The sequence below is a fragment of the Nocardia blacklockiae genome (genome assembly GCF_015477355.1).
In the GTDB taxonomy this organism is placed as follows: domain Bacteria; phylum Actinomycetota; class Actinomycetes; order Mycobacteriales; family Mycobacteriaceae; genus Nocardia; species Nocardia blacklockiae.
Map to the genome: position 1 here is coordinate 1 of NZ_JADLRJ010000017.1, position 113510 is coordinate 113510.

Below are 113510 nucleotides of genomic sequence, written 5' to 3' on the forward strand. Positions count from 1 at the left end.
TTCAACAGGGCCAAGCACTGGCGGGCGGTGGCCACGCGCTACGACAAGCTCGCAATCACTTACCGCGCCGGATTCGTCCTGGCCCTGGTCGTCGAATGGCTCAAATTATTGGGAGACACGACCTAGAAGGCGGCCCGCCTAAGACGGCTTACTAGTCTTGTTCTGCCCGAATGAGGCCGTTAGTTTGGTCAGACGTACCGCTAACCCTTCCAACGGCATAGCAATCACGAGTAATCGACCCGAAGGGTACGAATGTCTGGCGCCTTCCTAGCGGCGACTGGCGGCGAGGGCAGCACCCCCGGCGTCTCGACCGGCTATTCTACGAATCCGACATGGACCGTGTTGACCACATCGGTGAAGGCCGATAATACGGCTATAATCGTAGGCTTTGTCATACTCTTTATTACAACCGTTGCCATGGGAATTGCCCTGGAACGCTATCGCCGACGACGAGAGCAGGCACTTCTGGATGCAGCCACGACATTGGCAGAAAACTTCAAGTCTTCTCCGAGTACGATGCCGCACACATCGGCTCAGCATGAGGAGGAATCAGCAGAAGTATCGCTCGCGCGACGCCTCGAAGACCAGATAGACGAGGTGATGCGCAGTCAGGTCGACCTGTACGTCACCCACCTCAACGAAACCTGGAGACAGAACCGCGTGATGCGCTGGATATCTGGCATAAGCATCATACTCGGCGTCCTACTCGTAGTGTTCGGCGTAGCTTGGGCCATGTTTTCGACTATCAACGTAGGAATATTTTCGGCTATCTGTGGAGCAGTTCCCGCAGCGATAGCGAAACTCGCCTTCAACAGGGCAGAGGCCGCCGAGAGATCGGCTTCAGAAAATTTCGCAGTCCTCAACAAGGCCGTCAGTAGCGCCAATCGCATTCGACAGGCCGTCTCATTGGCATTGAAGCTCAACAGCGCCGACCAACGGGAGTACGTGCTTTCGACCATTGCGTTGTCGATGTCACTTGGCGGCGAACCGGAAACTCAAGAGTCCTCGATCCTGGAGAAGGCACTCAGCAATCGCCCGTCATTTTCCAAGTCATCTCCGAAACGAAGCGCTTCCAATTCGTCAGCGAACGGTAAGTCCCGACAGGGTGTACCCGCTCCAGTACACACCTGATTTCCTCCGATCACTCGCACGTAATCGGCAGGCCCATAGTCATCACCGAAGGAGCGCCATCGAAACCAGATGCGGCCGCCACTCGCCGTCTCGAGCCGATAGCGACATTCCGCTTAGCTCACAAGAGCTCAAAGCTGCAGATCATCAACGCTACCAGCAAAGTTGCACTCCTGCCCGTCGCGTCTGCTAGAGTCTCTCCAGCACCACGGGTGCCCAGCCGGTGTAGTTTAGTGGTAGAACATCAGCTTCCCAAGCTGAGAGTGCGGGTTCGATTCCCGTCACCGGCTCCACGCATCATCTCCGGCCAATAGGTCGACGGATCCGATGATCACCCATCACTGACAACGTGACATAGGCGCTGATGCTTGTGGAACGCTCCGGCGGGCGAATGGCTCGGGCGCACCGCGCAAGCGGACTACCGTCGAGGGGTGAAGCGCACCCAGTGGAAGATTCACGGCGAGAAGCTGATCGACGAGAATCGTCATATTCGGCTGTCGACGGTTGAGGTCGAGTTGCCCGACGGCGTGAAGTTCACACAGTACGTTGCGCGTCTGCCGCACTGTGCGATGACGCTGGTGCTCAACGAAAATCGTGAAGTGCTGCTGATGTACCGGCACCGATTCATCATCGACAAATGGGTGTGGGAGCTGCCGGGCGGCTATGTCGACGGGGCCGAGGATGTCGCTGCTGCGGCGGCGCGTGAAGTCGAGGAAGAGACGGGGTGGCGGCCGCGGACGATGGAGCACCTTGTCACCTACCAGCCCGCGATCGGCACGCTCGATCATCCACAACAGATCTATCTTGCCCGTGGGGCCGAATCGACCGACATGGTGCCGGATGCCAACGAGGCCGAGGACATCCGTTGGATCCCGCTCGAGGAAGCGGTCGCAATGATCGATCGCGGCGAAATCGTCGGTGCGGCAACTGTAGTCGCGCTGTATCGGGCGCTCAGTCTTGCCGGATAGTCAGCTGGCGCACCTGTTGCCGGAAGTCGGCATCCTCCGGCAGCTGCGAATGCGGGTCGAATCGGCGCCGCAGGTCGCGCAGATCGGTGTAGCTGCGCCACGACGATAATCCCTCGGCGATGCCCAGTACCCGACATCCCACGCTCACGTACGCTTCGCTGCGTGGGACCAACGCTTGTCCTGTGGGACGTTGACAACACCATGATCGTCAACGGCGGGGTGTCGAAAGATGCCTATGCCGGTGCGTTCGAAGCGCTGACAGGAATGCGAGTGGAACACCGCCCGCGCACCGGCGGGAGCACCGATGAACTGATCATGCGGGATCTGGCCGAGCTTCACGGCGTTTCGCTCCCCGCCGAGACGGACCCGATTTTCGACGCCCTGGAACACTCGCTGCGCGACCGGACAGCGGATCTCGCTGCCCGCGGTCACGCGCTGCCCGGCACCCGAGAGGCCTTGGACGCCCTCGCGCGGGTAGCGGGCGTGGTCCAATCCGTACTGACAGGCAACATCCGGCCCAACGCCTACAGAAAGCTCGACACCTTCGGCCTAGCGGGGCCTCCGCTGGAGTGGGGCATCGGAGCATTCGGCTCGGACGACCGGGTCCGCGCCAATCTGGTTGGCATCGCCCAACGACGCGCGGCAGCGGAGCACGGAGTGTCGTTCACCCGCGCCAATACCGTGCTCGTCGGTGACACACCGAATGACGTGCGAGCCGGGCTCGAAGGCGGCGCGAAGGTGGTGGCTGTCGCGACCGGCAGCGACCGTGCAGATGTTCTCGCCGAGGTCGGAGCCGATATCGTTCTTCCTTCTTTGGAGGACACGGCCGCATTCCTGGTGGCGTTCAAACAGGTGCTGGAGGCTTGAAGTTCGCCTCCGAAAACTTGCTCCAGAACATCGATTCCGTAATCGGCGAGGCCGTTTCCCGCACTCGCTCGAAGCTACGGACGTACATGTCGAAGAAGTCGCCGCCGTGGATGCGCCGAAGGTGGAGCACCGGGGCCATGTACCCATAGGTTCCGTAGACGTGCTGATTCACAAGCATCTGGTCGTCGTACCGGAATATGGAGTTGTACAGGCAGGTTCGGTGCAGGAGAAATTCGACGCCAGGCACCTCTACCAACGGACTGTAGTACGTGAGCGCCATTCGAATGCGCGCGGGAATCGCCTCGTACAGTCTCTCCTCTTCACCGCGGAGGGCCATCTCCGGCGCGTCCGGATCGCCGAGGAGGATGCGCACATCGACGCCGTTCTCGGCCTTCTCTCGGATCAACTCGATCGACTCCGGGTTCTGCTCCGGCAGGAACAAGCTGGCATTGGCGAAGAGCCAGAGTTCGGATTGCGTGCCGGCCAGCAGGTCGAGCCACAACCGCCGCGGTGTGTCGGCCCGGTGCGGGTACATGTCGACGATCTCCATCTGCGCGGCCTGCTTCGTCGGCAGATCCATTTCCGGCCAGAGGAATCCGACCGCTACGCCTAGTTCGGCTGCGGCGACGTGGGCCGCCGTCCGCCGAGGAACGACTCCCCTGCTGACCCAGCGTTGAACGCTCTTCGGATCGAGACCTACCCGTTCGGCCAATGCGTCGACAGTGACGCCCGCGTCTGCGATCGCGGCGCGCAAACGTTCATTCGGAGCTGAATGCAACGACATCGCCGTTCCTTCAGGGACGTTCGGGACGTTTGGGTTACACACTAACGCCCCGCAACGTCCCGGCTATGCGGTTCCGGAGGAGCCTCGTGAAAAGAGACCATCAGCAGGATTACGCCACTCGGCGTCTTCGGCCCTTCGCCGCTGCGCGAGTGCACCACACCCCAATCACACGAGGCGGACATCCACATGGAGACGGAAGTAACCACGCATCGAATCGCGATCCCCTGCCAGCGCATCGACGGCATCGACCGGCTCGTCTGCGAGCGCGTCCTGATCATCACTGTCGAGGGCGAGCGAGTCCTCGAGCGCGCCGGTCTGCATGCGGCGTTCTGTGCTGTGGACGCGGGATGAGGATCGAACCGGCCGCGCTGATCGGGCTCGATCCCGCCCAGTCCGGGAAGGCGCGGCAACTGCACGAGAAGCAACTCGTCCGGCTCGCCGAGCGGCTCGGATACGAAGCTGTCGAGCCGATCGTTGTGCTGCCGATGGACACGGCCCGGTTGCTCGACCGGATCCGCGAAGACGACGTCGACGCGCTGATCGTGCCCAGTCTCGACCACCACGTCGACCTCCGCACAGTCGTCCCGGTGTGCGACGTCATCACGATGTATCCGGAGGGCACCTACCAGCGGCGCGAGCAGCCATGAGCAACACCGTGCTGGTCTGGTTGGTCGTGGGTGTCGTCGTGATCTGCCTCGGCGTCGCCGCGCTGATCGTCGGGGGCGACATCTTCCCTCCGCGCGACGAGATGCGCGACGCCACCACACGTTCCGATGCACAGCACACCAAGCGGCAGAACATCGCACCGGGACAACAGAACTCGTGGATTCCGCCCTGGACGCATGCCGCGCCACCGCGGCCATTCACGGTCGACGCCGCGCATCGTGTGACACAGCAGCACCGCGGCTGTCTGCGCGACGAGTGTCCGCGCAAGCGGGCGGCGTGGCAGACGCTCGTGGAGGCGCGCCGTGTGACGCCGGATTCTGGGCGGGAGTTCTGAAGTGGCCAGCCAGCTGGTTGCCCTGCTGAGCGTGGTGCAGACGCAGGGAAACCGTTGTCCTACAAGAAGAACAGGGAGGAACGCGATGGAGATCACGACGAAGGGGCTGTTAGCCGCCATCGTCGGTGTGGCGTTGATAGCGCCCGCGATGGCGGCCGCAATGCCGCCCGCCGCACCGGTCGCCACGCAGTCTTGCGGGTTCGAGTTCACGTGGACACGGCCGACCGTGCTTCCGCCCCAGGTTGTGGCACGCGGCGTCGCCCAATGCACCGTGCCTCCGGAGGAGCACATCGCCGTACTGAAGCTGGAATTCCGGCCGGCGGGAGGTTCGCGGTGGGAGGTGGCATCCGCCGCAGCGCCCAACAGGACGATCCCCGCATCCGATGCCCGATACGAGGTGTCGGTGCCGTGCTATGCCGGATCCTGGCGCGCCGCGGTAGAGATTTGGGGCAGTATCCAAGGCAGCCCGTTCACGTTCAGCGACCGGTCCGGTTCGGTCGACGTTCCGCCCAGCGCCTGCGCGCCCCGAGGATAGGAGACTCATGGCATCCGATCTGGCCACGTCGCGAGAATTGCGCGACGACCTCCAGGCCATCACCGAGCGGGCCGCGGCCCTGGTCGGTGCCGACCATCCGGCCGTGGCGAAGTTGCTGCAGGCAGCCGACGAGCTGGCGCGCGCGGCACTCGCTGACAGGCCACGTACGTACGGCGAGCTGCCAGACGACTGAACGAGAAATGGCGTCCCGGTCCTGAGTAACGGGCCGGGGCGGGCATGTATGGAAGCTGCTCACTGGGGTCCGACCGCCGCAGCGGTTCGGGGTATGCGAGAGGTGCGATTCGCGCAGATTTGTTGCATGAGGTACGAAGCGGCTGAGTAGGTTTCGATCTCGCCGTGTAGTTTCGACCACCTCCGCAAGGAGGCAAGTTCATCGCCCGCCGGGCGGGCAGATCTTCTTCGACCATGTGGAAGGGCTTGACCGCGATGATGGTTGATCGGGATGACGTGCTGCGAGAATCGGGGATCGGCCGGAACGGGCACCGAATGCTGCAGGCGCACCGGTAGATTCCGTGTTGTGACCGCTGTCTACAGTGCCTTGATCGCAGTTTCCGGCACCTTGCTCGGGTCTATTCTCACTTTCGTCTTTCAGCAGAGGACTGCGGATCGTAATGCGCTGAACGGGTTCGCGGAGCAGTTGCGTCGGGATCGGCTGGAGGCGTTTCACGCGTTCAGTGTGGCGGCGAGCAAGTTTCGTCACGCTCAGATCGAGCGCTGGTATCTCATCCATGAGAATGCCGAGAGCAGTCCTGAACAACTGGACGAGGCCAAGCGCCAAAGCTACCGTTTGCGTACAGAACTCAAGGAAGTGCTGTTGCGGGTTGAGTTGGTCGCGCTCGAGCCGCGTCTGCGCGAGCTGGGTACTGCCGTGGTCGATGCCATCCGGCCGATCCACCGTCCCGCCACCCATGCAGAGCACGCCGCGCTGTCGGACGAAGCAGCCGGGGCCATACGCGCATTCGTTCGTCATGCCGCGGATGAAGTGCAGTCTGCACCCAGTATTTCCCGTAGCCGCGCCCCTCGTGACGCGAAGGCGGTCCGAATCAGGGCGTAGGCGCCCAATCTTCCAGGTAGGCACGGTAGGTGCCGAAGGGGAGGGTGGCGTCGTAGACCAGTTCACCGGCCGGGGTGAATTCGGAGATGTGGGGGGCCATGCCCCAGCCGACGAAAGTGTTGCTGTTGGGGAGGGCCTGGGCGCCGCCCATGGCGAAGGCGGTGAGGGCCTCGGGGTGAGTTTGGTTGCGGGACAATGTGGCTCGGTGGGTGGGGAAATCGAGGTGGATCCATTGGATGCTGGAGGGGCCGAAGGTGGATTTGCCGTTGGAGTTGTTGTTGAACAGGCGGAGGGTGGTGGGGTCGGCGAATTCGGCGTCGTGCTGGAAGGCGAATTGGATGCCGGGGTCGAGGTCGAAATCCGAACGGCTGCCGCCGATCTGCCAGTTGATCGTGCCGGTGTGGATGTCCACGTCGTAGATCGTGGAGGTGTTGCGCATGGAGATCACGAGGTTGCCGGCGGGGTCGAGGCTGATCGAATTGATGTGGTACGGGTCGTAGACGCGGGTGCCGGGTAGTAGGCCGGGCTCGGTGGTGTCGGTGAGTGGTACGTGCTCGGCGGCGCTCCAGCGCAACAGCACTCGTTTGGTGGCGACGTCGATCACCGAGGCGGTCGAGTCGTACATCCGGGCGTCGGGCGGGCCGCCGATCGCGGTCAGGTCCGCGGTGATCTCGCGGTAGGAGGTGATCAGCGCGCGCCCGTCGGCGGTCAGGCGGAATTCGTGCACGTCGCTGGGATCGTCACCGGCAGTGAGGGTTTCGAGGACGCGGCCGTGCTCGTCGGCGATGTAGTCGACGCCGGAGCCGTGCCCGCCGACGGTGCTGCCCTGCCACCAGGTCAGCACCCGCCTGCCCTGATAGGTCTGGGTGCGGAAGTTCGACACGTCCTGGCCGGGCGGCGGGGTGTAGCGCCAGAGTTCGCGACCCGACTTGTCCAGCACGATGTTCGCGGGCGCGGTGGCCGGCAGACCGGCCAGCGCGGGCGCGAGACCGGGAACCAGGGCGGCCGCGCTCACGCCGCTCGAGTAGTAGACGTACCCCGGGCTGCCCGCGGGGCTGTTCACCGCGACGGTGTAGGTCGGCGTGCCCACCGGCAGCGTCGGCAGCGCGGCCGCGGTGCCCGGCAGCGCCGCGGCGACGCCGAGCGCCACCACCACAGCGATCGTGGTCTTGAACATCGGACTCCTTAGCGAACGTCACTAACTTCCGGCAGCGTACACGCGCTTTTCGCGGACGCCGGATGACTGGAGGGGCCCGAATTCGATTCTCCGGCCGACGGCCTCGACCGCGCTAGCATCGTGGGAACAGGACGCCGACTGACCAGTCGGCGACTCGACCGCCGCACCGAAGGGTTTGGGGGATATCGGGATGAGTTCGCTACCCGAGTTCGTGCGGGACGCCGTGCGCCGTTCGGTCGCCACCGGCGACGGGACCGCGGTGATCGATACGGGCTCCGGTGTCGTCCAGTGGCTTTCGGCTGCGGGCAGCGTCTTCCACATCGAGGTGGCCTATCCGGACCATCAGCGGCGGCGGTCGCTGTGGCAGCGGCTGCGCGGCGGATCCACGCCCGCGGCCGGGTTCACCGAGCGGCAGCTCGCCTCGCTCGGCACGCTCGGCTTCGCGGAACTGGACTCGGCCTACGTCCTGCGCGCGGACGGGACCGGGCTGGACCACGACCACGTGGTCCACGTCGTGGTCACGGTGCTGCGCGACGTCCTGCGGGCACCGGACGTCGCGACCATGTCCGCCGAGGTCTTCTGAATCCGTCCCCACCCGTCCACAGGGCGTCGCTACGCTGACGGAGTGTTGACAGGGCGTGACGGCGAGCGGGCCGAGATCGACGGGCTGCTCGACGACGCCAGGGCGGGCCGGAGCCGGTCCCTGACGATTCGCGGGGAAGCCGGAATCGGCAAATCCGCGCTGGTGGAGTACGCCGCGACCGCGGCGGCCGGGATGCGGGTGGTGCGCGGCGTCGGCGTGGAGTCCGAGGCGGAACTGCCCTTCGGCGCGCTGCATCTGCTGCTGTACCCGTATCTGGACCGGCTCGACGGGCTGCCCGGCCCGCAGCGTTCGGCGCTGCGCGCGGCGTTCGGACAGATCGAGGCGCCCGAGGCGAACCGCTTCCTGATCGGCGCGGCGACCCTGACGCTGCTCGCCGAATTGGCCGCCGAGACACCGACACTGATCCTGATCGACGACGCGCAGTGGCTCGATCGCAGTTCCACGGACGCGCTGCTGTTCGCGACGCGACGATTCCACGCCGACCCGGTCGCGGTCGTCCTCGCCGTCCGGGAGACCGCGTCGCCGTTCGCGACTCCCGGCATCGACGCGCTGCGGCTGGCCGGCCTGCCGCGCGCGGCCGCGACCCGGCTGCTCGACGAGCGCGCACCGGGGCTCACGGTGCCGGGCCGCGAGCGGGTGCTGGCCGAGTCCGGCGGTAACCCGTTGGCGCTCATCGAACTCGGCGTCGCCCGGCGCGCGGCCGAACGTGCCGGGCACGCGGATCCGGTGCACGAGGTGGGGCCGCTGCCCGTGACTCGCCGTGTGCAGGACAGCTTTCGCGCCCAGATCGACGAACTTCCCACCGCCACACGTACTCTGCTGCTGATCGCGGCCGCGGACACCGGCGCGGGCGTCGACACCATCCTGCGCGTAGGCGCGGCGTTCGACCTCTCCGCCGCCGATCTCGAGCCCGCCGAGCACGCCGACCTGGTCGCGCTGTCCACCGATACCCTGACGTTCCGGCATCCGCTGATTCGCGCCGCCGCCTACCAGCAGGCCACCCATCACCAGCGGGTGGCCGTGCACGAGGCGTTCGCCCGGGTCCTGACCGCGGCCACCGACGCCGACCGCCGCACCTGGCACCTCGCCGCCGCGACCACCGAGCCGGACGAACGCGTGGCGGCCGAACTGGAGAACACGGCGCGACGAGCGCAGCATCGCGGCGGCGCGATGGCGGTGTCGGCCGCCTACGACCGCGCCGGTCGGCTCAGCGTCGACCCGCGGCAGCGCGCCCGGCGCGTTCTCATGGCGGCCCGCGCCGCCTACGATGCCGGCCGGTCCGACCGGGCGAACCGGCTCGCCTCCGAGGCGGCGGCGCTGACCGCCGACAACGGAATCGTCGCGGACGCAACGCATATCAAGGCCCAGATCGAGTACGAACGCACCTCCCCCGCCGCCGACGCCGAACTCGCCTTGCGGGCAGCGGAACTCGTGGTCGACGACGACCCCGACCGTGCGGCCTTCATCCTGACCGAGGCCGCGTGTTGCAGTCGCGACGCGGGCCGCCCCGATCTGCTGGCGCGCACCGTCGCGCACTTCGAATCCCTTCGCCTGCCGCCGGATTCGCCGTTGCGCGTCCAGGTGGCGGGGCAGGTGGCGTGGGCGGACTTCCTGGCGGGCAGGCCCGAATCGGCGGTCGACCGGATGACGCGCCAGCTGGCAGCGGCCCGGGAGGACGGCGTCGACGACCTGCACAAGATAGCCGCCGCGTTCAGCGGCGTGATGCTCGCCGACGACGCCGAAACCGCCGCCGTCCTGGAGGCCGCGCTCGACGAGCAACGCGCGACGGGCGCGGTGTCGTGGATCCCGTACTCGCTCGAGGTACTGGCCGTGGCACGGCTGCTGGGCGGCGCGTTTCTGCAGGCGCGAACCGCTGTGGCGGAAGGGATTTCGCTCAGCGTCGAACTCGAGATGGCGACCGAGACCGCGGTGCTGCGCGCGGTCGAGGTGTGGTTGGACGCCGTGGCGGGCCACGAGGAGCAGTCCCGGTCGCTGGCCGCGGAGATCGGGCCGATACTGGCGGCGCGGCACCCGACCCACGCGGCGCTCGTCGAGTGGGGACCGGCCGTCGCGGATGTGGCGGCCGGGCGGTTCGAGGCGGCCCTCGACGCGCTGGATCGGGTGTGTACCGGTCCCGCCGCCCACGACTTCCCGATCCGCGCGGTGCCCGACCGGGTGGAGGCGGCGGTCCGCGGCGGCTTCCTCGAACGTGCCGAGGAGCACCTGCCCGCCTTCGAACGATGGGCGCGCGCGGTTCGAAATCCGTTGGGCGAGGCGCTGTTACATCGCTGCTACGCGTTGCTGTCGGCCGGTGACGACAGCGCCGAGAAGCACTTTGCCACCGCCGTCCAGCTGCACGAGCGGCACGGCGGGCCCTACGATCGGGCCCGCACCCAGCTCGGCTTCGGGGAGTGGCTGCGCCGGCGGCGACGGCGGGGCGATGCCCGTGCCCAGCTGGCGGCGGCCCTGGACACCTTCGACCGAATCGGCGCCCGGGTGTGGGCGGATCGCGCGCGCGTCGAATCGGCCGCGCTCGGTGAGCAACCGGCCGAGCAGCGCAGCGATCCGCTGAAACTGCTGACGCCACAAGAAGTTCAGGTGGTGCGGCTGGCGGCGGCCGGGCACAGCAACCGGGAGATCGGCGCGCAGTTGTTCCTCAGCCCGCGCACCGTCGGCCATCACCTGTACAAGGCCTATCCGAAACTCGGTGTCACCCGGCGGATCGAACTCGCGCAGCTGGATCTGTAGCACTCGGCGAATGACTTATCCGGCGGCTCCGCGCCCGCCGCAACGCCGGTCACGCGACCGATGCGACCGTCGTGACCTGCGAAATAGCGTCTTCCCATCGGACCGAACCGACAGGAGAAGAACACCATGTTGCTCGAGAACAAGAACGCCGTGATCTACGGGGCGGGCGGTGCCATCGGCTCCGCGATGGCCAAGGGCTTCGCCGCCGAGGGGGCGAGCTGCTACCTCGTCGGCCGCACCGCCGCCACCCTCGACAAGGTCGCCGACGAGATTCGCGGGGCCGGTGGCCGCGCCGAGACCGCCGTCGTCGACGTGCTCGATGCCGCCGCGGTCGCCGACCACGCCGACGCGGTGGTGGAAAAGGCCGGGAGCCTGGACATCTCGACCAATGTGATCTCGCAGGACGCGCTGTTCGGTCCGCTGCTCGACGCGCCGCTGGACGCCTTCGCCGACTCGATCGCCAAGGTCGTGCGCACCCAGCTCGCGACCACGAAGGCCGCCGCGCGGTACATGGTGGAGCAGAAGTCGGGGGTCATCCTGTTCTTCGGCGGCTCGGATCCCGTGCACAAGTTCGCGGGACTCGGCAATGTCCAGGTGAGCATGGATACGGCGGACGCACTGCGGCGGCAGTGGGCGGCCGACCTCGGGCCCTACGGCGTGCGCGTGCTCTCGCTGCTGACCGGCGGGATCATCGACACCTTCCCGGACATCCCCCAGACCGAGGAGGCGCGCAAGGGCATCGTCGACGGCACCTTGCTGAAGCGCGCCGCGACCCTCTCGGACGTCGGCCACGTCGCGGCCTTCGTCGCCTCGGACCGCGGCCGCTCCCTCACCGGAACCCAGGTCAACATCTCCTGCGGGGCCTGCGGCGACTGAGCCGAGTGGGTCAGACTCCCGAACCGACCGCGCTGCCGACCGCGCCGCCCACCACACCACCGGCGACGGCGGCGGGGATGCCGAGGGCGGCAGCGCCGATGGCACCGCCGACGACCGCACCGACGCCTGCGCCGACTGCCGCCCCGGCGGGGCTCGCCCACACCGGACCGCCCAGCGGAACGGCGGGCAGACCCGCGACCAGGCCGACACCCGCACCGATCACACCACCGACAGCGGCACCGACGATCGCACCCGGCACCGCGCCGACCACCGCCGCCGGGATGCCGGCCGCGGCCGCGCCCACCGCGGCACCGGCCATGGTGCCGCCGGCGATCTTGTCGGACCGGCTGGCGTTGATGCCGACGGAGTTGAGGCCGGTGGCGATGTTCGCCTCGGTGACCGCGGCGGTGGTGTTCACCGTGTCGAGCACGTCGTCGGGCACCTCGCTCGGTACCGGGGAGGTGAAGTCGCCGACGCGCAGCGTGCGCGGGGGCGGCGCGATCGGGGCGACCGGCTCCACCGGCGTGGGCGCGTGCAGGCCCTGCCAGTTCACGCCCGGTGCGGGCTTGGACGGCTGCGGGATGGCCCGGAAGTTCGGGGGCACAACGTAATCCGGCGCGCTCGGTGCGGCGGGCGGCGGCACCGGCGGCAGGCTCGGCGCGGTCACGCCGGGCTGCGCCTGCCCGGGCCGCGGCGCGAAGAGGCTGTCCGCGCCGCGAGGCGCGACGCCCGGCTGCGACGTGCTCGGTACGGGCCGCTCCGGCGGGCGGACCTGCTCGCCGCGGGTGGGCGGAACCGCGGTGTCCGGCGGCTTCGGCGCGGTCTGCGGACCGGACGGCGAGCCGGTGGTGGAGGTGGCCGCGCTGGTCGGCGACTTGACCGCCTGGTCGGTGGAGCTGGAACAGGCGACGGCCAGAGCGAGCGGGATCGCGCCCATCGCGGGCAGCACCACGCGCCGCGTCGTTGTGCCGTTCAACTTCCGATGCCGACCTTGCACGTCGTCACACCCACCCTCATCAGTCTGTTACTCGACAACCCCCCGCAGCCGCGACGGCCACGTGCGCGAGCGATCGTATCCATGCCACGACGCGTCGACGCAAATCCATGTGAGTGAAGCCACATTCAGGTTTATCGCCGCCTTCGCGAGCCCACGCCTCGCGAATTGTGCCCTGCGACAGCGCATTCGGCAGCGCGCGGCAACGACCACCGGCGCATCCGCGCTGGGTGTCCCCCGAAGGCGTTGTGTCCGGACCGGACAGGCGAGGGCGCGACCGCCCCAAATGAAAGGCCCCGCGCGGTTGCCGGGTCGGGGGTCTGGCAACAGCGCGGAGCCGTCCTGAATATCGGTAGCGGGCGCGGAGCGTTACACGAAGGCCGGAGAAATTTCCGAACGGTGCACCGAGGACAATCGAGCCAGGCACAGCCAGCAGAGCTCGGACCTGCCGACGCTCGGACGACTCGAGGAGATGAGTATGCAGCTGGGAATGATCGGGCTCGGCCGGATGGGCGCCAACATCGTGCGGCGCATCGTCCGCGACGGGCACACCGCTGTCGGTTACTCGCGGCACGAGGATCAGATCAAGGAGTTCACCGCCGAGCTGGGCGAGAGCTTCACCGGTACCACCGATTACAAGACGTTCGTCGCGCTGCTGGAGAAGCCGCGCATCGTGTGGGTGATGATCCCGGCCGGGGCCACCGGTGCGGTGATCGACGAGGTCGCCGGGCTGCTCGACCCGGGCGACATCATCATCGACGGCGGCAACAGCCGGTACCACGAGGACATCAAGCGGGCCAAGGAACTGGGTCCGAAGGGCATCCACTACCTGGACATCGGCACGTCGGGCGGCGTGTGGGGCCTGGACCGCGGCTACTGCCTGATGATCGGCGGCGAGGCCGAGACCGTGAAGCACATCGAGCCGCTGCTGCAGGCCATCGCGCCCGGTGTCGACGCCGCCGAGCGCACGCCCGGCCGCACCGGCGAGCCGTCACCCGCCGAGCAAGGTTATCTGCACTGCGGTCCCGCCGGCGCCGGGCACTTCGTGAAGATGGTGCACAACGGCATCGAGTACGGGGCCATGCAGGCCTACGCCGAGGGCATGAACATCCTGCACAAGGCCAATATCGGCAAGACCGTCGCGGACGAGCACTCCGCCGAGGAGACCCCGCTCGAGAACCCCGAGCACTACCAGTACGACATCGACGTCGCGGAGGTCACCGAGGTGTGGCGGCGCGGTTCGGTGGTGGCGTCCTGGCTGCTGGATCTCACCGCCGCGGCCCTGCACGCCGACCCGGAGCTGAGCACCTTCGGCGGGCGGGTCTCCGACTCCGGCGAGGGCCGCTGGACCATCCACGCCGCGATCGACGAGGGCGTGCCCGCGCCGGTGCTGTCGGCGGCGCTCTACCAGCGTTTCTCCTCGCGCGGCGAGGCGCTGTACTCCGACAAGGTGCTGTCGGCAATGCGCAAGGCGTTCGGCGGGCACAACGAGCTGCCGGGCAAGTAGAGACGAAGGTGGCCCCCGACAGCGGTTCGTCGGGGGCCACTTCTGTGCTCGCTTCCCCTCATCATTCCGGGGGACGGGCGTCGATCAGTCGAACACGCTGTCCAACCAGTCGATGGTCTGCATGCCGAACAGGTCGGTGCCCCAGCCGTACAGATCGGTGAGCATCTTCACCACGCTGCAGTCGGTCGGCTGGTAGGTGACGTCGGTGCCCTGTTCGCGGTAGGTGTCGGCGAGCCTGCGGGAGTCGGCGGCCGGGACCAGCGACATGAACGAGTCGTCCTTGGCGCAGGAGGTGATGAGCACCTTGGCCTTCGGCGCACCCGCCGTGCCGAGTTCGTTGTCGTCGAACACGTGCTGGAAGTCCGGCTCGTCGGCCGGGCTCCGGCCGGTGGCGAACATGGCGTTCAACGGCACGAACGGCATCGCGAAATACGCGTCCTGGCACTGCTTGCGGAAGATGTCGGCCACGCCGCGCCCGATCGGGCTCAGCTTCGAATCCAGTGCCATCTCCGGGTATTTCGGCTCCAGCCCGAGCAGCGTGGCGAACCCGAATCCGGATCCGATGCCCCCGTCGGCGACGCGCAGGAAGTTGCGCTGGTTCACGACCATGCCTTCCAGCACAGCCGATTTCACGTTCAGCTCGGGCGCGTAGGTGGGTTGCAGTTCGGCGGCGAAGGCCGCGCCGACGCCGCCGCCCGCGATGCCGAACAGCGCGGTCTGCGCGTTCGGGTCCAGGCCCGCCTCGGTGAAAGCCAGTGCGGCACGGGCGCCGTCGAGCTGGGTGTGCGCGGCGTACTTGCCCGCGAACACCCCGTGCGGGCGCGGGTCGGCGTCGTTGCCGACGTCGGAGATCATCACCGCGTGGCCCTTGCCGAACATCAGCGCCAGCGGGCCCAGCGCCGACCAGGACGCGCCGTCGAACGGGTCGCCGCCGGTCCACTGTGTGCTCGGGTGGCAGCCGGCGCCCACGCTGTCGTTGGCCTCCTGGTAGGAGACCAGGTGCCGCTGGTCGGCGGGCTTGCCGTCGCGCGGGATCATCAGGATCCCGGTGCTAATGCTCGGCGTGACGCCGTCGAGTTCGGTGCTGACGTACATCAGCTTCCAGGCGTCCAGGTTCGCCGGCTTCAGGCCGGTGTACAGCACGTCGACCTTCTTGGATTTCAGGACGGTACCCGGCCGTTCGCTGCCGGTCAGCGGCGGCTCCTGATAGAAGGGGTCGTCGGCCCGCAGGCCCTGGAAGATCTCCTGCGGCGAGCCCGGGGTGGCGCCGGTCAGCGCCCCGACGACGTAGCCGTTGAAGACCTTGTCCAGTCCCGGCGTCCGCGGCGGAACCGGTTCGGCCGCAACGGTTGCCGCGCCGGCGCACAGCAGCGCGCAGGCCGTGGCCGCCGCCGCCAGAGTTCGTCTGCGCATCTCAATTCTCCTGTCCGGCGGGGGTGATCTTCAGCTCCTGCACCGCCGAGGTCAGCAGCTGCGGGATGTTCAGCAGCGGCCGATGCGATTCCAGCTGCTGCTCGTAGGGCGTGCGCAGGGTGGCTTCCAGTGCGGGCCAATTGTTCTCGACCTGCCACTTGTACTTCGGCAGCAGTTCGGTGGTGATGTAGTCCCAGCGCGCGTCGAGCACCGACCAGTTCCAATCCGGCAGCGGCATGGTGAGTTCCATCGCCCGCCCGTCGGATCCGGTGAAAGGGATTCGCACCGGGCGGAATTCGCGCGGCGGCACCACGCCGGCCACCGAGGGCGACCCGACCGCGCCACTGAGATAGGTGATGGCCTCGCCGACCGGGCCCTTGTAGGAACGCACCTCGTCCCACTGCCCGCCGATCGCCCACTGCTGCTCGCGGCGCAGCAGCGTGCCGTTGCCCGCGGCGATCCGGTCGCCCTCGCCCGAGGCGACGTCGCGCCAGGCGCTCATGATGTCCTCGCCGAACAATCCCGCGGCCTGGAATTCTTCCAGTGCGGGCAGGCCCGCGGTGACGTAGGCGTCGTGCATCGGCATCAAATCGGAGAAAATGTTCTTCTGCATCACCAGGATCATCCCGAGGATCCAGCGCAGATCCTCCGGCGTGATCTGCGGGCCCGCCTGCGCGAGCGCCTTCAGCCCGTCGGGCAGCAATGCGACCGCCTGCGGTCCCGCGGTCTGCTCGACCGCACCGAGCACGGTGTGCGCGGCCTCGGCGATTCCGGGCAAATTGTAGATATTGCCCATCAACTCGAAATCGACCAGGCCGCCGCCGAAGTCGGCGCCGACCTGCCCGCCCATTCCGGCCCACTGCAATTCGCGGTGGTCGAGTTGCAGATCCTCGTAGTACCGATACGACTTGATGAGGTTGTCGCGGTTGGCCTGCACCCCGGCCCGCGGATCCCAGGACCGCAGGTCGATGCCGGCCTTACCGGTCGCGTCGACCAGCCAGTACTGGTAGAGCAGCGCGGCATAGCGGCTGGGCGCCACCCCCGCCGCGCGGGCCTCGTCGAGCAAACGACCCAATTCGGCGGGGTCGTAGGGAAGTTCGGGGTTCACGCCGCCGGGACCCCGGGCGGCGTCGCGGTTGACCAGCGGTAGGTCGAGATAGCGGTCCACGTCACTCGCCGTCGCGGGACCCGCCGCGATCAGGCCGAGCCCTACCAGTGCCGCGAGCGCCAGTCCCGCGCCGCGCGCCATTGCGCCGATACGCATCGTTGTTTTCAGCCTTCCACTCTGCTGCGGGTCGAAAATGACATCGAAAGCCCTAGCCGTCGATCAGCTGCCCTGTGTCGATACCAGTTCCCGGCCATTTCGAGAACGTGGCGCGCCGAGGCTACCAATAACCGATCGACCGACAGATATCCATGACTCTTATCACAGAACGATAACGATCGGCATAGGATGCCTGGTGTGGGAATCGCGGACGCGGACGGCTACCGTCAACTCCCATGCGCACCGTTCCCGGGATCGTTCTCGCGGTACTCGCGGTCACCGTGACCGCCTGCTCCGGCGGCAGCAGCCCGACCGCCGAAACCTCCAGCGCCACCGGCACGCCGCCCACCTCGGCGGCGCCGGTCACCTCCGGCACCCAACCCGATTGCAACGCGGGCTTTCTCGCGCAGTTCACCACCCGCCAGAAGCTGGCCCAACTGCTCACCGTGGGCGTGAACGGCCTCGCCGACGCGGAGAGCATCGTGCGCACCGAGGGCGTCGGCGGCGTGTTCCTCGGCAGTTGGACCGACCCGGCGCTGCTCGGCGACAAGCAGATCCAGCGGGTCGAGTCGGCCGCGCGCACGCCGCTCATGGTGACCATCGACGAGGAGGGCGGCCGGGTCTCGCGGCTGCGCAACCTGATCGGGGCCGCGCCCTCGGCCCGGGTCGCCGCCCAGACGACCTCGGCGGAGGACTACTACACCCAGAGCGCCGCCCGCGGCCGGGCCATGAAGGACCTCGGCATCACCGTCGATTTCGCCCCGGACGTCGACGTGTCGAGCCAGCCCGACGACAGCGTCATCGGCGACCGCTCCTACTCCGACGATCCCGAGGTGGTCACCCGCTACGCCGACGCGTTCATCCGCGCGATGCACGATGCCGGGGTCGGCGCGGTGATGAAGCACTTCCCCGGCCACGGCTCCGGCTCGGGCGACTCGCACACCGGCGCGGTGCGGACCCCGCCGCTGGACCAGTTGCAGCAGGTCGACCTGGTGCCGTTCCGCAACCTGGTCGGCTCGGGCGCGGCGGTGATGGTCGGCCACCTCGACGTGCCGGGCCTGACCACCGACGGCACCCCGGCCAGCATCAGCCCGCAGGTCATGGCGCTGCTGCGGCAGGGCACCGGCTACGGCGCGGCGCCGTTCGACGGACCGATCTTCACCGACGACCTGAGCGGCATGGCGGCGATCACCAGCCGGATGGGCATCGAGGACGCGGTCGCGGCCGCACTCGAGGCCGGCGCCGACAACGCCCTGTGGATCAACTCGGACGCGGTGACCACGGTGCTCGACCGGCTCGAGCAGGAGGTGCGCGCGGGCAAGCTGCCGATGACACAGGTGGACGAGTCCGTGCTGCGGATGGCCCGCTTCAAGGGCATCCCGATGCACTGCTGAGGTCCCCGCGAATCATCGGCAATTGTCTCGCATGGAACTTACCTTGGAGTAAGATAGGGGTTTCATCGTGGTCTAGGAGAGCGCATGGCAGGCGGTACGAAACGGCTTCCTCGGGCGGTTCGTGAACAGCAGATGCTGGACGCCGCCGTAGAGGTGTTCTCGCGCAAGGGTTACCACGACACCTCGATGGACGCCATCGCCGCGGAGGCCAAGATCTCCAAGCCGATGCTCTATCTGTACTACGGCTCCAAGGACGAGTTGTTCCGGGCCTGCATCGCCCGCGAGAGCGTGCGGTTCATCGAGGCGGTCGCGGTGGCGGGCAACCCCAAGCTCACCCCGCACGAGCAGCTGCGCGCCGGGCTCGAGGCGTTCCTGTCCTATGTGGACAACAACCGGCTGTCCTGGCAGGTGCTGTACCGGCAGGCGCTGGGGCAGCAGCCGTTCGCCTCGGAGATCGCCAACAGCCGCGAGCGGGTGATCGAGCTGACCGGCAAACTGCTCGAGTCCAGCGCCAAATACGCCGAGCCCGGCACGAATTTCGACATCGTGGCCGTCGCGGTGATCGGGGCCGGCGAGGCCATCGCCGACCGGATCGCCAGCGGCGAGGTGGAGGTGGCCGAGGCCGTGGACCTGCTCGACGACCTGGCCTGGCGCGGCCTGGCGGGCAAGAAGAAGGCCGAGTAGAAACGAAGAGCCGCACGGCTTCTCGGTACTCGCCGCCGATCGAATCCCCCTTGCGACTCGATCGGCGGCGGCCGAGAAGGCGTGCGGCCACTTCCGTTCGGTCCCCCGACGAGACCGAAGTTCGGTTCAGCGCAGCGTAGCCGTCAGGTGCGGGTAGCCCTTCTTCGGGTGCTTCAGCGACAGGTCCCAGCCGCCCTCGGCCTGGTCGGCGTAGACGTTGACCGTCGCGGGCAGCAGCACCGGCTTGCCGAACTTCACCGAGTACGTGGTCTGCGCCGGGACGCGGCCCTCGATGACCCCGAGAATGGCCGCGGCCGACCACATTCCGTGCGCGATCGAGCGCGGGAACCCGAAGGCCTTGGCGCTCAACGCCGACATGTGGATCGGGTTGCGGTCGCCCGAGGCGGCGGCGTAGCGGTGGATCAGTGCCTGGTCCACGCGCAGCGTGCGCAGCGGCGGCGGGGGCGCCTCCTCCGGCTTCGGCTCCGGCTTGGGGCCGCCCGACAGCGAGGTGCGCTGCTGGTGCAGGAAGGTGGTGACCTGCCGCCACACCAGCTCCCGGCCCACCCGGACCTCGCTGATCGCGTCGACCAGCAGGCCCTTCGGGTGCTCGCGCAGGTTCTCCACGTGGGCGTGGATGTCCAGCGGCTCGCTCACCGAGATCTCGCGGGTGCGCTCGATGACGTTCTCCGCGTGCACCGCGCCCACGGCGACGAACGGGAAGTCGCGGGCGACCACCAGTTGCATCACCACGGGGAAGGTGAGCACGAACGGATAGGTCAGCGGCAGCGAGTCGCCGAAGCGCTGCCCGGTCGCGTGGCAGTACGCGGCCAGGTTGTCGACATCGACCGTGACGCCGTTCAATTCGATGGCGCGGTCCGGGATTTCGGGCTTGCGGCCCGAAACCAGCGGCAGCGGAACGGCTCCCAGCGCGGCCTTCACATAGAGATTGCCGGTCTTCGGGGGCTCGGTCAGCGAAATGGTCTGGGTCATGATCCTCCGATCAGGCGCCGATGAGGCTCTGGCCGCAGACCCGGACCACGTTGCCGGTCACCGCGTTCGACGCCGGGCCGGCGAAGTAGGCGATGGTCTCGGCGACGTCGACGGTCTGGCCGCCCTGCGACAGCGAGCTCATCAGCCGGCCGGCCTCGCGGGTGCCGAGCGGGATGGCGGCGGTCATGGCGGTCTCGATGAAGCCGGGGGCGACGGCGTTGATGGTGATGCCCTTCTCGGCCAGCTTCGGGGCCTCGGCGTTCACCATGCCGATGACACCGGCCTTGGAGGCGCCGTAGTTGGTCTGGCCGCGGTTGCCCGCGATGCCCGCGATCGACGAGATGTCGATGACCCGCGCGCCTTCCTTCAGCACGCCCTTGGACACCAGCGCCTCGGTGATCCGGTGCGGCGCGGCGAGATTCACGTTGAGCACCGCGTTCCAGCGGCCCTCGTCCATGTTGGCGAGCAGCTTGTCGCGGGTGATGCCGGCGTTGTGCACGACGATGTCGAGGCGGCCGAAGCGCTCGGCGGCCAGCTCGGCGATCTTGTCGGCGGCGTCGGGCGCGGTGACGTCCACGGCCAGGGCGGTGCCGCCGACCTTGTTGGCCGTCTCCGACAGCGCCTCGCCGGCGGCCGGGATGTCGGCGACGATGACCTGCGCGCCGTCGCGGGCGAAGACCTCGGCGATGGTGGCGCCGATGCCCCGGGCCGCACCGGTGACCAGGGCGACCTTGCCGTCCAGCGGCTTGTCCCAGTCGAGCCCGGAGACGGCCGCGTCCTCCTTGCCTACCCGGAACACCTGGCCGTCGACGAAGGCCGACTTGCCCGACAGGATGAACCGCAGCGTGGACTCCAGGCCGGTGGCGGCCGCGGCGGCCTCCGGGTGCAGGTACACCAGGTTCGCGGTGGCGCCGCGCAGCAGCTCCTTGCCGACGCTGCGGGTGAAGCCCTCGAGCGCGCGCTGCGCGATCTGCTCCTCGACACCCGCGGTGAGCTCCGGAGTCGTGCCGATGACCAGGATGCGGCCGGACGGCGCGATCGAGCGCATGGCCGGCTGGAAGAACTGGTACAGCTGCTCGAGCTCCTCGACCGAGCCGAGGCCCGTGGCGTCGAAGACCAGGCCGCCGAACTTCACACCCGGGGTGAGCGAATCCACGAAGGTGTAGTCCGACAGCAGGGTGCGCGTCGCCTCGGCGACCCGGCCCTTGCCGCCCAGCAGTACCGGGCCGGGCAGCGCCGGCTCGCCCGGGGTGTAGCGGCGCAGGTTCTCCGGCTTGGGCAGCCCCAGCTTGCTCGCCAGGAACGCGCCGGGGGCCGAGTGAACGAACGATCCGTACAGGTTGGGAGCGCCCTTGTTCTTGCTGGCTGCCACTGTTCCTACCTTTTCCTCGAGTCGAATGTGGACGTCTGCGTCGGCTGCCGACCGCCCCCGCGCCCGGCCTGGACCGAGCGTTGTTGCGCACATTCACGGGGTACGGTGTCGACAACGAACTTACTCCAGAGTAAGTTTAAAGTAAACCGACAGCGAGGGGGCATCGGTGCACGGCCGAAAATTTTTCGGCCACGCCCCGAGCGCCGAGCAATCCCGAACATCCCCGACGAGACAGTGGAGACTCGAGTGACTACCAAAGCCCGTTCGGCGAAGGCCGCGTCATCGACCAGCGCGTCATCGAAGAGCTCGGCGGCGAGCAGCCGACCCACCAAGCAGGCCCGCCCCGTTGCGGTATTGGGCGGGAACCGCATTCCGTTCGCCCGCTCGGACGGCCGCTACGCGCACGCCTCCAACCAGGATATGTTCACCGCGGCGCTGAACGGGTTGGTCAGCCGCTTCGGTTTGCAGGGCGAGCGGCTGGGCATGGTGGTCGGCGGCGCCGTGCTCAAGCGCGTCGGCGAGCACGGCATGATCCGCGAGAGCGTGCTGGGCAGCGAGCTGTCGCCCTACACGCCCGCCCACGACCTGCAGCTGGCCTGCGGCACGGGCCTGCAGTCGATCGTCACCGTCGGCGACGCGATCGCGCTGGGCCGCATCGAGGCCGGCGTCGGCGGCGGCACCGACACCACCTCCGACGCGCCGATCGGCGTCAGCGAGTCCATGCGCGAGTGGATGCTCGACGCCAACCGCGCCAAGAAGAACGCCGACTACGTGAAGCTGGTCGGGCGGCTGCGGCCGAGCATGGTGGGCATCGAGATCCCGCGCAACGCCGAGCCGCGCACCGGGCTGTCGATGGGCGAGCACGCCGCCATCACCGCCAAGGAGTTCGGCATCGCCCGCGAGGCGCAGGACGAACTGGCCTACCTGTCGCACCGGAACATGGCCGCCGCCTACGACCGCGGCTTCTTCGACGACCTGGTCACCCCGTTCCTGGGCCTGACCCGCGACGACAACCTGCGCCCGAACTCCACCATCGAGAAGCTGTCGACGCTCAAGCCGGTGTTCGGCAACAAGCTCGGCGACGCGACCATGACGGCCGGCAACTCCACCCCGCTCACCGACGGCGCGTCCGCGGTGCTGCTGGGCAGCGAGGAGTGGGCCGCCGAGCGCAACCTGAAGCCGCTGGCCTACCTGGTCGACAGCGAGGTCGCCGCGGTCGACTACGTGTGGGGCCCGGACGGTCTGCTGATGGCGCCCACCTACGCGGTGCCGCGCCTGCTCGCCCGCAACGGCCTGACCCTGCAGGACTTCGACTACTACGAGATCCACGAGGCCTTCGCCTCCGTGGTGCTGGCCACCCTGCAGGCCTGGGAGTCCGACCAGTACTGCAAGGAGCGGCTGGGCCTGGACGGCGCGCTGGGCTCGATCGACCGCGCCAAGCTCAACGTCAACGGCTCCTCCCTGGCGGCGGGCCACCCCTTCGCCGCCACCGGTGGCCGCATCATCGCCCAGACTGCCAAGCAGCTCGCGGAGAAGGGCTCCGGCCGCGCCCTGATCTCCATCTGCGCCGCGGGCGGCCAGGGCGTGGTGGCCATCCTGGAGCGCTGAAACCCGCTGCAGGGCAACGTGTCTGCCTGAGGAAGCGCCCGGCCCATGGCGGCCGGGCGCTTTTTCGTACGCGCCCTCGCCGCGGGCACGGCACCGCCGAATTCGTCGTGGCCGGGGTCGATTGTCCGCGCAGGGCCGGTTCGTGTTCGCAGGGGCTCGAAGATCGTCGCGGACGGGCGGCGCGGTTCTAGAGTCGGCGGGGTGAGTCCTTTGCGGGTAGGTGAGGAGTTGGTGACGGAGCGGCTGTCGTTGCGGCGGCCGGTGTCGGCGGATGTGGACGCGGTGCTCGCCATTTGCGGGGATCCGCAGCCGTGGGTGTCGACCGTGGCGGATCGAGCGGAGGCGCAGCGCCTCTACGAGCAGTGGGACGAGCAGTGGCAGCGGCTGGGGTACGGGTACAGGGTGGTGCGGTATCGCGGGGAGGCGGCGCAGCTCGGGTTCTGCGGGCTGCGGACCGCGCGGTTCAAGGGGCAGCCGGGGCTGAATCTGTTCTACCGCTTCGCCTCCGACACGTGGGGACGCGGCGTGGCCACCGAGTCAGCGGCCGCGGTGGTGCGCTGGGCCGAGAAATGGCTGCCCACCCTCCCCGTCGTCGCGCGGATTCGTCCCGAGAACGCCGCCTCGATAAAGGTGGCGCGGCGAGTGGGGCTGGTGCGGGCCGAACACTTCGACGAGGTCGACGACGAAGGCTTGGACTGGATCCACTACGCGAGTGAGTGAGTGCGTAGGTGCGCGAGCGCACCCTACCTCCCGTCATTCCGGCATGCTTTTGGCCGGAATCTACTGGACCGCAGGGTGGATCCCGGCCAAAAGCATGCCGGGATGACGGGGCGGGCCGCGCCAGGATGACCGGGTGGCTGTGGTCAGCAGATGCGGCCCATGTTCATGGTGCCGGGCGGGCAGGCCTGGTCCTGCAATTGGCGCTCGCGCATTCGGTCGAGCTGTTCCTGTTGGCGCTCCCGCTGCTCCTGCTGGGCTTGCCAGGCCGGGAGGCCCTGGGCGTTCCACAGGATGGGGTGGGCGTCGGGGCCGCAGTCCTCGACGAACTGCTGTGTCGTGTCGGCCTCGGCCGTGTAGCCGAGCCAGAAGATGCGCAGGTTGGTGCACAGGGCCTGCATGCCGACGGCGGCGGGCGCGTCGTCCTCGTTGACGCAGGTGGTGACGATTCGGCTGGCCTCGGGCTGCGCGGAGCAGGTGGTCGGCCCGAACGGCCGGGCGGCCGACGGCCCAGCGCCGAACGACACGCCCACTCCCACGGTGATCGCGGCGGCCGCACCGAGAACCGATATCGCGCGCAAGTTCATAGGAGCCCCCCGGATATGTGATCTCGAGACCGCCGAAGCCTGACACACCTGTCAAGGCATGTCAACGAACCGCGGGCCCGGCGCGCGCGGAAACCGCAGCGCCGCTTGGCCTCCGGCGCGCGCCGACGCCGCAGCGATCCACACCGGGCCCCGCTCCCCTACCCGCAGGCGACCTGCTGCCGAGCCAGGTCGAAGGTCCGCCGCGCCAGCGCGGAGATGCCGACACCGTCGTACCCCGACACCGCGGTACGCAACCGATCGTGCAGGGGATCGGTCCAGCGTCGCGGAATCGCACTGGCGCCCAACAGGACTCCCGCGACCGAACCGGCGGTGGCCCCGTTGGAATCGGTATCCCACCCGGCCTGCACGGTGCACGCCACCGTCCGGTCGAAATCCCCTGCGCCCCAGAGCACTCCGATCGCCACCAGGCAGGCGTTGCCGACCGCGTGCGCCCAGCTGTAGTGGCCGTGCCGGAAGTGCGCCGACTGCACCGCCTGCTCGAACTCCACGCCGTGCCGATGATCGGCGATCACCTCGGCCAGCGCCACCGCCAGTCGCGACCGCTCCGGAATCACCTGCTGCGCGGCGGTGACGGCGGCGAGCGGGTCGGCGGCACCGAACGCCGCGGCCACCAGCGCCGCCGCCCACATCGCCGCCCAGATCCCGTTGCCGGTGTGCGACACCGAGGCGTCGCGGGCCGCCAGCGCGGCCGCGCGCGCCGGGTCCTCCGGGCAGACGTAGCCGTAGATGTCGGCGCGGATCATCGCGCCGGTCCACTCGCGGTACGGATTGCGGTGCCGGGCCGTGGCCGGCGGCACCCAGCCGTCGATGAGGTTGCGGTAGGCGACCCGCTCGGCGGTGTAGGTCTGCAGGAACGGTAGTCGCTCCAGCCATTCCGCGGCGACGTCGGCGGCGGCGAACCCGGTGCCGTGCCGCTCCAGCAGCTCCAGGCCGAGCACGGTGTAGTCGAGGTCGTCGTCGCGCGGGCAGCCGTCCACCCGGCCGCGGGTCGACTCCGGCCAGCTGTGCTGCAACCGGTACCCGTCCGGCATCGGGCTGAGCACCGGCACGTAGTCCGTCAGCGGATAGGCGTCGGCGCGTTCGAGATACGCGCGAATCGACTGCGGGGTCCACCGGAAGCCGTTCTCCAGCGGCTTGCCGAGCGTGCAGCCCACGCAGCGCCCCAGCCAGCCGCCGAGAATGCGGTCGTAGAGCCGGTTGCCCGACTGCGACGGGCTGGCCACCGGCCGCGGCGCCAGCTCCTCGACGATCTCGTCGTAGGGCCATTGCGGGTTGCGCGGCGCGGCCTCGATGCGGTCGAGCAGCCGCCAGCACGCCGCGGTGTTGGGTAGCGAGGTGTGCGTCAGATCGTGCACCTCCTCGGCGAATTCGTCGACGAGATAGCCGGATTCGCACCGCTGCAGCCATTCGAAGTACAGCAGGGCACGCGGGTCACCTTCAGGGTGGCCGAAGAAGGCCGATTCGATCGGTTCCATGACTTTCACAGGATGGTGATGACCGTCGCGACGACCTCCGACAGCAACGGCAGCGACTCGTCCCGCTGGGGCGCGCGCGCCCACCAGCGTCCCTCGTGGGTGTGCCGCCCGAAACCGGTTGGCAGGATGACGTTGCTGCGATGCGGGCCGATGTCCACGCCGTGACGCTCCAGTTGGACGGTACATTCCAGGGAGGGGTACCCATCGAAGACCGTCAGGAACGTCCGGCGTGGCGGTCGATCGCGCACCAGCACCGGTCCGGGGATGCCGCGCACCGTCAACTCCCCGAGTATCGACGCGCCGAGGGGTTCGGGGGTGTTGACCGCGGCGATCGAGTCGACCAGGGGAAGCACCACGAAACCCGGCACGGTGACATGCACGCGCGGTAGCCCGAACAGCAACCGATACGCCTGGGCCCAATCCTGGGGGGTAGCAAGTTCTTCCAACCGCAAGATCAACCTCGTTCGGGGTTCGCTGTCCGGCGCCGGCTGTCGGTGTCGGGCGTGGAGATATTCCAGTGAAGACCGAAAGACGCGTCGTACGCAGCCGTTTCGGTGAATCGCGCGCAAATTGTCGAAGACGACTGTGCCGAGGCGTCGTAGCGAACGATCGGTCCGAAAGCCTTGCGCCGCAAACCGTTCGGTCGCCAGGGGATTGCTTCGGGTGGTCAGCAAACCGGTCGCATGCCCACCGGAGGGTTGCCGACCCTCGCGACACGCCGGGAACGGACACCGACACGCGGAGCCGGCGCGGCGTCGGCACGCCGCCGGACAGCCTGTCCGACGGGGCTCCGGCGCATCCTCGGCAAGCCGCCGCGAGATCCGCATTCCATCAGGTCGGCCGGGGTACTCTCGCAGCACAGCCGAGGCACGGGACCCCAGGAGGTTCGCTATGCCCTGCGACACGATGCTCATTGCCTACGACGGCTCCGAGAACGCCAAGCGGGCCGTCGAGTACGCGGGCCGGTTCCTGTCCGCGACCAGGGCGGTGGTGCTCACCGCGTGGGAGCCGATGGTCCGGCAGGCCGCGCGGCTGTCCGGGCTGTCGGGGGTGATGCAGCCGGAGTGGATGCCCGACGAGGACATCGAGGACGTCGCCTACGTCGACGCCAAGCACATCAACTCCGAGGGCGTGCGGCTGGCCAAGCTGGCGGGTCTCAACGCCGAGGCGCGCACCGCCGAGTGCACCTCCACCATCTGGAACGCCATCGTCGACGTCGCCGACGAACTGAACGTCGACATCATCGTCGCGGGCACCCGCGGCGCCACCGGCATCCGCGCGCTGCTGCACTCCAGCGTCGCCGAGGCCGTCCTCAAGCACTGCCACCGCCCGATCCTGCTGGTGCCCCCGGGCCGCGACCCGGCCGAGACGCGCTGAGCGCGAGCCGAATCTGCCGCCGTCCCCACCTCGCTGACCAGGCACGTAATGCCTGGGGTGCGCGCGGACACAGTGAGACCTCCGTCGCTTCGCCCGGGCCGGTGCGGAGGGCGCGGGCTATCGTCGGGAGATCATGGACGGATTTCTGCTCGCCCGGCCCGGGAGCGTGCTGCGCGCCCACGGCACCCGGCACGCGTTCGACGACGCGCGGCGAGCGGCGGCCGCCCTGCGCGCGGAGGCGGAACTGATCGTGGGCGCGTTGCCGTTCGATCCGCGCCGCCCGGCCGCGCTGTGTGCGCCGGAACGGGCCGAGCACACCGCCGGGCCGTGGCGCCCGGCCGCGCTGCCGGAACTGCCGCGGGTCGAGGTGATCACCGAGATACCCAGCGCCGCAGAGCATATCGCCCGGGTGACCAAGCTGGTCGAGCAGTTGTCCGACACCGCGCAGCCGCTGCGGAAGGTGGTCGCGGCGCGGTCGCTGCTGGCCGAGGCGGACGCGCCGCTGGATCCGCTGGTGGTGGCCGCGCACCTGCTGGCCCGTCATCCCCGGGCCAACGTCTTCGCGGTGGATCTGGGTCCGGCGAGCCGCCCCGGCGCCACCCTGGTCGGCGCCACGCCGGAGGTGCTGGTGGCCCGCTCCGGCGACACCGTCACGCTGCGGCCGCTGGCCGGCACCGCCGCGCGGCACCCCGACCCGGACACCGACGCCGCGCTGTCGCGGGAACTGCTGTCCAGCAGCAAGAATCGCGCCGAGCACGCCTTCGTCATCGACTGGATCCGGGAGCGGCTCGGCCCGGTGTGCGCCGAACTGGACATCCCCGCGGAGCCGGAACTCGTCAACACCGCCGAGGTCTGGCACCTCGCCACCCCGATCCGCGGCCGGCTGCGCGACCCCAACACCACCGCGCTGGACCTGGCCGAACTCCTGCACCCGACCCCCGCGGTCTGCGGCACGCCCACCGACCTGGCATTGGAGACCATCCTCGAGACCGAGGAGGATCGCGGCTTCTACGGCGGCGCGGTCGGCTGGTGCGACGCGCGCGGTGACGGCGAATGGGTGGTCGCCATCCGCTGCGCCGAACTGTCCGCCGACGGCCGCACGCTGCGCGCCTTCGGAGGCGGCGGCATCGTCGCGGCCTCGGACCCCGCGACCGAACTCGACGAGACCACCGCGAAGCTGCGCACCCTGCTCGGCGGCCTGCACTGCGAGCTGCCGGGCCGCTGACCGGCGTTCGGCCCCGCACCCGCCCCGATCGCGGGTCCATGTTGTAGGTTGACTCGGAATACGCCTGCGTCGATGTATGGGAGTACCGCGATGAAGTTTGCCGTCCCTGGTGCCGTGAGCGCCGTCGCCGGAGCGCTGCTCGGGCTGGTCGCGGTATTCGTCATCACCACGGCGGCACAGCAGAACTCGCGGCCCGAGGTCGATCGCAGCGGTGACGCGTCGTCGTCGCTGCTGAACAACGTTGAGTACGGCTCTCGCTGAGTCGCCGACCGTTCCCCTACCCGACCGCGCGCCGCTGGGCCGGCGCTGGTTCGCCGGTACGGTCGTCGTCGCGTTCCTGCTGACCTTCCTGCAGGCACCCGGCCGGACCGTCGCCGACACCAAATACGATCTCGCCCAGAATCCGCTGGGCTTCCTGGACCGCGCCGCGCACCTGTGGAGTAGCCAGGCCCCGATGGGCCAGGTACAGAACCAGGCGTACGGCTACTTCTTCCCGCACGGGGCCTTCTTCTCCCTCGGGCACGCGCTCGGGCTGCCGGCCTGGGTCACCCAGCGGATCTGGTGGGCGCTGCTGATCCTGGCCGGGTTCTGGGGGATCGTCCGGCTGTGCGAGGTGCTGGGCATCGGCAGCCGAGGTTCGCGGGTGGTGGCCGCGCTGGCGTTCGCGCTGTCGCCGCGGGTGCTCACCACGCTCGGTTCGATCTCCTCGGAGACGCTGCCGATGATGCTGGCGCCGTGGGTGCTGCTCGCCCCGTGCGCGCTGGGCACCGTGGGCGGCGTCGCCAAACGCGGTGCGCGCTCGCCCGCCGGGAGCGCGCTGGCGCTGGCGCTGATGGGCGCGGTGAACGCGGTGGCGACGGCGGCCGCGTTCCTGCCGGCGCTGCTGTGGTGGCTGTCGTATCGGCCGAATCGGCGCTGGTGGCGCTTCACCCGAGCGTGGATTCCGCTGCTGGTGCTGGCGACGTTCTGGTGGGTGCTGCCGCTGCTGCTGCTCGGGAAGGTCAGCCCGCCCTTCCTGGATTACATCGAATCCTCGGGGGTGACCACGCAGTGGGCGTCGCTGGGCGAGGTGCTGCGCGGCACCGACAGCTGGACGCCGTTCGTGTCGCCGGAGCGCATCGCGGGCGCGGTGCTGGTCACCCAGCCCGCCGCGGTGCTGGCGACCGGGCTGCTGGCGGCGGCCGGCATGGCCGGGCTGGCGCTGCGGTCGATGCCGCATCGCGGGCGGTTCGCGCTGATCCTGATCGTCGGGCTGGCCGGGATCTGCGCCGGATACGTGGGTGAGGCGGGTGGGCTGTTCGCCGAGCAGGTCCGGGTATTCCTCGATGCCGGCGGCGCGCCGCTGCGCAATGTGCACAAGCTCGAGCCGCTGATCCGAATTCCGCTGGTGGTCGGGCTCGCGCACCTGCTGCGGCGGGTGCCGCTGCCCGCGTCGGTGCCGCTGCCGGTGTGGCGGCGGGCCTTCGCCCATCCCGAGCGGGACCGGCTGGTCGCGGTCGCGGCGCTGGTGCTGACGGCGCTGGCGCTGTCCACGTCGCTGGCGTGGACCAGCAAGCTCGCGCCGCGCGGGGCCTACGACGAGGTACCCGCCTACTGGCAGCAGACGGCGGACTGGTTGGCGCACAACGCCTCCGACACTCGCGCCCTCGTGGTGCCGGGCGCGCCGTTCGGCAGCCAGATCTGGGGGCTGACCCGAGACGAACCGCTGCAGGCGCTGGCCCGGACGCCGTGGGCGGTGCGCGACGCCGTGCCGCTCACGCCGCCGGGCGCGATCCGGGCGATGGATTCGGTGCAGCGGCTGATCGCCGACGGGCGGCCCTCGGCGGGCCTGGCGCCGACGCTGAGTGCACAGGGCATCGGAATCGTGGTGGTGCGCAACGATCTCGACCCCGAGACCTCCCGCTCTACCCGGCCGATGCTCGCGCACCAGGCCGTCGAGCATTCGCCCGGACTCACCAAAGTGGCCGAGTTCGGCGACGACATCGAGATCGGGCACGGGGATGGTCTGGTCGCCGACGGCGATCTGCGGCCCGCCTATCGCGCCGTCGAGATCTATCGCGTCGAGGCCGCCCGGCCCGGCACACCGGAGCAGGTGCGCAGCGGACCCGGTGCGCCGCAATCCTTTCCGGGCGCATACACGGTGCCGCTGGACTCGGTCCCGGTCGTGCAGGGCGGACCCGAATCGCTGGAACGCTTGCGCCGCAACACCACCGGGCCCGCGCTGCTCGACGCCGATGCCGCGCGGGCGGGGTTGTCCGGCGGGTCGGTGACGGTGACCGACACCCCGATGGACCGGGAGGCCGACTTCGGCCGGGTGGACAATCACGCCTCGGCCCTGCGCGCGCCGACCGACGCGCGGCGCACGCACAACCTGGTGCCCGACTACGCGGTGCCCGGCGCGCGGCTGGTGGAAGGCGAATGGTCCGGCGCGACCGTCACCGCCTCCAGCTCCGCCGCCGACGCCACCCAGCTCGGCGGCGCCGCGCCCGGCAGCTCTACCGCCGCGGCGGTCGACGGCGACACCTCCACCGCCTGGCTCAGCAACAGCGCGGAACACGCGGTGGGGCAATGGCTTCGGCTCGCCCTCGACCACCCGATCCGATCCGGGTCGCTCCAGGTGACGACTACACCGGCGGCGATCGGCGATCCGGTGAAGTGGATCGAGGTGCGCACCAACAACGGCACCGTCGCCGCGCGCATCTCCGAACCCGGTGCGACCGTGTCTGTTTCGCTGCCGCCGGGGCGCACCGACTGGCTGCGGATCATGGCGACCCGCACCGAAGGCGGCAGCGCCGGTGGGCAATTCGGCATCAGCGAGGTCGGGCTCACCGACTATTCGAATCCGGACGCGCCGACGCCCGTGGACATCCGGCACCGCACGGTCCTGCCGCCGACCGGGACGCCGGTGGGCGGCTGGTCGCTCGGGCAGGAATTCCCCGGGCGCAGCGGCTGTTTCGACGCGGCCGACCGGGTGCGGTGCAGCAAGGGGCTGGCGCTGTCCGCAGAGGAGCCGGGCGCCTTCCAGCGCACCCTGAATGTTCCGAGCCCGACGCGGGTCTCGCCGCAGCTGACCGTCCGCACGCGTCAGGGTCCGGCGCTCGAGGCGCTGCTCACCGACCCGGACCGGCCGATCGCGCGCGGCCAGGCCGACGTCGGCGACCTGCGCGGTTCCGCGTTCGCCGCCACCGACGGCGACGTGCACACCAGCTGGACCGCGCCGGAGGAGACGGTGCGCAACCCGGCCGGGCCGAAACCCACCCTCACCCTCGAACTGCCGCGACCGGAACTGGTGACGGGGCTCGAAGTGACGCCGTCGCGAGGCGCGCTGCCCGCGCCGCCCACCTCGATCGCGGTGAACCTCGGTGACGGGCCGCAGGTCCGGGCGATCGACGAGGACACCGAGCCGGGCACCCCGGCGCACCTGTCGCTGCACCCGCGCGTGACCGACCGCATCGAGATCAGCATCGACACCTGGAAAGCCGTGCTGGACCGCAACGCCCTCGGCTTCACCCAGCAGCAGCCCCCCGGATTCGCCGAGGTCTCGGTGCTGGGCCCGGACTATCCCCCGCCCGCCCCGCTGGACCGCCCGGTCACGGTGGACTGCGAGCACGGGCCGACGCTGGCCGTGGCCGGGAAACTCGTGCACACCACGGTCACCGCGACGGCCGGTGAACTGCGTTCCGGCGCACCGGTTCCCGCGCAGGTGTGCGGGGTGGCGGACCGGACGCAGGCGGGTCCGGAAGGCGATTTCGCCGCCGAGAACGGTGGCGAGCCCGAAAGTACGCCGGGTACAACAGATGTCGCTCTGCCCGGCGGCCGGGTGGATCTCGCCGTCGCGCCGACCGACCTGTTCTCGGTCGACGAGGTGAAGCTGAACCGCACCGATGCCGCGCCGCAACCGGTTTCGGCCCCGCCCGGCACTCGACTACTGGTCTTGCCGCTCAGCTCCAATGTCGGCTGGCGGGCGCACACGGCCGACGGCCAGGACCTCAAACCCCTCGTCGTGGACGGCTGGCAGCAAGCCTGGCTGGTGCCGCCGGACGCCGCGGGTCCGATCACCGTCGAATTCCCCACCGACCGCTGGTACCGCCTGGCCATCTTCGGCGGCCTGCTCCTCCTGGTACCCCTTGTCGCCCTGGCGATTCCATGGCGCACCCGCCGCGAGCAGGATTTGGACACACCCCCACGCCCTTGGCAGAGCCGCGTTCTCGGCATCTCCGGGCTCGCCCTGGCGGCGCTGGTGATCGGCGGTGCGGCCGGAACAGCTTTGACCGCCGCGGGTTTTGTTGCCGTCCGGTTCGGGAGCCGGATCGCGCCACACCGGGTGAGCGCCGAGAGATTCGAGAACAGGATCGTGCCGCGCGCGTTGGCCGCGGTGGCGGGTTTCGGCACCATGCTGTCCATGGCGGCGCTGTCCACCGGACCCTGGCGCTCCCCCGAGGGTTACCTGGGCGGCTCGATCTGGGTCCAGCTCCCCGCGCTGGCCGCGGTGGTGGCCGTGGGCCTCGCCGCCCTGCCGCCCCGCACTCGCAGCTGACTCCGGCGGCGTCGATTACCTACGCGCTCAGCCGAATCGGCGGCGCACCCAGTGCCGCACGGGCTCCTCGACGAGGGCGTAGCTGGTCGCGGCCAGCGGCAGCGTGAAGGCCACCGTGAGCACCAGCACGTGGACGAAGCTGCGCTGGAACGGGATGAAGCCGAACACCGGGAACACCATCGCCAGCACGGCCAGGTGCCAGAGGAAGATGCCGTACGACCAGCGGCCGATCGTCGCCGCCACCCGGCTCTCCAGCCAGCGGTGCGGCCGGTCGCCGAGCACCAGCGGCGCGAGCAGGCCGAATCCGATGAGCGCACCGAGTCCCATCTTCATCACGTACTGCCACGGCATCCCGCGATCCAGTCCGGCCGGACCGGCCAGGTCGGTCGCCGAGAGCAGGAAGGCGACCAGCGCGCCCGACCACATGGCCCACCGGTTCGCGGCGAGCCGACGCCACGCCGACGCCCGCGGCCGCACCGCGTCGTCCTCGACCAGCTCGGCCAGCAGCATCCCGGCGACGAACCAGGGCAGATAGCCGGGCAGCCAGTTGTCGGCGTGGATCGCGTCCGGCGTCGGCACGGGCAGGAAGTTCCAGCCCAGGCTCAGCACGCCGAGCGCGAGCACCGCCGGAATCCGCCACCGGGCCGCGGCACCGCGCAGCCGCGTCGCCGCCGGCGCCAGCACGGGCAGCACCAGATAGAACGCCACCTCCACCGACAGGCTCCACATCTGGGTCAGCCCGTCGGTGAGCGTCAGCGGCACGAACACTTGCAGCAGCGCCAGATTCGCCACCCACACCCGCAGCCCGGCCGAATGCGCGGCCGACGGCAGCAGGATCAGCACCGCGCACACCACCACCCAGTACGCGGGCAGAATCCGCGCCGCGCGATGCAGCAGATAGCGGCGGGCGGTCGGCGCGGTCCCGAGTCCGCGCGCGGCCGCCGCGTGCGGCCGCCACAGCAGGAAACCGGACAACCCGAAGAACACGGCCACCGCCATGTCGAACCGGCCCCACACCCGGCCCAGCACCGGCATCCCGGTCGCCCCGGTCTGGAAGGCGACGTGTGTGAGCACGACACCCAGGGCGGCCAGCCCGCGCATGCCCGCCAGCGCCGGCACGAACGTCCGGCGGCCCGCGGCGGATTCCGGCCGCGCCGCGGGCTCGGCATGCGGTGTCAGGGAGGTGGTCATCGGGCTCCATAGTGCCGTGTGCACAGAGCGGGTGGCATTCCGCGCGTTGGTTTCCGAATTTTCGGGCCTCAGCTCGGCATGCGGACGGACCGGACTGTTAGTGTCGGGGCTCACGAGCGCTGCCCGCGACCGCAGCGCTCTCCTGAACGTTCCACCGGGACGACTGTTCGAGGACGAGGAGAGTTTGCATGGCACTCAGTGCCGGAACCAAGAGGACGGTGGCCTGCCTGCTCGTGGGACTCGGCACGCTGCTGATCGTGGCAGCGCTGCTGATCCCGACCTATGCCGTCGGCCAGCTGGCCAAGACTCCCCTCGACATCGAGATCACCACGATCGCCAAGAACAAGGCGGACGCGCCCAGCGAGGTGCTCGATTCCAAGTCGCTGACCTCCGGTGACGGTCCCGCGAAGGTCGACCAGAACGTCCGGCTGCTGTCGCAGCGCTTCCTGACGGTCGAGGACCCCTCCGACAAGTCGGAGATGACGATCCAGGCCGGCCAGACCCTGCGCAACATCGACAAGCAGGGCGACACCGGCCTGCTGAGCGCCACCATCGACCGGGTGACCGTGGACCGCAAGACCGGCGAGCCGGTCGACACCGATCCCAACGGCTCCATCGCCTCGACGGTGAACAGCAAGGGCGAGAGCGTCGCCGAGCCGGTGCAGCACACCGGCCTGCAGTACCGGTTCCCGATCGGCACCGAGAAGCAGAACTACCCGTACTTCGACATCAACGCGCGCAAGACCGTCGACATCAACTTCGTCGAAGAGACCGAGATCAACGATCTGAAGGTCTACCACTTCCAGCAGCAGATCCCCGCGACCGATCTCGCCAAGGTCACCAACTCGCCCACCAACCGCCTGGCGCTGCCGGCGACCAAGTGGGGCGTCGAGGGCGGCGACGAGACCCTCACGATGGACCGGTACTACACCAACACCCGCGACATCTGGGTGGAGCCGCAGACGGGCACCATCATCAAGGGCTCCGAGCAGCTGCACATGTACTACGGGCGCACGGAGAAGCCGGAAGTCACCGCGCTGAAGACGACCCTGGTGTTCGACGACAACACGGTCGCCTCGCAGATCTCCGAGGCGAAGAAGTACATGGACGAGCTGTCGCTGTACAGCCGCATCCTGCCGATCGTGTTCGGCATCCTCGGCGTGCTCGCCCTGATCATCGGCCTGGTACTGGGCCTGCGCGGCGGCGACCCGGGCCAGCCCGGCCGCCTCGTCCAGCGCCGCAAGCCCAGCGACCCGCAGGCCGCCACGGACTTCACCGACGCCCCGACACAGCAGATCAACCTCCCGAAGAACCAGTAGCTCCCCGCAACTCCGCGAGTGGCTCCCCGGTCGAAAACCGGGGGGCCACTGTGCTTTTGCGCGCCCGGTACGTCTCGTCGGGCACGGCTCACGACGAGACGCTCGACCGCGATTCGCCGGCGGCCGCGGCACCCGCTTTGTGATCGGCGGTAGGGCGCAAGCGATCCGACGTTACCGATCCGGCCCGCTCAGGTCTGTCCGGGTGCGGCGGCGAGCCGGCTCGCATCGCGGCCGCCGGCCGCGCGCAGGACGACCGCGACGATGACCGCCGTGGTCGCCGCGGCGACGGCCGTGGCGGTGCCGATCAGCGCGGGCAATGAGCGGGCGACGGTGAGCATGATCGCGATCTCGGCGGCCAGTCCGGCCCAGGTGATCGCGGCGGGCGCGGTGCGATCGACCGCGATGGCCGACAACAGCGCGCCTTGCAGGAGGGCCAGCAGCGCGCCGTCGAGGGCGAACAGCCACAGCCAGTGCTGGATCGGGGCGTAGTCCTGCCCGGCGAACAGCGGGGCCAGCGGCGCGCAGACGGCCGCGCCCGCCACCGCGATCACGCCGATCGCCGACAGCACCCCGAGCGCGTCGCGCACCGCGCGGGCCGAATGCCGAGGCTGCGCCATCCGCGGATACAGCACCACCCCGACCGCCTGCGGCAGCCAGAACGCGATCTTGGTGGCGATGGCCCCGAACGCATACCGGCTCGCATCCGCGTCGTCGAGCACGATCCGCGCCACGATCAGATCCGCCGACGACAGCGCCATCAACGCCGCTTGCACCTGCGCGGCCCGCAGCACGGGCAGCACCCCCACCCCGACATCGGATCGCGCACGGGTTCGTCGCATCGCCTTTCCGGAGCGAGCCGGGTATCCGCGCGCGCTCGGCGTGGCTTCCGAGTGCTCAGCGGGGATGGAGTGGGACGAGGTAGTTCCTTGCCCGGCAGAGATGGGGGCGGGCGAGGTGAATCCTTGCCCGGCTGTGGTTTCGGCGGCGTAGCGGGCGCCGAGGGCGGCTGCCGCCAGGCCCAGGGCGGTGGACCACAGGGCAACCGCCGTGCCGCCGCCGAGGGCCAGCGCTAGCAGGGCCGGGGTTACCCGGGCGATGCCCGCGCCGCCGAGAACCGTTGCCAGGGCGCGGAACCGGCGGCTGCCCTGGAGGATGCCCTGCTCGCCTGAGAGAAGCACCAGCATCGGGGCGGCGGCCAGGGCACCGGCCGCGGCCGTCCAGTTCACGTGCAGGACAACGGCTACCGCCGGAACGAGCACCACCGCAATCCCGGCCACGATCGCCGCACACCGCCACCCGAGCCCGCGCACCACCGCCACCGGCGCACCCCGCACCAGCTCGCGCGCCACCACGTTCTGCAACGCCAACGCCGGCACCGCGCACAGCAACTGCACCGCCAGCAAGCTCGCGAACGCGCTGTACCCACCGACCCCCAGCCACCGCCCCGCCAGCAGCTGCAGCAGATACCCGGCCACATTCGCCGTCATGGCCCCCGCCGTCACCAACGTCAGATCCGCGACCACGGGCAGACGACGAAGGGCAGGCACCCCGCCATGCTGCCACCCGCCCCGTGCCCCCGACATCCGGCCCGGCAGAGCGTGCCGCCCTCGTGCCGAAGCAGTTCGGACACGCCTCGCCAGCGCAGACAGCCGGGCGTCGACGGACCGGAACGTCCAGCCACGGCCAATCTCGAGATCTCGACAAGTTCCGGGCGAAGATCGTGTCGAAGTCGATGGCTTGCGACGGCGACCGTCCCTACTACCGCCAGGCGGCACACGCGCGCCGCCCCGATGATCGAGTGCTCGTCGCACGCCGCCTCGACAACCGAATACCTCTCGGCAGATCACCTTCCGCGCGAGACCACTCCGCAAGGCGCGTGGAAGGGCACGTAGGGTGGCTGAGCGTGATCGCGGGCGGCAGGGAGCGGAGTGGGCGGTTCGTGCCTGCGGCGTACAGCCTCGTGCTGGCGTTGATCGTCGCGGGGCCGCTGCTCGGACCGGGGTATCTGTTGTTGCGGGATGCCGTGAGTACGCCGCGGTCGTATCTCACCGACTCGGCGCTCGGGCTGGGGGACGCCGCGCCGCGAGCCGTGCCGCAGGACGCGCTGCTGGCCGTGCTGTCGGTGGTCGTGGACGGCGGCGTCGCGGTGAAGACGATTCTGGTCGCGGCGCTGTGGGCGGCGGGGTGGGGAGCCGCCGCGCTCGCCCGCCGGCTGCTCGGCGTCTCGCTCGCACCCCAGCTGGTGGCCGCCACCGTCGCCGTGTGGAACCCGTACGTGGCCGAGCGCCTGCTGCAAGGACATTGGAGCCTGCTCACCGGCTACGCCGCTCTGCCCTGGACGATCCTCGCGGCCCAGCGCATCCGCGCTCTGCGACAAGACTTCCGGAATTCACGTCCAGACGGTCGAGGTCGAGCTGCGACGCGGTGGGCACGTTACCGATCGCGCGAGACATCCGCCGCGAATTCCACGACGGACATGAGCCGTGCTCGCCGTACCGACTCGGACGCGAGGGCAGGATTCGGGATCTCCGCGTGGTTGATGCTGGGTGGGTGTCTAGCGGCGGCCGGGCTGACGCCTACCGGGGCGCTGCTGGCCGGTTGTGTGGCGCTTGTTGTGGCGGGGGCGCGGAATTCTGTTGGGGTCCTGGCGCTCTGGTGTGTTGCCTCCGCACCTTGGCTGGTGGCCACCGCGCTGTCCGGGGCGGGCGCGGAGCCGTCGGATCCGGCGGGGATCGCGGCGTTCGCGGCGCGCGCCGAGCCCGGCCTGGCGACGCTGGGGAGCCTTGCCGGGCTGGGCGGGATCTGGAATTCCGATGCCGTGCCCGGCTCTCGCACAACGCTTTTCGCATTGGTCGGCACAATATTGCTGCTGATTATGGTCGCCTCGGGAATCCGGTCGGTGGCCGCGGCGGGCGACGCGACCACGCGGCGTACTCGTCGGGCGCTGCTCGTGGTGGCGGCCGCGGCGATCGTGCTGCCCGCGCTCGGCGCCACGGGCTGGGGAGTGCACACCGGGGAATTCCTCGTCACCAGAATCCCCGGTGCCGGATTGCTCAGGGACACACAGAAATACGTCGCCCTCGCGATGCCCGCCTTCGCCCTGTGTGCCGCGGCGGGCTGCCGGGCCGTGGCCGGGTGGGGACGGCGTTGGGGCAGCGCCGTCGGAACACCGGCAACCGCAACGTTTTTCATCGCCGCGTTGATACTCACCCTGCCCGACCTCGCCTGGGGCGTCGGCGGACAGCTGCGGCCGGTGCACTACCCACCCGGCTGGCAGCGAGTCGCGACGATGCTGCAAGGTCCGGGCGATGTCGCGGTACTCCCCGGCGGCATGTTCCGAAAGTTCCCGTTCAGCGGCCGCGCTCCGGTCCTCGATCCCGCGCCCCGCATGCTGCCCCGGGACGTCCTGCAAACCGGGGAGCTTCCGGTTCGCGGCCGCACAGTCAGCGGCGAGGGCTCCCGCGCCCGCGACGTCGAACAGCTGCTGTTGCACGGCGGCACCCCCGGAGAACTGGCCGCCCACGGCGTCGGCTGGGTTCTCGTCGAGCGGAAAACCCCTGGCCCCTTGGGTAATTCGAAAACTACCCTCGACCAGCTGATCCCGGTCCACACCGACGCGGACTTGGCGCTGTACCGAGTGCCGGACGCCGCGGACATCCGCTCGCAATCCCATGCCGCGCACCGCAATATCGCCGCCGCGGCCCACCTGCTCTGGGCGCTCCTGCTTCTCGCCGGAGCTGGTGCCACGATTCGCTCCCTAGGGCGACACCGGCGTAGTCCTCGGAAACCCGTGCACACCAACTGATCTACTGGCGGGAGCGCACACCTCGCGTCGATCGCCGAGCGGCACCCCGAAATCTACAGACGCCACGCGAGACCTACTCCGGACCCACGTAAGCGAGCGAGCTTCCTCCGGAACTACCGAACGCCGAGCGAGACTACTCCGGAACTACCGAACGTCGGGCGAGACCTACTCCGGTTCTCCCGAACTCCCGCCGACCAACCCCGACACATACCGCCCCTCGACGGCGGCGGACAGCACCTCGAACACTCCGTTGGCCGTTTGCTCCCAAGAGAATTCGCGCGCACGGGTGCGGGCCTTCTCACCCATCACGACGCGTGTCTCGGCGGAGGTGAGCAGTTCCCCGACCGCCTCCGACAGCTGCGCGGCATCGTCGACCAGCATCCCGGTGACGCCGTCCACGACCGAGTCGGTCAGCCCGCGCGAGCTGCGGTACCCGACCGTCGGCACGCCGTGCTGCGCGGCCTCGATCACCGCCAGCCCCCACCCCTCCTTGCGGGACGGGAGCACGTGCACCCAAGCGCGCGAGAGCAATTCGTGTTTGCGGCACTCGTCCACATGACCGTGGAAGGTGACCGCGTCGGCGATGCCGAGTTCGCGCGCGCGACTCTTCAGATTGTCGGCCCACCACCCGTCGCCGACCACGTCGAGCCGCAGGCCGGGAATGCCGGGCCGCAGTTCCGCCGCCACGGCCAGCGCGTCCTCGATCTGCTTGTGCGGCACCAGCCGGGACAGCACCACGATGCTGGGATGCGCCGTCCGGTGCTCCGTCGCGCCGGTCGGCACCTGCGGCGGGATAGGCTCGGCGCCGTTGCGCACCACCGCGATTCGCTCCTGGTCCACACCCAGCGCGGCCAGCTCCTCCGCCGAGGGCAGCGACACCGTCAGGTACTGATTGCCCCGATGCACCCGTGGCGACAACCGCGATTCGATCCACCAGCCGATCCGGCCCACCAGCCGCCCGGCGACCGGCCACTGCTCACGATGCCCGTGATGGACGAGCACGATCGACGGCGCCGCGGTCGCGGACCGCGCGAAGAAGGGTATGCCGTTCTGGGTGTCGATCACGGCGTCCGGCCGCACTCCGCGTAACGGCCCCAGGCCGAACCGACCCGCCACCATCGCGGCCAGCGCACGCGGGTACACGGTGTACCGCCCGCCGCCGCGACTGATGTCGATACCGTCGATCGTCTCCCGCCGCGCGGCTCCGCGATACCGCGCCGTCCGCAACGTCACCCGCACCCCGCGCGCGGCCAACTGCGCCCCCACCTGCTCGAGATACCGCTCGCTTCCCCCACCTTGCGGATGCCCGGTATCCCGCCAGCACAGCAGTAGTACTTCCCGCACCCCACGGCCACTGGCGGCCCGTGCGCTACCCGCCGAACTGCGCAAACCCCGGCCCGCCCCGACCCGCGGAAACCTCCGACCGCCACCGGCCGCGACCCGCGCAACCGGATCGAGTTCGCGGGAGCCGGTATCGCGCACGGCACATCTCCAGGTGGTACTCGCTCGGACGACTGACAACGCGCTCCACCATATAGTCCGCCCCCGCCGACAGCGCGATCGGCGCGGCGACCGGTCGGCACCCCGCCTCTCCCGTCCACACCAGCCCCCATGTTCGTGAGCACGGACCTCGACACCACTCGATCAGGCAGGGAATCGGCCTCGATGCGACTTACGCTCAGGTCGAGCTTCGGCAGCCGTCGAGTAGCAAGCGGATGGTGAGGCGGGGGTCGTAGTTCGGGTCGGTCATCTCGCCGCCGGCGCAGATGTCACCGATGGCGCGCATCAGTTGGTAGGCGGTGAAATCGGCGGTGACCTCCCCCGCACTGCGGGCCGCGGTGAGGAGGTCCTCGAAGACGGGCACCAGGCGATCGAGGAACAGGGCGTGCAGGGCGGTCATGCCGTCGGGGTCGGTGCGCATCGCGGCGGCGAGACCGTGTTTGGTCGTCAGAAAGTCCGCGAAGAGGTCCACCCATCGGCGTAGCGCCGTGAAGGGTGAGGACGCTGTCGCGAGCAGCGCGGGTCCGGCCTCGGCGCAGGCGTCGATCTGGTGGCGGTAGACAGCCGCGACAAGGTCGGCGCGCGTGGGGAAGTGCCGGTAGATCGTGCCCATGCCGACCCCGGCCTCGGCGGCGATACGGCGCACCGGCGCGTCCACGCCGTCGGTGCGGAAGACCGCCGCCGCGGCGTCGAGCAGGGCCTTCGCATTGCGTCGGGCGTCCGCGCGTTTGGCGGGCAGCGGTGGCGGTCCACTCACCCGGCACTCCCTTCTCCGGCTGCACTTGTAAAGCGGAACAACGCTCCGTATATTCGGAACAGTGCTCCGATTAGGAGCCTATCGTCTTCGAAGGGATTTCCCATGCCCGCACCGACCACCCCGATCGTCAGCATCAAGCCCGTCACGCTGTCCTCGCCCGAGCGCGGCGTCGACCTGCAGGTCCGCGTGTCCGCACCCGTCAGCGGATCAGGACTGCCGATCGTCGTTCTCGCCCACGGTTTCGGCGAGTCCATGTCCTCCTACGACCCGCTCGTCGACCACTGGGCCGCCAAGGGATTCGTCGTCGTCCAACCCACATTCCTGGATTCGCGGACACTCGGCATCACGCCCGCCGATCCGCGGTACCCGGATATCTGGCGCATCCGCGTCACCGACGTCGTACAGGTACTCGACGAGCTCGATCAGATCGTCGCCGCGGTTCCGGGACTCGCTGGGCGCATCGATCGTGAGCGGATCGCCGTCGCGGGGCACTCCTGGGGCGGGCAGACCGTCGGCATGCTGCTCGGCGCCCGTGTCCTCGGCGCGGACGGGCAGCCCGGTCCCGACCTGACCGACACCCGCGTGAAAGCCGGTGTGCTGCTTGCGACCGCCGGTCTGGGCGGGGACGATCTGACCCCGTTCGCCGTGGCGAACTTCTCCTTCATGAACCCGGACTTCGACGGTCTGGCCACACCGGTTCTCGTGGTCGCGGGCGACCGCGATCAATCCCGGCTCTCGACCCGCGGACCCGACTGGTTCACCGATGTGTACACCCACAGCCCCGGCGCCCGGAGCCTCCTCACCGTGTTCGGGGGCGAACACTCGCTCGGCGGAATTCACGGCTACAACGCCGCCGACACCACCGACGAAAGCCCCGAGCGCGTCGCCCTGATCCGCGAGGCCGCCTGGGCCTACCTACGCAGCGCCCTCGGAATCGACAGTGCCCCATGGGAAAAGCTGCAGGCCGAGCTGGCCGAAACCGCCGATCCGATCGGACGGATCGACAACAAGTAGCGCCTGTCGCCCCGACCCGACAGGTAAACAACCAGAGGCTGCTGTGGTTGGAACCTGGCCACGCTGCCACCAGCAGGACGTGCCGGGACAACGCAGTCCGTGGCAGGACAACGCGGGGTCCGTGGCGGGACATATCGCGGGCCCGGATGGTCACTTCCGCAGGTGCAGGGACGGACATGTCGCCGTGGTCGGGAAGGTGGCGTATGCGGCCTGTGCGAGACTGGTCCGCTGTGCGCGGGCTAGGGAAGAGCGGGACTCGGAGGGTGGGCGGGTGTCGGCTGGGTCGGTGGTAGTGGCGGAGGTGGGGCGGCCGGGGGTGCGGTTCGCGCGGCGGGCGACGTTGCGGCGGTCGCTGCGGCTGCTGGGGAGCTTTCGGCACGAGCAGACCGATCCGGCGCTGTTCTACGGGGGCATCGCGGCGGATACCGCCGAGTTGGTCGGGGATTTCTATCGCGATCTCACCGGGCGTGATCTCGCCGGGACCACCGTGCTCGACGTGGGCGGCGGTCCGGGCTACTTCGCCGACGAGTTCCAGGCCGCGGGGGCGCGGTATGTGCCGGTCGAGCCGGATCCCAGCGAGATGCACGCCGCCGGGCTGAGTGTGCCGGGCGCGGTGCGGGGGTCGGGGATGGCGTTGCCGTTCCGCGACGACGCCGTCGACATCTGCATTTCGTCCAATGTGGCCGAGCACGTGCCGGATCCGTGGCTGATGGCCGACGAGATGCTGCGCGTGACCAAACCGGGCGGCCTCATGGTGTTCAGCTACACGGTGTGGCTGGGACCGTTCGGCGGGCACGAGACCGGCCCCTGGCACTACCTCGGCGGCGAATACGCGGCGCGGCGGTACCGGCGCAGAACCGGAAGGGAGCCGAAGAACCGGTTCGGCCGGTCGCTGTTCGTGGTGACGGCGGGCGAGGGCATGCGCTGGGCCCGGCGCGCGGCACCGCGGGCGCGGATCATGGCTACCTTCCCGCGCTACCACCCCCGCTGGGCCTGGTGGCTCGTCCGGACACCCGGGCTGCGGGAACTACTGGTCAGCAATCTGGTCGTGGTGGCGGCCAAGCGCTGACTAGTGGTCCAGCCGGCCCCGCCGCCAGAAACGACCGGAGCCGGTGTGCGGCGGCTCGGTCCACGGTGGCTCCTGCATTGCCAGCCCGACGGTCTCCAGCGGGGTGAGCCCCACCCGGTCGGCCAGCGCGCGCACGGCCGACACCGCCTCGGCTGCCTGTAGCGCGGCCGTGGCCTGTTCCAGCGTCAGTGTCCGGCCCGGGAGGAACGACACGACCCATCCGCCCTGGCCGACACACCTCGCCTGATGTGGGGTCTGGTCGCTGGTCATCAAAGACCGTCCGACCACTTGCACCGCCATGATTCGGACTCCCCTGCGATTGCATTTGAAAAATCAAACGGGCGAAGCAGATTGCTCTAGCATGCTCCGGACCCGCGTCCAATGCAATAGTGCGTTCTCCGAAAAGCGAACCGGCAGGTAGGGTTTCGCTATTCTGGATGCCTGATGTTAACTGCCGTGACGAGTGGGGCGGCTCAGTCCTCCGGCATCCGAATCCGCAGGACGGGCTCGGCCGGTCGCCCGGGCCCGCGCGGCACATCGACGACGTCCACCCACCACCCGGGCGGCAGGACGTCCTGCAAACGGCTCGCGGCACGATGCAACGGCGTGCTCCGGGCCGGCAACCGGATATCGGCTACCTCCGGGACAACCATGGCGTCGAACGTCGGATCGATCATGCCCACCACCCACCTCTCCACGTTCAGCCTCGCCGGGCCGGCGCGCGGACAGGATCCGCGAGCAGGCACGAAGCCACCGGTGCAGGAGACCAGTCACTACCCTGCAATCAAACTGGTCAGTCCTGAGACGTAGAACACATTCCAGGATAAGGCAGGTAGCCGCGATTGCCCCATAACGAACACGGCACGGCGCACGAAAGCGCCCGCACCGTTATGAACCACGGTGCGGGCGGCGGGCTTTCGCGATCGGCCGGGTACTAGCCCAGCCGCTGCTTGAGCGCCTCGAACTCGTCGCGCACGCCCGAGGGCAGCTTGTCGCCGATGAACTCGAACCACTCCTCGATGAGCGGGATCTCCTTGCGCCACTCGTCGGCGTCGACCTTCAGCGCCTCGTCGACGTCGGCGGGGTTCACGTCCAGGCCGTCGAGGTCGAGCTGCGACGCGGTGGGCACGTTGCCGATCGCGGTGGCCTCGGCCTCGGCCTTGCCCTCGATGCGGTTGATGATCCACTCCAGCACGCGGGAGTTCTCACCGAAGCCGGGCCACAGGAAGCGGCCGTCCGCGCCGCGGCGGAACCAGTTGACGTAGAAGATCTTCGGCAGCTTGCCCGCGTCCGCGTTCTTGCCGACGTTGATCCAGTGGCCCAGGTAGTCGCCCACGTGGTAGCCCATGAACGGCAGCATGGCCATCGGGTCCCGGCGCACCGTGCCGACCTTGCCCTCGGCCGCGGCGGTCTGCTCCGAGGACAGCGTGGCGCCCATGAACACGCCGTGCTGCCAGTCGAAGGACTCGGTCACCAGCGGGACCGTGGTCTTGCGGCGGCCGCCGAACAGGATCGCCGAGATCGGCACACCCTGTGGGTCGTCCCACTCGGGGGCCAGGATCGGGCACTGCGACATCGGCGTGCAGTACCGCGAATTCGGGTGCGCGGCAAGGGTTTCGGTCTCCCGGAGGAACCAGTCGTTGCCCTTCCAGTCGATCAGGTGGTCGGGCTCGCCCTCCAGGCCCTCCCACCACACGTCGCCGTCGTCGGTCTGCGCGACGTTGGTGAAGACGGTGTTGCCGGCGTCCATGGTGGCCATGGCGTTCGGGTTCGAGCTGTGGTTGGTGCCCGGCGCGACGCCGAAGAAGCCGAACTCGGGGTTGACCGCGTAGAGGCGGCCGTCCTCGCCGAAGCGCATCCAGGCGATGTCGTCGCCCAGGGTCTCCGCGCGCCAGCCCGGCACGGTCGGCTGGATCATCGCCAGGTTGGTCTTGCCGCAGGCGCTCGGGAAGGCCGCGGCCACGTAGTAGTTCTTGTTCTCCGGCGAGATCAGCTTGAGGATCAGCATGTGCTCGGCCAGCCAGCCCTCGTCGTGCGCCATGGCCGAGGCGATGCGCAGCGAGTAGCACTTCTTGCCCAGCAGCGCGTTGCCGCCGTAACCCGAACCGTAGGACCAGATCTCGCGGTCCTCGGGGAAGTGGGTGATGTACTTGGTGTCGTTGCAGGGCCACGGCACGTCGGCCTGACCCGGCTCCAGCGGGGCGCCGACCGAGTGCAGCGCCTTCACGAAGGGCTTATCGGTGCCCAGCTTCTCCAGCGCCGCCTTGCCCATCCGGGTCATCACCCGCATCGAGACGACCACGTACTCCGAGTCGGTGATCTCCACGCCCAGCTTCGGGTCGGCCGCGCCGAGCGGGCCCATGCAGAACGGCACCACGAACATGGTGCGGCCCTTCATCGAGCCGCGGTACAGGTCGGTCATGGTCTTGCGCATCTGCGCCGGGTCGACCCAGTTGTTGGTCGGGCCCGCGCCCGACTCCTCGCGCGAACAGATGAAGGTGCGCGACTCCACCCGGGCCACGTCGGAGGGATCGGAGAGCGCCAGGAAGGAGTTCGGCCGCTTGGCCTCGTTGAGCTTCTTGAAGGTGCCGGCCTCCACCAGCTGCGCGGTCAGCCGGTCCCATTCCTCGTCGGAGCCGTCGGCCCAGACGACGCGGTCCGGCTGGGTGAGTTCTGCGACCTCCTGCACCCAGGCCAGCAGTCCTGCGTGCGCCGTCGGTGCGGTGCCATCGGATCCGTGAAGACCAGGAATGGTCACTGAGGTCATGAAAGCTCTCCTGAGACGGGCGGCTCTTGGGGGTGGATTCGAGGGCTGTGGCACAGCCCGCGACGCCGGGGGAGCCACCGTTGGCGGTGGGTACCCGCTCCGGCTTGCCGAAAGCACGCCCCGGCTGGGCGGCGTACAAGGACGAAAGCGGACGCCCAGGTTCCTTGATTAAGAGGTTAACGCGATGTGACCCCAGGAACGGAATGGGGTCGCTCACTCGGTACCCGGTCGCGACCCCCGGCAATCCTCCGTCTCGGCGACGTCACGGACCGCTACTGATCGGTAATGCTGCCCATGCGGGACTCATAGGTGGTCCGAGCCTATTAATAGGGTCCACGGCATCCGTCCAGCGTGTGATGCGTCACACACCGTGAGACACGGCTCGAGGACCATCCACGTGTCCTACCGCGACGGTATGTCCGACTGCTCTCGCCATACCCGCGCCCTTCCGGTTTACTCCGGGAACGCCGCGTCGATGACCGCGAGATCACGCTCGCACGCGGCGACCTGAGCGGGCTGTTGCGCGGACAGCTCGCGCAGTTGCCGTTCCAATTCGGCTACGCGACGGTCGGTTTCCACCACCCGGGCGGTGCTGGCCCGCACGACGTGGTCGGTGAGCCGGGACTCCGCCTCCACGAGCGCCGTCGCGACCCGCTGCTCCAGTTGCGCCTTGACGTTCACCAGCGCGTCGGAGACCCACTGCCGCAGGTGCGCGCGGTCGGCCAGGTGGCCGCGGGAGCGGACCACCCAGTACGCCACGCCCGCGCCGAGCAGCAGCGTCACCGGGACGGTCGCGTAGTCGAGCGCGGGGACCAGGGCCAGCGGCGCGACGACCAGGCGGCCGAGGCCGAAACCGGCGGAGGCGCCGAGCGCGATCATCAGGTTGTCCTCGACGCCGCGGTGGCGCGGTTCGAGGTCCGGGCCGAGGCGCGGCGGCGGATCGGAGCGCGGCGCGGCCGGTTCGCGGGCGGGCTCGGGCGCGGGGCCGGTGACGGCCTCGAGCTGGCGGGCGAGTTCGGCCAGCCGCTGGCCGACCACGGTGTCCAGTTCGGCGGTGAGCTGATTCACCGCCTGCTGCAACTGTTCCGGATAGCCGCGGGCGGCGCGGCGGCCGAGACGGTCCAGGTCGGCGCGGGCCGTGGCGTTCAGCGCGCGGATGCGGGCGCCGACCTCGTGCAGCAGGTCGACGCGGGCTAGGTGCAGGCGGTTGCGCAGGGCGGCCATGGCCTGGGCACGGCCGCCGTCGCGGGCCGCCAGCAGGGTGGCGCGCTCCTCACGCAGTTGTGCGACCGATTCGCCGGAGCGCAGCTTTTCGGCCTGCGACCGGATGCGCTGGCGGGTATCGGCGAGCACGCGGGCGGTGACCGCGGCCAGCCGGCCCTCGTCGCCCGCACCCGCCGCGTGGGTCAGGCGCGTGTGCAGGGCGCCCAGGCCCGACCGGTCCAGCAGGGACGCGTCGCCGGAGCCGCGGGCGGCCACCGCCAGCCGCGCCGACACCGGCACGATGTCCGGGTCCGCGCCGAGCACCGGGATCAGCAGCGCGCGGTCGCGCTCGAAGTCCGTGCGCCAGTCCGGATGCGCGTGAATCCCGTTCAAGGCGAACACCATTCGCGTGCCACCGGCCCGCAGCCGCCCGACCAGGTCCAGCAGCGCGGCCCCGGCCGTGGTTCCGGCGTCGAGCAGGACCAGCGCGACCGACGGCGGCGCGACCAGGGCGGCGGGATCGGTCACCGGCTCGGTCAGATCGATGTGCGGCTCGAACCGCGCCAGCTCGGTCCGCAGCAACGTGGTGTTCGTGTCCCCGGTCCCGATCAACGTGACCGGAGCCCCGGACACTGTCGCCTGCCCACCCGTCGGCACGGCCCGCAACAACGCACTACCCTGCGGATTCCACCGTCCCACAACGGCTTCCACCTCGGGCGGCAGGCCGGGGTCGGAACCATTCGTGTCGGCGGCTCGAACGGACGCCGGGGAAGAGGCGGGGAGTGGGGATTCAGAGGCCGGCACTGCTCATTCGCTCCCAGATGCGGATGTACCCGTTGTGGATGCGGACGGCGGCGCGCCGGGCCGGGGCGGGCATGTCGCTGGAGACGACGGCGCGCCAGCGCTGGGCGCGGGCCAAGGCGTCGTCGGCGTCGGACGGCTGCGGGGCGGGGTAGCCGGCGGCCAGGTGCTGGACGTCGGGGCAGGCGAGGCCGGCTTGCAGGCCCAGCCACAGCGCCTCGTCACCGGCGAGATAGTCCTCGATCAGGTCGCGGCCGCGGCCGGCGCCCGCACCCGCGGCGGTGCCCGGCACCGAGCGCGCGGCCAGGCGGGTGAGTTCGTCGAGGAAGGCGCCGCCGCGTTGTGCGCCGATCTGCTCGTAACGGCGGTGCAGCAGGTCGTGCACGGGGTCGATGCCGCTGGCGGCGTGCAGCAGTTGCAGGAGTTCGCGCGGGCCGAGATCCGGCTCGTGGCGCAGGGCGGTGAGCGCGCACGACACCCCGTACAGGCCCCAGCGGTCGAGCAGCGCTTCCCGTTCGGCGACGTCCTGGCCCGCGGCCGGGGAGGCGAACAGCTCCGGCGACAGCGTGAAGTGCGGATCGGTATTGCCCGCGTGGCGGCGCAGGGTGCGCAGGTCGTCGTCGCTCGGCGTGCCGGCGCGGGTGCGCACCGCCAGCGCTGCGACCAGCGGCAGTGCCGGGACGCCCAGGCCGTAGGAGATCTGGTCGGCGGTCGCGACGGCCTCGGACCACTGCGAGCCGATGGCGTCGGCCTTGTTGAGCACCACGATCACTCGGTCGCGCGGCAGCGCGTCGAGGATGCGGCGGTCGGCCGCCTGCAGTGCCGCCGAGACGACGTAGACGATCAGGTCGCCGTCGAGGATCGGGTCCGGGCGGCCGGGCTCGTCCACCGGCTCGGTCTCCACCGCCGACATCAACGCCAGCGCCCGCAGTAGCGTGGTCCGCCCGGCGCGGGAGCGGCCGGTCACCTGGATGCGGGGCGGTCGCCGCCACTCGCTGCCGGCGACCACGAGCTGGTCGGCGATCCGGGGGTCGTGGCCCGCGCCGAGACGCAAATTGGCGATCAGCTGATCGAGTTCCGGTGCGGGACCGCCGTGATCGTTCACGAGGCCCGATGCGGTGGGTGTCGACACGAGTACTACCCCCTTCCGCCGCGCAATTCTGTCAGAAACCGGGCGGATTGTCGGCATCGGCCGCCGGGTTCGCTCGCGGAGTGCGCGGCCGTCGCGGGGAGCGTCCGGCCGCGTCCTCAGCGCGACCGCGTGATGATTCGGTTGGCGGTGCGAACGACCCAGTTGGGAGCGTATTTGCCCGCTGCGGCAAGGAGTTTCGCCTGTGCGCCGATGGAGTAGTGCACGCGCGGCAGCAGGCCGCGCCGCCGCGTCGCCTGCCAGATGCCTTCGGCGACATCGTCGACCGTGAGCCGCACGCCCAGCGACTTGGTGGACGCGGTCTCCACCCCCGCGAGCATTCCGGTCGCGACGAACAGCGGCCAGATCGCCAGCACGCGGATGTCGTGGCGACGCCATTCCAGGTCCAAGGCCTCGGTCAGGTTGCGCACCGCGGCCTTGCTCGCGCCGTAGGACGCCAGTTCGGCCTGGCCGTAGATGGCCGACGCCGAGCACAGATTCACCACCTGCGCGCCGGGGGTGTCCCGCAGATAACCGAAGGCCGCCCGGGTGCCGAGGACGACGCCGCCCACATTCACCGCCAGGATGCGCTGGTGCGCCTCCGCCGGGATTTCTTCGAACGGCCCGGCGCGCAGTACCTCGGCATTGTTGACCAGCACATCCAAACGCCCTGCGCGCGAGTGGAATTCGGCCAGCCGTTCACTCCACTGCGCGGCATCGGTGACATCCAGTACGCCGGTGACCACGCTGCCCCCGGCCGCGCCGATCTCCTCCGCCACCTCTTTCAACCCCTTCTCGTCGAGGTCGTACGCGCCGACGAGATACCCGCGCGCGGCGAACAGCACCGCCGTCGCCCGCCCGATACCCGCGGCCGCGCCGGTTACGAAGATCGCCGGTTGCTCCATACCCGCAGCATATGCGCCCTCACCCCGAATAGCTCCCGCCCCGAAGTTCCCGCACCCCTTACCTGTTCGCGCACCCCTTGCAAGCCGATCCACAAGCACCGGCACCGCACCACGACCATGTCCTTCGAAGCCGAGCGGAACTCCACTCACACTCGAAGGCTGTTATTCACCGGAGCTGTCGATGTGTGCTCTCCCACAGTGGAAACGGCCGCGGGTGCGGATTGGCGGCCGCCCGGGATTTGTCGGTGCAGGTCGGTAAGGTTTCACAGGAAGATCGGGACGGGCCGTCGGGGTGGGGTGGTTTCTCTTGTGGCACAGCACAATTGGCAGGTCATCCGCTGTTTACCGGCGCGAGGGTCACCTATTCTGGAACGATCGGCCGCCGGTGCGGCTGCGGTGCCGCCGATCCGGGGGATCGGCCGCGCCCGCAGCCGACCGCGGGGACAGTGAGGAGACAGCGATGACCGTCACCGACGTGGTCGGAAAAGTCGGCGGCCTCGCGTTGCCGGGCATCGGCGCGGTAGCCGGATTGCTCCGGACGATCGGCCGTGCCGTGTCGGCGGGTGCGGACGAGACGGTGACCATCCTGGCCGATCACCGTCCGCTGTTGCCCTCGCAGGACCCTTTCCTGCGCCCGCCCGCCGACCTCGCCGGCCATGCGCCGGGCACGGTCCTGCGCAGTCGCGCCGTGCGGGTGGCCCTGTTCGGGCTGGTGCCGCAGCAGGTCCGGGCCTGGCAGCTGGTGTACCGCAGCACCGATCTGCACGGCCGCCCCGAGGTCGCGATCACCACGGTGCTGCTGCCCGCCGGCGACGATCCCGACACCACCGACCGTCCGCTGCTGGCCTTCCAGTCGGCGATCGACGCGGTCACCGAGCGGTGCGCCCCGTCCTACGCGCTGCGGCTCGGCGCGGTCGTTCCCGGCTCGATCACGCAGCTGGAGTACCTGCTGTTCGCCGACGCGCTGCGGCGCGGCTGGGCGGTGAGCATCGCCGACCACGGCGGGCCGGGCGGCCATTTCGGCGCCCCGCGCGAACCCGGCTACCGCGCCCTCGACGGCATCCGCGCGGCCCAGCGCTTCGCGCCGCTCGGCCTCGACGCCGCGACACCGGTCGCGGTGTGGGGTTATTCGGGCGGCGGCATGGCGAGTTCGTGGGTGGTGGAGATGGCCCCGACCTACGCGCCCGAACTGGTGCTCGTCGGCGCGGCCCTCGGCGCCCCGGTCGGCGACCCCGGCGAGGTCTTCGTGCGGCTCAACGGCGGCCGCTACGCCGGCTTCCCAGCCATCGTCATCGCGGCGCTGCGAGAGATCTACCCGGTGCTGAGCCGCGTGCTGGAGGAGCACCTCACCGACGAGGGGCGGCAACTGCTGGACCGGGCCGCCGCGCTCGCGCCGATCGTCGCGCTGCCGATCCTGGCCCACCGCAACGTATCCGACTACCTGACCCGACCACTGGAGGAGATCGTGGCCGACCCGGCGATGCGCGCCGTCTTCGACGACCTGCGCCTGGGCACCACCGCGCCGCGCTGCCCGGTGCTGGTCACCCAGCCCGTGCACGACCGCATCATCCACGCCGACGGCGTCGAGGCACAGCTCGAGCGCTACCGCCGCGGCGGCGCCACCGTCGTGTATCTCCGCGACCGCCTCAGCGAGCACTTCTCGCTACTGCCGCTGTCCACACCGCTGAGCCTGAACTGGCTCGCCGACCGCCTCGCCGGCCTGCCGGTGACGGACACCACATCGCGGACTGTGTGGTCGATGGCGGCCACTCCGGCAAGCTGGCGGGGTCTACTCGAAATGGCAGGTACGGCAACACGAGTCGTCCTCGGCCTGCCGCTGCGCCAGCGGTCCGCACCGGTCCCGCGCCGCGCCGACACCCTGGCCGCCTGAATGGGGTGGCACAGCCGTCGGTGCGGTCGATTGCTGCGCTAATCATCGAATACTGGACAATGGACGCCGTGAACGACGCCGCGAACCCCAACGCCGGGAGCGACGGGCCCGCAGGCGCCGGCCTGCGCCAGCACGAGGGCCTTCGCGGACGGCACATCGATACCGGCGGCGACGCGCCGGGGCATCCGACCGGTTCCCGCCTCTACCCGCGGGTGACCAGCTTCCGCTCCCGGCGCGGCGCGCTCACCCCGGCTCAGCAGCAGGCCTGGGAGCGCACCTGGCCGCGCATCGGCCGCGAGGTCTCCGACGAACCGCTCGACGCCGCCGCCTGGTTCGGTAGACGGGCGCCGCTGGTCGTCGAGATCGGCTGCGGCACCGGCACCGCCACGGCGGCCATGGCGCAGGCCGAACCGCAGTTCGACCTGATCGGCATCGAGGTCTACAAGCCGGGCCTGGCACAGCTGGTGCAGCGCGTCGAGCGCGAGGGCATCGACAACATCCGGCTGCTGCGCGGCGACGCGGTCGACGTCCTCGAACACATGATTGCCGAGGATTCGCTCACCGGCGTTCGAGTCTTCTTCCCGGACCCGTGGCCGAAGGCGCGCCACCACAAGCGGCGGTTGCTCCAGCCGCACACGATGGCACTGATCGCCAGCCGCCTGAAGCCCGGCGGCGTGTTGCACGTCGCGACCGACCACGCCGGCTACGCCGAGCACATTGCCGAGGTCGGCGCGGCAGAGCCCCTGCTCATCGGCATGAACGAGGCGACCGGAGGCGATCCGGAGCAGTTCCGCGCGACCGCTCCGATCGGCTTCGACCGCCCGGTCACCAAGTTCGAAAGCAAGGCACATCGCGCCGGAAGCGCCATCACGGAGCTCATCTGGGGGAAGATCGACTTATGAGCGAGCGCAGCGAGCGACCCATTAGCTCAGCCGTGGCCACCGCCACGACCGAGCCGAGCGCCGGCGAGGCCCAGTCATGAGCGTGCGTGAGATGGCCCCCGAGGTCATGGATGTCGCCGGAATAATGCACGGCACCACGGAGGGGCATGCCGGCGTGCCCGGACCGTCGGGTAATACTGCGGACGTGCGCCGCGTACTACTCGTGTGGGACGCCCCGAACCTCGACATGGGCCTGGGCGCGATCCTCGGCGGCCGGCCCACCGCGGCGTACCGGCCGCGCTTCGACGCGCTCGGCCGCTGGCTGCTGGCCCGCACCGCCGAACTGTCGGTGGGCAGCGTGCAGCGGGTCGAGCCGGAGGCGACGGTGTTCACCAACATCGCGCCCGGCACCGCCGACGTGGTGCGCCCGTGGGTCGAGGCGCTGCGCAACGTGGGCTACGCGGTCTTCGCCAAGCCCAAGATCGACGAGGATTCCGACGTCGACAGCGACATGCTGGCCCACATCGAGGCGCGCCGCCGCAATGCCGGACTGGCCGGCATCATGGTCGCCTCCGCCGACGGTCAGGCCTTCCGCGAGCCGCTCGAGGAGCTCGCGGCGAGCGGAGTTCCGGTGCAGGTGCTGGGATTCCGCGAGCATGCCAGCTGGGCGGTGACGTCCGATATCCTCGAGTTCATCGACCTCGAGGACATCCCGGGTGTGTTCCGCGAACCGCTGCCCCGGGTCTCCCTCGACTCGCTGCCCGAAGAGGGGGCCTGGCTGCAGCCCTTCCGGCCGCTGTCGGCCCTGCTCACCTCCCGCCCCGCGCAAGGAGTCGCTTAGTGTTCACCCGCTGGGGCGACCTGGTCTACAGATTCCGCTTTCTCGTCCTCGCCGCGGTCGTGGCCGCGCTGCTCGCGCTCGGCGGGTTCGGCTTCGGCATCGAGAAGCATCTCAGCGCCAGCGGCTGGGACGATCCGACCTCCCAGTCGACGCAGGCCGCACAGCTGAAGGACGAGGCCTACGGCCGCGACCACACCGGCGACGTGATCCTGCTGTACACCGCCCCGGACGGCACGACCGTCGACGATCCCGAGTTCAGCAAGAAGGTCACCGACAGTCTCGTCGCGCTGCCGAAGCAGTACCCGGATCAGATCGACAAGATCAATGTGGCGTACTGGCGGGCCACCGGCGGCGCCCAGTGGACGACGACGGGCGTAGCCACCCCGGACAAGAAGACCACCTTCGCCACCCTCGCCATCAAGGGCTCCAACGACACCGAGATGGTGAACAACTTCCGCGAGGTCAAGGATGTCTTCGACATCCCGGGCGTGGAGGTGCAGGTCGCGGGCATGCAGGCGGTTTCCGGCACGCTGAACGACACCATGGCGCAGGACCAGAAGCGGATGGAAGTCATCGCCATCCCGGTGGTCGCGGTGCTGCTGTTCTTCATCTTCGGCGGCGTCGTCGCGGCCGCGCTGCCGCTGATCGTGGGCGGTCTGACGGTGCTGGGTGCGAACGGCATCGTCATGGCGATCACCAAGTTCACCGAGGTGAACTCGTTCGTCAGTCCGGTGGTCTCGATGATCGGGCTCGGCTTGGCCATCGACTACGGCCTGTTCATGGTCAGCCGTTTCCGCGAGGAGATGGCCGAGGGGTACAGCACCGGCGCGGCGGTGCGCCGCTCGGTGATGACCGCCGGCCGGACGGTCGCGATGTCGGCCACCATGATCATCGCGGCCAGCGCGGGCATGCTGCTGTTCCCGCAGGGCTTCCTGAAGTCGGTCGCCTACGGCACCATCGCGACGGTGCTGCTCGCGGCGCTGACCGCGCTGACCGTGCTGCCCGCCCTGCTCGGCATCCTGGGTCGCCGGGTGGACATGCTGGGGCTCAAGTGGTTCCGCAAGACCAAGACCGCCGAGGAGATCGAGAACGGCTTCTGGGGCAAGAGCACGCAGTGGGTGATGAAGCACCCGCTGAAGGTGGCGATCCCGCTGTGCATCCTGTTGCTGCTGTTGATCATTCCGGTGAAGGACCTGAAGTTCGGCGGTATCAGCGAAACCTATCTGCCGCCGGACAATCCGACCCGCGTGGCGCAGGAACAGTTCGACTCGCTGTTCCCGCAGTACCGGTCGAACCCGCTGCAGATCGTCATGGTCACCGACAATCCCAGCGGCATCTACAACATCCTCAAGGAAGCCAACGAGGCGCCGGGGCTGGCCACCAAGTTCAAGACGCCGGATTCGCCGCCGGGCGGTTCCAACGTGTGGGCCACGCAGGCGACGCTGGTGGACGCCGACACCACGACCGCCGACGAAGCGATCGACTACCTGCGCGCCAATGTCTCGGTCCCCGACGACATGCAGTTCATGGTGACCGGCCAGCCCGCGATCCAGAAGGACAGCATCGACGCGCTGCTGTCCCGCATGCCGCTGATGATCGCGCTGGTCGTGCTGGTCACCACGCTGCTGATGTTCCTGACCTTCGGCTCGCTGGTGCTGCCGATCAAGGCGGCGCTGATGAGCGCGCTCGGCCTCGGCTCCACACTCGGCATTCTGACCTGGATCTTCGTCGACGGGCACGCGGCCGGGCTGCTCAATTTCACGCCGCAGCCGATCATGTCGCCGGTGCTGGTGTTGATCATCGCGATCATCTACGGCCTGTCCACCGACTACGAGGTGTTCCTGCTCTCCCGCATGGTCGAGGCGCGCACCATGGGCGCGAGCACCACCGAGGCGGTGCGGATCGGCACCGCGCAGACCGGCCGGATCATCACCGCCGCCGCGCTGATCCTGCTGGTGGTGACGGGCGCGTTCGCGTTCTCCGACCTGGTGATGATGCAGTACATCGCCTACGGCATGATCGCCGCGCTGTTCATCGACGCCACCGTGCTGCGCATGCTGCTGGTGCCGGCCACCATGAAGCTGCTCGGCGACGACTGCTGGTGGGCGCCCAAGTGGATGAAGAGGATCCAGCAGAAGATCGGTCTGGGCGAGCCCATCCTCGACGACGAGCGGCCGGGCACCGACAAGCTGGTCGACCTGGTGAAGACCACGCCTGTCACCGACCCGGTGACGTTGCAGATCCCCGTGCTCGCCGACGGCACGCCGGCCAAGCCCGCGCGGAAGAAGAAGCCCAAGCGGGCACGCTTCATCGGCGGCGTGGACGGCGAGGCGCCCACGCAGCGGCTCGGGGAAGGCCGGTCGGGTGACACCGGGAATTTGAGCGGTCCGGATGCGGCGCAGGATGTTTCGGGCTCCGGGGCCTCGTCCCTGCTGAATTTCGATACGGACGAGGAGGATTCGTCCGCGGGCTCGGAGGCGACCTCGAAGTCCGCTGGCTCGCAGCACGGTTCGGCGCCGGAGGGCCGGGCGCCGCAGGCCATGTTCGCGCCGCAGACCACACCGCAGACCAACCTGAAGCTGCCGCGGGCGATCGAGCCGCAGTCGGGTGTGATCGGCATGAGTTCGCTGGCCGACCTGCCGCCGACCACGCAGATTCCGACGCAGCCCGAGGCCGGTCCGCCGCTGTCGGCCCCGAAGCCGAGGCCCGCGCGGAGCCCGGAACCCCCTGCCGCGCCGCCGGTTTCGCCCACGTTGCCCTCGATCTCGACCCCGTCCGTCTCGACGCCGCAGTCGGCGCGGCCGCCGCTGCCGCCGCGCCCGGTGCCGCCGCGCCCGGGCGAGACGTCCCGCGCCGACTCGGGTGGCAGCGAGCCGACCCAGCCCACGGCCCCGGTCGGCACCACGCCGCGCGTGCTCCCGCCGCAACCCCAGGTGGCCCCGCACCCGGCCAACCGCGCCCAGCTCTTCCAGCCACACGAGGAAACCGACTCATCGGATTCCACCCAGCGATCGTTCACGGAGCCCGAGCGGAGCACCCCGCCCCGAGGCGTCACCGAGCGCGAGCCCTACGCCCAAGAGCAGCCGTATACCTCACAGCCCCAGGCATACTCGGCCCCCGAATCGTCGAATGACCCCGCCAGCCGGGCATACAACACCCCCGCCCGCACATACGAACCACCGCGGCCCTACGACACCCCGAGCCGAGCCTACGAAGCACCGGAACAGTCCTACACCACGCCGGTGGCGTACTCGGCCAGCGAAGAGTCGTACGACAGCACACCCGACCGATACCAAGCGCCGGAGCAGTCTTACACCGCCCCGAGCCAGGCATACGACGAGCGAGAGCAGTCCTACACCGCACCCAACCAGGGCTACGAAGCACCTGAGCAGCCGTATTCCGGTACCGCCCAGGCATATTCCGCACCCGAGCAGCCGAATGACGACGGCCTCTCATACGGCTCGTCGGCACAGGCGTACGGAGCACCCGAGCAGCCCTACGAAAGTTCCCCCCGGGCGTACGACACCCTCGGACAGTCACGCGAAACCTCCTCCCAGGCGTACAGCGCTCCTGGGCAAGCACGCGAGAACTCGCCACAGGCGTACAGCGCACCCGGGCAGGCACGCGATACCTCTACCCAGGCATACAGCGCCTCCGGACAGACACACGAAACCTCGGTACAGGCGTACGAAAACTCCGGACAGGCTTACGAGGCTCCGGGCCGGGCGCACGACGCATCCGAGCAGCCGTACGAAGCTCAGCGGTATGACGGGGTGGGTGAGGCGTATGGTGCGCAGGGGTACTCGGCACCGGAAAAGCCTTATGCCGCACCGGCGCAGGCCGGGGAGTCCGGCGGGGCGGGGGGTCAGCAGGCGGCCGACGAGCCCGCCGACGACTCCGAGCGGAACACCATCGAACGCTGGATGGCCGATCTGCGTTCCTCTCGCCGTCGCCCCGAACCGGGTCCGGACGAGGGCAAGCACAGCGGGGGCGCGGGCCGCACGGTCAGCGTGAACGAACTGCTCCGCCGCCAGAACCGGGACTGAACGGCCTACTGCCGCTTCGGCTTTCCGGAGCGGTCCGCGGCGTCCAGCGCGGGGGCGAGCGGTCGCAGGGCGGCGCGGAGGAGTTCGGGTAGCGAGCCGGACACCACCACCAGGCCCCCGGACACCGGCCGCACCCACTGTTCGAGGGCGACGCGCACCGCGGCGGCCACGCCGGCCGCGAGTACCCGTGCGGTCAGGTCGTTCTCACCCGAATCGTCGAGACGTGCCGCGAACACGTCGGCGAGAGGCCCCGCGATCACCGTGGCCGTGCCGAGGTAGGTCTCGCGCAGCCCGGCGTCGCGGGTAATCATGAGCAGCGCCTCGTGGCCGTGCGCGCCGGGATCGGTGTACTGCTCCACGATCGCGTCGACGACCGCCTCGGACAACCGCACGCCGTCGCGCGCCGCCACCGCCGCCGCGACCCGCGCCTCCCGCTCGGCGGTGACCGCGGCGACGATCGCCTGCTCCCGGCTGGAGAAATAGTTGTTGTAGGTCCGCGGTGAGACACCGGCGGCCTCGGCGATGTCGTCGACGCGCACATTCCCGGGCCCGCGTTCCAGGGCCAGCCGCAAGGCCGCCTCCCGCAGTGCCTCGCGCGTGGCCTGCTTCTTCCGCTCGCGCAAACCCTTCCGTCGTTCCGTCACGCCTCCAGCTTCTCACAAATAAGTGCGTTCACGAAAACTTGCGTGCACGCAACTTTCAGCCGTACCCTGGGCCCTGCCCGCTCGAGCGGGCTCGAAGCCCGAAGGAAGGGAAAGCACATGCGCGGCAAGGGAATGACCTACAACACCGGTTTCGTCCGGCACGGCCGGATCACTCCGCCGACCCTCGACCCCGAGGTGGTCGAGCGCGAACTCACGATCATCCGAGACGACCTGCACTGCAACGCCGTTCAGCTCATCGGCGGCGATCCGGACCGGCTCGAACTGGCGGCCCGCAGCGCGGCCCGACTCGGACTGGAGGTGTGGTTCTCGCCGTACCCGCTGGACCTGACCCCCGACGAGATCCGGACGCTGTTCACCGATTGCGCGGAACGCGCGGAACGGTTGCGGCGGACGGGAGCCGAGGTGGTCTTCGTCGCCGGCGTGGAACTGACCATCATGAACCAGGGCTGGCTACCGGGCGCGGATGTCGACGAGCGCCTGCGCCTGCTGCTGGCCGATCCCGACGGCCGGGCCGACCGGCTCGCCGGAGTCAGCACTCGCCTCGACGAGTTCTTCGCCGCGACCCTGCCCGTCCTCCGCGAGCGTTTCGGCGGCCCGATCACCTACTGCGCCATACAGTTCGAGCGCATCGACTGGACACCGTTCGATGTCGTCTCGATGGAACTCATCCGCTCCGCCGAGGTGGCCGACCGCTTCCGCGACGGCGTGCGCGCCCTCGTCACGCAAGGCAAGCCGGTCGCCATCACCGGCTTCGGCACGGCCACCTGGCATGGTTCGGGCGACGTCGCTCCCCGCAGCATGGAAATCGTCGAATACGACGCCGAAACCGGCGCGCCCGTCCGGCTGAACGGCGAGTACACCCGCGACGAGGCAGGCCAGGCCGCGTACCTCAGCGAGCTACTGGAAATCTTCGACGACGAGGGTGTCGACAGCACCTTCGTCTTCCTGTTCGCCCTCCACGACTTCCCCCACCGCCCCGACGCCGACCCACGCACCGACCTGGACCTCGCCAGCCTGGGCATCGTCAAGGTCTTCGAGGACCGCCACGGCGACACCTACCCGGGCCTACCTTGGGAACCCAAACAGGCCTTCCACGCTGTCGCCGAGCACTACGGAAACAACCAGAACCACGCGCGGGCAACAACTTCCGGCCACGGCGGAAACACTGGCCACTGACGTCCTGCCGCCTTTCTCCGGCGCGCGAATTCCCACCGTGGCGAAGTGCCGCTACGCCCGTGCCACGGTGGCCGTTCGCCGCCGGGCCACGGCGGCGCGGATCTCGGTGGCGACCAGGGCGGGTGCTTCGAGCATGGGCACGTGACCGACGCCGGGGAGGGTGCGGGTGCGCAGGCCCGGGGAACTCACCGAGGTGCGGTGGAGGCGGGGCGGCAGGACGCGGTCGTGCTCGCAGTACAGGATCGTGACGGGCACGGTGATGTCGTCGAAGCGCGTGAAACCTGTTGCGAGAGCGGGGTCTTCGACCAGGTCCTCGACGATGCCGCAGTGCGCGGGCGCGGCGGCGACCACGGCGGCGAGGCGGTGCGGGACCGCGACGGGCCGGTAGGCCAGCAGCGGGACCACCAGGCTCCGGGCCATGCTCCGGGGCACGCCCGCCCCGACCCCGATCACGGGCGCGAAGGCCCGGTACTTGCCGACCAACCGGGACACGGTCTGCGCGCCCGCCTGCCACATGCCGCCCGGGGCGATGGCGGTCACCGAACGCGCCCGGCCGCGCGCGGCCAGTTCCAACGCGAGCCAGCCGCCGAGCGAGTTTCCGACCAGATGCGCTGTTCGCCAACCGGTTTGGTCCATGGCGCGTTCGACGTAGTCGGCGAGGGCGGCGACGGTGGCGGGTCCGCGGACCGGTGGGCCGCCGTGGTGCCCGGGCAGGGTCGGCGCGAAAACCGCGTGGTCGGCGGACAAGTCGTCGAGGACCGCGCCCCACGACTGCCAGGTGAGCAGCAATCCGTGCAACAGCAGCAGCGGTTCGCCTTGTCCCGCACGGTAATACGGGTCGGGTTCGGTGGTGCCCGCCACGCCGTCGACCATGGCAAGAGGTTACCCGCAGGAGGCCGCGCGGGCAGGACGAGCGGGCGTCAGAACCCGGACACCAGGCGCCGCCACTGCGCACCGAAGGGCTGCTTGGCGGTGACGGACCCGAACCGCAGCCGACCGGTGACGACCAAGTGCAGCGCGCCGATGGGCGGACCGGTGCGCACCTTGTTGTTCGCGCTCGAGCCGATCAGGTCCAGGCCGTTGAGATCGACCGTGGCCTCTCCCGGCACGATCAGCGTCAGCGAGCTACAGAAATCGTCGACCCGCAGCTCCACGACCTGGGTGGACATGATCGCCTGGGTGAAATCGAGCGTCACGCCGGAGAGCTGGCTGTTCAGGTAGAGGACCGGGGGCACCTGCCACCGGCCTTTGCGCGTGACGCCGGACAGGCGGGCGCGGATGGTGTTGCCGGACGACGTGGCGACCGGGCGGGCGGGCCCGTACGTCGGCGCCTTGGCCCGCAGCGGAGCGGCCGGATCCGGCTGACCCGCCATCCGAATGCCGGGCAGGTCGATCAGCACGGCGTTCAGCTCGCCGCGGGTCTTGGCGGCCAGCGCGGTGTCCATCCGCTCGGTGAACTCGCCGAGCGAGAGCATGCCGAGCCCCACGGCCCGCTGGAGCAACGTCCCGACATGTTCGCGTTCGGCATCCGACACCCGCAGATCGCGGTCGCCGATCGCGCCGCCCGCCTCCGGCACCGACCGTGCCCCAGGAGCCGAAACCGTCTCACCACCCATACGTTCGAGGGTACCGACGCCGCCGTTCCCGCACATCAGGGCAATCCCTGATTCCAGGGAGTACTACTCCAGCCCTTGCTCGATGGCGTAGCGAGTGAGCTCTACTCGGTTGGCGAGTTGGAGTTTGCGCAAGGTGGCCTGCACGTGGTTTTCGACGGTGCGGTGGCTGAGGCTCAGGCGGGTGGCGATCTGTTTGGCGGACAGGCCCTTGGCCACCAGGCGGAGGACCTCGGTTTCGCGGTCGGTCAGGGCCGGGCGGTGGGGTTGGTCGCGGTCGGCGGGAGTGGCGGCGATGCGGCGGTATTCGCCGAGGACCAAGCCCGCGAGGCCGGGGGTGAAGACGGCCTGGCCGGCGGCGGTGGCGCGGACGGCGGCGACGAGTTCGGCCGCCGAGGCGCTCTTGACCAGGTAGCCGGTGGCGCCCGCCTTGATCGCGTCCAGCACGTCCGCGCGTTCGGCCGAGGCCGAGAGCACCAGCACCCGGCTGTGCGGTGACACCCGCAGGATCTCGGTGGTGGCCTGGGCCCCGCTGCCGTCGGGCAGCTGCATGTCCATGAGCACCACCGCGGGCCGCACGGCCGTGGCGCGGCGGGTGGCCGAGCCGACACCGTCGGCCGTGGCCACCACCTCGAACCCGGCCTCCGCCAAATCGCGCGAGACACCGTCGCGCCACATGGGGTGGTCGTCCACCACCATCACCGAAATGTGCTCGGAAACCTGTTCGCTCACAGTCGATTCCTTCCGCGGTTCACTGCCCGGCGGGGCGCGGGACGCGGAATTCCCATTCCGTGCCGTCGTCGGCGGTCAGTAGTTCGGCCTCGCCACCCAGCGCCTCGATCCGGCCGATGATCGAGCGGGCGACGCCGAGGCGGCCTTCGGCGGCGGCGTCGGCGAGCCGGCCGGGCGGGATGCCCGATCCGTCGTCGCGCACGCTGACGACCAGCCTGTCGCCCATATCCTCCAGCAGCACATAGGCTTTGGCGTCGGCTCCGGCGTGCTGCGCGGTGTTGGACAGCGCCGCGGCCACGGCGGCGGCGATCTCCCGCGCCGTCCACTCCCCGATCCGCACCGGATGGCCGGGCGTGGAGACGAACACGGCCGGGGCGGATTGCGCGGTGAGCAACGGACGCAGATCGACCTGGGCTCCGACGGTTTCGGCCCGTCCGCCCTGCTCGGAGATCAGAACCCGCAGCGCCACTTCCTGTTCCCCGGCCCGCTCCGCCAATTCCGCTGTGCTGCCGCCGATCTCACTGCCGCGCCGCTTGATGTAGCTGAGCACCTGCAACACACCGTCGTGCACCTCGCGCGCCAGCCGCTCGCGCTCCTCGGCCGCGGCGGTGAGCCGCGCGGCGGCCTGCAACTGGCGCTGCGCGCGGGCGGCGGTGTTGGCGGCCAAGCCGATCGCCAACCCCACCGACACCAACACCGGCGCGGTGGCGTCGTTCCACAGGTCCAGTTCCCACTGCGCGCGGACGGCGATACTGACCGCCGAGATCACCACCCCCGACAGCACACCGCCGACCGGCCCCCACAGAATCGCCGCCGACATCACGGCATTGGCGGCCCACAGCGTGGTCGGCAGCGTCTGATGCCCGTGGTACCAGTCGTAGTCGGCGACCAGCCGGGTCGACGCCATCAGCGCGATCACCACCGCGTGGTCGCCGAGCACCACCCCGATCCGCCGCCGCGCGGAATCGGCCCACTGCGACAACAGGATCGCCGACACCACCGACCAGACGACGAGCACCCCGATCAGCACCCAGCTGAGCCCCGGCTCCCGATAGGAATCCACCGACGCGACCTGCTGCCCCACCGCGTACAACACGGTGACCAGTCGAAACGCCTGCGCAGCCCGCCACAGCGGCGCAGTCGCGACGGTCTCGTCCCCCCGCCCGGGCCCGGCCGCCGTCATCAACTCTTCCTGCCTCCGACGCCATGTGCTGCCGGAACAGCTTGCGGGCGCACCGTTGTCGGGCGTCGCGCCGACCCTGCCCCGCGCGACTCAGCTGTCGCCGGCATCACCCGTTCTCCTCTGCTCCCCCGCCCCCGGGTCGGGCAATTCGTACCGCCCCCGGGTCGGTTCGTCCGGATCGGCGTGGAACATGGGTTCCCCTTCCGCACCGGTATTGAGTTCCTGGTACAGCTCCTCCGGACTGTCGGCGAGCAGCGAGCGGATGGCCGTGTTGAGCACCGCGACGAACGGCACCGCCAGCAGACCGCCCGCGATACCGGCCAGCACCACGCCGGCGGTGATCGCCAGCACCACCGCGAGCGGGTGGATCCGCACCGCCCGCCCGAGCAGCAGTGGTTGCAGCACATGGCTTTCCAGCTGCATCACCGCGATCGTGATGCCGAGCACGATGAGCGCGGTGACCAGCCCCTTGGTCATCAGCGCGAGGAACACCGCCACCGACCCGGCCAGCACCGACCCGATGATCGGAATGAACGCGCCGATGAACACCAGCGACGCCAGCGGCAGCGCCAGGGGCACGTTGAGAATCGCCAGCCCGGCCCCGATGCCGATGGCGTCGACCGCGGCCACCACCACGGTCGCGCGCACGAACCCGATCAGCGTCCCGAACCCGAGCCGCCCGGCATTTCGCACCCGATCGCGTTGAAAGGTCGGAACGATCCGGGTGACGAAATGCCAGATCTGATCGCCGCTGTAGAGGAAGAAGATGGTGATGAACAGCGTCAGGAAGATCCCCGTCAGGAATTCCCCGATGGCGGCGGCGGTGGTCAGCGCGCCGCTGGTCAGCGAATCCTGATTGGATTCCAGGGTTTTGATGATGGTGTTGCCCGCGTTGCGGATCTGGTCGTCGCTCAGATGCAGCGGACCGTTGATCAGCCAGTCCTGAATGGTGTGGATGCTGGTCTTGAATTCGTCGGTCAGCTGCGGCAGGCCGTTCACGAACTGCTCGATGACGAAGGTGAAGATCCCCGCCAGCAACCCGAGCGACCCGATCAGCGCCACGAACACCGCGATCGACCGCGGCAAGCCCATCCGCTGCATCCAGTCCACCAGCGGCGACAGCAGCGCGGCCAGCAGCAACGCGATGGCCAGCGGAATGACGACGGTGGTCAGCCGGTGCGCCAGATAGGCGACCGCCAGCAGCGCCACCAGGATGATCAGCAACCGCCAGCACCATTCGGCCGCGTCCCGGACCAGCGGGTGCACCGCCTCGGCCGCCCGCCGGGCCGGTCGTTCCCGCACCGCTGTCCGCCCGCCGCGCGCCGTCGGCTCCGGGGCCTCCCCGCCGGTGCCGTCCTCGTCGTCGCGACCGTTCCCCACGTCACTCACGCCGCGAGCCTAACCGGACACCGCCCGGTCCGGGCGGGTGTGCACGCCGGAGGGTACGTCGCGCCGGGTCCGCCGCCGGTCCGCACCGGCGCGAAACGCTAGATTGGTCCTCGTGTCGGCGCCCTTGGAAGCGGTCAAACAGACCATGCGAACGCGCTGGCCGCTGTACCTCGCATCGATGCTGGCGGCCAACGCCTTCGGTGCGATTCTGGTGTACGCGTTCATCCAGTACGGCCTGCCCTCGCCGGAGGGCGCGCCCGCGGGTGTGCGCCGCACCGGCCTGCTGATTCCCGTGACGGTATTCGTGGTCGGCGGCGCGCTGAGCGTCACGGCGTCGGCGCTGATGTTGCGCCCGGTGATGCGCTGGCAACTGCGCGGCGGCCCGCCCAGCCGCCAGGAACAGATGGCCGCCCTGCACGCGCCGCTGCGGCAGGCCATCGTGCATCTGCTGCTGTGGCTGGTCGGCGGCGGCGTGCTGGCCGCGACCATCATCGTCGACACGCCCGAACTGGCGGGTGCGGTGATCGTCACCGAATGCATGGCCGCCACCATCGTGTTCGGCTTCACCTACATGCTCGGCGAGCGCATCCTGCGACCGGTCGCGGCGCACGCGCTGTCCACGGGCACCTTCGACCACACCCTCACCCCCGGCGTCGGCACCCGCATGGCGATGACGTGGGGCATGGGCACTTTCGCGCCGACCATCGCGATCGTGCTGCTCTGCGTCACCCAGATCACCTCGCAGGTGCAGTTCTCCGCGCAGTCGCTGGCGGTGTCGATCCTGCTGCTGTGCGGTGTGGTGATCATGCAGGCACTGGCACTGTCGATGCTCACCGGCTCCAGCATCTCCGACCCGGTCCGCCAGCTCTCCCGCGCCATCGACCGCGTTCAGGAGGGCGCGCGCGATGTGCAGGTGGAGGTGTTCGACGGCAGCGAGATCGGCCTGTTGCAGGTCGGATTCAACCGGATGATGGAGGAGGCCGCGCAGCGCCGCGAACTCCAGGAACTGTTCGGCCAGCACGTCGGCGAGGAGGTGGCCCGGCGCGCCCTCGAGTACGGCACCGAACTGGGCGGCGAGACCCGTTTCGTCGCGGTGCTGTTCGTGGACATGGTCGGTTCCACCGCGACGGCCGCCGAGCACCCGCCCACCGAGGTGGTGAGCCTGCTCAACGAATTCTTCCGCGTCGTCGTCGACGTGGTGGACCGGCACAACGGCTTGATCAACAAATTCGTCGGCGACGCGGCGCTGGTCATTTTCGGCGCGCCGCTGGACCGTCCCGACGCGCCGACCGCCGCGCTGGCCGCCGCCCGTGAACTGCGCGAGGCCCTGCGCGAGGTGCCGGGGCTGGATATCGGGATCGGCGTGTCCGCGGGGCTCGCGGTGGCCGGAAATATCGGCGCGGCAAATCGATTCGAATACACGGTGATCGGCGACCCCGTCAACGAGGCTTCCCGCCTGACCGAACTGGCCAAGGAACATCCCGGGCGGGTGCTCGGTTCGGGCAGCGCGCTGTATTTCGCCGACGCGCACGAGCAGCAATTCTGGGTGTCCGGCGAGGAGGTGCAGTTGCGCGGCCGCCGCCGGAAAACCCGTCTGGCCTGGCCGAAGACCGCGGCCGAGGCGCCTGCCGGGAGCGCGGAGGCGGAGGCCGAGCGGCGCCCGGACACGATTCTGGACTGATCGGTCTGTGTGACCTGGCGATACGCGCCGGGAAAGCAGGGGGCTGCGTCGCAAAAGGACCGTTCGTTAGGCTGGCGGGCGTGAGGGCCCATGGTGAACTAGCCGGCGACTCCGAGTCGCCCGCCGAGCCGGGCCGCCGGGGGCGGTTCTGGTGGCTGAAATGGGTTCTCGGAGCGGCACTGTCGGCGCTGCTGGTCGCCGAGGGCATTTATCTCTGGCCGCGTTTGCACGATTCCTGGCGAAATCTCACCGAAATCCACTGGGGCTGGGTCGCGGCCTGCGTCGTGATGCAGGCGGCGTCGATGAGCGGATTCGGCCGGATCCAGAAACAGCTGCTGCGGGCGGGCGGCGTGTCGGTGAGTCAGCGCAAATCCGTCGCGGTCGTCTACGGCGCCACCGCGATGTCGGTGACGCTGCCCGCCGGTCAAGTGTTCTCGACAGCGTTCACCTATCGGCAGACCCGGCGCTGGGGCGCGAGCCCGATCGTGGCGTCCTGGCAACTGGTGATGTCGGGTGTGGTCGCGGCGGCGGGCATGGTGCTGCTCGGCGTGGGCGGGGCCGTGCTGGTGGGCGATCAGGTCGGACCGTGGAAGCTGGTGCTGCCGGTGGCCGCGGTGATCGCGCTGATCTGGGGCGGCAACTACGTCTCGAACAATCCGGGCACGCTGGAGTCGCTGGTGCGCCGGGTGTTGCACCTGGTCAACCGGATTCGGCACCATCCGGCGGACAGCGGCATGGACAAGGTGCACGAGATTCTGCACCAGCTGGAGTCGGTGGAGCTGGGGCGGCGCGACGGCGCGCTGGTCGGGGTGTGGGCGCTGGTGCACCGGCTCGGCGACGTGGCGTGTCTGGGTGCGGCCTGCTACGCGGTCGGGGCCGACCCGCGGCTGGCCGGGTTGATGATCGCGTTCAGCGTCGGCAAGGCGGTCGGCACCATCCCGTTCGCGCCCGGCGGCATCGTCTACGTGGACGCCACCCTGGTCTACAGCCTCACCGCCGCCGCCGGACTGCCCGCCGCCCAAGCGGTCGCCGCCGCCTTCGTCTACCGCATGGTCAGCTTCATCCTGGTGGCGATCATCGGCTGGATCGTCTTCGCCTTCCTCTTCCGCAAGCCCCAGGCCGAGGACGCGGAATTCGAGAAGGAATTCGAGCGCCGCTCCGCGATCCTCGCCGAACAGCGCCTCCTCAACGAGAAGCGCCCTCGCGAGGACAAGCAGCCCGACCGCCCCGACCACAGCGAGCCCAGCGCGGGGTGAGCGGACCGTCCGCACTGGTCGGCCGAACAGCACAGCTACCCTGTGCGACGTGAGGAAACTGGTCCCGTACCTGGTCGACGCCCTGCTCGTCATCGTGTTCTGCGCGATCGGCCGCCGCAGCCACGACGAGGCCGTCCTGGCCGGACTGGCCCGCACGGTATGGCCCTTCGGCGTCGGCCTGATCCTCGGCTGGCTCCTGGCAGCGGCACTCACCGCCCGCACCGAATTCACCACGGCCCTACGCCGATTCGACCCGCGCCCACTCTGGCCGACCGGCGTGGTGGTGTGGCTGTCGACGCTGATCATCGGCATGCTGCTCCGCGTACTCAGCGGCCAGGGCACCGCCACAAGCTTCATCATCGTGGCCGCAACAGTCCTGGCAGTCTTCCTGCTCGGCTGGCGCGCGATCTATCGAATCCTGCCCGCGCGCTGAACCCCCGCCCCTACTTGTCGTCCGGGGCGGCTAGGGACTGGAGCATGCGGGCGGCCATGCGGGAGGTGGCGTCGCCGCTGTCCACGTCGGCGATGTGGATGGCGAAGGCCAGGTCGCCCATGTTGGCGAGGAGCCAGCCGCTGGTGCCGGCGGTGGCGGCGTAGGCGGTGACGCCCGCGTAGCGGCGGAGGGCGGCGAGTTCGGGGCCGCCGGCGGCGTCGTCGGTGAGCATGCGGCGCAGCTGCTGGAGGACGTCGTCGGGGAGGGGGGACAGTTCGGCCTCGGTGGTGGACGGGCGGCCGATCTCGATCATCGGCGGCGCGACCGAACCGCGCGCGATGGTCGACGCGGCGATGGCCATCCCGAACGGGCTGGCCAGGATCGGATCCGCACCGCCCTGCCGCACCTGCTCGACACCGCGCCCGCCGATCGGCAGCCGCCCCGTGGTCTGGTCCAGCCCCGGCACCTTGAAGCCGATGCCGACCCCGAGCCGGGCCGCCGCCTCGGCCGCGTCCTGCACCGAGACATCCTGCGGCGCTTTCTTTTTCATGACCGCCGCGGCCTGCTTGAACAACTCGATCAGGCCGCCCGCGGGATAGGCCCCGGTGAACGCGACGGGACCCTGCTCGCTGGCGTAGGTGTTCTGCGCGGCCGCCACCACGGCCCCCGTGGACGGCTGCACGGCCACGATCGAGGCCGCCGTCCCGGCGCTGACCACCGCGTCCTCGGCGGCGCGCTGCAACCGCTGGTCCAGCGTGGCGGCGATGTCCGGTCCGGGCGGCCCCTGCTGCCCGGCGAGTTGCGTGACCGGCCGCCCGTCGGCCTCGAACAGCTTGACGCCCCAGCCCGCGTGATTGTCCCGATTCTCCTGCCACACTTTGCGCAGCGCGTCGGTCAGCGGCGAGAAGATCCGGCGGTCGGTGACGATCAGGCGCGGCTGCTTCTCCATCACCACGCCGGGGATGGGCGCCATGCGCGGTTCCAGAATGGCGAAATCGTCCTCGCGCAACTGCACGGCGACGATCGGTTTGCCCTGCGCCGCACCGAGTTGCTGCATCAGCGACGGACCGGTGATGAGCGGCGCGACCGGCGCGATGGCATCGGCTAGCGCATTGGTCGAGCCCACCGGGTCGCCGGTTTTGGTCGGGTCCAACTTCACCACGTTGATCACCTGTTCGGTCATCAGCGTGTTGCCCGCGTTGTCGTTGACCTTCGGCGGCGCCGCGTCGGTGCGGACCAGCTGCACACTGCGCGTGCCGTCCAGCTGCGGAACCACCACATTCGGCTCCCACGAGATGCGCCAGCCGATAGCGAGCTTGCGAATGGAGCCTTGCAGATCGTAGGTCCAGTCCTTACCCGGCCCGAAGTTCCAATCCGCTTTCAGGTTGAACATGGCGGAATCGCCGTCCAGACCGATGAATTGGGCCAGCTGATAATCGGGTTTGCCAGGATTGAGCCCGTCGAAGACCTTCTGCAACGTGGCCTCGGCGCCGTTGGGGTACGAGGTGAGTGCGGCCGCGCCGCGGGCGTCCTTGTCGTCCAGCAATTGAGTGAATTTCTCGACGACGGCTTGGGGGCTGTTCGGCTTCTCGTCCAAACCGCATGATCCCAGCGCGGCCACCAGGGCGACCGCGCCCGCTAGTGCCGCTGCGCCGCGAAGCCGAAAGCGGCGGGATCCCCACACATCCATATCGCCCACTCTTCACTCTTGCCACTCCAGTAACAAGACCAACCGTACCCGAACAAAACAGTCCTGGCGCCCGGTTGGCGCCGTCCGCATTCTCCATGCTCAGCGACCAGAATAGTGCCCGAACGTCGACATCTTGCGCACCGGTGGCGCATTTGTGAGCCGTGTTCACCGCACGGCCATCGCACAGCCGTTCTCCGACAGCGGAATTCATCGGCCGCCGTTCGGCGTAATTTTGTAATCACTGTTACAACGAACGCAGCGTAAGCGAGGTAAGACCATGAGACACGGACCGCGCGGCCGGGGCTTCGGACGCCCCGGCGGCTGGCAGCAGGCCGATCTCCCCGACGCCGCCGAGGCGCCCGACTGGTTCGCCGGAAGGTTGCCGAGCGAGTGGTTCGCCGGCCCGCCGACGATCGAGATAGATCGCGACGAGATCGTGGTGATCGGCGAGTTGCCGCTGCCGAAGCCCGAATCCGACGAGACCGAGCAGGCGGGCGACGAGGCCCCCGCCGACGTGCCGCGAGCAACCCGCGAGGGTCTCGTCGCCCGCTTCCGGGAGGCCACCCGCCCGGCCCGCATGCAGATCGCGCAGGAGGCGCAGGCCCGCTACGGCCGCAGCGTCGCCTGGGGCGTGTCGGTGGAGGGCGAGCGAATCCTGTTCACCCACTTGGCCGTGCCGGTGATGACGCGTTTGCGCCAACCGGAGCGCAAGGTGCTGGACACGCTGGTCGATGCCGGGGTGGCCCGCTCCCGCGCCGACGCCCTCGCCTGGACGGTGAAGCTGGCGGGCAAGCACGCGGAGGAATGGCTCGAGGAATTGCGCTCGGCCATGCGCAAGGTCGACGACCTGCGTGCCGAAGGACCGCGCGGTCTGTGATCGCGGCTAGGGTGTCCGCATGGCACCGATTCTCGTGCTCAACGGCCCGAACCTGAACATGCTGGGCACCCGCCAGCCCGAGGTCTACGGCCCGGACACCCTGGCGGACGTCGTCGCGCTGTGCCGCCGGACGGCCGACCGGTTCGGGCGCGAGATCGTGGATTTCCAATCCAATTCCGAAGGCGCGCTGATCGATCGGATCCACGCGGCCCGCGGCGCGGAGTCGGGCATCGTGATCAACCCCGGCGGCCTCACCCACACCTCGGTCGCGCTGCGGGACGCGCTGGTGATCCCGGAGCTGCCGATCGTGGAGGTGCACATCTCGAACGTGCACGCCCGCGAGGATTTCCGCCACCACTCCTACATCTCCCCGATCGCCACCGCGGTCGTCGCGGGCATGGGCATCCAGGGCTACGCCGCCGCCATCGAATTCCTCTGCACCCGAACGTAATTCCACACCCCCCCCGCCATCCCAGCACACACCCCTTCGTCATCCCCGGCACACACCCCTTCGTCATCCCGGCATGCTTTTGGCCGGGATCCACTGCCGCCCGGTGGATTCCGGTCAAAAACACGCCGGAATGACGGAGAGACAACGCACCCACACGCCGGAATGACGGAGGGACAACGCACCCACACGCCGGAATGACGGGGAAACGACGCACGCCGAAATCCCCTTGTCCGCCCGACGATGTAGTAGATATGCTACATCTCATCCTGAGTATGCTACGGAGGGCGGGATGACGGTAGGCGAGGACGTCGTGCTCGACGTGCGGCGTCTGCGGATGCGGTACGGCACCCGAGATGTGTTGCACGACGTGAGTTTTCAGGCCCGCGCGGGCGAGGTGCTGGTGCTGCTCGGGCCCAACGGGGCGGGCAAGACCACCACCATCGAGATCCTCGAGGGCTTCCGGATGCGTTCGGCGGGTGAGGTTTCCGTGCTGGGCGTCGATCCCGCACACGGCGACGAGACGTGGCGGGCCCGGCTGGGCGTGGTGTTGCAGTCCTGGCGCGACCACGGCCGCTGGCGGGTGCGCGAGCTGCTGGCCCAGATCGGCGCGTACTACGCGCCGTATTCGACGGCCGCCATCACCCGCCCGTGGGATGTCGACGAGCTGATCGCGGCGGTCGGCCTCACCGAGCAGGCGCAGTCGAAGATCAGCAGCCTCTCCGGCGGTCAGCGCCGCCGCCTGGACGTGGCGATCGGCATCGTGGGCCGCCCCGAACTGCTGTTCCTCGACGAGCCCACCGCCGGCTTCGACCCGGTGGCGCGCCGCGAGTTCCACGACCTCATGCACCGCCTGGCCGACGACGAGCAGACCACGATCATGCTCACCACCCACGACCTCGACGAGGCCGAGAAGCTGGCCGACCGGATCCTGATCCTGGCGGGCGGCCGCATCATCGCCGACGGCTCGGCCGATGAGCTGTCCCGCCGCATCGAGGGCGAGGCGGAGGTCAAGTGGACCCGCGCCGGCCAGCGCTTCGTCCACACCACCACGGAGTCGACCAAGTTCGTCTACGAACTGTTCCAGCAGTACGGCTCGGCGATCGACGAACTCGAGGTCCACCGCGCCTCCCTGGAGGACACCTACATGACCCTGGTGCAGCGCTTCGAATCCGGACAGCTCGAGGCCGAGGTGCACACCCTCGAGGAGGTGACCCGATGACCCCCATGGCGGCCGCGGCCCGCGCCGGAGTGACGCGCGGCCTGATCGAACTGCGCCAGACCCACACCAACGGCCAGGACCTGTTCATGCAGTACTTCTGGCCGGTGATCATGCTGGTGGCGCTGTTCTTCATGCGCAACGGGCATTTCGAGACGACCGGCATCGGCCTGGGCTCGCTGGCGCTGCCGAGCATCCTGGGCCTACTGGTCGCCTCGACCGGACTGCTGGGCATCTCGCAGTTGCTGACGATGGACCGCGAGGACGGAACCCTCCTGCGCGCCAAGGTAACTCCGAACGGCATGACCGGCTACCTGATCGGCAAGATCATCACCATCTCCGGCACGGTATTGATGCAGGTGACGGTGATGCTGGTGGCGGGTGCGCTCGTCGTCGGCGGCCTGAGCCTCGACAGCGTCGGCGCCTGGTTCACCCTGATCTGGGTGTTCGTGCTGGGCATGCTCGCGACGCTGCCGATCGGGGCGGTCATCGGCTCGGTGTTCGAGAGCCCGCGCAGCATCGGATTCGCCTCGTTCCCGATCATGGGGCTGGTCGCGGTCTCGGGCATCTTCTATCCCATCACCTCGATGCCCGGCTGGGTGCAGGGCCTGGCGCAGGTGTTCCCGATCTATTGGCTGGGCCTGGGCATGCGCTCGGCGCTGCTGCCGGACGAGGCGGCGGTCGTGGAACTCGAGCACTCGTGGCGGCACTGGGAGACGTTCGGCGTGTTCGGCGCATGGGCGGTGCTGGGCCTGGCGATCGCGCCGGTAGTGTTGCGGCGCATGGCCCGTCGGGAATCCGGTTCGAGCGTGGCGACCCGCCGCGAGAAGGCGATGCAGCGTGCCTACTGAGGTCCTGTACAACCGCATCGCGATGCTGCGCGCCGAGCGCGGCATCTCGCGGCGGCAGCTGGCCGAGGCGCTGGGCGTGCACTACCAGACGATCGGCTACCTCGAACGCGGCGAGTACAGCCCGAGCCTGCATCTGGCACTGCGGATTTCGGAGTTCTTCGGGGTGGCGGTGGAGGTGGTCTTCTCCACCGCTCCCTTCCCGCGCCTGGGCTCGGATTCCGCGTCCGCGTGAGAGTTGTTGCTACAGCGGGCGATCGAACCCGCCGTGCCGCACACCTGCCGTGAAGGCATCCCACTCGCCCGGGGCGAACACCAGTGCCGGGCCGGACGGGTTCTTGCTGTCACGGACACCCACCAGGCCGTCGTCGAGGAAGGCGACCTCGACACAATCCTTGGCTGCCGAGCTGCGGCTGCTCTTGAACCACCTGGCGTCGGTTAGGTCTACGTTCACGCGACGAACTCCTTTGCGATGTCCAGGATGAGCGTGCGGCTCTTCGCCTCATCCAGCGCCAGACGTTCGATGTCGGCGCATACCCCACGATACTGCCGAACCTCGTCGGGCTGTTCCAGATAAAGATCACCGAGAAAACCTTGGACATAGACCACGGGCGGCATCGTCAGCTCGATTTTCGGCTGCAATGGGAAGTCGAGAATCACGAACATCCCGACGGCGAGTGCACGATAGATTCCGGCCGACCACGGGATCACCCGAATCGAGACGTTGCGCAGCTTCCCGATCTCCGCCAGGTGGTGCAGCTGCGCTCGCATCACCGATGCACTACCTACGGGCCGTCGAAGCACCGTCTCGTCGATGAAGGCGTTCATTGTCAGGGGCCTGTCCTTGCGGGTGAGCCGATTCTGGCGCTTCGCACCGATTTCGAGAATTCGTTCGAGCTCGTCGGTCGGCTTGTGCGGAAACTCCACCCAACTCAGAGCACGACGGTATTCGGTGGTTTGGAGAAGTCCGGGCAACAGCGAAGTCTGGAACGACGTAATGCGATCCGCCGCATCCTCCAGGCTCAAGAACAACCCGAACTCCTTCGGAATCGCATCGTCGGCGAATGCCTGCCACCATCCCTTCGCCTTCGTCTCCTTCACCAGTTCGACGATGACCTGCGCCTCCTTCGCGTTCGCCTCGTACAGATCGCACAGGTGCTTCATGAGGACCGGGTTCAGGCGCGTGCTCTGGCCGGTCTCGATCTTCCACAGGGTGGAGCGGGCGACGCCGATCGCGTCGGCCGCGGCCTCGCGGGTGATGCCGGCCTCCTTGCGCAGGGCCTCCAGGGTGAGGCCGAGCATGCGGCGGGCGATGTTCGAATCAATCGTGGTCGATGCCATCGACGGGACCTCCGGGCGGTTCGTTTGAGAAATCGCGTTGCTACTCGAACAGGAATTCACCGGCTACTGAAACGACGCCGAATTTTCCTCGAACACGCGCGCTTCGGCATTGCGCCGGAATAGGCGCGCGGTGTGTTCTGAATGCACGCCCGGCGGGCGGGTCGGCCCCTCGGTCGCCGGACGTACCGAATCGCGAGTACCACAAACACTTCGGAGGTGCAGAGTGCCCGGAACACCCGGTACCGGACAGAATCCGTTCCCCCCAGACGAGATGGCAGCCAGCGTACACCCGAATAGCGCTGCGCCACAGCAATTCTGCGCGGAAATCGAAAGAGCGCGGGCCGTGGAATCATCCACGAGTGCGGAGCCGCCGCTGCACACGCTGCGCCAGATTCTGGACGCGTTGTCGGAGCTGGCGGAGCCCGGTCCGCCCGGCGGCCGACACTGACCGCCGCGCGAATCACCGTGTGCGAGCGGCGCACCGAGGCCGGGGAATGGCTGGCCGTCTGGCGGCTCGACCACTGGCGCATCCGGGTGCTGCTCGTCTGCGGCCGGACCGACCTCTCCCGCCCGCTGCTGACCTACACCCCCGCGAGCGCGCCGGACCTGGCCGACGCCCGCGAACGATTCCCCGGCCTGGCGGTGCTGTGGAACGCCATACGACACGAATACTGGGCGGAAGTGGTTACGCCCCAGGAACACTCACAGGGGACAATTTGAACGGCACCCCCATCGTGCCCGATTTCGCCGCCGACCGGCTCCGACTCCTCGCCGCACGGGCGACCCGGGCCGGATACCGGTTGGCGCACACCCCGGAATATCCACACGAATGGCAATTACTCGACGCCGAGGACGGCGCACCGCTCCATTCGGCCACCACGCTCGAGGGGATCGCGCGGTGGTTGGACGAATAGACGAGAGCGGGCCGCGCTACCGTCCGCCCAGCAATTCGAAGATGGACACGGGGCGGCCCGCTTCCTCGGTCGCGGCGATCGCCTTGCGCCACAACGATTGTGCGGTGTGGGAGACGGTGGCGTCCACGCCCACCTCCTCGCTGGCGTCGATGATGTGCTGGGCGCCGGCGTCCATCATCTTGAAGGCGGCGAGGTCGCCCCAGCCGCCGGACTTCGCGGCGGCGGCGTACTCGGCCATGAAGAACGGGAAGGCCTCGCTGGAGCGCTGGGCGTACGGGAGGAACTGGTCGATGTCGTGGCCGGATCGCCGGATCACCGCCAGGGCCTGGTCGAAGGCGAGCATCCAGGGATGGAAGATCACCAGGAGGGCCTGGTAGAAGACCTGGGCGACACCGTCGTCCGCGCCCAGGTACTCCTGAGGGCTGAGCGGGCGCAGCAGTTCGGCGTGAGCGTCGAAGACCTCTCGGGGGCCGCTGAAGAAGATGTACGACGCGGGGTGGGTGATGTTGTCGCCCGCCGACATGAAGCCGCCGGACAGGAACTCCGCGCCGTGCTCGCGCACCCACTGCCCGCCCTGGCGCGCCTTCTCGGGCGAGTCGGAGGACAGGTTGACGATCACCTTGCCCGCGAGGTGCGCGGTCGCGGGGCCGAGCACGTCGTACATGGCGGCGTAGTGGGTGAGGCTGAGGACGATCACCTGGTTCGCGGCCAGGGCCTCGGCGACGGTGGCGGCGCGGTGCGCGCCCAGTTCGGCCATGGCCGCGGCCTTCTCGGGGCTGCGGTTCCACACGGTCACCTCGACACCGGCGGCCAGGAACTGCCGCACCATCGCCTGCCCCATGGGGCCGAGGCCGATGACGGTGACGGAACGGGACTGCTGAGACATCGGGATTTCCTTCGCTGAGTCGTCGCGGACGGGGTTCGGCGCCGGTCCCGATGGTCGTCGACGCAGGTAGGCTCGGGAAGACCGCACGTGGAGGGCGGGTTGCTTACCTCGAGGTTCGAGAACTGTTCAGGAGGTCCGCGTGGAAACCAGCCGTGACGTAGCTCACGACGTGTGCGGGATGTCGATCGCGATCGACGTCGTCGGCGGCAAATGGAAACTGCACCTGATGTGGGTGCTCGCCGAGGGGCCACAGCGATTCGGCCAGATCCGGCGGAAGCTGGACGGCGTGAGCGAGAAGGTCCTCGCCGAAAACCTCCGCCACCTCGAGGCCGCGGGCGTCGTCCACCGCGAGGTCTACCCGGAGATCCCGCCACGCGTCGAATACTCCCTCACCCCGCGCGGGGAGGAATTGAGCCAGGCCCTCAGCCCATTGGAGGCGTGGGGAGACAAGCATCGCGACCACGTGCTGGGCTGCGAACTGAATCCGGTGTGATGCCTCGGTTCAATCCCGCAGGTAGCGAGTGGCGATTTCGGCTCCGAGTTGTTCCAGCAGCGGTGCGGCGTGGGCGATGGAGCGGGCGGGATCGGGCTCGAGGGCGCTGAGGGCGTAGGCGGAATCGAAACCCGCTGAGCGAAGGTCGTTTTCGGGCAGCAGACAGCGCCCTGCGACGGCAACTACCGGGACCCCGGCCGCGCGGGCCGCCGTGCACACACCCATCGGGGCCTTGCCGCGCAGGGTCTGGTCGTCGAGCGCCCCCTCGCCGGTGACGACGAGATTGGCTCCGCGTAAAAGGTTTTCGAAGCCGATCAGTTCCAAGACGACCTCGATGCCGGGGCGCTCGGTGGCACCGAGCACGGCCATCGCAACGAACCCGGTCCCCCCGGCCGCCCCCGCCCCGGGACGGTCCGCGGCACCGGCGTCGATCAGCTTCGCCCAATTCGTCAGCGCCGCTTCGAGAGTCGCGCACTGCTCGGCGTCGGCCCCCTTCTGCGGCGCGAACACCGCCACCGCCCCGTGCGGCCCGAGCAGCGGGTTGTCGACATCACTGGCCAGCGTGAACGAGGTCTCGGCGAGGGCCCGGTGCAGCCCGAAACGATTCACCCGAATCGCACGCGCCAGCCCCGCGCCGCCCCGCGGCACGTCGTCACCCTGGGAGTCCAGAATCCGCATCCCCAGTGCCTGAAGCATTCCCGCGCCCCCGTCGCTGGACGCACTGCCGCCCACCCCGAGCACGATCTCGCGCACACCGCGATCGAGCGCGTGCTCGATCACCCGCCCCAGCCCGAAGGTGCTCGCGTGCAGTGGATCCGGTTGCCCGCCCGGCAGTTTCACCAGTCCGACCACCGCGGCCAACTCGATCACCGCGGTCTCTCCCCGCACCGCGTACACCGAGTCCCCGAGCACTCCCGTGGGCCCTTCGGCCCGCACCTCCACCCGCTCCCACCCAGCGGCGAGAAACGCGTCCACGGTCCCGTCCCCGCCGTCGGCCACCGGCACCCGCACCACCTCGACCCCGGGCGCCACCCGCCCGATTCCCGCGGCCAGCGCCCCGGCCACCTCGGGAGCCGCCAACGACCCCTTGAACTTGTCCGGCGCCAGCACCACCCGACGCCCAACCCCACTACTCATCCCGACATTCTGCGACGCGAACCCCTCCCCCCGCCGCACAACGCGAGCAACGGCGGTCCCGACCGTCAGCCGTTCGTAAGTACATCGCAAGGCGCGTGAAGATCATTGAGGCATCCGCGCCCGCGGGTGCGACACGAGGAGAAGCAATGAGCGGCATGGCCGATGACGAGAGTGCGAGGGGTCCGATCTGGGCGCTGCCTCGCTTTCTCAACACGTTGACGTTCCTGACGTTCTCGGTGCTGGTGGTCGTGCAGGGCATCTGGTGGCGCGATCACGGGGAGCCGTTCTCGTGGGTACTGCTGCCCGCCACGCCGCTGCTGGCCTTCCTGCCCTCGGGGCTGATCGTCAAGTCGTTCCGGAAGCGGTGGACCGCGCGGTGGGCCGAGCAACACGGATTCAGCTATCAACGTGCTGCCGGCTGGGCGGTACCGGCGTGGAATTTCCCGCCGTTCACGATCCGCCGGGCGCGCCGCATGCGGGTTCGCGATGCCATGCGAGGCACCGTCGGCGCCTACCCGGCGAGCTTCTTCCATCTCACCTGGCTCAACAACAACAGAATCAACGTGAGCACCCATTACCGGAACGTTTTCGTCCTGGAACTTCCCACGGCACTACCCCGGTTGACGATGGGCCCGAACTTCGACACCACCGCCGGCACCCAGGTGCGGTTCGAATCCGCCGAGTTCAACGACAAATTCGCGGTGTACTCGTCGAATCCGGCTTTCGCGCATGCGGTTTTCACCCCGCGCACCATCGACCGGCTGATCGACCTCGGCCGGCAGCGACCAGCGGTGTTGCTGACCAAGTTCGAGATCACCGGGAATTACTTGGTCGGCGTCACCACGCTCGGCAATCGTCCCCTGGAGATCACCTCGATTTTCGACGCGATGCGGGTGATCGCCGAGGGCATCCCGCGGTTCGTGTGGTCCGACAGCGCTACGACAGTTTCGGAAAGGAACGTGGCATGAACGGCACCGTCGGCATTCTCGTGGTCCTGGCGGCAACGCTGATGGTGGTCCTCTGGTACTTCGCGGCGTACAACGATTTCGTGCGGTTGCGGAACCTGGTGGCCGAATCGTGGCAACAGGTCGGAGTCGAACTGCAACGCCGACACGACCTGGTGCCGAATCTGATCGCGACAGTCGAGCAGGCCGCGGCCTTCGAACGTGGAACTTTGACAGCGGTAGTCGAGGCACGCGATCGCGCACGCGGCACTTCGACGTCGCCCTCCCCGCAACGCCCGGCCGCGGACGTCTCGGAGGTTGCGACCGCGGAAAACGCCCTCACCACGGCCTTGGCGGGCCTACAGGCACTCGCTGAGCAGTACCCGACCATGAGCACCGTGCGCAACTACCAACTCTTGCAAAGCGATTTGGCCGATATCGAAGACAGAATCGCCGCGGCGCGGCGCTTGTACAACGCCAATGTGCGGGCATTGAACACGAAGATCCAATCCGCCCCCGCCACCGTCATCGCTTCCCTCCACCACGTCTCGCCCGCCGAATACTTCGAGATCAGCGTCCCCGACGCAGGAAAGGCGCCCGACACCCGCCAACTGTTCGGCACCTCTTGAACACCGACCTCGATCCCCGACCCTCAGCGGCTGATCCGACGCGGGACCGTCACCGCGGCGAGTTTGTCGGGGTTGCGGACGGCGTAGAGGTTGGTGATCTTCCCGCCGAGAATTTCGATCAGGAAGACGCCTTCGAGGAGGTCGCCGCGATAGGCGACGAGCGCGGGCGTGTTGTTGCAGTTGACCGTTTCGATCCGCAGGTCCGAGGTCGGCCGCCTGGTGTGGAAGAGGCTGACAATGATCGCGGCCACTTTCTCCGCACCCACGATCGGCCGACGCGCCGCGGTCGCCTTGCCGCCGCTGTCGGCGGTCCAGGTGACCTCGGGAGCGAGGAGTGACAGCAGCCCGGTGGTGTCGCCGGTGGTCGCCGCCGTCATGAACTGTGCGGTGAGGTGCGCGATTTCCGCCGAATCGGCGGGGTCGAAGCGTTTTCGGCGCGCGTGCACGTGGGAGCGCGCGCGGTGGGCCACCTGGCGCACCGTCATCACGGATTTGCCCACCGCCGCGGCGATTTCGTCGTAGTCGAAGTCGAACACGTCGCGCAGCACGAACACCGCGCGCTCGCTCGGAGTGAGGGTTTCCAGCAGCACGAGCATCGCCATCGACACCGAGTCGGCGAGCACCATGTCCGCCGCCGCGTCGTGTTCGTCGACCAGCAGCGGCTCGGGCAGCCACGGGCCGATGTAGTCCTCGCGGCGGCGCGTGCCCGCGCGGATCGTGTTGAGCGCTTGACGGGTCACCAGCCGGGCCAGATAGGACTTGGTGTCGCGCACGCTCGTCAGGTCCACCTCGGCCCAGCGCAGGTAGCTGTCTTGCAGGACATCGTCGGATTCCGTTGCCGAGCCGAGGATTTCGTATGCGATCGTGAACAGCAGCGGTCGCAGCGCGGTGAAGCGCTCGGCGTGTTCGTGGGTCGTCATGCCGACCTCAGCGGCGCGGCGGCCGACGGTTCGGGGCGCGGGCCGCCCTTCAGCCAGGTCAACCTACCCGGTTCACGGGCTTCCCGGCGGATCTTGGTCACCCCGAGATTGCAGGTCATCTCCTTGATCTTCGCACCCGCGCGGCCGCCGATGTAGAGGTTGATCGCGATGTCGTCCTTGCGCGCGAGCTGTCGGATGCCCGCGCGGCGGCCGAGGCTGACGCAGGTTCCCAACAGGGCCAGGTCGATCGGCGCGGGTTCGGTGCCGGCGATGTGGCTCAGTACGGTGTCGGCGGCCTGTGCCCCGAGCGGCCCCGCGCCCTGCCCGCTCATTCGCGGCGGGCGACCGGAGGGTGCGGCGGCGTCGCCGGTTGCCACGATTCGCTCGTCGTCGATGCTCGTCAGTGTTTCGTCGGTGAGCAATCGACCGAGTTCGTCGGTGCGCAGTCCGCTGTCGATCGCCAGCCGGGGTACGCCGAATCCGGTCGTCCAGATGGTGAGTGCGCTGGGACGCACCCCGCCGTCGGCGAAAACGACTGCCTCCGAATGAACCTCGGTCACCGCGTTGCCCTCGAGCACGGTGACGTTGTGTCGCGACATCCACTTCGCGACGTACCGGCGGCCCGGCGCACTCAACGACGGCATCAGACCTCCGCCGCACACCAGTGTGATCGCGCGTCCTTGCTCGGCCAGTTCCGCGGCGGTCTCGATCCCGGTCGGCCCACCGCCGACCACGGTGACCGGCGCCTCGCGCGGCAACTCCGCCAGCCTGGCGCGCAGCCGCTGCGCGGACTCGAATTCGGCCAGCGGAAAGGCGAACTCGGCCGCACCGGGCACCGCCGGTTTCGCCGCGGTACTGCCCACCGCATAGACGACATAGTCGTAGTGCAGCGTGCGGCCCGACGCCAGCCGCACCGTGCGCGCGGCGACATCGATACGCGTAGCACTGTCGACCACCAACTCGATGCCCGCACCGAGCAGCGTGCCGTAATCGGCCGTCGCCTCACCGGTACCCGCCACCAACTGATGCAACCGAACACGATCAACAAACTCCGCCCGAGGATTAACCAGCGTGATATCGACATCCCCACGCCCCCGCAACCGATTGGCCGCAACAGTCCCGGCATACCCGCCACCAACAACAACGACCTTGTGATGTGCCTTGTCTTCGCTCATGCCCTCGAGACACCGCAGCCCCTCCGAACATGACACAACAAAATGTGATGTGCGCCATACCTACACGAAGAATCGGCGATCTGCGCCCGGACCGCCACTCAGCTCCAGCTACGTGCGGTGGGATCCCAAGTTCCGCCGACAACAGTTCCGTCCAGCAGCGGATTCACGCAGCTGCCGAGGTGCTCGAGTGCGGCTTGCCCTCAGACAGCGTGGCGGTCCAAGTACTCCGAGACAGCCCGGCGAATGACCTCACTTTGTGATGCGGCCTCACGCTCAGCTTGAACTGCCAGACGTTCGCGCAAGCTATCCGGTAGACGTACCGAATGGCCAGGTGTTTTACCTCGTCGGAGACCGGCTGGCCGCCCCTTGCGCAGGACAGTCATGCCGACTTCCACAGGCCCGACGACCTCCGTGTCCCGGACAGGGTTTTCGGCATAGTCATCGGACATACGCTCGTAGTCGGCGGCGGTCAGGCGCTTCGACGATGTGTCCCTTTTTTTGCTCATAGGTCATCTCTCCTCTCCGGTCGTTGCCGGGCAGTGTCACCAAGGTCGAGAGCGTCTATTACAAGCTCCAACCCCAGGTTGTGGATCGTTGAGGGCCGCAACATCATGGCGTGGAACGCCACCCACTCGTCTGAACCGGCCAGGTCGGCAATGACTTCGAGCAGTGGTTCATTTTCGTCGTAACGTCCGATGAAGAGGTAGGGATCTGCACCATCCCGACGTGGCGCGATCCGGATGCGAAGCACCGGGTACGACAGGACGACACGGATCTCTTCCTCCACGACGCTGTGCCGTTTGGCGCACTCCAAGATGGTGATCCGCACAGAAAAAGTGTATTACACTTTTTGTTGTACGTCGATACCTTCGACCTGCAGATTCTTCGATTGACACTTCTGTGGGGCTCAGAAAAATATTCGGTAACGACCGTGACTGTCCGTAAGACCGTCAGCTTGTCGGACAGCGGGTTCAGGCTCCCCGCGCGGGCTATAGGTGGGGTGGCGCGCGCGGGAATCGCCACGTGATCGGTGATTCCCAGGTTCGGCTGCGGGCGCTTCTACGCTGGTCCGGTTGATCGGTTGTGCCATTTCTCAGTGAGAGAGGGTCACCATGATTCAGCGCGCCATTACCATCGGGTTCGCCGCGGTGGCGGTTGTAGGAGCTGTGCTGTCTGTTCCGGTCTGGACGGATGTCGATCTGCCGGCGACGGAGGAAGGGGTCCGGCTGTCCGCGCAGCCAATGCCTCCGCATCCGTATCCTCCGCATCCGGAGTCCCCGGAACAGAGTCGCCAGGGCCCGCCAGATCACAGTTCGACGCAAGCTCCGTCCCGCCCGCATCCGAGGTCCCGGCCGCATCCGAAACCCTATGCGAATGAAGACCCGGGAGAGTGGGCCCAGCCGGGTTGATGGATCGCGGACGCCGAACATGCCGGATCCCCGAATCCGGCTGGACTATCACCGTCGGCTCTGAGCTGTGCCGGACCTGGCCTACTTCACCAGGTCCGGATCAGCGGCTGGGCGGGAAGTGCTGGGTCAGAGGGACTGCCAGGCGGGTGAGTTCTGAGCACAGGGTGTCTCGGTCACCCGGGGTGTTGGTGGATGCCTCTACCTGGACCACGCCGGTTGGGATGCCGTCCTTGGTGCTCTGGGGGATGTCGAAGAGGAGGGTGCATCGGGGGTCGTTGGGCATGTCGCTGGTGACGGTGAGGGCGCGGCGGGGGCCTATCGTGAGCGGGCGGGGTTGGGTGAAGACTTCGTAGGCCCAGTCTGTGAAGCGGCTGTCTCGGGTGAAGACGGCAACTTCGTGGGAGGGGCTGGTCCACCGGCATTGTTTTTGTGTCGGGCTCGGGGTGTCCGATTTCTTGGACTGTGGGTTCAGGCCTGCTGCGTTGAGGTCGGCGTCGGGGATGGTGCATGGGTCCCAGACCGGTTGGGGCGCAAGTGTTGTGGTGGTGGAGGGAGGCGCGGGGGTGGTGGGGGTCTCGGGTTGCAGCGTCTTGCGTGGGAGGCTGGCCGGGAGATTCTGGGCCAGTGCTTTCGCGATGGATTCGGCGCCGGCGGCGAGGTCGATGCGCAATGCCGGGGAATCGCCCGTGGGTGGCGTGCCGCTCGCTCCGGACCAGTTGGAGCCTTGGGTTTCGACATTGATCGCGAGGTTCCCGAGTTTGGTCCGCATCGTCACCGAAATCTTGTTTCCCGCCGCGCGAGTCGAGATATCGGCCTGGTCGCCGATACCGGGTACCGGCGTCGCGGCTTGGTCGGTCGAGGCGGGTGCGGTGGTGGAGGTCGTGGTCGGCGCGAGCATGGTCGGGGTCGTCCACAGCAGGAGTTGGATCGTCGCCGTGCGCGAAAGTGGCTGGGGCGTAGTGACTTCGTCGAGGCGCGGAATCGGATCCTCGTAGGTGGCCGTGCAGGTGAGCCCCTGCGCGAGGCCGGTGTCGGTCTCGGACTTGGTGACGAGTTGCGCACCGGCCGTCGGCAGCGCACCCGCGAATCGGTGCAGCGTTTCGCCCGCCGCCGTGCCGACCTCGGCACACGAGGCAGGTAGCGCGGAGTATCCGGTCGCGTACTGCGGCTCGTCCGAACCGCCACACGCGCAACATCCGGCGACCACGGCCCCGACTACCGCAATGCCTCGCCACGATCCCGCCCCGAACAATTTCCCGAACATGTTGCGCCGCCTCGACATCGATCATCACCGCAGGCGTGTCACCCCCGCCCCGGCGCAGGGTATCAACCCCGACCGGCGATCCGAAACCGATTTCGGACGGCGGTGTCACACCGAGCGGGTGGGCGGCATCTTATGCCCGTCAAAGACATTCACGCGACAGCAAGGACGAAGTCATGGAACCCCGTTTCACCCTCACCGACAATGCGCTGGGCGCCAAGTTCGCGAAGCGGTTCGGCAACGCCAGCATGGTGGTGCTCCAGTCGACGCTGCCCAAGGCCACTCAGGATCTGATGATGTTGCGGGTCAGCCAGATCAACGGGTGTGCCTGGTGCACCGATGTGCACAGCAAGGACCTGGCGCATTCCGGGGAGCCCGCGGTGCGGATCAATCTGCTCGCCGCGTGGCGGGAGGCCACGGTGTACTCCGAGGCCGAGCGGGCCGCGCTGGCGCTGGCCGAGGAAGGCACCCGGATCGCCGACGCCGCGACGGGCGTGTCCGACGAGACCTGGGCGCGGGTGCGCGAGCACTACGACGACGATCAGATCGCCGCCCTCGTCGCGCTGGTCGCGCAGATCAACGCGGCCAACCGGCTCGGCGTGATCGTGCGCCAGCAGGGCGGCTCGTACGAGCCCGGCTTGTACGCCGAGATCGGTGCATGAGCGGCGCACAGTTCACCGGCACGTTCGCCGAGATCAGCGCATGACCGGCGCTCAGTTCACCGGCACGCTCGCCGAGATCAGCGCATGACCGGCGCGCAGTCATCGGCAGGTTAGCCGAGACCACCGGATGAGCGGCGCTCAGTTCATCGGGGCCTGGTCGGCGTGGTCGATGGTGACCGCGCCGGTGCGCAGGTAGGTGAGCACGGCCTGGTCGACGGCGGTGTTGCCGCGGCCGAAGGTGCCGTGGTCGCCGCCCTCGACGGTGATCAGCGAGCCGCGCAGGGCGGCCGCCATGGCGGGCCCGCCGTCGTATTCGGTGACCGCGTCGTGGCGGCTCTGCAACACCAGCGGCGGCGTGGCCAGACCGCGGTCGGCGATGGTGATCGGCGTGGTCACCGGGTCCCAGTCGGCGCAGGCCACGCCGGAGCGGACCAGGTCGGCGCGGGCGTCGAGGGCATTGCCGCCGGAGGCGACGGTGGCGGCCGCCGACCCGAGCAGTTCCGGCCGGGCGGGCACCGCGTTCTCGTTGCAGGTGATGGCGGAGAAGACGTTCCGGCCCGTCGGGTTGATCTCCGCCACGCCCTCGATGGCACGCAGCTGCCGGGTGTCGGCGGGATCGGCGTTCGCGTCGGCCATGGCGCGGGCGAAGGTCGGCCAGAACGAGCGGGTGTAGGTGGCGACTGCCGTGGCCGCCAGCAGCGGCACCTGAGCCGACATGCCGCCGGAGGCCAGCGTGCGGACCAGGTTCTGCAACTGCCCGATCTGATCGCGGCCGCCGTTGAAACCGTCGCGCGCGAGTTGCGCGAGGGGCTCGGGCAATTCGCCCGGCAGGTCGGCGGTGGACGCGGGCGGCGGGGTCAGGTTCGCGTACCAGCCGCCGCCCTGCGCGACCACCAGCCGCACCCAGTTCTCGTAGACCCGCAGCGGCGTCGCGCCCAGGTGGTATTCGCCGTCGTGCGCGGCGATCCAGGCGAACAGGTCGTCGAGCCGCTGCTTGCCCGCCAGCTGCTGCTGCGCGAACTGCTCGTTCCACACCCAGTCCGGATGCACGCTGGAGTCGAGCACCAGCCGCGAAACCCGTTGCGGGAACAGCGAAGCGTAGACCGCACCCAGGTAGGTGCCGTAGGACGTGCCGAAGAAGTCGATGCGGTCCAGCCCCAGCGCGGCGCGCACGGCGTCCATGTCGCGCGCGGTGTTCTCGGTGGTGACGGTCTCGACGTAGCCGGGTTGCGCTGTGTCGCAAGCGGTTTTGGTGGCGCCGCGGTCCTGGCGACCGGCCGGGCCGCAGTCCAGCGGGGTGGCCCAGCGCAATCCGCGCGGCTGCACCGCGATTCGGTCGTAATGCTCGCTCAGCTCGGCCGGCAGCTCCGGCGAGCGGCGGGCCCAGTAGTCCAGAGCGTCCGCGCCGGGACCGCCGGGGTTGGTGAAGATCGTGCCGAGGCGCTCACCCGTGGCGCGAATCCTGCTGACGGTCAACTCGATTCGCGGGCCGTCGGGGGTGGCGTAATCACGCGGGACCGAGATCACCGCGCAGTCCGCCCCGCGATCGGGTGTCACCGCGCCGTCCGGGCAGGCGCCGAACGCCGGCCGGTCGTCGGCCGCGGCGACGCCGGTCGGCTGCACCGCCAGGAACGCGGCGCACAACCACGCCAGCGCACGTGCTGTCCGTCGTGTCGTCATCCGCGCACTCTCCCCGGTCCGGCCGGCCGCACTCGCATCCGATGCCAGCATTCTCTGCGGCCGGGCCGCCGGTCACAACTCGACACTCGGCCGCGCGGGAAAGCCGATAACCGTCACATTCGGCCCTATCGCGTCCGCAACACAGTAGCGTCGAGCCATGTCGACCGATGTGCGCAACAACACGCAGCTCGATCGTTTCGAGATCTACGTCGACGGCGGACTCGCCGGCATCGCGGAATACCAGGACACCGCCAGCGAGCGGGCCCTCGTCCACACCGAGGTCTACCCCCGCTACGAGGGTCAGGGCTACGGGCGCGTCCTCGTGCAGGCGGCGCTGGACGCCAGCCGCGACGAGGGTTACGGCATCCTGCCGCTGTGCCCGATGGTGCACCACTTCGTCGAGTCGCGGCCGGAGTACGTCGCGCTCGTGCCGCAGTGGGCGCGTGAGCGTTTCGACCTGCCGCGCTGAGCGGTATCAGTAGGCCGCGACCGCCCCGTCGAGAGCCAGTTGCAGTTCGTCGCGCACCAGCCGGGCGATCTCGGCGGGCCGCGCGGGCAACTCGGGCACCGGCACCCCGAAGTGGAAGCTGGCCGACTTCACCTCTTCGGCGTCGGGCTCCACGCTCGGATCCGGCCGCGGACCGTAACTGAGCCCGAGGCTGACCAGCGCGGGCCGGGCGCCGAGCTTCATCGCCCGGAACGCGATGTGCCCGATGCCGCTGCCGACCGCCTGCACCCGGGTCGGGTCGACGTCGTTGCAGGTGCCCTCGGGAAAGACCGCGACGCTGTCGCCGCGCGCCATCCGCTCGGCGCAGATGTCGATCATGCGCTGCCCCGCGGCGTTCACCGCGCGGATGCCGTGGTCCTTGCCGCGGAACACCGGTATGCCGCCCATCATCTCGACCTTGCGGCGCTGCTCGGGGTCGACGAACAGTTCGTCCTTCGCCAGCACCCGTGCCCGCCCGATCACCGGACGCAAGCCGCTGCGCCAGGCCGCCGCCGCGACCGTGTAGGGATCCTGCTGCGACAGGTGGTTGATGGCGATCAGCAGCGGCCGCCGCTGGGAGATCAACTCGCGCAACTTCTCCCGCGCCCCCGCCGCGTACCCGATCCGCGGCCGGAACCGCCGCGCCAGCACCGCGTACGCCGCCAGCGCCTGCACCCGCTTCTGCCGGTGCTCCTGATAGAAGTCGTAGACGGCATCGCTATTGTCCAGAACCACCTCGGGGCGCAGCATGCCGAAACCCTAGCGACACGACCTCACCCCGACAATCCTGTGATCTGCCTTACATCGATGCCCGCCAGGAGGGCGGCGGCGCAAACCCGCGCGCCCGAAGGCGGCGCAATTACCCAGCCACGGTGCGATGATGGCGTGGTGGCACGCGCAGAGGAACACGGCGACCGCTCCAGACGGGAATCCCGCTCCGAGGAACAGGTGGTGCGGCCCGGCACGCTGCTGGTCTCCGCCACCGATCTGACCGAGCCGTCGTTCCGGCGCACCGTGGTGTACATCGTGGAACACAACGACGCGGGCAGCCTCGGCGTCATCATCAATCGCCCCAGCGAGACGGCGGTGCGGGACGTGCTGCCGCGCTGGGCCGACCTCGCGGCCTCGCCGGGGTCGCTGTATCTGGGCGGGCCGGTGAAGCGCGACGCCGCGCTGTGCCTGGCCACCGTCAAGGTCGGCACGGGCATCGATCGCTCGGCGGGCCTGCGCCGGGTGGACGGCCGGGTCGCGTTGCTGGATCTGGACTCCGATCCCGACGTGATCGGCCCGATGGTGGAGGGCATCCGCATCTTCGCCGGCTACGCGGGCTGGACGTTCGGGCAATTGGAGGGCGAGCTGGAGCGCGGCGACTGGATCGTGCTGTCCGCCCTGCCCACCGACCCCATCGCGCGCCGCACCGATCTGTGGGCGCAGGTGCTGCGCCGGCAACCGCTGCCGCTGTCGCTACTCGCTACGCATCCCATCGAACTCGAGCGCAACTGAGAACGTATCCACCTAGTGTGGGCACAACATCCGGATCACTGATCCGACAATCGACCCGGTGAGCAGATGGCTCGCTCATCCCGCTACCCGAGTGACGGAGCCGATACCCAGCCGTCGCGCAGCAGCGTCCCGGCCCTGCCGGTGGACGACGGCGACCCGGCACAGGCGGAGTTGCTGCGGGTCCTGTACGACGAGCACGCGGCCGCGTTGTGGCGCTACACCTACAGCCTGGTGGGGGATTCGGGCCGAGCCGAGGACATCGTGCAGGAGACGCTGCTGCGCGCGTGGCAGCGCCCGCACGTGCTCGACCAGTCGACGGCGTCGGCGCGGGCGTGGCTGTTCACCGTCGCCCGCAACATGGCGGTGGACGAGTACCGCAGCGCGCGGCACCGGCGCGAGTACCGCACCGACAAGCCGCCCGAGCAGGCCACGCCGGACCAGGCGGATCGTGCCTTGGACGGGTGGCTGATCGCGGATGCGCTCGCCCGGCTCAGCATCGATCACCGGGAGGTGATCGTGCGCGCGTATTACCGTGGCCTGTCGACGCATCAGATCGCGACCGAGTTGGCCATTCCCGAGGGCACCGTGAAGTCCCGGATGCATTACGGCATGCGGGCGCTGCGGTCGGCACTGACGGAGATGGGGGTGACGAAGTGACGGAGACCGCGCACGCGGCGGAGTCCGGCGAGGGCGACGACTACGCGACGTGGGACGGCCCGTATGTACTCGGCGCCCTCGGCCGGGCCGAACGACTCGAATACGAGTTACACCTGACCCGGTGCGCCCGGTGCCGGGCGGCGGTGGCCGAATTGGCGGGCCTGCCGGGGCTGCTCGGGCAGGTCGACACCGGGGTGGCGATGTCGCTGGTCGATCCGGTCCCCGAGCAGGCCGCGCCCGGCCCGCGCGCCGACGCCGATTCTTCGATCGAGCCGCCGGTGTCGCTGGCGCGCCTGGCCGAGCGGACCCGCCGGCAGCGGCGGCGCGGGCGACTACTCGCGGTGACGGGGGCGGTGGCCGCGGCCGCCGCGGCGGTGGCGATCGCGATCCCGGTGACCGCCTCGCTGAGCGCGCGCACCGAGGCGCCGACCACCGCGGAGGTGGTGGCCGAACGCAGCATGGACGCGGTGGTGCCGTCGCCGATCACGGCCAGTTTCCGGCTGGTCGCGGTGCCGGAGGGCACCCGGGTGGAGATGTCGTGCAGTTACGCGCCGTCGAATACGCAGTACACCTGGCAGGGGTCGATGTGGGTGGTGCACGCCGACGGCACCCAGTCGATGATCGCGCAGTGGACGGCCCGGCCCGGCGACACGGTGACGCCCGACGGCACCACCGCGGTGCCGCCGGGCCAGGTCCGTTCGGTCGAAATCCGTTCCGCCGCAACCAATCAGGTCATGCTCAGCAGCACGCTGTGATCACAACAGGGCCAGCGCCGCGCACAGCGCCGCGACCGCGAGCACCTGCAGGCCGACCCGCGACGCCAGGATGCTCTCCCACTTCTGTTGCAGCGCACGGGCATCGGCGGGTGTGGTGCCCGCCTGCGCGGCCGCCTTCTGCGCGTTGTTGACCGGCTTGGCGACCCGGGCGTAGAGACCCAGCCACGTCACCAGCGCCACCAGGGCGACGCCGCCCGCGCCCGCCGCCGCGCCCGCGCCCGCGAGCGCGGCGACGAGGATCGTGAGCGCCGTCGCGACCACCCCGCTCACGCCCGCGAAGGGCATCCGCTTGTCGGCGTAGTAGTGGCCCCACCCGGCGAACTTCGTCAGCTCCGCGTCGCTCAGGTGCCGGTTGACCGATCGGGTGACGAGGGCCGCGCACACGTCGGTGCCGTAGACGATGCCGTTGCCGAGCACGGCGATAACGGCCAGGACCTGGGCGATCGTGGTGAGCATCTGCTTCTCCTACTCCAAAATCTAGCAACGCTAGGTGATGGAGTGAGCATAGCGAGGCAGAGCTAGCTTGTCTAGCAGTGCTAGTTCTAGTGCCGCTCTCCGTCCGGCTCGGAGCGCATGGTCAGCGCGCACAGGTCGCTGTCGTCGTACGGGAACCGGCGCCGCTGCTCGCCGAGCGGCACGGGATCGCCGAGGGCGTGCCGGACCGCGGCGTCCGCGACCCGGTCCCCGACGGCGATGCGCGCGCTGCCGTCCGGATAGGTCTTGGCGGCGATGCCCGCGCGGGCCAGGCGGGCGGCGACGTCGCCGCCCGGCAGGTAGAGGAAGTTGGCGCGACTGCGCGGCACCCGAATACCACTGCGGCGCAGCGATGTTCGCAGCAGCTCGCGTTCGGTGGTGATGCGCAGCACCCGCTCGCCCAGTTCCGTCTGGGCGGCGTAGGAGGCCGCCACCGCCACCACCGCCGATTCCGCGACACCGAACGGCAGCTGGAGCGCGCGCACCCGGCGCACCAGATCGGGATGGCCGAACGCGTAGCCGATGCGCATCCCGGCCAGGCCGTAGGCCTTGGAGAAAGTGCGCAGCACCAGCACGTTCGGGTAGCGCGACACCAGCTCGACCGCGTCGAGAGTGTCTGTGACGCCGAGGAATTCGACGTAGGCCTCGTCGAGGATCACCGGCACGTCGCGCGGAATGCCGAACAGGAACGCCTTGAGCTCGCTGGCGGGCGTCACCGTGCCGGTCGGGTTGTGCGGACGGCACACCGCGACCAGTCCGGTGCGTTCGCCGACCGCCCGGGCCAGCCCGACGAGGTCCTGGCGCCCGCGCGAATCCAGGGGCACCGCAACGGTTTCCAGGCCGACCATGCCCGCGAGGATCGGATAGCCGTCGAAAGTCGGTGCGGCGAACACCATCTCGCGGCCGCGGGTGGTCAGCGCCTGCATGATCTGCAAGGCCACCCCCGTCGCCCCGGACCCGACCACCACCTGGTCGGTGCGCACGCCCACGTGCTCGGCGATGATCCGGGGCAGCCGGTGCGGCAGGAACTCCGGATAGCGGTTCGCGCGCGCCAGCGTGTGCTGCACGGCGTCGAGCACCGAAGGAAGTGGCGGAAAAGGGTTTTCGCTCAGGGTCAGGTCGAAGCGGACCGTTTCCGGCGTGTGCCACGGCGCGGCGCGGCGGGCCGGCAGCGTCGAGGGGGCGTTGCGCCACAGGGACGTCGACCGGCTGCCGGTCATCACGCGGCTCCCCAGCGCACCGCGGCCGCGGCGGCGAAGTCCCCGGCGTGCGCGAACGCGGACAGCAGCACGACCGAACCGTTGCGCAGCCGACCGGCCCGGTTCTCGATGTCGAGGGTGACGGGGATGCCCGCGGCGAACAGGTTGCCGCAGCGGTCGAAGGTATCGGGGTGGCGCTCGGCGGGCAGTTCGAGCGCGTCGTGCCAGTTGCGCAGGAACAGCCGGTTGGGCTGGTTGGTGACAAAGGTGTCGATGTCGCGGCCCTTCACGCCGATCCGCTCGCACACCGCGAGCGCGACCTCGGGCACCAGCCGGTTGCCGCGCGCGAACACCTTGGTGATCTTCGATTCGCTGAAACTGACGCAGCCCTGGCCCTCGCCCGGTTCCCAGTACTTGCGCTCGGAACCGGTGGTGAAGTCCATGTCGCCCGCGAACTCGGGATAGGTGCGGGACTCGATGTCGAGGATGGGCGCCTGGTCGTTCTTCAGCAGCAGGCCCACGCCGCAGCCGTCACCCGGGACCGGGGCCTGGGCGAGGCCGCGGATCTCCGTTTGGGTGAACACCGGCCCGGCGGTGTTCTGCACCACCGCGATCAGCGCGCTGCGGGCGGTGGTGGTCCGCAGAATCATCTGCGCCAGCGACATCATGTGGACGAACGCCGCGCAGCCGCCGTTGTGCACGTCGAACACCCAGCCGGGGCGCATGCCGAGCCGCCGGGCCACCTCCGGGCCCGCGCCCAGCACCGGATTGGTCGGCAGCTGGGTGTGGGTCAGCAGCACGTCGATGTCCGAGATCGCCTGTGCCCCATGACGTTCGATCAGCGGTGCCACCGCCTGCTCCACCATGTCGACCGCGGTCTCGTCCCGGTCGACGTGGTGGCGGCCCTTGGGCGCGCGGAACATCACGTTCTTCGCCATCCGCTCGGACCGAGAGAACTGCGTGAAGTACTCGGTGCCGACCGGTTCGCCCGGCAGGTAGGAGGCCACGTCGACGAGGCTGACGGGCGGGAGCGTCGGTTCGGTGAATTCCATCGGCGTGCCTCACTTCATCCAGTCGGGTGTGATGGGCAGGCCGTGCGCGGCCCGGTATTCGCAGATCGCCTTGAGGTTGTCGAGTTCGAGCTGGTGGCCGGCCGAGAACATCTCCCAGAAGTCGCCGACCCACACGGGGCGCTTCGGCGGCGCGGCCTCGGGGTAGGGGTTCTCGTCGTAGAACGGGTGGCGGCAATTCACCCACAGCACTACCGAACCCGGTTTGTTGAACACGACCTGCGCGTCGACCACGCGCATCAGGTAGACCATCCACAGGTGCTGGCCCTGGTCCCAGGCGCAGTGGTAGTCGACGGTCATGGCGTCGGGGTTGGCGACGGTCCGGGTGAAGATCTTGGTTTCCGAACCCAGCCGGTCGTAGGCCAGCCACAGTCCGGGCTCCTCGGTCTCGACGAATCCGCGCAGGCTGTAGGTCCACTCCTCCAGGCAGCGGGTGTCGGCCAGGTACTCGTACACCTCGCGCGGCGGGGCGGCGATGTAGGACTGCACGGGACAGAACTCGCCGAAGATCTGGTCGTGCGGATAGACCGAGCGCAGCATGTCCATGATGATCGGCGTGGTGGCCTCGCGATCGGAGTTCTCGATGCGCAGCACGCCGGGTATCTCCTGCTGCGGGATGTCGCTGAGTGCGGGCAGGGCTCCGGTGGTCACGGGTTCCTCCTCGGGATCGACAGAAACGGGGTGAACGGTGGGATCTCGTCCGGGTCGCAGTCGATCGAGACGAACGACGGACCGGGGGTCTCGAAGCAGTAGCCCAGCACCGTGGCCAGTTCCTCGGCGGTGGCGGGCGAGTACGCGGGCAGCCGGGGGAACATCGCGGCCACCCCCGCGCCCAGGTGCGCGGGGTGAAAACGGTTGAAGCTGTAGCGATCTCCGTAGTACAGCTGCTCGCGGGTGACGCACATGGCGTGCGCGTTGTTGTTGAGCACGACGAACGTCACCGGCAGCGCGTGCTCGACGGCGGTGTGGATCTCCATGCCGTGCATGAAGAACGCGCCGTCTCCCGCCACGACGAGAGTGCGGCGCTCGCCACCCTCCGGCCGCCGGTGCCGGGCGAAGGCCGAGCCGATGCCCGCGCCGAACGCATACCCCATCCCGCCCATACCCAGCGCCACGACGAACCGCCCGCCCCGCGGCAGGCGCAGGTGGTGCACCACGGCGGCCCCGGTGTTCCCCGCGTCCGCGAAGACGTCGGTGCCGGGTTCCATTGCGGTGTTGAGGATGTCGACGATCTCGCGGTATCGGAGGCCGGGGCCGGAGGCGGGAGGTACCGGGAGCGGGGTGAGTTCGCCCATCCGAGCGGAGGGCGACTCCGGCAAGTGCTCTCCCCCTGCCACGCGCTCACCACCCGCCGCATGCCCGCTGCCTGCCACGCGCTCACTACCTGCCACCCGCTCGCCCGCTGCCACGCGCTCGCCCTCTGCCACGCGCTCATTACCTGCCCGCCGCCGCAAGGCGGCGGGCAGGTCGGCCGCCAGGTCGGCGAGGCTCTTCGCGAGGTCGGAGGTGCTGGCGTGCAAGGACTTCGGGTAGGGCGGTTCGGCGCCTATGCTGGCGAGCGGGACCTCCGCCAGCACACTGTCCAGGCCGGCGCGGGCGGTGATGGGCATGCGGGTGCCGATCAGGAGGCACAGGGCCGAGTGGCGCACGGCGTCGGCGAGTTCGGGGTGGCCCATGCTGCCGGAGACGCCGCAGTAGCCCGGCTCGCCGCGGTCGTAGACGTCCTTGGCGTCCGGGGCGACGCCGACCGACGCGTCGAGAACCGTTGCGAGGCGGCGCAGTTCGGCGCGCGCGTCGTTGCGGGCCACCTGGTCCCCGGCGATGATCGTGATCTTGCCGGTGGCGCGGGCCGCGCTCAGCGCCGAACGGACCCGGGCCAGCCCGTCCGCGTCGGACACCCGCTCCGCGCGCGGCGGGCGGAGCGGCGGGATGCCGGTGGCGTCGGCCTGCTGGACGTCCTTGGGCAGCAACAGCACCGCGGGCCCGCCCCGGCGCGCGGCCGCCACCGCCCGGGTCAGGTGCCAGGGCAGCGCCTCGACCGCGTCCACCCGCGCGCAGTAACGCGAGATCGACTCGAAAAGCTTTGCGGCATCGAAGGTTCCGGCCAGACCGCTGGAATCCTGGAACGCTCCCGCGCCTTCCAGCGCGGTCGGCGGCTGCCCGACCAGGGCCAGCACCGGCACCCGCGAGGCGAACGACTCCGTCAGTCCCGCAACGAGATTCATCGCCCCGCCGCCCGAGGTGGCACACACCACACCGAGCCCGGCGGTGCTGCGGGCATAGCCGTCGGCCATGGTGGCGGCGGAGAATTCGTGCTTGGCCACCACCCCGGTCACGTCGTGCGGGGTGTCGAAGAGCGCGTCGTAGAGGTCTTCGATATTGGCCCCGTCCACCCCGAACAGGTGCCGAATCCCCAGCGCCGCGACGGCTTCCACCAGATAGTCCACCGCTCGTGACGGCATCGACGCTCCTTCCTGCCGGGATCCGAGAGCGCGCGATCTCGGTGCTCCTGACCGGGATACGAGCGACGCCACCCGATGGTTCACCCCCGAACGCGAAGATCGATCCCCTGTTCCGGATCGGCGTTCCCCGCTTGCGCGGCCGCCGCGCGGTGGTTCTCGACAATGTCGGCGGCCTCTTGTGTGTATGTATACGTCTACGTATAGTGGAGGCATGCCCAACAAGACCGTTTACGTATCGGACGACGACCTTCCCCTGTTCCAGCGTGCACAGGAGCTGGTCGGCGGCAATCTGTCGGGCGCGATCGTGACGGCGCTGCGCCGGTTCATCGAACTCGAGGAGGGGCGACAGGAGGGCTTCGAGGAGGTCCTGCTGCGCGTCGGTCACAACGGCGCGCGGCAGGTGCGGTTCTCGGGCGCTCTCCTGGGCGAGATGCGCGACATGAACGATCGCCACCAGCAGCACATCCGCGTATACCGCAGCCGCAAGGGCAAATTCGTGCTGCACATGCAGACCTCGGCCTGGGCCGACTACCCGTCCGAGACCAGCGCCAACTGGATCAAGGACCTGACCAACTGGCGCAAGATGCTCGGCGTCGGCGACCCGGACTGGGGCGATTTCACCATGGACATCTACGACTCGGTGACCGATCTGAAGGGGAGGATTCCGAACGCGCTGTATCAGCGGGTGGTCGACATCGTCGAGCACCCGCAGATCGAGGACCTGGACATCTGACGGCCGGGGCCGGCGCGAGAGCCGTTCCCGCACAAACGAATACGACACGAACGCCTTGCCCGGACACCTTCGGGACACGGCTCGGTCGACTCATGCATGCATTCCTATCTGTTGATGAGAGGACAGATTATGACCACCGGATATCCCCCGCCGGCCATCTCGGTCGCCGGCCTGCGGAAATCCTTCGGGGACCAGGTCGTGCTCGACGGCATCGACCTGACCGTCGGCGAAGGCACGATCTTCTCGCTGCTCGGCCCCAACGGGGCGGGCAAGACCACCACCGTGCAGATCCTGTCCACACTGCTGCGCGCGGACGGCGGCGAGGTGCGGGTGAGCGGGCACGACGTGGCCGGCGACCCGGACTCGGTGCGCGCGGCCATCGGTGTGACCGGCCAGTTCTCCGCCGTGGACGAACTGCTCACCGGCCGGGAGAACCTGCTGCTGATGGGCGACCTGCACCATCTGCCGCGCAGCGAGAGCAGGCGCCGCGCCGAGGACCTGCTGACGCGATTCGACCTGGTCGACGCCGCCGACAAGACGGCCGGGGCCTACTCCGGCGGCATGACGCGGCGGCTGGACCTGGCCATGACGCTGGTCGGCGACCCGCAGGTGATCTTCCTCGACGAGCCCACCACCGGGCTCGACCCGCGCAGCCGCCGCGGCATGTGGGAGATCATCCGCGAACTGGTCGCGGGCGGGGTGACGGTCTTTCTCACCACCCAGTACCTGGAGGAGGCGGACCAGCTCGCCGACCGGATCGCGGTGCTCGATCACGGCCGCATCGTCGCGGCGGGCACGCCCGAGCAATTGAAGCGGCTGGTGCCCGGCGGGCACGTGCGGCTGACCTTCGCCGACCGCGCCACCCTCGACCTCGCCGCCCAATTGCTCGGCGGCGTACCGGAACCCGAGGACGCGACGCTCGCGATCCCGGGCGACGGCAGCGTCCGCACGCTGCGCGCGCTGCTGGACCGGCTCGACGCCGCCGGGATCGAGCCCGAGGGGCTGGCCGTGCACACCCCCGACCTCGACGACGTATTCCTCACTCTCACCGGACAATCCGTTCCCGAAAAGGAAACCGCGCAATGAGTACCGCCACCTACGCCGTCGCCGACACGGTCACCATGCTGCGCCGGAACATCGTGCACGCCAAGCGTTATCCGGCGATGACGGTGATGCTCGTCGCCATGCCCGTGGTGCTGCTGCTGATGTTCAACTACGTGTTCGGCGGGGCTCTCGAGAAGTCGCTCGCGCCGGGCGCGAAATACATCGACTACATCGCGCCGGGCATGATCCTGATGGTGCCGGCGCTGCTGGTCACGGCCGTCTCGGTGTCGGTCGCGACGGATATGACCAAGGGCATCGTCAACCGGTTCCGCACCATGTCGATGTCGCATTCGTCGATCCTCACCGGCGAGGTGCTCGGCACGATGATCCAGGGTCTGCTGGGTGTCACGCTCATGGTCGGCATCGCGCTGCTGCTCGGCTTCCGCCCGAACGCCGACGCCATCGAATGGGTGGCCGCTCTCGGCCTGCTCGTGCTGGTGCTCTTCGCATTCAATTGGCTCGGTGCGGGTTTCGGCCTCTCGGCCGCCACCCCCGAGGGCGCGAGCAATACCCCCACCCCGGTCATCTACCTGCCGATGCTCGGCAGCGGCCTGGTACCCACCGACACCATGCCCACCGGCGTCCGCCAATTCGCCGAGTACCAGCCGTTCACCCCGATCACCGAAACCCTGCGCGGCCTGCTGATGGGCACCGAGATCGGCAACAACGGCCTCATCGCCCTCGCCTGGTGCGTGGCCATCGCCGCGATCGGCTACCTCTGGGCGAGAACCACTTTCCGCCGCAAAACCGCCTGACCCACCCGAACCGCCCCCGGGACATCGGCTCCCGGGGGCGTTCGCGCTGCCGGGAACCGGGTAACGCGGTGCCGCACCGGGATTCGCGCGAGAATCGAGGGGCAATTCCAACCCTCCGCACAGCGCACTTCAAAAGGGCCGACTCCATCACACGCCGTTCGCCGGATCGGGTCTAGTTCAGCGGCGCGACGTTCTCCGGCATCGTGGTGTTCCGTGCCGCGCTCCGCGCACACCGTCGATTGCACCGACGCCACGTTCCGGAACACCGCTGATTCAAGTACTGCTGACCCACCTCCCGCTCGGGACCCACTCGCTGCGCGAGCCAGACTCCTGATTGTCAAAACAAGCTCGTACACTGCGGATTTGCGGTAAATATGCGCGGGTTGCGGGTCTTTCAGCGGAACGCAGCGAACTTCCGTCGCCCGCTAATGGTGGGCCGACAACCCGTACGCAGCACTCGGTTTACTTCTTCGCGTTGTATTCGTTGGCAGGCAGATCGTAGGTCTTGTTCTCGTACTCACTACCCGACCACCATGCGTAGTTGTACTCGCGACGAACAACCATTTCGTTCGCCCAAGGAAACGCCTCGGGCGCTATCGACCGGACTGGGTTCTCGATTTTGTCAACTGCACGTCCCAGAGCCTTGTCTTGGATATTCTTTCCGTTGCCCTCCGGGACACGGAATTCGAAGGTCATACGGAGCACGCGCGGGGTTGTTCCGGCCATCTTGCAACTCTCCTAAGAAGGGGATACATCACGAGAGTAGAGATTCTAACGAGAACTGGGAGCGTCCTGAGATACTATCTCGGTAAAGAAGACGCTCCCCGAGCCGCCCCTCGCTATTTCAGCTTCGGCTACCCCTCAAGTACTTCCGGTCGACCCGGTCCATCCAGATGCTCTGCCAGTGGCTTCGCCGCCGCTGCCGACGAATGTGGTGCCATTTCGTCTGCGGTCGGCAGGACAGCTTCTGCGGCGGCAACCTGGTTGTAGGCATGCGGGCGGAGCTGACGATCCAGTTTCTCAAGCCGACGCCTGCGATCGACGCGCTTTTCACGACGGCGCTGTGACTCAGCCGCAGCATCGCCGGCATACACCCACACACCCGAATTTTCGTTGCCGAATCCACCGAGAGACTGGGCTATCGATTTAAGTAGCTCATTTTGCTTCTCGATTTGCTTAGCAACGTCGTGGATCGTCTTTGTTTGTAGTTTTTGCGTGCCTTTCAAGGTATTCCAGTCAAGCACAGCTTCAGTCGTGTAAGTTCTCCCGCGACTGTCCTCATAGGTGACGAGTCCCTTGTGTAGCGTGGCTAGCCCTTCTACCTCGAACCTGTCTGGCGCATAATCCCAACTGGTTCGCCACTCTTGCCACGGAGCCAATATGGGGATCACCTCCGGATAAATCAGATCGGTAATCTTCTCGCCAAAATTAGGACTGACCTGCGGTTTTGGATCGAATGATAGGCGTACATTTGACGCTGGCGTCGCTCCAAAATTCTTCACAACCAGATCCAGATCCTGCCAGTCGGCAGAATTAGGTTCTGTGTACATAACAACATTTGGCTGCGCCTGTGCTTCACGAGTTTTGCGCGCTTCTTTAGCTTGTTTTGCGGCAAACGTAGCAGCGCCGACAGCGATCGCGGCGGTTGTCCACCCGGCACTTGCAGCCCAGGCGTCTGCGGACATGCCGAATATGCGATCCCATGCATCACCGAACCAGCCGGTAACCGGTGCCGTCCACTCCGGGAGAGCCATGTTCATGACTGGCGATTGTGCCACTCGCCACCGACATTCATAGCTGGACGCTGAGCCGGGTGGCGAATCCCGAAAGCCGTCGCTCTGCCCTGCGCTGCGGTACCGCGATTCGGTGTAGAGTGCACCACCGATTTCTCCGCGCCACGTACGTCGGAAACCTGTGAACATCCATCCACAGGACGAGCCGCCAGCGGTCGGCGGCGCACAACTCATCGACGGCGCGGGATGGGTGCCTGTCTCATTTCGAACGGTCTAGCGGGCGGCGATCTCCGCCTGGCTGAACCAGTCGGGAAAGGCCGTGAGGTCGGGGAGGACGGTGTCGGCGCCGGCGGCGTGTAGTTCCTCGGCGGTGCACGGGCCCGTGGTGACGCCGACCGAGTAGGCGCCGGCGGCTCGGGCGCCGCGGACGTCGCCGATGTGGTCGCCGACGTAGATGCTCGCGGATTCCGCGCGCAGGGCGCGGGCCTTGCCGTCGGCCCACAGGTCGCCGATGACGGCGTCGGCGGTGAGGCCGAGGTGTTCGAGGTGGAGTTCGGCGTTGGGCTGGTACTTGGCGGTGACGACGATCGCGCGGCCGCCCGCCGCGCGCACGGCCTCGATCGCCTCCCGGGCGCCGCGCAGCGCGAGCGTGCCGGTCACCGCGTGGTCGGGGTACATCTCGCGGTAGAGGTCGGCCATCGCGGGGACGTGCGCGGCCGGGAACCAGTTGGCGAGTTCGTCTTCGAGCGGCGGGCCCAGCCGGGTGACCACGAGGTCGCAATCGATGTAGGCGCCGGTGCGCTCGGACAGGGCCAGATAGCAGGAGCGGATGCCGGGACGGGAATCGATCAGCGTCATGTCGAGGTCGAAGCCGACCGTGTGCGGGCGCATCAGCCCGCGGGCTGGCAGGCGTCGCGCAGCGAGCAGGCGCCGCACGCCGCACCACAACCGCCGACCTGCTCGGGCGCGAGCCCGGCGATCGCCCCGGCGGCGGCGTTCACGCCCGCGCCGAGGACGAACACGGCGATCAGCGCGGCCACCGCCGCACCGATGATCCCCACCACGGCGCCCGCGAACAAGGCGATCACGCCGCCGGCGGCGAGCAGCACACCCGCGCCGAAGGAGGTGGGCGCGGCCACCCGATTGGCGATGCGGAAGGACTCCTCCGAACGCAACGCGTCCTCGGTGTGCACGCCGAAGAAGCGGTTGGGGGGCAGGGAGCCGGTCAGCCCGAGTACCCCGGTGACGACGGCCACGGCCGCCAGCACGAACAGGAACAGCGCCACCACGAACACTCCGCTCACGATACCCGGTGTGAAAAGCCGCCGGGCGCGGGGCCGTAGCAGGTGAGCGGCGTGACGGGTGACGACGCGGAGCGGGCCGGGCGGCCGCGCGCGGGGGGCGGTCGGACAGCTGACCCTTTTTGGGCCCTGACGTGCGCACGCTCTACCCTGGGGGCAACGTTCACCCCGGGGATATGGCGACAAGAAGGCGAGACCGTGCAGGACACCCGTGCAACCGACCCAGCCGGCGCGACCGCGACCGGCGACAGCGACGTGCCCGCACACCGCTACAACGCCGACCTGGCCGGACGCATCGAGCGCAAGTGGCAGCAGGCCTGGGACGAGCGCGGCACCTTCTTCGCGCCCAACCCGGTGGGCCCGCTGCGCGGCGAGACCCCGCCCGACAAGCTGTTCATCCAGGACATGTTCCCGTACCCGTCGGGCGCGGGCCTGCACGTCGGTCATCCCCTGGGCTACATCGCCACCGACGTGTTCGCCCGCTACCACCGCATGCGCGGCCGCAACGTGCTGCACGCGCTGGGCTACGACGCCTTCGGCCTGCCCGCCGAGCAGTACGCCGTGCAGACCGGCGCCCACCCCCGGGTGACCACCGAGGCCAACATCAAGAACATGCGCCGCCAGCTGGACCGGCTGGGCCTGGGCCACGACCGCCGCCGCTCGTTCGCCACCACCGACCCCGAGTTCTACAAGTGGACGCAGTGGATCTTCCTGCGCATCTACAACGCCTGGTACGACACCGCCGCGAACAAGGCGCGGCCGATCGAGGAGCTGGCGGCCGAATTCGACTCGGGCGCCCGCGAAGTCGGCGACGGCCGGGCGTGGGCCGACCTGTCGCAGGCCGAGCGCGGCGCGGTGCTGGACTCCTATCGCCTGGTGTACCAGTCGGATTCGGTGGTCAACTGGTGCCCCGGGCTGGGCACGGTGCTGGCCAACGAGGAGGTCACCGCCGAGGGCCGCAGCGAGCGCGGCAACTTCCCGGTCTTCCGCAAGCGCCTGCGGCAGTGGATGATGCGCATCACCGCCTACTCCGACCGCCTGGTCGACGACCTGGACCTGCTGGACTGGCCGGACAACGTGAAGGCCATGCAGCGCAACTGGATCGGGCGCTCGCGCGGCGCGCAGGTCACCTTCGCCGCCGACGACCACGCCATCGAGGTGTTCACCACGCGCCCCGACACCCTGTTCGGGGCAACGTATGTCGTGCTGGCGCCGGAACACGAGCTGGTGGACCGGCTGGTCGCCGCGCGGTGGCCCGAGGACGTCGACCCGCGCTGGACCTTCGACTCCGCCACGCCCGCGCAAGCCGTTGCCGCGTACCGGGATTCGATCGCCGCCAAGTCGGATCTGGAGCGCCAGGAGAACAAGCAGAAGACCGGCGTCTTCCTGGGCGCGTACGCCACCAATCCGGTCGACGGCCGACAGGTGCCGATCTTCATCGCCGACTACGTGCTGAGCGGCTACGGCACCGGCGCCATCATGGCCGTCCCGGGTCACGACCAGCGCGACTGGGAGTTCGCCACGGCGTTCGGCCTGCCGATCGTGGAAGTGGTTGCGGGCGGAGACATCTCGACCGCCGCGTACCCCGGCGAGGGCACCCTGGTGAACTCCGGCTACCTGAACGGCCTGGAGATCGAGGACGCCAAGGCGAAGGTCATCGAGCACCTGGAGGCCGACGGCCGGGGCCGTGGCACCGTGCAGTACAAGCTGCGCGACTGGCTGTTCGCGCGGCAGCGGTACTGGGGCGAGCCCTTCCCGATCGTCTACGACGAGGACGGCCGGGCGCACGCGCTGCCGGAATCCATGCTGCCGGTGGAACTTCCGGACGTGCGGGACTTCGCCCCCGTCACCTTCGACCCGGACGACGCCGACTCCGAGCCGTCCCCGCCGCTGGCCAAGGCCACCGACTGGGTGACCGTCGAACTGGATCTGGGCGACGGACCCAAGACCTACCGCCGCGACACCAACGTGATGCCGCAGTGGGCGGGCAGCTCCTGGTACCAGCTGCGCTACACCGACCCCACCAACTCCGAGGCGCTGGCCGCGCCGGAGAACGAGCGGTACTGGCTGGGCCCGCGCCCGGCCGAGCACGGCGCGAACGATCCGGGCGGCGTGGACCTGTACGTCGGCGGCGTCGAGCACGCGGTGCTGCACCTGCTGTACGCGCGGTTCTGGCAGAAGGTGCTGTTCGACCTGGGTGACGTGTCCGGCCCCGAGCCGTACCGCCGCCTGTTCAACCAGGGCTACATCCAGGCCTACGCCTACACCGACAAGCGCGGCGCGTACGTGCCCGCCGCCGACGTGGTGGAGCGGCAGGGCAGGTTCTATCTGACCGACGACGCCGGGGTCGAGCAGGAGGTGTTCCAGGAGTACGGCAAGATCGGCAAGTCGCTGAAGAACGCCGTCTCCCCCGACGAGATGTACGACCTGTACGGCGCGGACACCTTCCGCTTCTACGAGATGTCGATGGGCCCGCTGGACACCTCCCGGCCTTGGGCGACAAAGGATGTCGTGGGCGCGCACCGGTTCCTGCAGCGGGTGTGGCGGCTGGTCGTGGACGAGGAGTCGGGCGCGGTGCGGGTCACCGACGCCGAGCCGTCGGACGCCACGCTGCGCCTGCTGCACAAGACGATCGACGGTGTCGACGGCGACTACGCCGCGCTGCGCGACAACACCGCCGGCGCCAAGCTGATCGAGCTGACCAACCACCTGACCAAGGAGTACCCGCAGGGCGCCCCGCGCACGGTGGTGGAGCCGCTGGTGCTGATGCTGGCCCCGATGGCCCCGCACATCGCCGAGGAACTGTGGGAACGGCTGGGGCACACCACCGCCCTGGCACACGGCCCCTTCCCCGTCGCGGATCCCGCACTGCTGGTGGAGGATTCGGTCGAGTACCCGATCCAGGTCAACGGCAAGGTCCGCAGCCGCGTCAGCGTCCCCGCCGACGCCGACAACGCCACCGTCGAAGCCCTGGCCCTGGCCGACGAGAAGCTGCTGGAATTCCTGAACGGCAAGCAGCCCCGCAAGGTCATCGTGGTGCCCGGCCGCCTGGTGAACGTGGTCGCCTAGCCCGGCGGCGCGGCGAGCCGCCGATACGCTCCCGGCGCGCGGCGGTACTCCCGTTTGAACGCCTTGGCGAAGGCGAATTCCGAGGTGTAACCCACCTGCCGGGCGACGGTCGCGAGCGGGGCGCGCTCGCGGCGCAGCAGGCGGGCGGCGGTGATCATGCGCCAGCGAGTGAGGTAGGTCAGCGGTGGTTCCCCCACCAATCGGGTGAAACGGCGCGTGAAAGTGGCTCGCGCCATACCGATCTCGCCCGCCAGGCGGTCCACGGTCCAGGCCTCGGCGGGCCGGGAGTGCATCAGGTGCAGGATGTGGCCGATCGCCCGGTCGGTCATGGCCGCGGTCCAGCCCACCGTGCTGCCGTCGTACCAGGCCCGCAGGATGTAGATCAGGAGGGCGTCCACCAGCGCGGCCACGACCGCGTCGCCGCCGGGGTCACGCGTCTCGATTTCGGCGCCGAGCAGTTCGACGGCAGCGCGCAGCCGCCGCGGCTGCGCTCGTTCCGGCAGATGAACCAGGTCGGGAAGGCCCGCGAGCACGGGATGCCGTACGCCTTGCTCGATCTGGTAGGCGCCGGACACCACGATCGTCTCCGGGCCGGCACCGCCGATCGTGATCCGGTCGACGCGGTGCGCGACAACGAGATCCACGGGCTCGGTCGCGGGGGCATCCGCGATGGCGTGCACCGCTCCGCCGGGGATCAACACGACATCCCCGGCTCGCAACGACAGCGGACCGGCGCCCTCGCGCAGCAGCAGGCAGTCGCCGTGCACGAGGACGTGGAAGCCGAAGCCCCGTCGCCCGCCGAACCGCAACGCCCAGGGCGCACGGGCGCGAGTGTGGACCGACAGGGCAGGCGCCGTGGTCACGGCGGCCACCGCGTCGCTGAGGGCATCGATAACCATTGCGCCACTCCCCGAGTGATCCGATCAAGCATGTTTAGGGCACATTGCACCATGGTTCGGATCGTCGCCGACTCATAACGTCGAATGCGGCAGCACACCTGCCAGTCCTGCGAATCTCGAGCGGAGACAACATGTCGCACAATCCGACCGTCATCGTCACCGGCGCCGCACACGGAATCGGCCGCGCCGTGGCCGAGCGGCTCGGCACCACGGGGGCCGGTGTCGTCGTCAACTACCGTTCCGATGCCGCGGCGGCCGAGTCCGTCGTGACCACCATCCGCGCCGCGGGCGGCGCGGCGACGGCGGTGCGGGCCGATGTCGCCGTGTCCGACCAGGTCCAGCGGCTGTTCGACGTCGCGCGCCGGGACTACGGCGACCCGGACGTGGTGGTGCACTGCGCGGCCGTCACCCACTTCGCTCCGCTGGTCCAGACCACCGACGCCGATTACGACCGCGTTTTCGACGCCAATTCCAGAGCCACGTTCGCCACGTTGCGCGCCGCGGCGGGGCAGGTGGTCGACGGCGGCCGGATCATCGTCGTTTCCAGTGGCGCGGCGGTGGTTCCGCGGGCGAACGCGAGCCTGTACGCCGCGAGCAAGGCCGCGGGCGACCAGCTGGTGCGGGTGCTGTCCACCGAACTCGCCGCCCGCCGGATCACCGTGAACAGCGTGCTCCCGGGACCGACCCGCACCGAAAAGGTCGTAGCCACAGTGGATTCCGATCGGATCGCGGCGATCGCCGCGGAGATTCCGCTGGGCCGGCTCGCCGAGCCCGGGGATATCGCCGATGTCGTCGCGTTTCTGGCTTCCGACGCCGGCCGCTGGATCACCGGCCAGGCCCTGCACGCCGGTGGTGGGATGTTCTGACCCGATCAGCGCCGGATCGGGCGGAGGACGATTTCCGTGGGGTGGGCGTCGCGTGGCGTCCGTACCGCGTTGGCCACTGCTCGTGCCACCGTTGCGGGAGTGAGGAATTCGTTCGGGTTGTAGGTGCGGCCCTCGCCGGCGACGATGGCGCGCTGCATGTCGGTGTCGATGCGGCCGGGGTGGATCGAGGTGACGCGGAGGTCGGGCTCCTCCAGGCGGAGGGCGTCGCCGAAGGCGCGCAGGGCGAACTTGCTGGCGGCGTAGACGCCCCAGCCGGCGTTCGCGCGCAGGCCCGCGCCCGAATTGATCAGCACCACATGGCCTTTCGCCGCGCGCAGCGCCGGGAGCAGCATGCGGGTCAACTCCGAGACCGCGATCACGTTGGCCTCCAGGGTGTTTCGCCACTGCTCCACCGAGGATTCCGCGACGGTGCCCAGTTCGGCGATCCCGGCATTGTGGACGAGGACGTCCAGGCGCTCGATGGGCGCGGTCGCGCGCGCTACGGCCGCGTAGTCGGTCAGCTCCACCGGCCACCCCGTCGCCGTGGGCAATTCGGCCAGCACGGCGGTCAGCGACTCCGCCGAGCGCGCGCCGAGCAGCAGGTCGTGGGTGGGCGCCAGTTCGCGGGCTACGGCGGCGCCGAGCCCGCGGCTCGCCCCGGTGATCAGCGCGGTCGGTGTCGTCTCCGGAGAACTGGATGCGGCCATGCGAACACCGTAACCGGGTCCTCGCGGGCCACCGACCGGCATCCCGCTCGGTCGATCCCGGCGGCCGGTAACTCCCGCGGCCCGCGCGGCGATGCACAGCGTGGTCGCTGTGAGCGAACAGTCACCGCTCCGGGTGGCGGCGTCCAGCGGCCGGGTGTATCAATCTCGGCAACCGGAATCACGAACCTAGGCGGACAGCGTGAGAACTGCCGAACAGCAGCCGGCATCACACCGGACGACGGGCGCGGAGCCCGCGCAGCGCGCATACCTGAAGGTGACGTCGCAGAATGGGGGGATGAACGGGCCCGGTTTCACACCGACACAACTAGCGGCCCGAGCCGCATACCTGCTTCGTGGCAACGATCTGGGAACCATGACCAGCGCCGCGCCGAAGCTGTATCCGCACATGTGGAGCTGGGACGCCGCGTTCGTCGCGGTCGGCCTGGCGCCGCTGAGCGTGGAGCGCGCCGTCGTCGAACTCGACACGCTGCTGTCGGCGCAGTGGAAGAACGGGATGATCCCGCACATCGTGTTCGCCAACGGCGTGGACGGTTACTTCCCCGGCCCGTCGCGCTGGGAGTGCCGCCGCCTGGCGGCCAACGCGCCGGACGGCCCCGACACCTCGGGCATCACCCAGCCGCCCGTGCACGCCATCGCGGTGCAGCGCATCCTCGACCACTCCCGGCGGCACGGCCGCACCACCCGCGCCGTCGCCGAGGAGTTCCTGAACCGGCGCTGGGTGGACCTGATGCGCTGGCACCGCTGGCTCGCCCATGCCCGCGACACCAAGCAGAACGGCCGCATCACGCTGTATCACGGCTGGGAATCGGGGATGGACAATTCGCCGCGCTGGGATCGGGCCTACCAGAACGTGATCCCCGGCGACCTGACGCCCTACGAGCGCGCCGACATCACCCTGGTCGACCCGGCGCAGCGGCCCAGCGACCGCGAATACGACCGGTACCTGTGGCTCGTCGAGCAGATGCGCCGGTGCGGATACGACGATTTCCAGCTCGCCTCGACGATGAGCTTCGCGGTGGAGGACGTGTTCGTCACCGCGATCTTCGCGCTGGCCTGCGAGGTACTGGCCGGGATCGGCGAGGACTACCGGCTCCCGAACGCCGACGTGCGCGAGCTGTACGAGTGGGCGGACTACTTCCGCGCGGGCGTCATCGCCACCACCGACGCGCGCACGGGCGCGGCGCGGGATTTCGATGTGCGACTGGGCCGCTGGATCACCACCGAGACCCTGGCCATGTTCGCGCCGCTGCTGTGCGGGGGCCTGCCGCGCGATGCCGAGCGCAGCCTGCTGCGGCTGTTCGAGGGCCCGCGCTTCTGCGGCCACCCGGACCTGCGCTACGCGCTGCCGCCCTCGACCTCGCCGGTGTCGAAGGACTTCCGGGCGCGCGAATACTGGCGCGGGCCGGTGTGGCCGGTGATGAGCTGGCTGTTCTCCTGGGTGTTCGCCCGGCGCGGCTGGGCCGAACGGTCCTTCATGCTGCGCGCCGAAGGGCTGCGCCAAGCCAGCGACGGCAGTTTCGCGGAGTACTACGACCCGTTTACCGGCAAGCCGCTGGGCAGCATGCAGCAGTCCTGGACAGCAGCTTCGGTACTCGACTGGCTCGGCTGACCCGCCGAGATTTGGGACGAAGACCCGAATCCGCACATTCGGAGCAATCAACCGTCACGAAACCCAGCGAGGCCTGTGGTCACATCCCCCTCCGCTGCTTACGCTCGTAGCCATGTATCGACGCACCGTGGCTCGTCCGAAAGTTCGTCGCACGCTCCTGGCCCTGCCCGCCCTGGCGACAGTCGGCATCCTGTCAGCTACCACCGTGGCATCCGCCGAGCCGACCGGCCCGGACGTCTCGTCGTGGCAGCACATCGACGGGCGCATGATCAACTGGTTCGAGGTGAAGGCCTCGGGCAACCACTTCGCGATGGTGAAGGCGACCGAGGGGCTGACCTACGTCAACCCCTACTTCGTCCCCGACAGCGTGCTGATGCGCGCGGCCGGCGTCGCGCGCGGCACGTACCACTACGCGCACCCCGAGTTGCCGCCCGAACCGCAGGCCGCGCTCTACTCGACGGTGGTGCTGGGCCAGAACGGCCCGCTGGACCTGCCCCCGGTGCTGGACCTGGAGACCTCCGCGGGCCTGCCCCCGGCCGCGCTGATCGACTGGACCCACCGCTACCTGAACACGGTGCAGGCACTCACCGGACGAGTCCCGATCATCTACACGTATCCGAACTTCTGGCGCACGGCCATGGCCGACACCAACGAGTTCACCGGCTACCCCCTGTGGATTGCCGACTACCGCGGCAACGAACAGCCCGAGGTGCCCGGCGGGTGGCCTGCCTGGACCTTCTGGCAGACCACCGACTCCGGCCGCATCCCGGGCATCGCGGGCAACACCGACGTCAACGTATACAGCGGCGCCCAAGGCGATTTCACGCGCTTCGCCAACATGCCGTCGTCGGGGAGCGGGTAAACGGGGGCGGCCTACTCAGTGCTCGTCGTAGTGTCCGTCGTGGGCGGCGTGGCGGCAGCCGTCGTGGATGTAGTCCACATGGTCGCCGTGCGGGACCGAGACGTGGCCGCAGCCTTCGCCGTGCACGTGGTCGTGGCCGGTGTGCTCGGTGTGGCCCGCCGACTCGCACTCGTCGAAGTGGTCGCCGTGCTCGCGGTGCAGATGGCCGTCGTGCACATAGTCGACGTGGTCGCCGTGCGGGATCGACACGTGTCCACAACCCGGGCCGTGCACGTGGGTGTGGTCGGTGTGCGGAGCGTGTGCTGTGGTCATCGAACTACTCGCTTTCCCTGTGGAATTTCCATGTCGAAAGACATCTGTGTCGATAACCACACATTAACAGGTGCGCATTAATCCACAGATCGCGCGCCGCGCCCCTACACGCCGATGGCGCCGCCGTCCTTCCACACCGCCACCACCGCAGGCCGCGGCTGGGACGTGCCGCCGTCGGGCCAGTGCGAGGCCGGCTTGTCCGCGGACGCGCCGTCGACCTCGCCCGGGTGCTGCACACACACCAGCACCCGCCGCTCGGTCACCACCGGTCCACAGGTCTCCGCGCCCTTCGGGACGGTGAGGAACTGCTTGGTCTCACCGCGGCGCTCACCCTCGAGGACCACCGAGAACAGGCCGTCGTTGGACTTCAGCGCGTTGCCGTCGGTGGCTATCCACAGGTTGCCGTACGGGTCGAAGGCCAGGTTGTCGGGGCAGGAGATGGGGCTGACCCGGCTCTTGTCGAAGCCGCCGAAGTAGGTGTCGGCGGCCTTGGGATCGCCGCAGACCAGCAGCAGCGACCAGGTGAACGCGGTGCCGCGGTGATCGTCGGTGATCTCCAGGATCTGGCCGTTCTTGTTCTGGTTGCGCGGGTTCGCCTCGTCGGCGGCGGCCTTGCCCTCGGTGCCGCGGTTGCTGTTGTTGGTCAGCGCCACGTATACCTTGCCGGTCTGCGGGTTCGGCTCGAAGTCCTCGGGGCGGTCCATCTTGGTGGCGCCCACCTTGTCGCCGGCGATCCGGGTGAACACCGCGACCTCCTCGGCGGACATGCCCGCCACCATCGAGGTGCCCTTGCCGTCGGCACCGGTCTGCAGGATCGGAATCCACTGCCCCGTGCCGGTGAAACCCTTGTCCGCGGGCACCTTTCCGCTGCCGTCGACCTGATCCGGGTGGTCACCGGTCAGTTTCGCGACGTAGAGCGTGCCCTCGTCGAGAATGGTCATGTTGTGCTTGCGGCTGGCCGCGGTGTTGCCCGGCTCGATCTTCTTGGCGGAGACGAACTTGTACATGTACTCGAAGCGCTCGTCGTCGCCGGAGTAGGCCACCACGGTCCCGTCGGCGGTGACGTAGATATTGGCGGACTCGTGCTTGAACCGGCCCAGCGCGGTGTGCTTGATCGGCGCGGCGGTGGGGTCCCAGGGATCGAGTTCGACGATGTAGCCGAAGCGGTTCGACTCGTTGGGCTCCTGCGCGACGTCGAAGCGCTTGTCGAAACGCTCCCAGTGCCTGGGCATCTCGCCCTGGCCCGCGCCCGGATGGCCGAGGCCGTAGCGCTTGCCGCGATCCTGGGCGACCGGGTTGGCCAGCACGCCGGCGAAGTACTGGTTGAAGTTCTCCTCGCCGGAAAGCACTGTGCCCCAGGGCGTCACGCCGCCCGAGCAGTTGTTCAGCGTGCCCAGCACGGTGGTGCCCGTCGGATCGGCGGAGGTCTTCAGGAAATTGCTGCCCGCCGCCGGTCCGGTGATCGTGAACTGCGTGGTGCCGGTGATGCGCCGGTTGTAGCGGCCGAGCACGGGCGTCAGCCGGCCCGAGCCGGATTCGCCCCGCACCTCCACGACCGAAAGCCCGTGCGCCGCAAGGCTGATCTCGAACTGCTCGCGGGTCGGCGCGTCCGGCACGTAGCCGGTGAACATGTGCGGCTCGGTGGTGTATTCGTGATTGACCACCAGCAGGTAGGAATTCGGCTGCCCCTCGATGGGCAGCAGCGCCGCGAAGTCGTTGTTGTAGCCGAACTGCTCGGCCTGTGCGGCCGCGGACTGCTTGGCGAAGTCGAAGGCGGGCGCGTCGGGCAGCACCGGATCGCCCCAGCGGATGACCACCGTCTGCTGATAACCCTCGGGAGTCACCACGGCGTCCTGGGTGTTCGGCGCCACGGCAGTGAAGGCCGTGCCCGTGCCCGGACCGCTGTTGCCGACGGGCTTCGGCTCGTCGTCGCCGCAGGCCGCCAGCACCGTGCCCGCGCCGGCCGCCAGCACGACGGCCGCGCCGCCCCGCAACAGCCGACGCCGCGAGACCGCCGCGACGATGTCACCGAAGTACTCGTTGTCCGAGGTGTTGGGGACCTCGTGGAAACAGGCGTTGCCGCACTTGTAGGCACACGTCGTCGAGGAACGCGACGAGCGACCGTCGTGCGTCACGAACAGAGACAGGGGCTTCATTTCACATCGCTCCTCGCATGAACCGGCGATGCGCACGCTAAACGCAATGCGCGAGCCGCAGGAGACGAACGAGTGAACATCCGACCAATTAGGCCACCCTCAGTGCGCGGCCGCTCACAGCACCTGGGACAGGAACTGCCGCAGCCGCGGCGTCTCGGCGTCGTCGAATACCCGGTCCGGCGAACCGGATTCGACGACCGTGCCGCGGTCCATGAACACCACGCTGTCGGACACCGACCGGGCGAAACCCATCTCGTGCGTCACCACGATCATCGTCATGCCGCCCGACGCCAGCTCCGCCATCAGCGCCAGCACGCCCTTGACCAGCTCGGGGTCCAGGGCCGAGGTCGCCTCGTCGAACAGCATCAGCGCCGGCTTCATCGCCAGCGCCCGCGCGATCGCAACGCGCTGCTGCTGCCCGCCGGACAGGTTGCCGGGCCGGGCGTCGGCGCGCGCGGCCAGGCCCACGGCCTCCAGCTGTTCCAGCGCGACCGCGCGGGCCTGCTCCTTGGACAACCCGCGCAGCTTGCGCGGGCCGAGCGCCACATTGTCGAGGACGGTCCGGTGCGGGAACAGGTTGAAGTGCTGGAACACCATGCCGATGCGCTGGCGCAGCTTGTCCGGGTCGTCGCCGAGCACCGAGACGCCGTCGATCAGCACGTCGCCGGAATCCGGCTCGTACAGGCGGTTCAACACCCGCAGCAGCGAGGACTTGCCCGAACCGGACGGGCCGATCACGGTCGTGGTCTTCCCGGCGTCGACGTGGATGTCGACCCCGCGCAGGATCTCGTTGCCGCCCAGCGTGAGTCGCAGGCCGGTGCCGGTGAGGGAGGAACTGCTCACGCTCCGCGTCCTTCCGTGATGGCGGCCTGTTCGACGGGCTCGGCCGGCTCCTCCCGGCGCCCGGTGCGCAGCCTGCGATCGATGTAGTTCACCAGGTGGGTCAACGGAATGGTGAGCAGCAGGTAGACCAGGCCGGCGGCCACCAGCGGGGACAGGTTGCCGGTCTGGGCGTTGAGATCGCGCCCGACGGCGAACAGTTCGCGCTGCGAGGCCAGCAGACCCAGGAAGTAGATCAGCGACGAGTCCTTGATCAGCGCGATGAACTGGTTCATCAGCGCCGGCAGCACCCGGCGCACGCCCTGCGGTATCACCACCAGCGTCATCGCCTGCCGGTAGCCGAACCCGATGGCGCGCGCCGCCTCCAGCTGCCCGGCCTCCACCGACTGGATGCCGGACCGGAAGATCTCGCCGATGTACGCGGCGGCCAGCAGGGCCAGCGCGACCGCACCGAGCCAATAGGGATTGTTGCCGGTGACGTTCTTGACCACCGGTCCGATGCCCAGGCCGATCAGCAGGATGATCACCACCGCGGGCAGCCCGCGGAAGATGTCGGTGTAAACCCTTGCGGGCCAGCGCAACCAGCGGGTCCGCGAGATCCCCGCGACCGCCAGCACCATGCCGAGCAGGGTGCCGAGCACGCCCGAAACCAGCGCCAGGATCAAGGTATTCGGCAGACCGGTCTTGAACAGGTCGGGAAAAGCCTTGCGGTACAGCGACCAATCGAAGAACGTGTCCCGCAGCTGTTCGAGGGTCGACTTCGGGGCCGTCTGCGCGGCGCCCGTCCCCTGGTGTTCGGCCGCGATCTTGTCGAAGTCCGGCAGCTGCGGCATCGGAGCGGCCTTGGAGCCCGGCTTCCAGCCCGGCGGCAGGGTCCGCGGCGCCCAGTCGGAGTAGAGGCGGGCGTAGGTGCCGTCGGCGATGACCGCGTCCAGGCCCGCGTTGAGCGCGTCGATCAGCGGCTGGTTGTCCTTGCGCACCGCCCAGGCGGTGAAATTGTCCAGGCTGAAGGTGTTCTGGGCGATCGAGGTGGCGTCACCGGGCTTGACCGCGCCGGTGGCCTGGGCGGACGGCGCCACCCAGGCGTCGATCTGGCCGGACTTCAGGTTGGCGTAGGCGGTGTTGTAGTCCGGGAACTTCACCGGATCGAGCTTCAGCGTGTTGACGACGTACTCGTCCTGCACCGTGCCCTGCACGACGCCGAT

At 69.2% G+C, this 113510-nt stretch carries 109 protein-coding genes and 1 tRNA gene (1 of these 110 running past the window's edge); 55 read left to right on the top strand and 55 right to left on the bottom strand.

The annotated features are described in order from the left end of the window. Positions 1 to 252 precede the first annotated feature (252 nt). The 3 genes from IU476_RS32090 (at position 253) to IU476_RS32100 (ending at position 2096) form a co-directional block, all read left to right on the top strand. The gene (locus IU476_RS32090; protein WP_195106074.1) at positions 253 to 1131 is read left to right on the top strand and encodes a TRADD-N-associated membrane domain-containing protein; all 879 of its coding nucleotides are present in this window, start codon (positions 253 to 255) and stop codon (positions 1129 to 1131) included. Between the two features lie 216 nt (positions 1132 to 1347). Next, positions 1348 to 1421: transfer RNA gene (locus tag IU476_RS32095), tRNA-Gly, on the top strand. A gap of 138 nt (positions 1422 to 1559) precedes the next feature. Continuing rightward, positions 1560 to 2096, top strand: a complete 537-nt coding sequence (locus tag IU476_RS32100; protein WP_195106075.1) for an NUDIX hydrolase — start codon at positions 1560 to 1562, stop codon at positions 2094 to 2096. Here IU476_RS32100 and IU476_RS32105 read toward each other — a convergent pair. Then, positions 2080 to 2244, bottom strand: coding sequence for a hypothetical protein (locus IU476_RS32105; protein ID WP_195106076.1), 165 nt, complete (start codon positions 2242 to 2244; stop codon positions 2080 to 2082). The two genes, IU476_RS32100 and IU476_RS32105, sit on opposite strands and share 17 nt — an antisense overlap. 14 nt (positions 2245 to 2258) lie before the next feature. Here IU476_RS32105 and IU476_RS32110 point away from each other — a divergent pair, with 14 nt between their 5' ends. After that, positions 2259 to 2963: an HAD family hydrolase gene (locus IU476_RS32110; RefSeq protein WP_195106077.1), complete on the top strand. Its 705-nt coding sequence runs from the start codon at positions 2259 to 2261 to the stop codon at positions 2961 to 2963. Here IU476_RS32110 and IU476_RS32115 read toward each other — a convergent pair. Both IU476_RS32115 and IU476_RS32120 read right to left on the bottom strand, forming a co-directional pair. Then, positions 2941 to 3747 (bottom strand): XRE family transcriptional regulator, encoded by an 807-nt coding sequence (locus tag IU476_RS32115; RefSeq protein ID WP_195106078.1) that lies wholly within the window; start codon positions 3745 to 3747, stop codon positions 2941 to 2943. The two genes, IU476_RS32110 and IU476_RS32115, sit on opposite strands and share 23 nt — an antisense overlap. 165 nt (positions 3748 to 3912) lie before the next feature. Then, complete coding sequence (locus IU476_RS32120; protein WP_195106079.1) at positions 3913 to 4068, bottom strand: hypothetical protein; 156 nt, start codon at positions 4066 to 4068, stop codon at positions 3913 to 3915. Between the two features lie 26 nt (positions 4069 to 4094). Between IU476_RS32120 and IU476_RS32125 the strand changes: the two genes are divergently transcribed. The 5 genes from IU476_RS32125 (at position 4095) to kilB (ending at position 6357) form a co-directional block, all read left to right on the top strand. Next, positions 4095 to 4394 (top strand): hypothetical protein, encoded by a 300-nt coding sequence (locus tag IU476_RS32125; RefSeq protein ID WP_195106080.1) that lies wholly within the window; start codon positions 4095 to 4097, stop codon positions 4392 to 4394. Further along, positions 4391 to 4747 carry a hypothetical protein gene (locus IU476_RS32130; protein WP_195106081.1) on the top strand — a complete coding sequence of 119 codons (357 nt, stop codon included), beginning with the start codon at positions 4391 to 4393 and terminating at the stop codon, positions 4745 to 4747. The genes IU476_RS32125 and IU476_RS32130 overlap by 4 nt, the downstream gene beginning before the upstream one ends. A gap of 85 nt (positions 4748 to 4832) precedes the next feature. Further along, the gene (locus IU476_RS32135; protein WP_195106082.1) at positions 4833 to 5282 is read left to right on the top strand and encodes a hypothetical protein; all 450 of its coding nucleotides are present in this window, start codon (positions 4833 to 4835) and stop codon (positions 5280 to 5282) included. A 7-nt stretch (positions 5283 to 5289) separates the two neighbouring features. After that, entirely contained in the window at positions 5290 to 5475 is a 186-nt protein-coding gene (locus IU476_RS32140; protein ID WP_195106083.1) for a hypothetical protein, read from the top strand. Between the two features lie 345 nt (positions 5476 to 5820). Continuing rightward, positions 5821 to 6357: a plasmid transfer protein KilB gene (gene kilB, locus IU476_RS32145; RefSeq protein WP_195106084.1), complete on the top strand. Its 537-nt coding sequence runs from the start codon at positions 5821 to 5823 to the stop codon at positions 6355 to 6357. Here kilB and IU476_RS32150 read toward each other — a convergent pair. After that, the gene (locus IU476_RS32150) at positions 6347 to 7534 is read right to left on the bottom strand and encodes an arylsulfotransferase family protein (RefSeq protein ID WP_195106085.1); all 1188 of its coding nucleotides are present in this window, start codon (positions 7532 to 7534) and stop codon (positions 6347 to 6349) included. The two genes, kilB and IU476_RS32150, sit on opposite strands and share 11 nt — an antisense overlap. Before the next feature lie 190 nt (positions 7535 to 7724). On the opposite strand from IU476_RS32150, the gene IU476_RS32155 reads away from it, so the two are divergent. The 3 genes from IU476_RS32155 to IU476_RS32165 all read left to right on the top strand — a co-directional run bounded on the left by IU476_RS32155 (position 7725) and on the right by IU476_RS32165 (position 11762). Continuing rightward, positions 7725 to 8117, top strand: a complete 393-nt coding sequence (locus tag IU476_RS32155) for a hypothetical protein (RefSeq protein WP_195106086.1) — start codon at positions 7725 to 7727, stop codon at positions 8115 to 8117. 42 nt (positions 8118 to 8159) lie between these two features. Continuing rightward, a complete protein-coding gene (locus tag IU476_RS32160) occupies positions 8160 to 10886 on the top strand; it encodes an ATP-binding protein (protein WP_195106087.1) in 2727 nt (908 codons plus the stop codon). Positions 10887 to 11012: 126 nt separating this feature from the next. Next, entirely contained in the window at positions 11013 to 11762 is a 750-nt protein-coding gene (locus tag IU476_RS32165; protein WP_195106088.1) for an SDR family NAD(P)-dependent oxidoreductase, read from the top strand. Between the two features lie 10 nt (positions 11763 to 11772). Here IU476_RS32165 and IU476_RS32170 read toward each other — a convergent pair whose 3' ends face one another. Further along, a complete protein-coding gene (locus tag IU476_RS32170) occupies positions 11773 to 12738 on the bottom strand; it encodes a hypothetical protein (RefSeq protein WP_195106089.1) in 966 nt (321 codons plus the stop codon). A gap of 496 nt (positions 12739 to 13234) precedes the next feature. On the opposite strand from IU476_RS32170, the gene gnd reads away from it, so the two are divergent. Further along, positions 13235 to 14263, top strand: coding sequence for a phosphogluconate dehydrogenase (NAD(+)-dependent, decarboxylating) (gene gnd / locus IU476_RS32175; RefSeq protein ID WP_195106090.1), 1029 nt, complete (start codon positions 13235 to 13237; stop codon positions 14261 to 14263). Between the two features lie 84 nt (positions 14264 to 14347). On the opposite strand, the gene IU476_RS32180 is transcribed toward gnd, so the two are convergent. Then, positions 14348 to 15676 (bottom strand): lipase family protein, encoded by a 1329-nt coding sequence (locus tag IU476_RS32180; protein WP_195106091.1) that lies wholly within the window; start codon positions 15674 to 15676, stop codon positions 14348 to 14350. Between the two features lies 1 nt (position 15677). Further along, entirely contained in the window at positions 15678 to 16940 is a 1263-nt protein-coding gene (locus IU476_RS32185) for a hypothetical protein (protein WP_195106092.1), read from the bottom strand. A gap of 236 nt (positions 16941 to 17176) precedes the next feature. On the opposite strand from IU476_RS32185, the gene IU476_RS32190 reads away from it, so the two are divergent. Beyond that, positions 17177 to 18334, top strand: a complete 1158-nt coding sequence (locus IU476_RS32190; protein WP_195106093.1) for a glycoside hydrolase family 3 N-terminal domain-containing protein — start codon at positions 17177 to 17179, stop codon at positions 18332 to 18334. Positions 18335 to 18418: 84 nt separating this feature from the next. Beyond that, entirely contained in the window at positions 18419 to 19018 is a 600-nt protein-coding gene (locus IU476_RS32195; protein ID WP_195106094.1) for a TetR/AcrR family transcriptional regulator, read from the top strand. Positions 19019 to 19144: 126 nt separating this feature from the next. Here IU476_RS32195 and IU476_RS32200 read toward each other — a convergent pair whose 3' ends face one another. Together IU476_RS32200 and IU476_RS32205 are read right to left on the bottom strand one after the other, a co-directional pair. Further along, on the bottom strand, positions 19145 to 20011 hold the full coding sequence (locus IU476_RS32200; RefSeq protein ID WP_324194487.1) for a MaoC family dehydratase: 867 nt from the start codon (positions 20009 to 20011) through the stop codon (positions 19145 to 19147). A gap of 10 nt (positions 20012 to 20021) precedes the next feature. Continuing rightward, positions 20022 to 21383 carry a 3-oxoacyl-ACP reductase gene (locus tag IU476_RS32205; protein ID WP_195106095.1) on the bottom strand — a complete coding sequence of 454 codons (1362 nt, stop codon included), beginning with the start codon at positions 21381 to 21383 and terminating at the stop codon, positions 20022 to 20024. 246 nt (positions 21384 to 21629) lie between these two features. On the opposite strand from IU476_RS32205, the gene IU476_RS32210 reads away from it, so the two are divergent. Beyond that, positions 21630 to 22991, top strand: coding sequence for an acetyl-CoA C-acetyltransferase (locus tag IU476_RS32210; RefSeq protein ID WP_195106096.1), 1362 nt, complete (start codon positions 21630 to 21632; stop codon positions 22989 to 22991). 201 nt (positions 22992 to 23192) lie between these two features. Further along, a complete protein-coding gene (locus IU476_RS32215) occupies positions 23193 to 23711 on the top strand; it encodes a GNAT family N-acetyltransferase (protein ID WP_324194488.1) in 519 nt (172 codons plus the stop codon). 143 nt (positions 23712 to 23854) lie between these two features. Here the strand turns inward: IU476_RS32215 and IU476_RS32220 are convergent, their stop codons facing one another. From IU476_RS32220 to IU476_RS32230, 3 genes are all read right to left on the bottom strand, one after another. Further along, positions 23855 to 24295, bottom strand: a complete 441-nt coding sequence (locus IU476_RS32220; protein WP_195106098.1) for a hypothetical protein — start codon at positions 24293 to 24295, stop codon at positions 23855 to 23857. Between the two features lie 158 nt (positions 24296 to 24453). Then, positions 24454 to 25791, bottom strand: a complete 1338-nt coding sequence (locus tag IU476_RS32225) for an ADP-ribosylglycohydrolase family protein (protein WP_195106099.1) — start codon at positions 25789 to 25791, stop codon at positions 24454 to 24456. Positions 25792 to 25796: 5 nt separating this feature from the next. After that, a complete protein-coding gene (locus IU476_RS32230; RefSeq protein WP_195106100.1) occupies positions 25797 to 26243 on the bottom strand; it encodes a hypothetical protein in 447 nt (148 codons plus the stop codon). Positions 26244 to 26682: 439 nt separating this feature from the next. Here IU476_RS32230 and IU476_RS32235 point away from each other — a divergent pair, with 439 nt between their 5' ends. From IU476_RS32235 to IU476_RS32250, 4 genes are all read left to right on the top strand, one after another. After that, entirely contained in the window at positions 26683 to 27168 is a 486-nt protein-coding gene (locus IU476_RS32235; protein WP_187685786.1) for a universal stress protein, read from the top strand. Positions 27169 to 27301: 133 nt separating this feature from the next. Next, positions 27302 to 28393 (top strand): isochorismate synthase, encoded by a 1092-nt coding sequence (locus IU476_RS32240; protein WP_195106101.1) that lies wholly within the window; start codon positions 27302 to 27304, stop codon positions 28391 to 28393. A 90-nt stretch (positions 28394 to 28483) separates the two neighbouring features. Further along, a complete protein-coding gene (locus IU476_RS32245; RefSeq protein ID WP_195106102.1) occupies positions 28484 to 28654 on the top strand; it encodes a DUF2613 domain-containing protein in 171 nt (56 codons plus the stop codon). Further along, entirely contained in the window at positions 28635 to 32930 is a 4296-nt protein-coding gene (locus IU476_RS32250; RefSeq protein ID WP_228824660.1) for a DUF3367 domain-containing protein, read from the top strand. The genes IU476_RS32245 and IU476_RS32250 overlap by 20 nt, the downstream gene beginning before the upstream one ends. 27 nt (positions 32931 to 32957) lie before the next feature. Here IU476_RS32250 and IU476_RS32255 read toward each other — a convergent pair whose 3' ends face one another. After that, the gene (locus tag IU476_RS32255; protein ID WP_195106103.1) at positions 32958 to 34121 is read right to left on the bottom strand and encodes an acyltransferase family protein; all 1164 of its coding nucleotides are present in this window, start codon (positions 34119 to 34121) and stop codon (positions 32958 to 32960) included. Between the two features lie 188 nt (positions 34122 to 34309). Between IU476_RS32255 and pgfA the strand changes: the two genes are divergently transcribed. Further along, complete coding sequence (gene pgfA / locus IU476_RS32260) at positions 34310 to 35440, top strand: cell envelope lipid trafficking protein PgfA (protein WP_195106104.1); 1131 nt, start codon at positions 34310 to 34312, stop codon at positions 35438 to 35440. 188 nt (positions 35441 to 35628) lie between these two features. Here the strand turns inward: pgfA and IU476_RS32265 are convergent, their stop codons facing one another. After that, entirely contained in the window at positions 35629 to 36987 is a 1359-nt protein-coding gene (locus IU476_RS32265; protein WP_438944094.1) for a polysaccharide biosynthesis protein, read from the bottom strand. 392 nt (positions 36988 to 37379) lie between these two features. Between IU476_RS32265 and IU476_RS32270 the strand changes: the two genes are divergently transcribed. Continuing rightward, positions 37380 to 39245, top strand: coding sequence for an MmpA family trehalose lipid delivery protein (locus IU476_RS32270; RefSeq protein WP_324194492.1), 1866 nt, complete (start codon positions 37380 to 37382; stop codon positions 39243 to 39245). A gap of 165 nt (positions 39246 to 39410) precedes the next feature. Here the strand turns inward: IU476_RS32270 and IU476_RS32275 are convergent, their stop codons facing one another. Together IU476_RS32275 and IU476_RS32280 are read right to left on the bottom strand one after the other, a co-directional pair. After that, positions 39411 to 40589 (bottom strand): glycosyltransferase family 4 protein, encoded by a 1179-nt coding sequence (locus IU476_RS32275; RefSeq protein ID WP_195106105.1) that lies wholly within the window; start codon positions 40587 to 40589, stop codon positions 39411 to 39413. Positions 40590 to 40923: 334 nt separating this feature from the next. Further along, positions 40924 to 41502, bottom strand: coding sequence for a TetR/AcrR family transcriptional regulator (locus IU476_RS32280; protein WP_195106106.1), 579 nt, complete (start codon positions 41500 to 41502; stop codon positions 40924 to 40926). Positions 41503 to 41604: 102 nt separating this feature from the next. On the opposite strand from IU476_RS32280, the gene IU476_RS32285 reads away from it, so the two are divergent. After that, entirely contained in the window at positions 41605 to 42516 is a 912-nt protein-coding gene (locus IU476_RS32285) for an alpha/beta hydrolase family protein (RefSeq protein WP_195106107.1), read from the top strand. A gap of 271 nt (positions 42517 to 42787) precedes the next feature. Further along, on the top strand, positions 42788 to 43585 hold the full coding sequence (locus tag IU476_RS32290) for a class I SAM-dependent methyltransferase (protein ID WP_324194493.1): 798 nt from the start codon (positions 42788 to 42790) through the stop codon (positions 43583 to 43585). Here IU476_RS32290 and IU476_RS32295 read toward each other — a convergent pair whose 3' ends face one another. From IU476_RS32295 to IU476_RS32320, 6 genes are all read right to left on the bottom strand, one after another. Continuing rightward, on the bottom strand, positions 43586 to 43885 hold the full coding sequence (locus IU476_RS32295; RefSeq protein WP_195106108.1) for a hypothetical protein: 300 nt from the start codon (positions 43883 to 43885) through the stop codon (positions 43586 to 43588). Between the two features lie 173 nt (positions 43886 to 44058). Further along, positions 44059 to 44262, bottom strand: a complete 204-nt coding sequence (locus tag IU476_RS32300; RefSeq protein WP_228824661.1) for a hypothetical protein — start codon at positions 44260 to 44262, stop codon at positions 44059 to 44061. Positions 44263 to 44519: 257 nt separating this feature from the next. After that, a complete protein-coding gene (locus IU476_RS32305; protein WP_195106109.1) occupies positions 44520 to 46352 on the bottom strand; it encodes a phosphoenolpyruvate carboxykinase (GTP) in 1833 nt (610 codons plus the stop codon). Between the two features lie 453 nt (positions 46353 to 46805). Further along, positions 46806 to 48254, bottom strand: coding sequence for a hypothetical protein (locus tag IU476_RS32310; RefSeq protein ID WP_324194494.1), 1449 nt, complete (start codon positions 48252 to 48254; stop codon positions 46806 to 46808). A 91-nt stretch (positions 48255 to 48345) separates the two neighbouring features. After that, positions 48346 to 49488, bottom strand: coding sequence for a hypothetical protein (locus IU476_RS32315; RefSeq protein WP_324194495.1), 1143 nt, complete (start codon positions 49486 to 49488; stop codon positions 48346 to 48348). A gap of 116 nt (positions 49489 to 49604) precedes the next feature. Then, the gene (locus IU476_RS32320) at positions 49605 to 50390 is read right to left on the bottom strand and encodes an SDR family oxidoreductase (protein ID WP_195106110.1); all 786 of its coding nucleotides are present in this window, start codon (positions 50388 to 50390) and stop codon (positions 49605 to 49607) included. Positions 50391 to 50850: 460 nt separating this feature from the next. On the opposite strand from IU476_RS32320, the gene IU476_RS32325 reads away from it, so the two are divergent. From IU476_RS32325 to IU476_RS37395, 4 genes are all read left to right on the top strand, one after another. After that, positions 50851 to 52281 (top strand): lipase family protein, encoded by a 1431-nt coding sequence (locus IU476_RS32325; protein ID WP_195106111.1) that lies wholly within the window; start codon positions 50851 to 50853, stop codon positions 52279 to 52281. A gap of 59 nt (positions 52282 to 52340) precedes the next feature. Next, positions 52341 to 53183 (top strand): tRNA (guanosine(46)-N7)-methyltransferase TrmB, encoded by an 843-nt coding sequence (gene trmB / locus IU476_RS32330; protein ID WP_195106112.1) that lies wholly within the window; start codon positions 52341 to 52343, stop codon positions 53181 to 53183. Positions 53184 to 53307: 124 nt separating this feature from the next. Beyond that, entirely contained in the window at positions 53308 to 54003 is a 696-nt protein-coding gene (locus IU476_RS32335; protein WP_438944098.1) for an NYN domain-containing protein, read from the top strand. Next, the gene (locus tag IU476_RS37395) at positions 54003 to 58049 is read left to right on the top strand and encodes an MMPL family transporter (protein ID WP_438944095.1); all 4047 of its coding nucleotides are present in this window, start codon (positions 54003 to 54005) and stop codon (positions 58047 to 58049) included. Before IU476_RS32335 ends, IU476_RS37395 begins: the two co-directional genes overlap by 1 nt. Before the next feature lie 5 nt (positions 58050 to 58054). On the opposite strand, the gene IU476_RS32345 is transcribed toward IU476_RS37395, so the two are convergent. After that, positions 58055 to 58693, bottom strand: coding sequence for a TetR/AcrR family transcriptional regulator (locus tag IU476_RS32345; RefSeq protein WP_324194496.1), 639 nt, complete (start codon positions 58691 to 58693; stop codon positions 58055 to 58057). Between the two features lie 117 nt (positions 58694 to 58810). On the opposite strand from IU476_RS32345, the gene IU476_RS32350 reads away from it, so the two are divergent. Then, positions 58811 to 59890 (top strand): hypothetical protein, encoded by a 1080-nt coding sequence (locus tag IU476_RS32350; protein WP_195106114.1) that lies wholly within the window; start codon positions 58811 to 58813, stop codon positions 59888 to 59890. A gap of 51 nt (positions 59891 to 59941) precedes the next feature. On the opposite strand, the gene IU476_RS32355 is transcribed toward IU476_RS32350, so the two are convergent. From IU476_RS32355 to IU476_RS32375, 5 genes are all read right to left on the bottom strand, one after another. Further along, positions 59942 to 60763, bottom strand: a complete 822-nt coding sequence (locus IU476_RS32355; RefSeq protein WP_195106115.1) for an alpha/beta fold hydrolase — start codon at positions 60761 to 60763, stop codon at positions 59942 to 59944. A 47-nt stretch (positions 60764 to 60810) separates the two neighbouring features. Next, the gene (locus IU476_RS32360; protein WP_195106116.1) at positions 60811 to 61506 is read right to left on the bottom strand and encodes a DUF1707 SHOCT-like domain-containing protein; all 696 of its coding nucleotides are present in this window, start codon (positions 61504 to 61506) and stop codon (positions 60811 to 60813) included. Between the two features lie 63 nt (positions 61507 to 61569). Further along, positions 61570 to 62202 carry a response regulator gene (locus IU476_RS32365; RefSeq protein ID WP_195106190.1) on the bottom strand — a complete coding sequence of 211 codons (633 nt, stop codon included), beginning with the start codon at positions 62200 to 62202 and terminating at the stop codon, positions 61570 to 61572. A 52-nt stretch (positions 62203 to 62254) separates the two neighbouring features. Next, positions 62255 to 63418 carry a MacS family sensor histidine kinase gene (gene macS / locus IU476_RS32370; protein WP_195106117.1) on the bottom strand — a complete coding sequence of 388 codons (1164 nt, stop codon included), beginning with the start codon at positions 63416 to 63418 and terminating at the stop codon, positions 62255 to 62257. A 90-nt stretch (positions 63419 to 63508) separates the two neighbouring features. Further along, on the bottom strand, positions 63509 to 64684 hold the full coding sequence (locus IU476_RS32375; protein ID WP_195106191.1) for an AI-2E family transporter: 1176 nt from the start codon (positions 64682 to 64684) through the stop codon (positions 63509 to 63511). Positions 64685 to 64952: 268 nt separating this feature from the next. Between IU476_RS32375 and IU476_RS32380 the strand changes: the two genes are divergently transcribed. The 3 genes from IU476_RS32380 (at position 64953) to IU476_RS32390 (ending at position 68177) form a co-directional block, all read left to right on the top strand. Continuing rightward, entirely contained in the window at positions 64953 to 66488 is a 1536-nt protein-coding gene (locus IU476_RS32380) for an adenylate/guanylate cyclase domain-containing protein (protein ID WP_195106192.1), read from the top strand. 80 nt (positions 66489 to 66568) lie between these two features. Further along, positions 66569 to 67744 carry a lysylphosphatidylglycerol synthase transmembrane domain-containing protein gene (locus IU476_RS32385; protein WP_195106118.1) on the top strand — a complete coding sequence of 392 codons (1176 nt, stop codon included), beginning with the start codon at positions 66569 to 66571 and terminating at the stop codon, positions 67742 to 67744. Positions 67745 to 67793: 49 nt separating this feature from the next. Further along, a complete protein-coding gene (locus tag IU476_RS32390) occupies positions 67794 to 68177 on the top strand; it encodes a DUF3054 domain-containing protein (protein WP_195106119.1) in 384 nt (127 codons plus the stop codon). A gap of 10 nt (positions 68178 to 68187) precedes the next feature. Here the strand turns inward: IU476_RS32390 and IU476_RS32395 are convergent, their stop codons facing one another. After that, positions 68188 to 69774, bottom strand: coding sequence for an NTF2-like N-terminal transpeptidase domain-containing protein (locus tag IU476_RS32395; RefSeq protein WP_228824662.1), 1587 nt, complete (start codon positions 69772 to 69774; stop codon positions 68188 to 68190). A gap of 370 nt (positions 69775 to 70144) precedes the next feature. Between IU476_RS32395 and abmR the strand changes: the two genes are divergently transcribed. The 5 genes from abmR (at position 70145) to IU476_RS32420 (ending at position 73494) form a co-directional block, all read left to right on the top strand. Continuing rightward, positions 70145 to 70744, top strand: a complete 600-nt coding sequence (gene abmR / locus IU476_RS32400) for an ATP-binding transcription factor AbmR (protein WP_195106121.1) — start codon at positions 70145 to 70147, stop codon at positions 70742 to 70744. Between the two features lie 19 nt (positions 70745 to 70763). After that, complete coding sequence (gene aroQ / locus IU476_RS32405; RefSeq protein WP_195106122.1) at positions 70764 to 71195, top strand: type II 3-dehydroquinate dehydratase; 432 nt, start codon at positions 70764 to 70766, stop codon at positions 71193 to 71195. Positions 71196 to 71484: 289 nt separating this feature from the next. Further along, a complete protein-coding gene (locus IU476_RS32410) occupies positions 71485 to 72414 on the top strand; it encodes an ABC transporter ATP-binding protein (protein ID WP_195106123.1) in 930 nt (309 codons plus the stop codon). Continuing rightward, positions 72411 to 73262 carry an ABC transporter permease gene (locus tag IU476_RS32415; protein WP_195106124.1) on the top strand — a complete coding sequence of 284 codons (852 nt, stop codon included), beginning with the start codon at positions 72411 to 72413 and terminating at the stop codon, positions 73260 to 73262. Before IU476_RS32410 ends, IU476_RS32415 begins: the two co-directional genes overlap by 4 nt. Then, complete coding sequence (locus IU476_RS32420; RefSeq protein ID WP_324194497.1) at positions 73252 to 73494, top strand: helix-turn-helix transcriptional regulator; 243 nt, start codon at positions 73252 to 73254, stop codon at positions 73492 to 73494. Before IU476_RS32415 ends, IU476_RS32420 begins: the two co-directional genes overlap by 11 nt. Before the next feature lie 9 nt (positions 73495 to 73503). On the opposite strand, the gene IU476_RS32425 is transcribed toward IU476_RS32420, so the two are convergent. Continuing rightward, positions 73504 to 73713, bottom strand: coding sequence for a DUF397 domain-containing protein (locus IU476_RS32425; protein ID WP_195106125.1), 210 nt, complete (start codon positions 73711 to 73713; stop codon positions 73504 to 73506). Beyond that, complete coding sequence (locus IU476_RS32430) at positions 73710 to 74600, bottom strand: helix-turn-helix domain-containing protein (RefSeq protein ID WP_228824663.1); 891 nt, start codon at positions 74598 to 74600, stop codon at positions 73710 to 73712. Before IU476_RS32430 ends, IU476_RS32425 begins: the two co-directional genes overlap by 4 nt. A gap of 465 nt (positions 74601 to 75065) precedes the next feature. Between IU476_RS32430 and IU476_RS32435 the strand changes: the two genes are divergently transcribed. Beyond that, positions 75066 to 75320, top strand: a complete 255-nt coding sequence (locus IU476_RS32435) for a hypothetical protein (RefSeq protein WP_195106126.1) — start codon at positions 75066 to 75068, stop codon at positions 75318 to 75320. Next, positions 75317 to 75514: a hypothetical protein gene (locus tag IU476_RS32440; protein ID WP_195106127.1), complete on the top strand. Its 198-nt coding sequence runs from the start codon at positions 75317 to 75319 to the stop codon at positions 75512 to 75514. Before IU476_RS32435 ends, IU476_RS32440 begins: the two co-directional genes overlap by 4 nt. Positions 75515 to 75530: 16 nt before the next feature. On the opposite strand, the gene IU476_RS32445 is transcribed toward IU476_RS32440, so the two are convergent. Further along, positions 75531 to 76406, bottom strand: a complete 876-nt coding sequence (locus IU476_RS32445; RefSeq protein ID WP_324194508.1) for an NAD(P)-dependent oxidoreductase — start codon at positions 76404 to 76406, stop codon at positions 75531 to 75533. Between the two features lie 172 nt (positions 76407 to 76578). On the opposite strand from IU476_RS32445, the gene IU476_RS32450 reads away from it, so the two are divergent. Beyond that, positions 76579 to 76893 carry a winged helix-turn-helix transcriptional regulator gene (locus tag IU476_RS32450; RefSeq protein WP_195106195.1) on the top strand — a complete coding sequence of 105 codons (315 nt, stop codon included), beginning with the start codon at positions 76579 to 76581 and terminating at the stop codon, positions 76891 to 76893. Between the two features lie 9 nt (positions 76894 to 76902). Here the strand turns inward: IU476_RS32450 and IU476_RS32455 are convergent, their stop codons facing one another. Further along, positions 76903 to 78030 (bottom strand): glycerate kinase, encoded by a 1128-nt coding sequence (locus IU476_RS32455; RefSeq protein ID WP_195106129.1) that lies wholly within the window; start codon positions 78028 to 78030, stop codon positions 76903 to 76905. Positions 78031 to 78176: 146 nt separating this feature from the next. Here IU476_RS32455 and IU476_RS32460 point away from each other — a divergent pair, with 146 nt between their 5' ends. Both IU476_RS32460 and IU476_RS32465 read left to right on the top strand, forming a co-directional pair. Next, positions 78177 to 78998 carry a DUF3137 domain-containing protein gene (locus IU476_RS32460; protein WP_228824664.1) on the top strand — a complete coding sequence of 274 codons (822 nt, stop codon included), beginning with the start codon at positions 78177 to 78179 and terminating at the stop codon, positions 78996 to 78998. Then, positions 78995 to 79603: a LemA family protein gene (locus IU476_RS32465; protein WP_195106130.1), complete on the top strand. Its 609-nt coding sequence runs from the start codon at positions 78995 to 78997 to the stop codon at positions 79601 to 79603. The genes IU476_RS32460 and IU476_RS32465 overlap by 4 nt, the downstream gene beginning before the upstream one ends. Positions 79604 to 79626: 23 nt before the next feature. On the opposite strand, the gene sigJ is transcribed toward IU476_RS32465, so the two are convergent. The 5 genes from sigJ to IU476_RS37185 all read right to left on the bottom strand — a co-directional run bounded on the left by sigJ (position 79627) and on the right by IU476_RS37185 (position 84314). Next, positions 79627 to 80523 (bottom strand): RNA polymerase sigma factor SigJ, encoded by an 897-nt coding sequence (gene sigJ / locus IU476_RS32470; protein ID WP_195106131.1) that lies wholly within the window; start codon positions 80521 to 80523, stop codon positions 79627 to 79629. Further along, positions 80520 to 81698 carry an NAD(P)/FAD-dependent oxidoreductase gene (locus tag IU476_RS32475; RefSeq protein WP_195106132.1) on the bottom strand — a complete coding sequence of 393 codons (1179 nt, stop codon included), beginning with the start codon at positions 81696 to 81698 and terminating at the stop codon, positions 80520 to 80522. Before IU476_RS32475 ends, sigJ begins: the two co-directional genes overlap by 4 nt. A gap of 200 nt (positions 81699 to 81898) precedes the next feature. Then, positions 81899 to 82204 carry a ribbon-helix-helix protein, CopG family gene (locus IU476_RS37265; protein WP_195106133.1) on the bottom strand — a complete coding sequence of 102 codons (306 nt, stop codon included), beginning with the start codon at positions 82202 to 82204 and terminating at the stop codon, positions 81899 to 81901. Then, on the bottom strand, positions 82201 to 82527 hold the full coding sequence (locus IU476_RS32485) for a hypothetical protein (RefSeq protein WP_195106134.1): 327 nt from the start codon (positions 82525 to 82527) through the stop codon (positions 82201 to 82203). The genes IU476_RS37265 and IU476_RS32485 overlap by 4 nt, the downstream gene beginning before the upstream one ends. A gap of 680 nt (positions 82528 to 83207) precedes the next feature. Then, positions 83208 to 84314 (bottom strand): DUF3558 family protein, encoded by a 1107-nt coding sequence (locus IU476_RS37185; protein ID WP_195106135.1) that lies wholly within the window; start codon positions 84312 to 84314, stop codon positions 83208 to 83210. A gap of 230 nt (positions 84315 to 84544) precedes the next feature. Between IU476_RS37185 and IU476_RS32495 the strand changes: the two genes are divergently transcribed. Further along, positions 84545 to 85030, top strand: coding sequence for a carboxymuconolactone decarboxylase family protein (locus IU476_RS32495; RefSeq protein WP_195106136.1), 486 nt, complete (start codon positions 84545 to 84547; stop codon positions 85028 to 85030). 138 nt (positions 85031 to 85168) lie between these two features. Here IU476_RS32495 and IU476_RS32500 read toward each other — a convergent pair whose 3' ends face one another. Then, positions 85169 to 86710: an alpha/beta hydrolase gene (locus IU476_RS32500; RefSeq protein ID WP_195106137.1), complete on the bottom strand. Its 1542-nt coding sequence runs from the start codon at positions 86708 to 86710 to the stop codon at positions 85169 to 85171. A 157-nt stretch (positions 86711 to 86867) separates the two neighbouring features. On the opposite strand from IU476_RS32500, the gene IU476_RS32505 reads away from it, so the two are divergent. Continuing rightward, entirely contained in the window at positions 86868 to 87179 is a 312-nt protein-coding gene (locus IU476_RS32505; RefSeq protein ID WP_195106138.1) for a GNAT family N-acetyltransferase, read from the top strand. Between the two features lie 6 nt (positions 87180 to 87185). On the opposite strand, the gene IU476_RS32510 is transcribed toward IU476_RS32505, so the two are convergent. Then, on the bottom strand, positions 87186 to 87947 hold the full coding sequence (locus IU476_RS32510; protein WP_195106139.1) for a lysophospholipid acyltransferase family protein: 762 nt from the start codon (positions 87945 to 87947) through the stop codon (positions 87186 to 87188). A gap of 138 nt (positions 87948 to 88085) precedes the next feature. On the opposite strand from IU476_RS32510, the gene IU476_RS32515 reads away from it, so the two are divergent. The 3 genes from IU476_RS32515 to IU476_RS32525 all read left to right on the top strand — a co-directional run bounded on the left by IU476_RS32515 (position 88086) and on the right by IU476_RS32525 (position 90112). Continuing rightward, the gene (locus tag IU476_RS32515) at positions 88086 to 88700 is read left to right on the top strand and encodes a YqgE/AlgH family protein (RefSeq protein ID WP_324194502.1); all 615 of its coding nucleotides are present in this window, start codon (positions 88086 to 88088) and stop codon (positions 88698 to 88700) included. Positions 88701 to 88766: 66 nt separating this feature from the next. Further along, entirely contained in the window at positions 88767 to 89357 is a 591-nt protein-coding gene (locus tag IU476_RS32520) for a sigma-70 family RNA polymerase sigma factor (RefSeq protein WP_195106141.1), read from the top strand. Beyond that, the gene (locus IU476_RS32525) at positions 89354 to 90112 is read left to right on the top strand and encodes an anti-sigma factor (protein WP_195106142.1); all 759 of its coding nucleotides are present in this window, start codon (positions 89354 to 89356) and stop codon (positions 90110 to 90112) included. Before IU476_RS32520 ends, IU476_RS32525 begins: the two co-directional genes overlap by 4 nt. On the opposite strand, the gene IU476_RS32530 is transcribed toward IU476_RS32525, so the two are convergent. The 5 genes from IU476_RS32530 to IU476_RS32550 all read right to left on the bottom strand — a co-directional run bounded on the left by IU476_RS32530 (position 90113) and on the right by IU476_RS32550 (position 95338). Beyond that, positions 90113 to 90589 carry a DUF1772 domain-containing protein gene (locus IU476_RS32530; protein WP_195106143.1) on the bottom strand — a complete coding sequence of 159 codons (477 nt, stop codon included), beginning with the start codon at positions 90587 to 90589 and terminating at the stop codon, positions 90113 to 90115. It abuts the gene before it with no gap. An 86-nt stretch (positions 90590 to 90675) separates the two neighbouring features. After that, positions 90676 to 91827 carry an aminotransferase class I/II-fold pyridoxal phosphate-dependent enzyme gene (locus tag IU476_RS32535; RefSeq protein ID WP_195106144.1) on the bottom strand — a complete coding sequence of 384 codons (1152 nt, stop codon included), beginning with the start codon at positions 91825 to 91827 and terminating at the stop codon, positions 90676 to 90678. Next, complete coding sequence (locus IU476_RS32540; RefSeq protein ID WP_195106145.1) at positions 91827 to 92858, bottom strand: 3-oxoacyl-ACP synthase III family protein; 1032 nt, start codon at positions 92856 to 92858, stop codon at positions 91827 to 91829. Before IU476_RS32540 ends, IU476_RS32535 begins: the two co-directional genes overlap by 1 nt. 9 nt (positions 92859 to 92867) lie before the next feature. Next, entirely contained in the window at positions 92868 to 93527 is a 660-nt protein-coding gene (locus IU476_RS32545; protein ID WP_195106146.1) for an SRPBCC family protein, read from the bottom strand. Further along, the gene (locus IU476_RS32550) at positions 93524 to 95338 is read right to left on the bottom strand and encodes a thiamine pyrophosphate-binding protein (RefSeq protein WP_195106147.1); all 1815 of its coding nucleotides are present in this window, start codon (positions 95336 to 95338) and stop codon (positions 93524 to 93526) included. The genes IU476_RS32545 and IU476_RS32550 overlap by 4 nt, the downstream gene beginning before the upstream one ends. A gap of 211 nt (positions 95339 to 95549) precedes the next feature. On the opposite strand from IU476_RS32550, the gene IU476_RS32555 reads away from it, so the two are divergent. The 3 genes from IU476_RS32555 (at position 95550) to IU476_RS32565 (ending at position 97930) form a co-directional block, all read left to right on the top strand. Beyond that, positions 95550 to 96071: an EXLDI protein gene (locus tag IU476_RS32555; RefSeq protein WP_195106148.1), complete on the top strand. Its 522-nt coding sequence runs from the start codon at positions 95550 to 95552 to the stop codon at positions 96069 to 96071. Between the two features lie 129 nt (positions 96072 to 96200). Next, a complete protein-coding gene (locus IU476_RS32560; RefSeq protein WP_195106197.1) occupies positions 96201 to 97157 on the top strand; it encodes an ATP-binding cassette domain-containing protein in 957 nt (318 codons plus the stop codon). Continuing rightward, positions 97154 to 97930 (top strand): ABC transporter permease, encoded by a 777-nt coding sequence (locus IU476_RS32565; RefSeq protein ID WP_195106149.1) that lies wholly within the window; start codon positions 97154 to 97156, stop codon positions 97928 to 97930. The genes IU476_RS32560 and IU476_RS32565 overlap by 4 nt, the downstream gene beginning before the upstream one ends. Before the next feature lie 462 nt (positions 97931 to 98392). Here IU476_RS32565 and IU476_RS32570 read toward each other — a convergent pair whose 3' ends face one another. From IU476_RS32570 to IU476_RS32585, 4 genes are all read right to left on the bottom strand, one after another. Further along, a complete protein-coding gene (locus tag IU476_RS32570) occupies positions 98393 to 98656 on the bottom strand; it encodes a hypothetical protein (RefSeq protein ID WP_195106150.1) in 264 nt (87 codons plus the stop codon). Between the two features lie 128 nt (positions 98657 to 98784). After that, complete coding sequence (locus tag IU476_RS32575) at positions 98785 to 99690, bottom strand: DUF8453 domain-containing protein (RefSeq protein WP_195106151.1); 906 nt, start codon at positions 99688 to 99690, stop codon at positions 98785 to 98787. A gap of 246 nt (positions 99691 to 99936) precedes the next feature. Next, positions 99937 to 100554 (bottom strand): HAD family hydrolase, encoded by a 618-nt coding sequence (locus IU476_RS32580; RefSeq protein WP_195106152.1) that lies wholly within the window; start codon positions 100552 to 100554, stop codon positions 99937 to 99939. Beyond that, entirely contained in the window at positions 100554 to 100967 is a 414-nt protein-coding gene (locus tag IU476_RS32585; RefSeq protein WP_438944096.1) for an SdpI family protein, read from the bottom strand. Before IU476_RS32585 ends, IU476_RS32580 begins: the two co-directional genes overlap by 1 nt. Positions 100968 to 101162: 195 nt before the next feature. Between IU476_RS32585 and leuS the strand changes: the two genes are divergently transcribed. Then, on the top strand, positions 101163 to 104033 hold the full coding sequence (gene leuS, locus IU476_RS32590) for a leucine--tRNA ligase (protein WP_195106153.1): 2871 nt from the start codon (positions 101163 to 101165) through the stop codon (positions 104031 to 104033). On the opposite strand, the gene IU476_RS32595 is transcribed toward leuS, so the two are convergent. Beyond that, positions 104030 to 104932 carry an AraC family transcriptional regulator gene (locus tag IU476_RS32595; protein ID WP_195106154.1) on the bottom strand — a complete coding sequence of 301 codons (903 nt, stop codon included), beginning with the start codon at positions 104930 to 104932 and terminating at the stop codon, positions 104030 to 104032. The two genes, leuS and IU476_RS32595, sit on opposite strands and share 4 nt — an antisense overlap. Before the next feature lie 131 nt (positions 104933 to 105063). On the opposite strand from IU476_RS32595, the gene IU476_RS32600 reads away from it, so the two are divergent. After that, the gene (locus IU476_RS32600; RefSeq protein ID WP_195106155.1) at positions 105064 to 105798 is read left to right on the top strand and encodes an SDR family oxidoreductase; all 735 of its coding nucleotides are present in this window, start codon (positions 105064 to 105066) and stop codon (positions 105796 to 105798) included. 5 nt (positions 105799 to 105803) lie between these two features. Here the strand turns inward: IU476_RS32600 and IU476_RS32605 are convergent, their stop codons facing one another. Beyond that, the gene (locus tag IU476_RS32605) at positions 105804 to 106505 is read right to left on the bottom strand and encodes an SDR family oxidoreductase (RefSeq protein ID WP_195106156.1); all 702 of its coding nucleotides are present in this window, start codon (positions 106503 to 106505) and stop codon (positions 105804 to 105806) included. A gap of 295 nt (positions 106506 to 106800) precedes the next feature. Here IU476_RS32605 and ggh point away from each other — a divergent pair, with 295 nt between their 5' ends. Beyond that, entirely contained in the window at positions 106801 to 108135 is a 1335-nt protein-coding gene (ggh, locus tag IU476_RS32610) for a glucosylglycerate hydrolase (protein ID WP_195106157.1), read from the top strand. A 112-nt stretch (positions 108136 to 108247) separates the two neighbouring features. Next, complete coding sequence (locus IU476_RS32615) at positions 108248 to 108997, top strand: glycoside hydrolase family 25 protein (protein ID WP_195106158.1); 750 nt, start codon at positions 108248 to 108250, stop codon at positions 108995 to 108997. 15 nt (positions 108998 to 109012) lie between these two features. Here IU476_RS32615 and IU476_RS32620 read toward each other — a convergent pair whose 3' ends face one another. From IU476_RS32620 to IU476_RS32635, 4 genes are all read right to left on the bottom strand, one after another. Then, positions 109013 to 109309, bottom strand: coding sequence for a hypothetical protein (locus IU476_RS32620; RefSeq protein WP_195106159.1), 297 nt, complete (start codon positions 109307 to 109309; stop codon positions 109013 to 109015). Between the two features lie 104 nt (positions 109310 to 109413). Next, entirely contained in the window at positions 109414 to 111465 is a 2052-nt protein-coding gene (locus IU476_RS32625) for a PhoX family protein (protein WP_195106160.1), read from the bottom strand. 114 nt (positions 111466 to 111579) lie between these two features. Beyond that, the gene (locus tag IU476_RS32630) at positions 111580 to 112308 is read right to left on the bottom strand and encodes an amino acid ABC transporter ATP-binding protein (RefSeq protein ID WP_195106161.1); all 729 of its coding nucleotides are present in this window, start codon (positions 112306 to 112308) and stop codon (positions 111580 to 111582) included. Beyond that, positions 112305 to 113510 carry the 3' portion of an ABC transporter substrate-binding protein/permease gene (locus tag IU476_RS32635; RefSeq protein WP_195106162.1) on the bottom strand. Its footprint extends 594 nt past the window's final position, so the window shows 1206 of its 1800 coding nt (coding positions 595–1800); its start codon lies off the right edge, out of view; it ends in the stop codon at positions 112305 to 112307. The genes IU476_RS32630 and IU476_RS32635 overlap by 4 nt, the downstream gene beginning before the upstream one ends.

What these genes read in the sequence shown, in the direction of transcription:
- IU476_RS32090 (WP_195106074.1), top strand. Translation starts at nt 253, where the DNA reads ATGTCTGGCGCCTTCCTAGCGGCGACTGGCGGCGAGGGCAGCACCCCC.
- IU476_RS32115 (WP_195106078.1), bottom strand. Translation starts at nt 3,747, where the DNA reads ATGTCGTTGCATTCAGCTCCGAATGAACGTTTGCGCGCCGCGATCGCA.
- IU476_RS32120 (WP_195106079.1), bottom strand. Translation starts at nt 4,068, where the DNA reads ATGCAGACCGGCGCGCTCGAGGACTCGCTCGCCCTCGACAGTGATGAT.
- IU476_RS32125 (WP_195106080.1), top strand. Translation starts at nt 4,095, where the DNA reads ATGAGGATCGAACCGGCCGCGCTGATCGGGCTCGATCCCGCCCAGTCC.
- IU476_RS32130 (WP_195106081.1), top strand. Translation starts at nt 4,391, where the DNA reads ATGAGCAACACCGTGCTGGTCTGGTTGGTCGTGGGTGTCGTCGTGATC.
- IU476_RS32135 (WP_195106082.1), top strand. Translation starts at nt 4,833, where the DNA reads ATGGAGATCACGACGAAGGGGCTGTTAGCCGCCATCGTCGGTGTGGCG.
- IU476_RS32140 (WP_195106083.1), top strand. Translation starts at nt 5,290, where the DNA reads ATGGCATCCGATCTGGCCACGTCGCGAGAATTGCGCGACGACCTCCAG.
- IU476_RS32150 (WP_195106085.1), bottom strand. Translation starts at nt 7,534, where the DNA reads ATGTTCAAGACCACGATCGCTGTGGTGGTGGCGCTCGGCGTCGCCGCG.
- IU476_RS32155 (WP_195106086.1), top strand. Translation starts at nt 7,725, where the DNA reads ATGAGTTCGCTACCCGAGTTCGTGCGGGACGCCGTGCGCCGTTCGGTC.
- IU476_RS32165 (WP_195106088.1), top strand. Translation starts at nt 11,013, where the DNA reads ATGTTGCTCGAGAACAAGAACGCCGTGATCTACGGGGCGGGCGGTGCC.
- gnd (WP_195106090.1), top strand. Translation starts at nt 13,235, where the DNA reads ATGCAGCTGGGAATGATCGGGCTCGGCCGGATGGGCGCCAACATCGTG.
- IU476_RS32180 (WP_195106091.1), bottom strand. Translation starts at nt 15,676, where the DNA reads ATGCGCAGACGAACTCTGGCGGCGGCGGCCACGGCCTGCGCGCTGCTG.
- IU476_RS32185 (WP_195106092.1), bottom strand. Translation starts at nt 16,940, where the DNA reads ATGCGTATCGGCGCAATGGCGCGCGGCGCGGGACTGGCGCTCGCGGCA.
- IU476_RS32190 (WP_195106093.1), top strand. Translation starts at nt 17,177, where the DNA reads ATGCGCACCGTTCCCGGGATCGTTCTCGCGGTACTCGCGGTCACCGTG.
- IU476_RS32195 (WP_195106094.1), top strand. Translation starts at nt 18,419, where the DNA reads ATGGCAGGCGGTACGAAACGGCTTCCTCGGGCGGTTCGTGAACAGCAG.
- IU476_RS32200 (WP_324194487.1), bottom strand. Translation starts at nt 20,011, where the DNA reads ATGACCCAGACCATTTCGCTGACCGAGCCCCCGAAGACCGGCAATCTC.
- IU476_RS32220 (WP_195106098.1), bottom strand. Translation starts at nt 24,295, where the DNA reads ATGAACTTGCGCGCGATATCGGTTCTCGGTGCGGCCGCCGCGATCACC.
- IU476_RS32225 (WP_195106099.1), bottom strand. Translation starts at nt 25,791, where the DNA reads ATGGAACCGATCGAATCGGCCTTCTTCGGCCACCCTGAAGGTGACCCG.
- IU476_RS32235 (WP_187685786.1), top strand. Translation starts at nt 26,683, where the DNA reads ATGCCCTGCGACACGATGCTCATTGCCTACGACGGCTCCGAGAACGCC.
- IU476_RS32240 (WP_195106101.1), top strand. Translation starts at nt 27,302, where the DNA reads ATGGACGGATTTCTGCTCGCCCGGCCCGGGAGCGTGCTGCGCGCCCAC.
- IU476_RS32245 (WP_195106102.1), top strand. Translation starts at nt 28,484, where the DNA reads ATGAAGTTTGCCGTCCCTGGTGCCGTGAGCGCCGTCGCCGGAGCGCTG.
- IU476_RS32255 (WP_195106103.1), bottom strand. Translation starts at nt 34,121, where the DNA reads ATGACCACCTCCCTGACACCGCATGCCGAGCCCGCGGCGCGGCCGGAA.
- pgfA (WP_195106104.1), top strand. Translation starts at nt 34,310, where the DNA reads ATGGCACTCAGTGCCGGAACCAAGAGGACGGTGGCCTGCCTGCTCGTG.
- IU476_RS32285 (WP_195106107.1), top strand. Translation starts at nt 41,605, where the DNA reads ATGCCCGCACCGACCACCCCGATCGTCAGCATCAAGCCCGTCACGCTG.
- IU476_RS32295 (WP_195106108.1), bottom strand. Translation starts at nt 43,885, where the DNA reads ATGGCGGTGCAAGTGGTCGGACGGTCTTTGATGACCAGCGACCAGACC.
- IU476_RS32300 (WP_228824661.1), bottom strand. Translation starts at nt 44,262, where the DNA reads ATGATCGATCCGACGTTCGACGCCATGGTTGTCCCGGAGGTAGCCGAT.
- IU476_RS32305 (WP_195106109.1), bottom strand. Translation starts at nt 46,352, where the DNA reads ATGACCTCAGTGACCATTCCTGGTCTTCACGGATCCGATGGCACCGCA.
- IU476_RS32320 (WP_195106110.1), bottom strand. Translation starts at nt 50,390, where the DNA reads ATGGAGCAACCGGCGATCTTCGTAACCGGCGCGGCCGCGGGTATCGGG.
- IU476_RS32325 (WP_195106111.1), top strand. Translation starts at nt 50,851, where the DNA reads ATGACCGTCACCGACGTGGTCGGAAAAGTCGGCGGCCTCGCGTTGCCG.
- trmB (WP_195106112.1), top strand. Translation starts at nt 52,341, where the DNA reads ATGGACGCCGTGAACGACGCCGCGAACCCCAACGCCGGGAGCGACGGG.
- IU476_RS32335 (WP_438944098.1), top strand. Translation starts at nt 53,308, where the DNA reads ATGCACGGCACCACGGAGGGGCATGCCGGCGTGCCCGGACCGTCGGGT.
- IU476_RS32350 (WP_195106114.1), top strand. Translation starts at nt 58,811, where the DNA reads ATGCGCGGCAAGGGAATGACCTACAACACCGGTTTCGTCCGGCACGGC.
- IU476_RS32355 (WP_195106115.1), bottom strand. Translation starts at nt 60,763, where the DNA reads ATGGTCGACGGCGTGGCGGGCACCACCGAACCCGACCCGTATTACCGT.
- IU476_RS32360 (WP_195106116.1), bottom strand. Translation starts at nt 61,506, where the DNA reads ATGGGTGGTGAGACGGTTTCGGCTCCTGGGGCACGGTCGGTGCCGGAG.
- IU476_RS32365 (WP_195106190.1), bottom strand. Translation starts at nt 62,202, where the DNA reads ATGGTGGTGGACGACCACCCCATGTGGCGCGACGGTGTCTCGCGCGAT.
- macS (WP_195106117.1), bottom strand. Translation starts at nt 63,418, where the DNA reads ATGACGGCGGCCGGGCCCGGGCGGGGGGACGAGACCGTCGCGACTGCG.
- IU476_RS32380 (WP_195106192.1), top strand. Translation starts at nt 64,953, where the DNA reads ATGCGAACGCGCTGGCCGCTGTACCTCGCATCGATGCTGGCGGCCAAC.
- abmR (WP_195106121.1), top strand. Translation starts at nt 70,145, where the DNA reads ATGAGACACGGACCGCGCGGCCGGGGCTTCGGACGCCCCGGCGGCTGG.
- aroQ (WP_195106122.1), top strand. Translation starts at nt 70,764, where the DNA reads ATGGCACCGATTCTCGTGCTCAACGGCCCGAACCTGAACATGCTGGGC.
- IU476_RS32410 (WP_195106123.1), top strand. Translation starts at nt 71,485, where the DNA reads ATGACGGTAGGCGAGGACGTCGTGCTCGACGTGCGGCGTCTGCGGATG.
- IU476_RS32415 (WP_195106124.1), top strand. Translation starts at nt 72,411, where the DNA reads ATGACCCCCATGGCGGCCGCGGCCCGCGCCGGAGTGACGCGCGGCCTG.
- IU476_RS32430 (WP_228824663.1), bottom strand. Translation starts at nt 74,600, where the DNA reads ATGGCATCGACCACGATTGATTCGAACATCGCCCGCCGCATGCTCGGC.
- IU476_RS32450 (WP_195106195.1), top strand. Translation starts at nt 76,579, where the DNA reads ATGTCGATCGCGATCGACGTCGTCGGCGGCAAATGGAAACTGCACCTG.
- IU476_RS32455 (WP_195106129.1), bottom strand. Translation starts at nt 78,030, where the DNA reads ATGAGTAGTGGGGTTGGGCGTCGGGTGGTGCTGGCGCCGGACAAGTTC.
- IU476_RS32460 (WP_228824664.1), top strand. Translation starts at nt 78,177, where the DNA reads ATGAGCGGCATGGCCGATGACGAGAGTGCGAGGGGTCCGATCTGGGCG.
- IU476_RS32465 (WP_195106130.1), top strand. Translation starts at nt 78,995, where the DNA reads ATGAACGGCACCGTCGGCATTCTCGTGGTCCTGGCGGCAACGCTGATG.
- sigJ (WP_195106131.1), bottom strand. Translation starts at nt 80,523, where the DNA reads ATGACGACCCACGAACACGCCGAGCGCTTCACCGCGCTGCGACCGCTG.
- IU476_RS32475 (WP_195106132.1), bottom strand. Translation starts at nt 81,698, where the DNA reads ATGAGCGAAGACAAGGCACATCACAAGGTCGTTGTTGTTGGTGGCGGG.
- IU476_RS37265 (WP_195106133.1), bottom strand. Translation starts at nt 82,204, where the DNA reads ATGAGCAAAAAAAGGGACACATCGTCGAAGCGCCTGACCGCCGCCGAC.
- IU476_RS32495 (WP_195106136.1), top strand. Translation starts at nt 84,545, where the DNA reads ATGGAACCCCGTTTCACCCTCACCGACAATGCGCTGGGCGCCAAGTTC.
- IU476_RS32500 (WP_195106137.1), bottom strand. Translation starts at nt 86,710, where the DNA reads ATGACGACACGACGGACAGCACGTGCGCTGGCGTGGTTGTGCGCCGCG.
- IU476_RS32505 (WP_195106138.1), top strand. Translation starts at nt 86,868, where the DNA reads ATGTCGACCGATGTGCGCAACAACACGCAGCTCGATCGTTTCGAGATC.
- IU476_RS32510 (WP_195106139.1), bottom strand. Translation starts at nt 87,947, where the DNA reads ATGCTGCGCCCCGAGGTGGTTCTGGACAATAGCGATGCCGTCTACGAC.
- IU476_RS32520 (WP_195106141.1), top strand. Translation starts at nt 88,767, where the DNA reads ATGGCTCGCTCATCCCGCTACCCGAGTGACGGAGCCGATACCCAGCCG.
- IU476_RS32530 (WP_195106143.1), bottom strand. Translation starts at nt 90,589, where the DNA reads ATGCTCACCACGATCGCCCAGGTCCTGGCCGTTATCGCCGTGCTCGGC.
- IU476_RS32535 (WP_195106144.1), bottom strand. Translation starts at nt 91,827, where the DNA reads ATGACCGGCAGCCGGTCGACGTCCCTGTGGCGCAACGCCCCCTCGACG.
- IU476_RS32540 (WP_195106145.1), bottom strand. Translation starts at nt 92,858, where the DNA reads ATGGAATTCACCGAACCGACGCTCCCGCCCGTCAGCCTCGTCGACGTG.
- IU476_RS32550 (WP_195106147.1), bottom strand. Translation starts at nt 95,338, where the DNA reads ATGCCGTCACGAGCGGTGGACTATCTGGTGGAAGCCGTCGCGGCGCTG.
- IU476_RS32555 (WP_195106148.1), top strand. Translation starts at nt 95,550, where the DNA reads ATGCCCAACAAGACCGTTTACGTATCGGACGACGACCTTCCCCTGTTC.
- IU476_RS32560 (WP_195106197.1), top strand. Translation starts at nt 96,201, where the DNA reads ATGACCACCGGATATCCCCCGCCGGCCATCTCGGTCGCCGGCCTGCGG.
- IU476_RS32565 (WP_195106149.1), top strand. Translation starts at nt 97,154, where the DNA reads ATGAGTACCGCCACCTACGCCGTCGCCGACACGGTCACCATGCTGCGC.
- IU476_RS32570 (WP_195106150.1), bottom strand. Translation starts at nt 98,656, where the DNA reads ATGGCCGGAACAACCCCGCGCGTGCTCCGTATGACCTTCGAATTCCGT.
- IU476_RS32575 (WP_195106151.1), bottom strand. Translation starts at nt 99,690, where the DNA reads ATGAACATGGCTCTCCCGGAGTGGACGGCACCGGTTACCGGCTGGTTC.
- IU476_RS32580 (WP_195106152.1), bottom strand. Translation starts at nt 100,554, where the DNA reads ATGCGCCCGCACACGGTCGGCTTCGACCTCGACATGACGCTGATCGAT.
- IU476_RS32595 (WP_195106154.1), bottom strand. Translation starts at nt 104,932, where the DNA reads ATGGTTATCGATGCCCTCAGCGACGCGGTGGCCGCCGTGACCACGGCG.
- IU476_RS32600 (WP_195106155.1), top strand. Translation starts at nt 105,064, where the DNA reads ATGTCGCACAATCCGACCGTCATCGTCACCGGCGCCGCACACGGAATC.
- IU476_RS32605 (WP_195106156.1), bottom strand. Translation starts at nt 106,505, where the DNA reads ATGGCCGCATCCAGTTCTCCGGAGACGACACCGACCGCGCTGATCACC.
- ggh (WP_195106157.1), top strand. Translation starts at nt 106,801, where the DNA reads ATGAACGGGCCCGGTTTCACACCGACACAACTAGCGGCCCGAGCCGCA.
- IU476_RS32615 (WP_195106158.1), top strand. Translation starts at nt 108,248, where the DNA reads ATGTATCGACGCACCGTGGCTCGTCCGAAAGTTCGTCGCACGCTCCTG.
- IU476_RS32620 (WP_195106159.1), bottom strand. Translation starts at nt 109,309, where the DNA reads ATGACCACAGCACACGCTCCGCACACCGACCACACCCACGTGCACGGC.
- IU476_RS32625 (WP_195106160.1), bottom strand. Translation starts at nt 111,465, where the DNA reads ATGAAGCCCCTGTCTCTGTTCGTGACGCACGACGGTCGCTCGTCGCGT.